This window comes from Aliiglaciecola sp. M165, from assembly GCF_007197995.1.
GTDB lineage: Bacteria > Pseudomonadota > Gammaproteobacteria > Enterobacterales > Alteromonadaceae > Aliiglaciecola.
Genome location: NZ_VKKH01000003.1, coordinates 230686 through 346028, shown reverse-complemented (window position 1 = coordinate 346028; position 115343 = coordinate 230686). Strand labels below are relative to the sequence as shown.

At 43.0% G+C, this 115343-nt stretch carries 96 protein-coding genes and 1 tRNA gene; 57 read left to right on the top strand and 40 right to left on the bottom strand.

Features of this window, described 5'->3' with window-relative positions; all coding sequences use genetic code 11:
- Window positions 1–18: 18 nt before the first annotated feature.
- Genes FM019_RS07085 through FM019_RS07070 form a run of 4 tightly spaced genes read right to left on the bottom strand, consistent with a single transcriptional unit; the run spans window position 19 to window position 6133 of the window.
- The gene (locus FM019_RS07085; protein ID WP_143835224.1) at window positions 19–546 is read right to left on the bottom strand and encodes a cob(I)yrinic acid a,c-diamide adenosyltransferase; all 528 of its coding nucleotides are present in this window, start codon (window positions 544–546) and stop codon (window positions 19–21) included.
- Window positions 547–552: 6 nt separating this feature from the next.
- Window positions 553–2043 carry a CsiV family protein gene (locus FM019_RS07080; protein ID WP_143835223.1) on the bottom strand — a complete coding sequence of 497 codons (1491 nt, stop codon included), beginning with the start codon at window positions 2041–2043 and terminating at the stop codon, window positions 553–555.
- Window positions 2040–5534, bottom strand: coding sequence for a transcription-repair coupling factor (mfd, locus tag FM019_RS07075; RefSeq protein WP_143835222.1), 3495 nt, complete (start codon window positions 5532–5534; stop codon window positions 2040–2042). Before mfd ends, FM019_RS07080 begins: the two co-directional genes overlap by 4 nt.
- Window positions 5534–6133: a PilZ domain-containing protein gene (locus tag FM019_RS07070; protein ID WP_143835221.1), complete on the bottom strand. Its 600-nt coding sequence runs from the start codon at window positions 6131–6133 to the stop codon at window positions 5534–5536. The genes mfd and FM019_RS07070 overlap by 1 nt, the downstream gene beginning before the upstream one ends.
- A gap of 216 nt (window positions 6134–6349) precedes the next feature.
- On the opposite strand from FM019_RS07070, the gene FM019_RS07065 reads away from it, so the two are divergent.
- Window positions 6350–7549 (top strand): lipoprotein-releasing ABC transporter permease subunit, encoded by a 1200-nt coding sequence (locus FM019_RS07065; protein ID WP_143835220.1) that lies wholly within the window; start codon window positions 6350–6352, stop codon window positions 7547–7549.
- A gap of 111 nt (window positions 7550–7660) precedes the next feature.
- Window positions 7661–8224, top strand: coding sequence for a phosphoribosyltransferase (locus FM019_RS07060; RefSeq protein ID WP_143835219.1), 564 nt, complete (start codon window positions 7661–7663; stop codon window positions 8222–8224).
- 110 nt (window positions 8225–8334) lie between these two features.
- Here the strand turns inward: FM019_RS07060 and FM019_RS07055 are convergent, their stop codons facing one another.
- Window positions 8335–8988: an energy-coupling factor ABC transporter permease gene (locus tag FM019_RS07055; RefSeq protein ID WP_143835218.1), complete on the bottom strand. Its 654-nt coding sequence runs from the start codon at window positions 8986–8988 to the stop codon at window positions 8335–8337.
- Window positions 8989–9798: an exodeoxyribonuclease III gene (gene xthA / locus FM019_RS07050; RefSeq protein ID WP_143835217.1), complete on the bottom strand. Its 810-nt coding sequence runs from the start codon at window positions 9796–9798 to the stop codon at window positions 8989–8991.
- Window positions 9799–10003: 205 nt separating this feature from the next.
- Here xthA and recC point away from each other — a divergent pair, with 205 nt between their 5' ends.
- From recC to recD, 3 genes are read left to right on the top strand one after another with little or no spacing between them, the layout of a single operon-like run.
- Window positions 10004–13405: an exodeoxyribonuclease V subunit gamma gene (recC, locus tag FM019_RS07045; protein WP_143835216.1), complete on the top strand. Its 3402-nt coding sequence runs from the start codon at window positions 10004–10006 to the stop codon at window positions 13403–13405.
- Entirely contained in the window at window positions 13402–17034 is a 3633-nt protein-coding gene (gene recB, locus FM019_RS07040) for an exodeoxyribonuclease V subunit beta (protein WP_185969218.1), read from the top strand. The genes recC and recB overlap by 4 nt, the downstream gene beginning before the upstream one ends.
- Window positions 17031–18923, top strand: coding sequence for an exodeoxyribonuclease V subunit alpha (gene recD, locus FM019_RS07035; RefSeq protein WP_143835214.1), 1893 nt, complete (start codon window positions 17031–17033; stop codon window positions 18921–18923). The genes recB and recD overlap by 4 nt, the downstream gene beginning before the upstream one ends.
- 32 nt (window positions 18924–18955) lie before the next feature.
- Here recD and FM019_RS07030 read toward each other — a convergent pair whose 3' ends face one another.
- Entirely contained in the window at window positions 18956–23227 is a 4272-nt protein-coding gene (locus FM019_RS07030; RefSeq protein ID WP_143835213.1) for a hypothetical protein, read from the bottom strand.
- 124 nt (window positions 23228–23351) lie between these two features.
- On the opposite strand from FM019_RS07030, the gene FM019_RS07025 reads away from it, so the two are divergent.
- Window positions 23352–23738, top strand: a complete 387-nt coding sequence (locus tag FM019_RS07025; protein WP_143835212.1) for a DUF2750 domain-containing protein — start codon at window positions 23352–23354, stop codon at window positions 23736–23738.
- Between the two features lies 1 nt (window position 23739).
- Here the strand turns inward: FM019_RS07025 and FM019_RS07020 are convergent, their stop codons facing one another.
- Entirely contained in the window at window positions 23740–24984 is a 1245-nt protein-coding gene (locus tag FM019_RS07020) for an MFS transporter (RefSeq protein ID WP_143835211.1), read from the bottom strand.
- A 121-nt stretch (window positions 24985–25105) separates the two neighbouring features.
- Between FM019_RS07020 and FM019_RS07015 the strand changes: the two genes are divergently transcribed.
- The gene (locus FM019_RS07015) at window positions 25106–26752 is read left to right on the top strand and encodes a SufS family cysteine desulfurase (protein ID WP_143835210.1); all 1647 of its coding nucleotides are present in this window, start codon (window positions 25106–25108) and stop codon (window positions 26750–26752) included.
- Between the two features lie 73 nt (window positions 26753–26825).
- A complete protein-coding gene (locus tag FM019_RS07010) occupies window positions 26826–28373 on the top strand; it encodes a bifunctional GNAT family N-acetyltransferase/carbon-nitrogen hydrolase family protein (protein ID WP_143835209.1) in 1548 nt (515 codons plus the stop codon).
- A gap of 53 nt (window positions 28374–28426) precedes the next feature.
- Here FM019_RS07010 and FM019_RS07005 read toward each other — a convergent pair whose 3' ends face one another.
- Complete coding sequence (locus tag FM019_RS07005) at window positions 28427–29713, bottom strand: glycosyltransferase (RefSeq protein WP_143835208.1); 1287 nt, start codon at window positions 29711–29713, stop codon at window positions 28427–28429.
- A 130-nt stretch (window positions 29714–29843) separates the two neighbouring features.
- On the opposite strand from FM019_RS07005, the gene FM019_RS07000 reads away from it, so the two are divergent.
- Window positions 29844–30872 carry a 2-dehydropantoate 2-reductase gene (locus FM019_RS07000; RefSeq protein WP_143835207.1) on the top strand — a complete coding sequence of 343 codons (1029 nt, stop codon included), beginning with the start codon at window positions 29844–29846 and terminating at the stop codon, window positions 30870–30872.
- A 114-nt stretch (window positions 30873–30986) separates the two neighbouring features.
- Entirely contained in the window at window positions 30987–31832 is an 846-nt protein-coding gene (locus FM019_RS06995) for an HDOD domain-containing protein (RefSeq protein ID WP_143835206.1), read from the top strand.
- Here the strand turns inward: FM019_RS06995 and FM019_RS06990 are convergent.
- Entirely contained in the window at window positions 31829–32638 is an 810-nt protein-coding gene (locus FM019_RS06990) for an acyl-CoA thioesterase II (protein ID WP_143835303.1), read from the bottom strand. The genes FM019_RS06995 and FM019_RS06990 overlap by 4 nt on opposite strands.
- Before the next feature lie 232 nt (window positions 32639–32870).
- Here FM019_RS06990 and FM019_RS06985 point away from each other — a divergent pair, with 232 nt between their 5' ends.
- On the top strand, window positions 32871–34211 hold the full coding sequence (locus FM019_RS06985) for a spinster family MFS transporter (protein WP_143835205.1): 1341 nt from the start codon (window positions 32871–32873) through the stop codon (window positions 34209–34211).
- Window positions 34212–34368: 157 nt separating this feature from the next.
- Here FM019_RS06985 and FM019_RS06980 read toward each other — a convergent pair whose 3' ends face one another.
- From FM019_RS06980 to FM019_RS06970, 3 genes are all read right to left on the bottom strand, one after another.
- On the bottom strand, window positions 34369–34668 hold the full coding sequence (locus FM019_RS06980) for a hypothetical protein (RefSeq protein ID WP_143835204.1): 300 nt from the start codon (window positions 34666–34668) through the stop codon (window positions 34369–34371).
- A 220-nt stretch (window positions 34669–34888) separates the two neighbouring features.
- Window positions 34889–36025, bottom strand: a complete 1137-nt coding sequence (locus FM019_RS06975) for an alkane 1-monooxygenase (RefSeq protein WP_185969217.1) — start codon at window positions 36023–36025, stop codon at window positions 34889–34891.
- A gap of 18 nt (window positions 36026–36043) precedes the next feature.
- On the bottom strand, window positions 36044–36319 hold the full coding sequence (locus FM019_RS06970) for a 2Fe-2S iron-sulfur cluster binding domain-containing protein (RefSeq protein WP_143835202.1): 276 nt from the start codon (window positions 36317–36319) through the stop codon (window positions 36044–36046).
- Between the two features lie 139 nt (window positions 36320–36458).
- On the opposite strand from FM019_RS06970, the gene FM019_RS06965 reads away from it, so the two are divergent.
- Together FM019_RS06965 and FM019_RS06960 are read left to right on the top strand one after the other, a co-directional pair.
- Window positions 36459–37457, top strand: a complete 999-nt coding sequence (locus FM019_RS06965; RefSeq protein ID WP_143835201.1) for an AraC family transcriptional regulator — start codon at window positions 36459–36461, stop codon at window positions 37455–37457.
- Between the two features lie 31 nt (window positions 37458–37488).
- A complete protein-coding gene (locus tag FM019_RS06960; RefSeq protein ID WP_143835200.1) occupies window positions 37489–38298 on the top strand; it encodes an alpha/beta fold hydrolase in 810 nt (269 codons plus the stop codon).
- A gap of 60 nt (window positions 38299–38358) precedes the next feature.
- On the opposite strand, the gene glgC is transcribed toward FM019_RS06960, so the two are convergent.
- Complete coding sequence (glgC, locus tag FM019_RS06955) at window positions 38359–39621, bottom strand: glucose-1-phosphate adenylyltransferase (protein WP_143835199.1); 1263 nt, start codon at window positions 39619–39621, stop codon at window positions 38359–38361.
- 221 nt (window positions 39622–39842) lie between these two features.
- On the opposite strand from glgC, the gene FM019_RS06950 reads away from it, so the two are divergent.
- Both FM019_RS06950 and FM019_RS06945 read left to right on the top strand, forming a co-directional pair.
- Entirely contained in the window at window positions 39843–40781 is a 939-nt protein-coding gene (locus tag FM019_RS06950) for a helix-turn-helix domain-containing protein (RefSeq protein ID WP_143835198.1), read from the top strand.
- A gap of 207 nt (window positions 40782–40988) precedes the next feature.
- Complete coding sequence (locus FM019_RS06945; protein WP_143835197.1) at window positions 40989–41522, top strand: SRPBCC family protein; 534 nt, start codon at window positions 40989–40991, stop codon at window positions 41520–41522.
- A gap of 51 nt (window positions 41523–41573) precedes the next feature.
- Here the strand turns inward: FM019_RS06945 and FM019_RS06940 are convergent, their stop codons facing one another.
- On the bottom strand, window positions 41574–42167 hold the full coding sequence (locus tag FM019_RS06940) for a DUF922 domain-containing Zn-dependent protease (protein WP_143835196.1): 594 nt from the start codon (window positions 42165–42167) through the stop codon (window positions 41574–41576).
- Between the two features lie 235 nt (window positions 42168–42402).
- On the opposite strand from FM019_RS06940, the gene FM019_RS06935 reads away from it, so the two are divergent.
- Window positions 42403–43818, top strand: coding sequence for a substrate-binding periplasmic protein (locus FM019_RS06935; RefSeq protein ID WP_143835195.1), 1416 nt, complete (start codon window positions 42403–42405; stop codon window positions 43816–43818).
- Between the two features lie 30 nt (window positions 43819–43848).
- Window positions 43849–45078: a glycine betaine ABC transporter substrate-binding protein gene (locus FM019_RS06930; RefSeq protein ID WP_143835194.1), complete on the top strand. Its 1230-nt coding sequence runs from the start codon at window positions 43849–43851 to the stop codon at window positions 45076–45078.
- A gap of 211 nt (window positions 45079–45289) precedes the next feature.
- Here the strand turns inward: FM019_RS06930 and FM019_RS06925 are convergent, their stop codons facing one another.
- The 6 genes from FM019_RS06925 to FM019_RS06900 all read right to left on the bottom strand — a co-directional run bounded on the left by FM019_RS06925 (window position 45290) and on the right by FM019_RS06900 (window position 52296).
- Complete coding sequence (locus FM019_RS06925; RefSeq protein WP_143835193.1) at window positions 45290–46198, bottom strand: hydroxymethylglutaryl-CoA lyase; 909 nt, start codon at window positions 46196–46198, stop codon at window positions 45290–45292.
- An 8-nt stretch (window positions 46199–46206) separates the two neighbouring features.
- Window positions 46207–48225, bottom strand: coding sequence for an acetyl/propionyl/methylcrotonyl-CoA carboxylase subunit alpha (locus FM019_RS06920; RefSeq protein WP_143835192.1), 2019 nt, complete (start codon window positions 48223–48225; stop codon window positions 46207–46209).
- On the bottom strand, window positions 48225–49043 hold the full coding sequence (locus FM019_RS06915) for an enoyl-CoA hydratase/isomerase family protein (RefSeq protein WP_143835191.1): 819 nt from the start codon (window positions 49041–49043) through the stop codon (window positions 48225–48227). Before FM019_RS06915 ends, FM019_RS06920 begins: the two co-directional genes overlap by 1 nt.
- A gap of 14 nt (window positions 49044–49057) precedes the next feature.
- Window positions 49058–50665: a carboxyl transferase domain-containing protein gene (locus FM019_RS06910; protein WP_143835190.1), complete on the bottom strand. Its 1608-nt coding sequence runs from the start codon at window positions 50663–50665 to the stop codon at window positions 49058–49060.
- Between the two features lie 75 nt (window positions 50666–50740).
- Window positions 50741–51910, bottom strand: a complete 1170-nt coding sequence (locus FM019_RS06905) for an isovaleryl-CoA dehydrogenase (protein WP_143835189.1) — start codon at window positions 51908–51910, stop codon at window positions 50741–50743.
- A gap of 5 nt (window positions 51911–51915) precedes the next feature.
- Window positions 51916–52296, bottom strand: a complete 381-nt coding sequence (locus FM019_RS06900; RefSeq protein WP_409553366.1) for a MerR family transcriptional regulator — start codon at window positions 52294–52296, stop codon at window positions 51916–51918.
- Between the two features lie 338 nt (window positions 52297–52634).
- On the opposite strand from FM019_RS06900, the gene FM019_RS06895 reads away from it, so the two are divergent.
- The 3 genes from FM019_RS06895 (at window position 52635) to FM019_RS06885 (ending at window position 56349) form a co-directional block, all read left to right on the top strand.
- A complete protein-coding gene (locus FM019_RS06895; protein ID WP_143835187.1) occupies window positions 52635–53465 on the top strand; it encodes a S9 family peptidase in 831 nt (276 codons plus the stop codon).
- A complete protein-coding gene (gene kynU, locus FM019_RS06890; protein WP_143835186.1) occupies window positions 53462–54715 on the top strand; it encodes a kynureninase in 1254 nt (417 codons plus the stop codon). The genes FM019_RS06895 and kynU overlap by 4 nt, the downstream gene beginning before the upstream one ends.
- Window positions 54716–54936: 221 nt before the next feature.
- Entirely contained in the window at window positions 54937–56349 is a 1413-nt protein-coding gene (locus tag FM019_RS06885; protein WP_185969215.1) for a diguanylate cyclase, read from the top strand.
- A 37-nt stretch (window positions 56350–56386) separates the two neighbouring features.
- Here the strand turns inward: FM019_RS06885 and FM019_RS06880 are convergent, their stop codons facing one another.
- From FM019_RS06880 to FM019_RS06870, 3 genes are all read right to left on the bottom strand, one after another.
- Window positions 56387–57031, bottom strand: a complete 645-nt coding sequence (locus FM019_RS06880; RefSeq protein WP_143835184.1) for a rhomboid family intramembrane serine protease — start codon at window positions 57029–57031, stop codon at window positions 56387–56389.
- Between the two features lie 188 nt (window positions 57032–57219).
- Entirely contained in the window at window positions 57220–57864 is a 645-nt protein-coding gene (locus FM019_RS06875) for a glutathione S-transferase family protein (RefSeq protein ID WP_143835183.1), read from the bottom strand.
- A gap of 29 nt (window positions 57865–57893) precedes the next feature.
- Window positions 57894–59558 (bottom strand): response regulator, encoded by a 1665-nt coding sequence (locus FM019_RS06870; protein WP_143835182.1) that lies wholly within the window; start codon window positions 59556–59558, stop codon window positions 57894–57896.
- A 292-nt stretch (window positions 59559–59850) separates the two neighbouring features.
- On the opposite strand from FM019_RS06870, the gene FM019_RS06865 reads away from it, so the two are divergent.
- Genes FM019_RS06865 through gmhB form a run of 7 tightly spaced genes read left to right on the top strand, consistent with a single transcriptional unit; the run spans window position 59851 to window position 66866 of the window.
- A complete protein-coding gene (locus tag FM019_RS06865) occupies window positions 59851–61341 on the top strand; it encodes a CoA-acylating methylmalonate-semialdehyde dehydrogenase (protein WP_143835181.1) in 1491 nt (496 codons plus the stop codon).
- A gap of 59 nt (window positions 61342–61400) precedes the next feature.
- The gene (locus FM019_RS06860; RefSeq protein WP_143835180.1) at window positions 61401–62558 is read left to right on the top strand and encodes an acyl-CoA dehydrogenase family protein; all 1158 of its coding nucleotides are present in this window, start codon (window positions 61401–61403) and stop codon (window positions 62556–62558) included.
- Window positions 62559–62575: 17 nt separating this feature from the next.
- Window positions 62576–63733: an enoyl-CoA hydratase/isomerase family protein gene (locus FM019_RS06855; RefSeq protein ID WP_143835179.1), complete on the top strand. Its 1158-nt coding sequence runs from the start codon at window positions 62576–62578 to the stop codon at window positions 63731–63733.
- 26 nt (window positions 63734–63759) lie between these two features.
- Window positions 63760–64662 (top strand): 3-hydroxyisobutyrate dehydrogenase, encoded by a 903-nt coding sequence (mmsB, locus tag FM019_RS06850; protein ID WP_143835178.1) that lies wholly within the window; start codon window positions 63760–63762, stop codon window positions 64660–64662.
- Window positions 64663–64669: 7 nt separating this feature from the next.
- Window positions 64670–65431 (top strand): SDR family oxidoreductase, encoded by a 762-nt coding sequence (locus tag FM019_RS06845; protein ID WP_143835177.1) that lies wholly within the window; start codon window positions 64670–64672, stop codon window positions 65429–65431.
- 35 nt (window positions 65432–65466) lie between these two features.
- Window positions 65467–66321, top strand: coding sequence for a putative RNA methyltransferase (locus FM019_RS06840; protein ID WP_185969214.1), 855 nt, complete (start codon window positions 65467–65469; stop codon window positions 66319–66321).
- Window positions 66318–66866 (top strand): D-glycero-beta-D-manno-heptose 1,7-bisphosphate 7-phosphatase, encoded by a 549-nt coding sequence (gmhB, locus tag FM019_RS06835; RefSeq protein ID WP_143835175.1) that lies wholly within the window; start codon window positions 66318–66320, stop codon window positions 66864–66866. The genes FM019_RS06840 and gmhB overlap by 4 nt, the downstream gene beginning before the upstream one ends.
- On the opposite strand, the gene FM019_RS06830 is transcribed toward gmhB, so the two are convergent.
- Both FM019_RS06830 and FM019_RS06825 read right to left on the bottom strand, forming a co-directional pair.
- Window positions 66846–68378: a DUF3413 domain-containing protein gene (locus FM019_RS06830; protein WP_143835174.1), complete on the bottom strand. Its 1533-nt coding sequence runs from the start codon at window positions 68376–68378 to the stop codon at window positions 66846–66848. The genes gmhB and FM019_RS06830 overlap by 21 nt on opposite strands.
- Window positions 68379–68384: 6 nt before the next feature.
- Entirely contained in the window at window positions 68385–68603 is a 219-nt protein-coding gene (locus FM019_RS06825) for a DUF1414 domain-containing protein (RefSeq protein ID WP_143835173.1), read from the bottom strand.
- A 129-nt stretch (window positions 68604–68732) separates the two neighbouring features.
- On the opposite strand from FM019_RS06825, the gene yejK reads away from it, so the two are divergent.
- The 4 genes from yejK (at window position 68733) to FM019_RS06805 (ending at window position 72017) form a co-directional block, all read left to right on the top strand.
- Entirely contained in the window at window positions 68733–69782 is a 1050-nt protein-coding gene (gene yejK, locus FM019_RS06820; protein WP_143835172.1) for a nucleoid-associated protein YejK, read from the top strand.
- Window positions 69783–69879: 97 nt separating this feature from the next.
- Window positions 69880–70755, top strand: a complete 876-nt coding sequence (locus FM019_RS06815; protein WP_143835171.1) for a 6-carboxytetrahydropterin synthase — start codon at window positions 69880–69882, stop codon at window positions 70753–70755.
- Entirely contained in the window at window positions 70748–71551 is an 804-nt protein-coding gene (locus tag FM019_RS06810; protein WP_143835170.1) for a M23 family metallopeptidase, read from the top strand. Before FM019_RS06815 ends, FM019_RS06810 begins: the two co-directional genes overlap by 8 nt.
- A gap of 82 nt (window positions 71552–71633) precedes the next feature.
- Entirely contained in the window at window positions 71634–72017 is a 384-nt protein-coding gene (locus tag FM019_RS06805; protein WP_143835169.1) for a hypothetical protein, read from the top strand.
- A gap of 28 nt (window positions 72018–72045) precedes the next feature.
- Here FM019_RS06805 and FM019_RS06800 read toward each other — a convergent pair whose 3' ends face one another.
- On the bottom strand, window positions 72046–73839 hold the full coding sequence (locus FM019_RS06800) for a M61 family metallopeptidase (RefSeq protein ID WP_143835168.1): 1794 nt from the start codon (window positions 73837–73839) through the stop codon (window positions 72046–72048).
- Window positions 73840–74023: 184 nt separating this feature from the next.
- Here FM019_RS06800 and FM019_RS06795 point away from each other — a divergent pair, with 184 nt between their 5' ends.
- The 6 genes from FM019_RS06795 to FM019_RS06770 all read left to right on the top strand — a co-directional run bounded on the left by FM019_RS06795 (window position 74024) and on the right by FM019_RS06770 (window position 81676).
- Window positions 74024–74707 carry a PilZ domain-containing protein gene (locus tag FM019_RS06795; RefSeq protein WP_143835167.1) on the top strand — a complete coding sequence of 228 codons (684 nt, stop codon included), beginning with the start codon at window positions 74024–74026 and terminating at the stop codon, window positions 74705–74707.
- 45 nt (window positions 74708–74752) lie between these two features.
- A complete protein-coding gene (locus FM019_RS06790; RefSeq protein WP_143835166.1) occupies window positions 74753–75214 on the top strand; it encodes a DUF962 domain-containing protein in 462 nt (153 codons plus the stop codon).
- A gap of 140 nt (window positions 75215–75354) precedes the next feature.
- Window positions 75355–76431, top strand: a complete 1077-nt coding sequence (locus FM019_RS06785) for a sensor histidine kinase (protein WP_409553365.1) — start codon at window positions 75355–75357, stop codon at window positions 76429–76431.
- The gene (locus tag FM019_RS06780; RefSeq protein WP_143835164.1) at window positions 76421–77245 is read left to right on the top strand and encodes a LytR/AlgR family response regulator transcription factor; all 825 of its coding nucleotides are present in this window, start codon (window positions 76421–76423) and stop codon (window positions 77243–77245) included. The genes FM019_RS06785 and FM019_RS06780 overlap by 11 nt, the downstream gene beginning before the upstream one ends.
- A 226-nt stretch (window positions 77246–77471) precedes the next feature.
- On the top strand, window positions 77472–80567 hold the full coding sequence (locus tag FM019_RS06775) for an efflux RND transporter permease subunit (protein ID WP_143835163.1): 3096 nt from the start codon (window positions 77472–77474) through the stop codon (window positions 80565–80567).
- A gap of 29 nt (window positions 80568–80596) precedes the next feature.
- The gene (locus FM019_RS06770; RefSeq protein WP_143835162.1) at window positions 80597–81676 is read left to right on the top strand and encodes an efflux RND transporter periplasmic adaptor subunit; all 1080 of its coding nucleotides are present in this window, start codon (window positions 80597–80599) and stop codon (window positions 81674–81676) included.
- Between the two features lie 41 nt (window positions 81677–81717).
- Here FM019_RS06770 and FM019_RS06765 read toward each other — a convergent pair whose 3' ends face one another.
- The gene (locus FM019_RS06765) at window positions 81718–82716 is read right to left on the bottom strand and encodes a 6-phosphofructokinase (protein WP_143835161.1); all 999 of its coding nucleotides are present in this window, start codon (window positions 82714–82716) and stop codon (window positions 81718–81720) included.
- Window positions 82717–82985: 269 nt separating this feature from the next.
- Here FM019_RS06765 and FM019_RS06760 point away from each other — a divergent pair, with 269 nt between their 5' ends.
- Window positions 82986–83834, top strand: coding sequence for a DUF6279 family lipoprotein (locus tag FM019_RS06760; RefSeq protein WP_260681557.1), 849 nt, complete (start codon window positions 82986–82988; stop codon window positions 83832–83834).
- Window positions 83835–83866: 32 nt separating this feature from the next.
- Window positions 83867–84772 carry a DMT family transporter gene (locus FM019_RS06755; RefSeq protein WP_143835160.1) on the top strand — a complete coding sequence of 302 codons (906 nt, stop codon included), beginning with the start codon at window positions 83867–83869 and terminating at the stop codon, window positions 84770–84772.
- A gap of 27 nt (window positions 84773–84799) precedes the next feature.
- Here the strand turns inward: FM019_RS06755 and FM019_RS06750 are convergent, their stop codons facing one another.
- Both FM019_RS06750 and FM019_RS06745 read right to left on the bottom strand, forming a co-directional pair.
- Entirely contained in the window at window positions 84800–85123 is a 324-nt protein-coding gene (locus tag FM019_RS06750) for a hypothetical protein (protein ID WP_143835159.1), read from the bottom strand.
- A gap of 194 nt (window positions 85124–85317) precedes the next feature.
- A complete protein-coding gene (locus tag FM019_RS06745; RefSeq protein ID WP_143835301.1) occupies window positions 85318–85989 on the bottom strand; it encodes a nitroreductase in 672 nt (223 codons plus the stop codon).
- A 284-nt stretch (window positions 85990–86273) separates the two neighbouring features.
- Here FM019_RS06745 and FM019_RS06740 point away from each other — a divergent pair, with 284 nt between their 5' ends.
- The 5 genes from FM019_RS06740 to FM019_RS06720 all read left to right on the top strand — a co-directional run bounded on the left by FM019_RS06740 (window position 86274) and on the right by FM019_RS06720 (window position 92582).
- Window positions 86274–87062: a hypothetical protein gene (locus FM019_RS06740; protein WP_143835158.1), complete on the top strand. Its 789-nt coding sequence runs from the start codon at window positions 86274–86276 to the stop codon at window positions 87060–87062.
- Between the two features lie 93 nt (window positions 87063–87155).
- The gene (locus FM019_RS06735) at window positions 87156–87512 is read left to right on the top strand and encodes a DUF1801 domain-containing protein (RefSeq protein WP_143835157.1); all 357 of its coding nucleotides are present in this window, start codon (window positions 87156–87158) and stop codon (window positions 87510–87512) included.
- Window positions 87513–87696: 184 nt separating this feature from the next.
- Entirely contained in the window at window positions 87697–89778 is a 2082-nt protein-coding gene (locus tag FM019_RS06730; RefSeq protein WP_143835156.1) for an ATP-dependent nuclease, read from the top strand.
- Window positions 89775–91616 (top strand): UvrD-helicase domain-containing protein, encoded by a 1842-nt coding sequence (locus FM019_RS06725; protein ID WP_143835155.1) that lies wholly within the window; start codon window positions 89775–89777, stop codon window positions 91614–91616. The genes FM019_RS06730 and FM019_RS06725 overlap by 4 nt, the downstream gene beginning before the upstream one ends.
- A gap of 717 nt (window positions 91617–92333) precedes the next feature.
- Window positions 92334–92582 (top strand): hypothetical protein, encoded by a 249-nt coding sequence (locus tag FM019_RS06720; RefSeq protein WP_143835154.1) that lies wholly within the window; start codon window positions 92334–92336, stop codon window positions 92580–92582.
- Window positions 92583–92692: 110 nt separating this feature from the next.
- Here FM019_RS06720 and FM019_RS06715 read toward each other — a convergent pair whose 3' ends face one another.
- Window positions 92693–93097, bottom strand: coding sequence for a hypothetical protein (locus tag FM019_RS06715; protein ID WP_143835153.1), 405 nt, complete (start codon window positions 93095–93097; stop codon window positions 92693–92695).
- A 645-nt stretch (window positions 93098–93742) separates the two neighbouring features.
- The gene (locus tag FM019_RS20805) at window positions 93743–93889 is read right to left on the bottom strand and encodes a hypothetical protein (protein ID WP_185969213.1); all 147 of its coding nucleotides are present in this window, start codon (window positions 93887–93889) and stop codon (window positions 93743–93745) included.
- A gap of 309 nt (window positions 93890–94198) precedes the next feature.
- On the opposite strand from FM019_RS20805, the gene FM019_RS06710 reads away from it, so the two are divergent.
- From FM019_RS06710 to FM019_RS06695, 4 genes are all read left to right on the top strand, one after another.
- Entirely contained in the window at window positions 94199–95578 is a 1380-nt protein-coding gene (locus FM019_RS06710; protein ID WP_143835152.1) for a PIN-like domain-containing protein, read from the top strand.
- A gap of 225 nt (window positions 95579–95803) precedes the next feature.
- Window positions 95804–96457: a protocatechuate 3,4-dioxygenase gene (locus FM019_RS06705; protein WP_143835151.1), complete on the top strand. Its 654-nt coding sequence runs from the start codon at window positions 95804–95806 to the stop codon at window positions 96455–96457.
- A 259-nt stretch (window positions 96458–96716) separates the two neighbouring features.
- Window positions 96717–96950 carry a type II toxin-antitoxin system ParD family antitoxin gene (locus FM019_RS06700; RefSeq protein ID WP_143835150.1) on the top strand — a complete coding sequence of 78 codons (234 nt, stop codon included), beginning with the start codon at window positions 96717–96719 and terminating at the stop codon, window positions 96948–96950.
- Window positions 96947–97234, top strand: coding sequence for a type II toxin-antitoxin system RelE/ParE family toxin (locus FM019_RS06695; protein ID WP_143835149.1), 288 nt, complete (start codon window positions 96947–96949; stop codon window positions 97232–97234). Before FM019_RS06700 ends, FM019_RS06695 begins: the two co-directional genes overlap by 4 nt.
- Window positions 97235–97546: 312 nt before the next feature.
- Here FM019_RS06695 and FM019_RS06690 read toward each other — a convergent pair whose 3' ends face one another.
- Window positions 97547–98500: a PEP-CTERM sorting domain-containing protein gene (locus tag FM019_RS06690; RefSeq protein WP_143835148.1), complete on the bottom strand. Its 954-nt coding sequence runs from the start codon at window positions 98498–98500 to the stop codon at window positions 97547–97549.
- Between the two features lie 402 nt (window positions 98501–98902).
- On the opposite strand from FM019_RS06690, the gene FM019_RS06685 reads away from it, so the two are divergent.
- Entirely contained in the window at window positions 98903–100027 is a 1125-nt protein-coding gene (locus tag FM019_RS06685) for an alpha/beta hydrolase-fold protein (RefSeq protein ID WP_143835147.1), read from the top strand.
- A 94-nt stretch (window positions 100028–100121) separates the two neighbouring features.
- Here the strand turns inward: FM019_RS06685 and FM019_RS06680 are convergent, their stop codons facing one another.
- Complete coding sequence (locus FM019_RS06680) at window positions 100122–100874, bottom strand: substrate-binding domain-containing protein (RefSeq protein ID WP_185969212.1); 753 nt, start codon at window positions 100872–100874, stop codon at window positions 100122–100124.
- 256 nt (window positions 100875–101130) lie between these two features.
- The gene (locus tag FM019_RS06675; protein WP_143835145.1) at window positions 101131–102141 is read right to left on the bottom strand and encodes a hypothetical protein; all 1011 of its coding nucleotides are present in this window, start codon (window positions 102139–102141) and stop codon (window positions 101131–101133) included.
- 277 nt (window positions 102142–102418) lie between these two features.
- Between FM019_RS06675 and FM019_RS06670 the strand changes: the two genes are divergently transcribed.
- Window positions 102419–102979 carry an ECF-type sigma factor gene (locus FM019_RS06670; RefSeq protein ID WP_143835144.1) on the top strand — a complete coding sequence of 187 codons (561 nt, stop codon included), beginning with the start codon at window positions 102419–102421 and terminating at the stop codon, window positions 102977–102979.
- Here the strand turns inward: FM019_RS06670 and FM019_RS06665 are convergent.
- A complete protein-coding gene (locus tag FM019_RS06665; protein ID WP_143835143.1) occupies window positions 102976–105342 on the bottom strand; it encodes a serine/threonine-protein kinase in 2367 nt (788 codons plus the stop codon). The two genes, FM019_RS06670 and FM019_RS06665, sit on opposite strands and share 4 nt — an antisense overlap.
- A gap of 292 nt (window positions 105343–105634) precedes the next feature.
- Here FM019_RS06665 and FM019_RS06660 point away from each other — a divergent pair, with 292 nt between their 5' ends.
- From FM019_RS06660 to FM019_RS06650, 3 genes are all read left to right on the top strand, one after another.
- Window positions 105635–106102, top strand: a complete 468-nt coding sequence (locus FM019_RS06660; protein WP_143835142.1) for a hypothetical protein — start codon at window positions 105635–105637, stop codon at window positions 106100–106102.
- Between the two features lie 27 nt (window positions 106103–106129).
- Window positions 106130–106561 (top strand): amidohydrolase family protein, encoded by a 432-nt coding sequence (locus FM019_RS06655; RefSeq protein ID WP_143835141.1) that lies wholly within the window; start codon window positions 106130–106132, stop codon window positions 106559–106561.
- Window positions 106562–106702: 141 nt separating this feature from the next.
- Window positions 106703–108199 (top strand): alpha/beta fold hydrolase, encoded by a 1497-nt coding sequence (locus tag FM019_RS06650; protein WP_143835140.1) that lies wholly within the window; start codon window positions 106703–106705, stop codon window positions 108197–108199.
- A gap of 45 nt (window positions 108200–108244) precedes the next feature.
- Here the strand turns inward: FM019_RS06650 and FM019_RS06645 are convergent, their stop codons facing one another.
- Window positions 108245–109765, bottom strand: a complete 1521-nt coding sequence (locus FM019_RS06645) for an AMP-binding protein (protein WP_143835139.1) — start codon at window positions 109763–109765, stop codon at window positions 108245–108247.
- A 37-nt stretch (window positions 109766–109802) separates the two neighbouring features.
- A complete protein-coding gene (locus tag FM019_RS06640) occupies window positions 109803–110810 on the bottom strand; it encodes a YhdH/YhfP family quinone oxidoreductase (protein WP_143835138.1) in 1008 nt (335 codons plus the stop codon).
- Window positions 110811–111044: 234 nt separating this feature from the next.
- Between FM019_RS06640 and FM019_RS06635 the strand changes: the two genes are divergently transcribed.
- Window positions 111045–112286, top strand: a complete 1242-nt coding sequence (locus FM019_RS06635) for a DUF3754 domain-containing protein (RefSeq protein WP_143835137.1) — start codon at window positions 111045–111047, stop codon at window positions 112284–112286.
- 28 nt (window positions 112287–112314) lie between these two features.
- Here FM019_RS06635 and cadR read toward each other — a convergent pair whose 3' ends face one another.
- A complete protein-coding gene (gene cadR, locus FM019_RS06630; protein ID WP_143835136.1) occupies window positions 112315–112722 on the bottom strand; it encodes a Cd(II)/Pb(II)-responsive transcriptional regulator in 408 nt (135 codons plus the stop codon).
- Window positions 112723–112891: 169 nt separating this feature from the next.
- On the opposite strand from cadR, the gene FM019_RS06625 reads away from it, so the two are divergent.
- Complete coding sequence (locus FM019_RS06625) at window positions 112892–113257, top strand: DUF3703 domain-containing protein (RefSeq protein ID WP_143835135.1); 366 nt, start codon at window positions 112892–112894, stop codon at window positions 113255–113257.
- Between the two features lie 287 nt (window positions 113258–113544).
- Here FM019_RS06625 and FM019_RS06620 read toward each other — a convergent pair.
- A tRNA-Tyr gene (locus tag FM019_RS06620) sits at window positions 113545–113629 on the bottom strand.
- Between the two features lie 103 nt (window positions 113630–113732).
- Between FM019_RS06620 and FM019_RS06615 the strand changes: the two genes are divergently transcribed.
- Entirely contained in the window at window positions 113733–114197 is a 465-nt protein-coding gene (locus FM019_RS06615) for a VC2046/SO_2500 family protein (protein WP_143835134.1), read from the top strand.
- 112 nt (window positions 114198–114309) lie between these two features.
- Window positions 114310–115302, top strand: a complete 993-nt coding sequence (locus FM019_RS06610) for a rhodanese-related sulfurtransferase (protein WP_143835133.1) — start codon at window positions 114310–114312, stop codon at window positions 115300–115302.
- The last annotated feature ends 41 nt before the right edge of the window (window positions 115303–115343 follow it).

The window sequence follows — 115343 nt, the reverse complement described above, 5'->3', positions numbered from 1 at the left end:
CAAGCTTGTTGAGACATTTCAAACGGTTGTTTCTTTGACTTGATGATGAATATTAATTTTTCGAGCCAAGATAAAGAAGTAATCAGACAAGCGATTGACATAACTCAAACAAGATTCAGGGACGGGGTAGTCAGAGATTAACGCAACAAGCCTTCGCTCGGCCCGACGTGCCACCGTCCGGCAAACATGGGTTTGCGCTGCGGTTTTATGGCCACCAGGTAAAAGAAAATGCGTTTGAGCGGGGAGTGATGCCTGTAGTTCATCGATCCTTAACTCTAACTCGGAGACTGCGTTTTGATCCATGGAACTGGTAGCAGAAATGGCAAAACCAATTTGGAACAGATTCTTTTGAATATCTAGCAAAAGGGATTGTTGCGACAATATAATCGGATCGCTATTCTCGCTCAGCAACAAGCCGATATGTGCATTCAACTCATCCAGTGTGCCGTAACACTCCAGTACGTCAGCGCTTTTTTCCATGCGGACCATCTTGTCTGCATAGATCTGCGTCTGACCTTTATCACCTGTTTTTGTATATATCTTCACTGCTTTCTACTGTTGTTGTTCAGATTTGGCGGGTTCGGGAAAATCATACCGTCGGATCTGTACAATTAAACCAAACATCGGGTGATCAAAATAATGAATTTGTTTGCTGATCACTCTTCTGAGCTGTTGGAAAGGGAAACTCTGCAATCTATCTGGTTCCTTTAGCCCAGGCATTTCAACGGCAGAATCATCAGGTTGATTCTGTAGATAAAGAGGCTGATCAAATACCGGTGACCTGAAATCGAGATCGCCATCAATATGCAAGTAAGGGGTGCGTTGAATATAGCGTAGAAACACGGTTAAATTGCCATCCAATTCCCATAGGTCGTGCTCTTGTACCTTTTGACTATCACTGTGCTTGTCGTTAAGGCTTTCCAATTCTGCCACGTTATCCAGCTCAGATACTTGATAGTCATCTGGATCATATTGAAATTGCTCGTTAGCTAGGGCTTCACGAATTTTATCTACAAGACTAAATGCGTTGGATGGTGTTAACGGTGGCGCTTCGTTTTCAAGTTCTTTTGAGATATCTTCCGCTGAATTCTGCTGCACTGTGTCGAGCGCCACGTAATCATCGCTTTTTTCAGATTTTTTGGGTTTGAGAGTTCCATCGGCAACAAATCTGTCAGCAAAATTTTCACCGGCGATTAAGTGAAGCGGTGTCGCATTCTCTTGACCAAAAAACACTTGCTGTCGCCAAGCAAAATGCGACATAAGAGACAAACCCCGTTGACGGTTAATATCACGAGCAAAGTCACTTAACTGCAGACTTTCACTTGAAAGTAGCTGAGGATGCTTTTGCAGGGGCCACTCTCGCTCGGTGACTAACGTTGGCACTTTTTCAACAAATAACGTTGGAGCGGTTTCATTTTCAAAACGACATAAAATCGGATCTGGTGTTGTAAATTCGGTTAAATAAATAGAATCTATCCAAACGCTTAACGCCGCCGTTTTGCTCTCAGCTATTCCGTCTGCAGCCTCGCCAGATAAAACAGTAGTGGGTGCAAGCGCCTCCCTTACCATTTGCTCGGCTTGAACATTCTCAGAAATATCTTGCTGCTCAACGAATCGGTCGTTTTCATTACTATCTAATTGCATTAAATCATCAAGAACTGATAAATCAGGAGCAGGTGCTAACGCTAGGTCAAATTCGGGTATCGCTTGTATTGGCCTAATTTCTTTTGCAGGTGCAAAACAAAGGGGCAAACTTTGATAAAGATAGTTCAAGTCCGGTTGAACATATTCACGCAACAATGGAATGCTCATTTGTGTATCAACTAGACGAAGTTTCGGAGCAAAGTTTTCCATTACCTCACTGGGAGATATATTTCTTTTGTAAACAATGACTTCGATGTCGAACCACCATTCACGTTCCTGAGCGTTGCTTTGCATGCTGGTCAGTGCAACAAATGTCAGCAATCCAACCCAGCACAGGCGACTAACATTGCAAAAGCTAATATGTTTCAATCTAAACAGGTTTTTATTGAAGATTTTCACGCGGCTTTAACCTGGCCTTGTAAATCGTTTAATAGATTATCGACGGCATTGATGCGTTGCTTCACTGACTCATTTTCTATAACAACTTTCAATTTTTGAGGACCTTCTAGTTTGAATTTTTGCGGTTTAGTCTGAATTAGACGAATTAAGTAACCCGGCTCAACTTTAGTATCTGTTGTAAATTCAATGACTGCGCCTTTTAGTGTCGCGTCTATTTTACTTATTCCCAAGCCCTTGGCCTGTAATTTCATTTCTGCAATTTTCACCAGATTCTTAGCAGGATCAGGTAAAAGTCCGAATCGATCAATCAGTTCAATCTGAAATTCTTTAATTGCAGTAAGATCTTTACATCCTGCCAGCTTTTTATACAAGGATAATCTGGTATTCACTTCACCAATGTAATCTTCTGGTAACAATGCAGGTACTCTCAGGTCAATCTCTGTTTGTGCTGAAAGGGCATCCTCTAGCGAGGGCTCTTTGCCTTCTTTTAATGCTTCAACGGCTTGCTCAAGCATATCCATATATAGCGAGAATCCAACAGTGGCTATTTGGCCTGATTGATCGTCGCCGAGCAATTCCCCAGCTCCTCGAATTTCCAGGTCGTGGGTCGCCAATGCGAAACCTGCACCTAAATCTTCCAAGGTTGAAATAGCATCCAACCGTTTTTTCGCGTCACGGGTCATTCTTTTTGGATGAGGCGTAAGTAAGTAGGCGTATGCCTGATGATGCGAGCGACCCACACGTCCTCTAAGCTGGTGAAGCTGCGCCAAACCAAGGTGGTCAGCGCGATCCATAATAATCGTGTTGGCAGATGGCACATCGATACCTGTTTCGATAATTGTCGTGCACACCAACACATTAAACCGCTGGTGATAAAAATCGCTCATAACAGATTCGAGTTCCCGCTCTCGCATTTGGCCGTGGCCGATGGCAATGCGTGCTTCAGGCACTACTTCTGCAATTTCAGCAGCGGTTTTTTCAATCGACTCAACTTCATTGTGTAAAAAGTACACTTGGCCGCCGCGTAATATCTCACGCATAATGGCTTCGCGCAGTAGCTCCTTGCTGCGTTGATGAACAAAAGTTTTAATGGCGAGCCTTTTTGCAGGAGGCGTTGCAATTATGGATAAATCACGCATACCACTAAGTGCCATATTCAGTGTTCGTGGAATGGGTGTTGCTGTCAGGGTAAGAATATCTACGTCGGCTCGCAAAGCTTTAAATTTCTCTTTTTGACGCACGCCAAAGCGATGCTCCTCGTCAATAATAACCAGACCTAAGTCTTTAAATTTAATATCATCTTGCAGTAGCTTATGCGTGCCTATCACAATATCGACTTTACCTTGTTCAATGCCTGACATCACCGATTTCTGGTTTTTACCGGTAACGAATCTAGACATTACTTCGATTTGAAATGGCCACTGGGCAAATCGGTCTTTGAAGTTTTCGTAGTGTTGCTGTGCAAGCAGTGTCGTAGGCACCAATATGGCGACCTGTTTACCTTGATTAGCCGCCAAAAAAGCGGCGCGCATGGCAACTTCGGTTTTACCAAAGCCAACATCACCACAGACAAGCCTGTCCATTGCGTTGGGACTGCCCATGTCTTGAATAACCGCGCTGATAGCTTGTTGCTGGTCAACAGTCTCTTCAAACGGAAAACTGTCTGCAAAGGCTTGATACTCTGGCCAGTCAATTTTATAGGCGAATCCTGGCTTGGCTGCACGCCGGGCATACACATCTAACAATTGTGCAGCGACATCGCGCACTTTTTCCGCTGCTTTTTTCTTTGCTTTGCTCCACGTATCGGAACCTAAAAAGTGCAGGGGAGCATGTTCTAAATCACCGCCACTGTAGCGACTGATTAAATGCAAGGAAGCCACAGGAACATAAAGTTTGGCTTCCTTTGCATACTCTATGGTGAGGTATTCTGTTGTGACGCCACCAGCGTCTAGGGTTTGCAGGCCAATAAAGCGTCCAACCCCATGATCTAGATGTACCACAGGTTGACCTTCGGCCAATTCTGCAAGGTTGCGGATCACTGCACTTTCGTCGGTCGCTTGACGTTTTTCACGCAATCGTCTTTGACTTATTTTGTGACCTAATAATTGCGTTTCAGTTACAAATGCTAGTGCAGCGTCGTTTTCTAACAATTGAAAACTGTGCTCGGCAAGACCAATAGTGATACCAATTTTTTCATGGCTGGCTAGAAAACTGGGTAAGTCATCAAAAACCTTTGCTTTAATGTCTGCCTTGGCCAGCAATTCCACTAAACTTTCTCGACGGCCCTGGGACTCAGCGCAAAATAAGACTTTCTGACCATTTTTCAACCAAGCCTGATGAGAGCTTTTAAGGCTTGTCCAAGGAACCTTATTTTGATGTTTTATGGATATGTCACCGATTGCTTCGATCTGAAAATTGACGCTCCCAGCTTTGGACGTATCAGAGGGCATTGAGTTTAAGTTAACTCTAGGCCAGCGCTTCAATCCACCAAACAGCTCATCGTAACGTTGACAGATATCATTGGGTTCGAGCAACGGCCGAGCAGGGTTATATCGATGTTGTTCATATCGTTCTGTTAAATCTGCCCAGTAAAATTCGCACGCTGAACTCAGGTCACCATGGGTCATAATCAAGGTGTCTTGATGCAAATAATCAAATAGTGTCGAGGTGTGTTCAAAAAATAGTGGGAGATAATACTCAATCCCTCCAGGCATCAAGCCTTTACCCACTTGGTAGTAGACTGACTCTTTACTGTTGTTTGCATCAAATTTTTCAAGATACTGTTGTCTGAATCGTTTGATCGCAGGTTCATCAGTTGGAAATTCTCTGGCGGGTAATAATTTGATCCCCTCGACGGTATCTCCGGAGCGCTGATTATCGGGGTCGAATACTCTGATTGTATCGATTTCATCATCAAACAAATCGATACGAAACGGTTGATTGCTGCCCATTGGAAACAAATCAATGATACTGCCGCGGATACTGTATTCCCCATGACTCATGACCTGGCTAACATTTTGGTAGCCAGATTTCTCCAGACCAAGGGTGAACTCTTTAACGTTCAATGTTTGACCAGTGTTGAGGATCAACAAGTATTGCCCCATAAAGTCAATGGGTGCTAATCGTTGCAGCAAGGTATTAACGGGAACTATGAAAATACAGCGTTTGTTCTGGGTCAATTCGTAAAGTGTTTCCAGACGCTGCGAAACGATGTCTTGATGGGGCGAAAAATTATCGTAGGGGAGGGTTTCCCAATCGGGTAACAATTTGACATCAATCTGGTCTTGGTTATCGCCTTGCAAAAAGAAGTGACACTCTTTTTCAAGTTTCAGTGCAGTTGGCGTATCAGCCGTGACAAGTAGTGTTGACCCCTTGTTGGCCCGTGCGCCTTGAGTGATCGCCAGAGATAAACTACTGCCTTGAAGATTGCCCCATTGAGCAATAAAACCGGGTTTCTTGGGTAAATCCGGTGAAAAAATACTTGTTACCATTAATTTGTTTCGTTTTGTTGTTTCGCACGAGCGCGAAGTTGCAACGTTTGTTGATGCAGACTGGCGCGCACCAGTAGTTCCTGATCTTCTTCTCTAATGCGGCTATACAAAAGCGATATTTGAAAACCATTTTCACATTGTTTCGATTCAACTACTTCGCCAATACAATAGACACCCGCGGCTTCGGCACTGAGAAATATCTTTAACTCAGCATATTCTCCTTCAGCGAAAGGCTTATCGCTCAATAACACTAAACCGCCTCCGCCAAATTCAATCGACTGATAACGGTGTTCTGGCTGATCTTGCTGCTGTAAAATAAACGACATCATTAAATCGATTTTTTTGTTTTGTTGATTGAGAAAGTCTGCGAGGTCTTTTGCATGTTCGCCAAGATTACGCAGGGGTCTTAAAGCTTGAGTATCAACAGCAGACATCTGTGCAGCAATTTGAAATGCGTAGGGCATTTGATCCACTAAGCGGCTCACATGAGGTAAGTCATAATCTTGCCCTAACGGGATCATATTGACACTCAGAGTGTGCTTGATGGTAAAAAACTCATGAAATTGTGCCATTTTTTGTTCAAGACTGGCTGGATCCATAACGTCCTCAATTCAGTTTAATTAGAGCATATCAGCATTGTGCCAAATTGATCCGTACTTTAACTCGGTTATTCCAACCTTTGCATGGTGTTCGCATGTTGTATGCGTCGAATCAAACACGTATTATGCCAGTTTATTCAACGCAGTGAACAGTCAAAAAGACCATTCTTTTTGAATGTTTGTCTCATCGTATTTTGTTTAGGCCTACTTTTAACTATGTCATACCCTGTTTCTGCATTCATTGGTCTGCGATATGCCAAGGCAAGCAAATCAACGCACTTTATTGCATTCATCAACCTGTTTTCGGTGGTGGGGATTGCATTGGGTATGTTGGCGTTGATTACCGTCTCATCTGTCATGAACGGCTTCGAATTGCAGTTAAAAACCAGAATGTTGGGAATAACTCCGCATATTGTCGTTGATACGCTGAAGCAAGATGACACGCTAAGAGTAGATTATTCTTCCCATGAGCTTGTGGCTTTTAGCTCAGCATTCTCTGAAAGTGAAGGCATTGTGCAATCTCGTCGAGGAATACAAGGTGTACTGATCCACGGTATTGATCCCGAGTTTATGCAGAACAGTTCGGTTTTGGCTGATAATATGGTTTACGGTACGTTATCAGATCTGCAAGCAGGTCAATACAATGTTGTTATAGGCCGAGCGTTAGCCACTCAACTCAGCATACGTCCAGGCGATCAACTACGGCTCATTTCTGCCGGTGCTAGCAGTTACAGTCCGTTTGGCAGAATGCCAAGTCAGCGCTTATTTAATGTCGTAGGGATTTTTGATCTGGCCTCACAAATGGATGATAAAGTCGCATACGTGCATATCCATGACAGTGCTAAATTATTGCGAAAAAAAGCTGAAGATGTGAGTCAAACTCGATTGTTTTTGCATGATGCATTTCAATACCAACAGGTTGAAGCCGATATTGATTTACCCACAACTAATTGGCGAGCTCGCCAAGGACCACTGTTTGACGCAGTGAAAATGGAAAAAAACATGATGTCCTTGATGCTACTGCTGATTATTGCGGTGGCCGCGTTTAATATCATTTCTGCTTTGGTAATGATCGTGACCGAAAAGCAAGGTGATATCGCAATTTTACGCACACAGGGTATGAACGGGCGCCAGATACTGTCGATTTTTCTTATCAATGGGTTGTATAACGGCGTTAAAGGCACTGTTATTGGACTCATTGGGGGCTTGTTGGTGGTATGGCAGCTTAACAATTTGCTGCAACTTCTTAATGTGCCTGTGGCCATCGGAGACGGTCAGGGGTTGCCCGTAGATGTTCAATGGCCACAAATTGCCTCTTTGGTCATGTTATCCATAGGACTATGCTTCGCCGCGACACTTTATCCTGCTTATCGGGCTTTGAGAGTTCGGCCAGCAGAAGCGTTGAAGTATGAATAACGTAAACGAGCAAAAGGTAATGAAGCGAATTGTTTCACGATACTTTATACTATCGCACATTGAAATTAGTGATACGTCACTGAACATTGAATTACACACTAAGGTTAGTTAATGCAAAAAACATATATAACTGCACAGCAGCTCCTTGAAGATTCATTCCGCCTCGCGGCAAAAGTCTATCAAGACGGCTTTCGTCCGCACTTTATCGTAGGTATTTGGCGAGGTGGCGCGCCTATCGGGATTGCAGTGCAAGAATATTTTGACTACAAAAAAGTGGATACAGACCACATTGCCGTGCGGACATCGTCATATTATGGCATCGACAAACAATCTAAAGAGATCAAAGTGCATGGTTTACATTACTTGATTGAAAACGCCAATGCGGATGATGCGTTGCTGATTGTCGATGATGTGTTTGATTCGGGTCGCAGTGTCGAAGCCTTGATCAAGCAAATTAAAAAATTGTCACGACGTAATATGCCAGGTGATATACGCGTAGCTTGTCCATATTACAAACCCGCGAATAACAAGACACAACTTGTTCCTAACTACTCGATTCATGAAAGCGATGAGTGGTTAGTTTTCCCTCATGAAATCTCTGGGCTGACGCCGGACGAGATTATGGAAGGAAAAACCGATCTAAAAAATGTTCACGATATTCTTTTTGATAAGTAACGCTTAGTAGTTTCCCCAGAGCGGAAGCCTTTGCTGCCTCCGCTCTGGTCACACTAATCACCTTTGTAACGAAAAATGCTTATGCGCAACAAGGATTGCCTTTTTAAGTGTTATTTGTCTTTCAAATAATATTTATCGTAGAACGTATACACCCAAGTGGGTTTATAAATAATCAACAAAGTCATTGTCATACCGTTTAACATACCTTCCGAGAAAAGTAATAAAGGGATCAACATTAAATAGGTATCAACAATGATATCCGCCGGGTAAAAACTCTCAAGGTAATAGTAACCGCCCAGTAATAACATCTTAAGTGCAATCATCGCAGCCCCGGCAAAAAATGCGCAGAAGAACACATAGACGAAAAAATGTCTGGGCAGTTTATGAAATGAAAAGTTATATATGAGATAGCTGATTAGTATTGGGGCCGTAATTCCCAACAATCCGTTCACGCCAAACATACCCCATCCATCATAACCGGCAAGGGTAGCGACAAATAGCGTAATAAACCCACTTAACAGCGCCCACCGCAATCCCAATAACAGTGTCATTGCGGTAAGCCATAAAAAGTGAACGTCCAAGCCCGGTGTAACACCCACTCTGAACAGCCATAACCCGAAAACAGAAATCGACGCGCCTAGAACAAGATGTTGCTTTTTCTTATCTTCAACAAATTCGGCAAAAGATACTTTTCTAAGGATAAATACAATGCTGCCTAAATATACCAGCCACGCTATCGATTGAATGAAGGTAATATCAAACATCTAGGACTCGTAAGTTGCCCATATCGGCGCATGATCAGAAGGCTTTTCAATTCCCCTTAATTCATAATCGATACCGGCATCTTTTAGATGCTGGTGCAAAGTCTTGGTGGCGAGGATCAAATCGATGCGTAATCCGCGATTATCATCGAAGCCTTTAGAACGATAATCAAACCAGCTGTAATGCTCTGAACCATCAGGATTTAGGCTCCGGAACCCATCCTCAAATCCCCATTTAAACAAATCGTTTAGCCATTGACGCTCTTCCGGCAGGAAGCTGCATTTTCCTGTCCGCAACCAACGTTTGCGGTTGTCTTCACCTATTCCGATATCCATATCCGTGTGCGAAATATTAACATCACCCATGACAACAACATTTTCATCATTCTGATGATGTTGGGTTAGGTAACCCATCAAATCTTGATAAAACTTTCGTTTGGCAGGATATTTAGTTTCGTGAGATTGATTTTCACCCTGCGGAAAATAGCCATTTAATACACGCACTGGCTCTCCATTGGGCATAGGATAGGTCACCATGATCATTCTGCGTTGGGCATCTTCACTGTCTGAGGGGAAGCCGTATTGCACGTCCAAAGGCTTTTGTTTACACAACATTGCCACGCCATAGTGGCCTTTTTGTCCATGAAAATAAACGTGATAACCCAAAGCCGCGACATCATCAATGGGAAACTGATCATTGTGCACCTTAATTTCTTGTAGCCCAATCACATCCGGCTGGTGCTTTTCTATCAATGCACTAAGTTGATGCAAGCGTGCCCGAATGCCATTGATATTGAACGAGACAAATTTCATAATGATTCCATGCAAAGATAACAATGCTAGCAAACATTCCATCGCGGCTAAACTCGTTTCGGCTTAAATTCCAGTAATTACATCGGTCTATCGCCTGTCTGAATGCCGCTATTTTTGCTTGGTTTTAGGGACCCAAACCGGTTACCATGAAACGCAGAAAATAATGCGGCGAAGGGAAAATGAAAAATAATATGAGGGTATTTTTGTGCTGCATTTGATTCAATCAAACAAAATGGAAGTTCTGCAGCAACAACTCATCGCATTAATTAAAACCTCTGGCTATGCCAAGGATAACCTGCAAAGAATTCTGCAGCCCGACACAATTATTGTACAAAGCCCAGGTATGGCTCAGTGGCTTAAAATTGACATTGCCAATTCACTAAACATTGCCGCAAATATCGATTTTCCGCTTCCTTCAAGTTATATCTGGAACCAATATCAAGCGTATTTTGATGACTTGCCTACAACCTCGTCTTTTACCAAAGATAATATGACTTGGAAATTGATGCAGGTGTTACCCGGTTACCTTTCACATCCAGCATTTTCGCAGGTAAATGATTATGTTAAACAGGGTAGTCAGTTTACCTTGTTTCAACTTTGCCAAAAAATCGCCGACGTTTATGATCAATACCAAGTCTACCGACCTGATTGGATCATGAGTTGGGAGTCTGGAGGCGAGCTTGCTGATCCATCTTTTGAACCATCGATTATCGACAATCACCAATGGCAAGTGATTTTATGGCGTGCGCTGGTGGAAGAAACCGAATCTCTGGGTGAATCAACGTATCACCGTGCAAACCTTCATTCACAGCTAATCGAAAAAATTAGCCGCGATAACTTGGAAAAAGAACCGCTGCCTTTGTATATCTTTGGTATTTCAGCACTTCCGCAGCAGCAATTGCAGGTGTTTGAAGCCATTGGTCAAAATCGAGACGTTTTTCTTTTTTGGTGCAACCCCTGTGCGCAATACTGGGGCGACATCGTCGATGAAAAGACCCGAGTAAAACGTCGATTAAGCGCACAGTCTCAACCCGCAGAAAAAAATCCCAACGATGGATATTTAGACGTTGGTAATCCGCTGTTGGCTAGTTGGGGGAAACCGGGCAGGGACTACCACGAAATGTTGTTGATGAGCAGTGCCGAACAACATGATTATTTTATTGAATACGAACCCCAAAATATGCTCGAAACGCTGCAATCTGAAGTGCTGAATTTAACCATGCGAGGGAGCCATCTGCCCCTAAGCGCAGAGGAATTATTAGGAGACGGAGAGCAGTTTCCCAAAATAATTGTCGCGACTGACGACAATTCAATACAAATTCACAGTTGTCATTCTAAAATCAGAGAACTAGAAGTTCTGCATGATTTTTTGCTCCATCAATTTGAAGCCAATCCTCAGCTTAATCCAACCGATATCGTTGTAATGATGCCTGACGTTGCAAGCTACGCGCCCTATATTGACGGTGTCTTTGGCAGCATGACAACAGACATGTTCATCCCTTACAGCATTTCCGATCGGAACGTTACACAAGAGTCAGATGTTGTTGACAGTTTTCTACAAATGTTGAGCTTGCATCAAAGTCGTTTAGGCCTGACAGATGTTTTGACATTGTTGGAAGTGCCCGCTATCGCGGCAAAGTTCGAAATAACGCTTGATGACTATGAAAACATTCGATTTTGGTTGACAGACTCAGGCTTCAGATGGGGATGGGATGACGAAGACAAACAACGTTGGTTGTTACCGGAGACTTTTCAAAATACGTTTTTATTCGCATTGGAACGCCTGATTGCAGGCTATGCCATGTCAGGTCACAACCTGTTCGAGCGAATCGCCGACGAAGACACCAAAAATCGATATTCCTTTATATCACCTTATCTTGATATCGAAGGGCAAAATGCCTTAGCGTTAGGCAAGTTATATGAATTTGCCAAGTGCCTGCATGACATGATGCAGTTTTGCTCTCTACAGGCGCCGCTGCAGAGTAAAAGCGAAGCGGCCCTTGAGTTTATTGATCGATTTTATTTAGTACCAGAAGAGCAACAGGTTTTTCTGAATAAGCTGCGTCAAGGGATAGAATCCATAGCTGAGCATCATCAGCAATACGACGCTCCAATTGAACAAGACATATTTTATTCGGCCGTTAAAGAAAGCATACAAAGTAAAGGGGTAGGGCAACGTTTTCTGGCCGGCACGGTAAATTTTTGTACATTGATGCCGATGCGCAGCATTCCATTTTCGCAAGTGTGTCTTTTGGGAATGAATGATCAAGATTATCCTCGTCAAACCGTACCTATTGGATTTGATTTAGTCAGACATAGTAGCGCAAGACGCGGGGATCGCTCTCGAAGACAAGATGACCGATATTTGTTTTTAGAAGCGTTATTGTCCGCCAGACAACAGCTTTATATTAGTTTTATTGGTGCAAGTGCCAGAGACAACTCTGATCGCAACCCATCCATTTTGGTTTCTGAGTTAACAGACTATTGCCTGAGTGTTTTTTGTTTATCTGCACCTGTTGAAGATCTTGCCGATTCGACAAACGACCGGATGTTGCAACACATCCAATTTAGTCATCATTTGCAACCATTCAGTGAACCTTATTTTCGCCAGGGTGGAAAACTGTCATTGAGTTTTCAACAACATTGGTTGTCGGTAATCAATCAGCGCCAATTGACAGAGATCGCATCGCCATTTATCACTGAAGCTTTGCCAAAGCCAGAGGAATTGGGTTCATCGAATATTGAACTAAATGAATTGGTGGCGTTTTATGTCAATCCTGCGCGCTACTTTTTTCACTTTCGCTGGCGCACTGGTTTGCAAATCTACCATGACTCCCTCGTTGACGAGGAGCCATTTAACATCGATGGCTTGCTGCGTTATCACATGAACCAAACCCTCGTTGAAAAAGCGACATCAGCAAGCTTTGATGCCGCTGGACTGGAATCTCAAGCGCTGGCTCAGTGGCAATCGCAGGGCATTTTGCCAATCGGAGAAATCGGTAAACTAGATGCCAAGGATATCTTTTTAGACAATGAAGAATTCTTGCAACGGGTGATGGACGCGACGGGAGAACAAAAAAAACAACGTGCCGAAGTTGACATCGTATTAGGCGAATTCAATTTACAGGGCTGGGTGCAAGACATTTTTAACCATAACTTGATTTTGTTCAGGCCTGGTAAATTACGCGGACAGGACAAACTCAAACTTTGGCTACTTTGGTTGAGCTATTGCGCGATGCAAAATTCAAACAAAAGTGCAAACTCAGGCGACCTTCAAGGAATTTTTGTTGCCAAAGACAAAAGCTTTACGTTATCGGCCGTAGAACCCAAGGAGGCGCGTAGCGAGCTCGCCAAACTAATACAGGTCTATCAAAATGGGCTCAATGAGCCTTTGCCGTTTTTTCCAAATAGTGCGGCAACTTGGATAGAAACTGGCGACTTGAATAAAGCTATTGCTGTTTTTGATGGAAATTATATGGTTAGTGGCGAAGGCCAAGAGGCGAATATCCAGCGAATGTTTCCGCAATTGCAAGAGGTGCTTGACCGTTTCGATGAGATATCCCAACAGGTTGTCGCGCCTATGTACCAATGGGAAGTGAAATCGTGAATATTTTAGATACCTATCGATTCCCATTAAAAGGGGCGGCATTGATAGAAGCCAGTGCGGGAACGGGCAAAACCTACACCATTGTTAACTTGTATTTACGGTTAATTTTGGGACACAACTGTGCGCATTTGGGACATTTATCCGTTGAAAATATTCTGGTTGTCACCTTTACTAATGCTGCCACGGCGGAGTTGAAAGAGCGTATAAGAGCTCGTATTCATCAATGCTATTTGGATTTTTACCAAGGGTACAGCGACGATGGCTTTATCCAAAAATTGATAGACGATACCGAGGATTTATCTAAGGCATGTGAAACCTTGTCTTTAGCTGAAAAGCAAATGGACGAGGCAGCGATCTATACTATCCACAGTTTCTGCCAAAAAATGCTAGCAGAGTATGCGTTTGAGAGTGGCAGCGCCTTTGGTGAACAATTTGAATTGGATGAATCAAGCTGGTTAAAACTGGCGGTAGAAGATTACTGGCGTCGTTTCATCGTGCCATTGGATGCACATGAAGCCTTATGGTTAAGGAATATTTGGTCTACACCACAACATTTACTTGCGAATTTAAAACCGCTAATCCATAAATCGGTCTCCTTGACTAAAATCGTACAATTGGATTCGGCCAAACAACACGTCAATGCTGCAGATGAAGCCAGCGTTGCCTTGAAAAAATGGTGGCTAGCCAATCAAGTCTCGGCGCATCTTCAACAAGCTCACTTGAAAGGCAATACCCGGTTGGGTAAACCACAAATTTATTCGCAAATGGATGCGTTTTGTCATAGCACATTATTAATGTGCCCGTTTAAGCAAGGTTGGGTAGACTTTTTTCCAGATCGAGTGGCAAAAGCTAAGTCCACCAAAAGCCCAGACCTCTCCATGTTAGATTTTTCACGGTTTGAACACGCCGAAAGCCTGCGAATAAAAGCGTTGCAAGATTATCATCAGGCTCGTCTTCAACACGCGTTTGAACAGGTGAGGATTAACCTGAAATCGTTGAAACAACAAAATCACCTGCTAACCCCTGATGACTTATTGACGCGCCTAAGAGATGCCTTGACACAAAAGCAGGGCAAGGCGCTTGCAGAAGCGGTTGGTGCTCGTTTCAAAGCTGCATTAATTGATGAATTTCAAGATACAGATAACGTTCAGTTTGAATTGTTTAGCCACCTCTATCCGCTGAACCAATCCCAACATAGCTTCACCATGATTGGAGATCCCAAGCAAGCAATCTACGCTTTTCGTGGTGCTGATATCTTTACTTATATTCAGGCCAAACGAGATATAAATGATCAACATCATTATACCCTGGACACCAACTGGCGCTCTCAGAGAGATCTTGTCGAAGCGGTCAACTGTTTTTTTGCAACCAGCGAAAACGGCTTTTTATTTGAACAGGACATTCCATTTTTACCGGTAAAACCGGCCAGAGAAAAAACACAGGTGCAAACTGAACAAGGGGAAATGGCAAGCCTGCGTTTTGTGAATCTAACTGATAAGAGTGAGTTTCTCAGTGCTGCGAAAGCTAAACCCGCGCTGGCACGATACACCGCCAACGCCATTGTTGAATTAATAGAAAGTGGCAGCATTAGTTCATTAAATGAAACTGGTGACGTTACAAATCAATCGGTGACAGCTGGGGATTGTTGCGTACTGGTGCGTGATCGCAGCGAAGCAGCGATGATTAAACAGGCACTCAATGACGCTAATGTGGAATGCGTTTTTCAAGTTCGTCATAGTGTTTTTGCAAGTGAAACCGCGAATGATCTGTATAGATTATTAACGGCCCTGGCTGATCCAACCGATGATCGCAAACTCAAAGCAGCCTTAATGGGCAGTATGTTTTGCATGAATGCAACAGAATTGGATGAATTGTTTAAAGACGAACTTGCCTGGCAAGGGTTAGTTGAAAAATGTCTCAAATGGCGTGCACGTTGGCAAACTCAGAGCGTCATGTTAGTGCTCAATCAGTTTTTACAGCATTTTGATGTGTTTTCCCGACTAATTGTCAATGACAAAGACGGACTTAGACAAATCACTGATTTACGCCACTTAACGGAATTATTACAGCAACAGAGTGTCACATCGCCTGGTGAGAGCCAGCTGGTATATTGGTTGGGACAACAGATTTTACAGCCTGACCATGCCAGTGAGTCTCAACAATTACGACTGGAAACGGATGAAAATTTGGTGCAGATAATCACCATGCATACATCAAAAGGCTTGGAGTTTCCATTGGTGTTTGTACCCTTTGCCTGTGCATATAGGTCGGCTTCTGAAGCGATTTTTCACGATGAGAACAGACAATTACAGTACGATGCATTGAATCAGCCATTTGGTTTGCAAATTGCTGATGAAGAGCGTTTAGCTGAAGACATTCGTTTGTTGTACGTTGCGCTCACCAGGGCAATTCACCATTGTTTTGTTGGTATTTGGAATCCGACATTAGGACGTTCCAGTAAACAATCGGGATTAGCTCTGACCGCAATGGGGAAATTGTTACTGAAATCTGATGATTTACCCTCAAACGAGACGATAACTAAGCGCTTGGAACAATTGCAAAAACATTCTTCTGTAGAGGTTGTTAGCGTTGGGCTTGAGCCTGAACTCTATGTTTATCAGCCGCCACAAGTTTCAGCCGAAACGACTTATCAGATCGCTAAGTTGAGTCGTTCCATTAACCGAAATTGGCGTATTACCAGCTATTCCGCCATTGCCAAAAATCAACATCATATTGAAGCAGAACTACCCGGCACAGATGAGAAGCCACTTTCTCCGGCTATGGTAGAAAGTGAAACTGTGCTGGTTGATGACGAGTCTCGGCTGGATCGATTTAGCTTTACGCGAGGCGCTCAGGCAGGCTCATTTTTGCACGGTGTGTTCGAAAATTTTGATTTTCAACAACTCGATCAACTTTCTGATGTCATCGAACAACAAGGAACTTGGTTCGGCATTGAAGATAAGTGGTTTTCAATAGTAGAAAAATGGGTGCAGGAAATTCTTCAAACACCGATTACTCTACACCAACACTCAGACGTTTCACCAATACAGACACAATTTAGCTTACAGGAGCTTTCCAGCGCGCAAATCTGTGCAGAAATGGAATTCCATCTTCCACTTCATCAAGTCAATGAAAAAGATTTTAACTCGCTTATCAATCGCATATTTCCTGCAACACGAAGGCATTATCAGTTCCAGGAACTTAATGGCATGTTGAAAGGTTTTATTGATTTAACCTTTATTGTTAACGGACGCTTTTATGTGGCGGATTACAAGTCCAATCATATCGGTGATGCCTATGAGGAATACATTCCCGAAAAGTTAGAACAAGCCATGATTGATCATGATTATCATCTGCAAAGTGTTTTATATATCTTGGCTTTGCATCGATGGCTTAAGGTTAAAGTTGCTGACTACGATTACGAACACCATATAGGTGGCGCTTTTTATTGGTTCTTGCGAGGCATGTCACCTAACTTTCCTGGTCATGGTATCTATTATTTCAAACCAGCATTATGTGACATTGAGGCACTCGACCAACTTTTTGATGGCACGCACAATCAGCCGCCAGTGAATGAAATTGAAAGCTCAGAGCCACAGTCTCCACAACAGTTGGGGCTGTGGCAATGAATTCAGTTAACACCTTCGAAATTTCTGCAAAAACGCAAATTAGTGAACTGGGTTTGAACAGCCTCGATATTGCATTTGGACAATTTGTTTTTCAACAAAACAAACCGCAAAACATCTGTGTTGCTTTATTTGCAAGTTTGTTAAGTCAGCGGTCTAGGCATCAAGACAGTTGCCTGGATTTGAACGATTTACCCGAGGCAACGTTGGCGTTATTAGGCACAACTTCAGTTTCAGCGTTACAGCAAATATTAACGCAGGCCAGTTGTGTGGCGACAAGACCGAAAGAACAGATGAGCCAGCCGATAGTACTTGAACATAATCAAGGTTATCTGCGTCGTTACTACGACTATGAAGTGGCATTGTCCGCAGTGATCCAAAGACGTCTATCAAAAAAAATAGATTTGGACATTGGGTATCTTAAACAACTCCTTGACCAACTGTTTCCTGCGGCTAGCTCTGTAAATAAACATGTCGAAGAGTCGATTGATTGGCAAAAAGTTGCGGTGTGCGTTGCTGCAAGCCAGTCGTTCAGTGTTATTACGGGTGGGCCTGGAACAGGTAAAACCACGACCGTAGCGAAGCTACTCGCAGTATTGCAAGGTTTACAACCTAAAGACGCTCGCCCATTAACGATCAAGCTGGTAGCACCCACCGGTAAAGCCGCAGCACGATTAAGTGAATCACTAATAGGTGCTAAAAAAATCCTACCAGAGAGTTTTCAATCTACTTTAGATGCTCAATCCAGCACCATCCATAGATTGCTGGGTGTTAAAATTCGCAGTGTCGAGTTTAAACACAACCGGTCAAATCCTCTGCATTTGGATGTGTTGATTGTAGATGAAGCGTCGATGGTTGATTTACCCTTGATGTGTAAGCTGCTTGACGCGCTGCCACCTCAGGCAAGAGTCGTGTTACTCGGTGATCACAATCAATTGACGTCTGTAGAAACTGGCAGCGTACTCTACGATATTTGCCAGTCGGCTAAGGCTGCGGAGCATACAGCACAGTTTAGTCAGCATATGTCTGATTTGATCAGCGCTGCTGCAGGCATTGATATCAAATACATAGGACGAAACAACAATAGCAAAGAGGAGAGCTACTCTCCCATGCAAGACGCTTTGGTGACTCTTCGAAAAAGTCACCGGTTTTCGGATGCAAGTGAAATAGGTCAATTATCTAAAGCGGTGATCAATGGTCAGATAGATGCTTCGTTAACGCTCTTAGCAAAAGGCGAGCAAACGCGATGGCATCAGCACGCCACCGTCAATGATTTGGTACAGCGCTTTGCCGCCAATTTGCATGACTATTTTGATGCCATCCAGAGCGGTGACGTTACAAAAGCCTTTGCGCAACTTGAAAAACAGCAAATACTTTGTGCATTTAAAACGGGAGAATGGGGCGTTGAAAACATTAACCACAAAATTGAACATGAGCTGGTCAAACAAGGCGTCATTGAATTAGGGGAGGCAGATTATGCTGGTCATGGGATCATGTTATCGAGTAATGATCACAATCTAGGCTTATTCAATGGTGATATTGGCATTGTCATGCCAGATCCAGAAAATCCTCAGCTTAATAAAGCCTGGTTTAAAGAGGGACCGGATAATATCCGAGGTGTGTTGTTGAGTCGTTTACCACCTTATGACACGGTTTATGCCATGACGATCCATAAAAGCCAAGGCTCCGAATTTCAAACCATTCATCTTTGCCTACCCGATTACGTTGCTGCGCACCACAATGCAAGCTTAAGCAGAGAGCTGTTTTACACTGGGCTAACTCGCGCGCGAGAATCCTTCCATCTGTATAGTAAAAAAGATGTATTGCTGAACTGTTTAACATCCCATTGCCGACGCAGTAGCGGATTGAGTCAGAGGTTGAATCAGGTTTGAATTAAATTAGCGTTGGCAATGTATCAGAAACATTAATCCTTCAACTGACCTCGCAATAGATTTGCACTGTTGGTGACGCTGGCTATGGTGCCCAATACACCGGCCACCGACGCAGCAATTATGTAAACAGACTCTCCGGACGTTAGGGCGATACCTCCAATTATCAGCACTATCATAACGCCAAGTGGGATCTTATAATTTTTCCAAATTCCGGCTTCACCATGCTGCACCAGTCGATTCAAGGTTGCATTGGTTTCAGCATGTAACACAAAATGCGCGAAACTTTGATTAATAATATCTAGGTGGCCTTTGCGAACTGTAATCAATCCGTTTAACGCTAAATGCTCGATCATTTGCGTATTAGCTGGATTCAGACGTTGCTGTTTTGCTAGATTCAATAATGCCAGTTTTTCAGCACTCGAGCAGGATTCCCATTTAAATCGATACAATGCTTCTGCATTTAACAGAATGTAATTGATTGTTGTCCAACGGCTTTCGAGATTGGCTTCTTCGTCTCGCTTCCAAACATATTGCCAGCCGTCCTCGTCAGATTGTTCAGGGAGGGGACGGTCAAGAAACTGTAATTCCGGAAACGCCGCAACTTCCTCGTGCAATAACTGCCAATCGATACCTTGCTGAAAACTTTCTGGCACAACCACTATAAAGTCCATTAAACATTCGGCCCATGATAAATATTCTGAGTGATCTAAGATAGAACTGTGATCTAGCATTAATGGGTCTTTCATTTTGACCCGTTGTAAACTGTGGAACCCCGCAAAAATAGTGAAACTGGCAAGTTGATTGGAAAGCGTTAAAGATTTAAATTCCATTATTAAGTCGAGAAGTAGTTGTCTAAAGCCACTTTTTTCCAAGCAGGTTTCAATATCCCATAGCTCCAAATGTAACAGCTGGGTGTCGGGATCTTTTTTCAAGTTAAGTTTCAGATTGGGAAGAAAACTGCCTTCTTTGCTAAATTTTTGTAAACACGGACTTTTTTCGAATAGCTCTTCAAATCCAGCTAATAAGCGATCAGAATGCTTATCCTGATTGTAGGTCATGGTTCTCAACAATAACGCCAAGCCAATACCATTGAGTTTTACCGTGTCACATTCGATTTTTAGGTTTTGGTTACGTTCTTCAAATTCCAACGTATTAACAGACTGCGTAAGTCTTTGTACGTGTTGTAAGAAACGTTCTGGACAATACAGCTTGTTCCACAGCACTCTGACATTGTATCTAAACCAAAACCACATGATTAAACTCAACAATCCCGCAAACAATAAGGTGGAAGTGATTAATTTGGTGGTGACGCCATTTTTAAAATGCTGTTCATCAGTGAAGGTTTGATAAGGTTGATAACCCGTTGCTAAGTCTTTATCCAGCAGATATATATTGATCCATTGCCACATATAGGTCGCGCCAAAGACAGAGCCAAGGCTAGGGTAGTCGTCAGGAGTCACTTGGGTTGAGTGATTAGTACACAATTGCTGAGATGACGAAGGGGCGCTCTGGTTACTATCAAGACCGGTTGCAGATTTATGCGTACTTTCGCCGATTAACCTGGCTCGCCAAGACGGATTGAGGGGTAACAAGTCCATAGGTGCTATGCGAGTGGAGGTAATTGAATTGGGATAGCGACTCAAACCGATAGTAACAAGCTCTTGGCGTTCGTAATTTAACCAGTTGCAGGCAAGTTGCTGATAATGAAAATCTAAACTTTTTTGTGGCGCGTCCGCAGTTTTCTGCAAATAAACAAAGTGAATTCCAACCGCGATTAATACGGCAATGATAAGGCGTCTTGATCCCAAGGTAGCGGTGTGAACTGTATTTTGATTCACGTCATTTAATGGATAGCAAAAATGATTGTAACACCCCTTGTAAACTACAAACGTAGCGATAAGAAGACCTACAACAGGTATCCACACCGACCAATTCCATTGATTTTGATAAAAAATCAGATCCTCTAAATTAAAACCAATAATGTACAAACTATACCCAGCGCTAAACAGTACGGAGCTGACGAGCATAACCAATCTGACATTAAGTTTAGCGGGAAGCTTTAGCTTTCGTTTCAAAGTGCTTGTCCAAACAAAATGTCTGACGCCATAAATAATCGCGATCATTGACGCGATCAACACGGCAAAAGTGGAGGCGACATATAAAAACTGATTGGTCATGAAGGTATCCAGACTATCGTCTGGATAAAAGACCACGACAGCCCATTTGTCTACCGCGGTATTGGTGACTGCAAATCGACCAGCCTGCCCATGATAGCTGCCGGTAATGAGATCATTTCCCAACTCTGGATAGTGGTCTAAACCGGCTCTTAACCACTTACTTAGAGGAGAGCGTGTGTCGCCTGAAAAATAAAGATTTTCCACCAGTGAACGGTTGCTGTCATTGTGGAACAACACTTCTCCACTGCTCCTATCAACCACCATATAAATAAAATCATAGGGTGGCGCCTGGCCGAGGGTAACAGAAGGCAGAATGACATCTGCGCCAATAATGTAATCAAAATTCGCTTTTTGCGTTTTGCTGTGATCATATATAGGCATAGAAATAGTTGTGCCTCGCGTGCCATTATTGACGTTAAGCAACCGCTGGATATACACATTGTTAAATTGAACGTATTCTTCGGTGGGATCAGTTTTCGAGACCGGAAGGGTGAGATCCCACCCTTGGTGATCGCGTACTTTTTTATAATAGTTTCTGTGCGACAAATTAACGGTTCTAGGTAGGGAATTACTCTCCTGGAAGTTCATTGAAGGTAACACTGAGCTGCCTTCACGGTTGAGTGCAAAAACCGATAAAATACTTTTTGGATCTCGTTTGGCTAGTGGATCGATTGAGGTTTCTAAAGATTTTTCAGGCTCCAATTCAACCAATTGATTATTGGAGTAAAAATCCAAGGTTGTCGTGCGCGATTTGGTCGATGTGTAGGCCTGCTGCATTACCGAAATAGCATGATCGTTGAGAGAAATATCAACATCCAAAGACTTCCCATCTTTTGCGTTGCAATCAATCTTTATTGGGTATTTCTTGTATGCAGTACTTGCCATGCTTGGCATTGAGCTGGCGTTTTCCCCGCCAGCACAAGATTTGCTATCTAAGGTGACAATTGCAGCTCCTATTGTCTCATTAAAATTCTGTATTTCGGTTTGTGGATAGCTGGTGTACTGCTCAGGTTTATCAGGTAAATCTTTTAGGGCTTTAAGAATGCCCAAATAAAAATCCCGATAACTTGCTAGTTGAGAAAATACATCGCCTAGGTCTTTAGCAAAGTTCTGGCTTAAGTACTGGCTATATTGTCTGGCCAAATCATCTTTTTCAATTTGCAACAAAGATTTTTGAAAGTATGCCAAGGTCATGGCGATGATCACTATGTAGAATAAATAACTCGCAGCATTTGTCATTACCCGATATGACCGAGTAATCGATTGGTTTTTTGGCAATAAATAAAGCCTTAACATGCACCAAATGAAGAATAAGCTGATTACTGTGACGACTAATACTGAAATGTTCCAATCATCGCTACCGCGGCTGGCCAGTTTATCTTGGGGCAATAAACCAACTAAATACAAACGGTCTAAAACACTAGTTTTGGATTCATTTTTTTGATCTAAAGGCGTGGCAAGAGAAAAGGGGAAAACGTAAACCCGAAAATCACCATACGAAATCTTCATATCAACATGATTGCTATAACTGGGCAGTGGCACGCGGGTTCCAGTCGATTGTTGTTCCTCTGGGTCTGTAAAATTGAGCTGAAATTGTTTGTTCTTGCGCTGGATTTGTTGATTGATACTGCTCAGTTCAACGATTGAAATGGTTCTTTCTCCCCCAACTCTTGCCAAGACATCACCGTTTTCGTTGGCAAATAAATATTGGCTAAAGCCCTTTTTGGGATCGGGCAATATATCTTCGAACGCCAGTTTTGCACTGAATTCAGGGGATTCCTTCGACGAAACAACTAAAGATTGCCCAACAATTTCGTATTTAAACGACTTTGCTGCGAGCTGTTTGGCATTGGAAATAGCCTCTCTGGAATAACTTGGAAGCAGAGAACGGATAGACGACACCCCTTCTTTGTAGCGGTGCATGCTATCAAGCTTAATTAAATTTTCATTAAACGAATTGGATGCCTCATATAGCACTCGATAATAATCATGATTGGATGAGCGATCTTTTCTACTTTGCAGGCCATAGTATGCCAGAACTCCTAATACGAGAACCAGCAATATGGCATATACCCACCATTTTCTGTTGGGTGTAGAAGCGGGCTGTTTAACGGATTCCGATGGCATAATATTTTTCCCTTACTTCAATTAAGGTTGCAAATGACTGATAAATCAAGAAAGAGGTGATAGTTTTTGCCATAATTAACGTAGTAGTAGATAAATAAGTCAAAAATTCCATTAAGGAAACTGAATGAGTCAGCTTAGCTCCGACGAATTTGTAGAGATCAGTAAACTGCAACCAGAAGAAAGGTTCGACTATGCATTGACGGCAATGGTTGAAAACAGAGAGTTGTGGGGGCTGTTCGGTGAAAATGGTTGGTTGTTATTGCAAGCAGAGGAAGATGCCTGTGTACCAATTTGGCCTCACGAGTCATTTGCCAAAGCATGGGAAAAAGATGATTTTCCTGATTGTACGCCGAAAAAAATTGACTTGGATGCCTGGTTAAATCAATGGCTGCCTGGCATGCAAAAAAACGGGACCCTCGTTTTGGTCTTTCCAATTGGCGATGACGAAGAGGGGATAATGCTTGAAGCTTCTGAGGTATTAGCCTGTTTTGCAGAGCAGATGGAGCAGTAGTCTATCGGCCCGGTACTTCTAAACGGGCCTCTTCATAAGAAGTTGAGCGATCAAAAAGTCGCAATAGACTTGCACTAACCAATAAAATCAAACCACCAAGCACGACGCTCCAGGTAGCGCCAACTAAGCTGACAATCCCACCGATAATCGCAATCAATGCATTGGCCAAATAAAAGGTAATGGTTAATAGGCCCATCAACTTCCCTTGGCCAAACTGCTCGTATCTGTCACTGAAATAGACCGGCAATAGTCCATTAAATACAGCAATTAACATTCCCATAAAGACAAAGTAGGGCAAAATCCAACTCATATTGACAAAAGGCGTGGCCAATAACAGGCAACCTGCCAGAACCAGTGCATATACAATGCTGCCTATTTTACCTAATGTATTGCGTATTCTTTCGAGCAACAACGAACTGGCAAGGACCATGCAAAGAGTCAAAACTGCTGTATGGTGGCCAATTTGAATGCTGCTAAAACTAAACACTTCGACTAACCAAACGGGATAAAATTCGTAAAAAGCGTTTAGGCCTAGGTTCATAACCAGCGCAAGAACAAACACTTTTTGTAAGGCTTTGTGGTGTAACAACCGCAACGAGTTGTGCTGGTATAATAAATGAAAAAATCGATGTTGAGGGTCGGTTGTGGACTGAGAGGTTTCACTTATTAATGTTACTGTTAAGATCGCGGATACCATTAACGCGATTGTTGCTGCAAAAAACGCAGTATGCGCTCCCAGAAGCATTAAATATCCTCCCGCCAATGGTCCTACAAGCCAGCCGACATAGCCCGCTGCGTATGTCCATGAAAACGCTCTTGTCTTATCGATTACCGGGTGCAGATCTGCTGCGATGGCTCGGGCAATGGAAACGTTACCACTAAATAAGCCTGTGACAAATCGAGCAAATACAAACATCAAATAATCTTGTTGGAGCAAAGCGTAACCGCACAACACATAACCCAGAGCACTCAGAGATATTGAACCCGCCAACGTCCACTTTCTGCCGTAGCTATCTGATAATGCGCCTAAAAACGTAGAGCCGATCAATGCACCCACGGGGAAAGCGGCAAGCACAATCGCCAGCAATATCTTCGGTGGAAATTGTAGGAAATGATTGAAGTCGTTAAGCGGCGCGTCGACAAAAAGTGGTGCAAGAATCGGATAAGGAAGTGCGATCCCTGCCATACTGAGCATACTGATGAACATCATCGATATAAGAATTATGTATGCTTTAGAATTTGACATGAAACCTCTATTTTTAACGTCGGAAAAGAAAAACCAATGTGATTATTTTGAACTCTCAGCGTACAATACTCACTAAACTACCTGCTTCATAACTGATTTTCTCAAAATATTTAAAGGTAATATGAAAGACACTTCCTTACGCACGTTTTTTCCTTTTTTTGAGCAATCTCAAAATTCTTCGATCATCTATTTTGACAATGCGGCCACCACCCATAAGCCTCAATGTGTGATTGACGCTATTCAGGATTTTTATTTGCATAAAAATGCCAACGTGCATCGCTCGTCATTTTCCCTAGCTAGTAATACAACCAACGAGTTTGAACAAGCAAGGCGCAATATAAGCACTTTTTTAAACGCAAGCTGTGCAGAACAGATAGTTTTTACAAAAGGTGCGACGGAGAGCATTAATCTTGTTGCTAAAGCACTTGCTGATGCAGATATTGAAGAAGGTGGTCGTATATTACTCTCTGCGACAGAACATCACGCTAACCTTGTGCCATGGCAGCAACTAGCACAGAAGAAAAAACTCTTTTTAGACATTATTCCCGTAGACAAAAAGGGTATATGGGATGTTGCAAAGGGATTGACGCTGCTAAATGAAAAGACCTGTGTCGTTGCGCTGGGAATGGTATCTAACGCATTAGGTAGTATCCAACCCATCGAGGCTTTCCTCAAAAAGGCCAAATTGATGGGGGCGTTAACGCTGGTCGATGCCGCACAGGCTGTGGCGCATATGACCATTGACGTTAACGCACTGGATTGCGACTTTTTGGCGTTTAGTTCACACAAAATGTATGGACCCACAGGGGTGGGGGTGCTTTATGGAAAAAAAGCAGCACTGGAAAAGTTGCCGATATTTCTAAGTGGCGGTGAAATGATTGAAAAAGTAAGCTTCAAGGATGCCAGCTTTCAAATCGCGCCATTCAAGTTCGAGGCAGGAACACCAAATATAGAGGGCGTTTTTGGCCTTAATGCGGCTATCAATTTTATCTGCGAGCATCGACAGCTGATCACCGATCACGAAGCACGGCTAATTGCGCACCTTCGACAAAAAGTTACTCAGTTTGAAGATTTAGTCGTTTATGGTGATACCAATAAAAGCATTTCAACTTTATCATTCCGAGTTGATGGGTATCATTCTCAAGACATCGCCATTCTTCTTAATGAACAGAATATCGCGTTGAGAGTAGGGCACCACTGTGTGATGCCTTTAATGGATTCACTTGGTATTTCCGGTACATTACGGATTTCGTTGGCGTGTTATAACACTATTGAAGAAATAGACTTTTTTGTAAATGCGCTAGAAAATGTTTTAGCGCAAATACAGTCGAGTGAATTATCAAATCAAGCCGTTGTTAAACAAAACACAAAACATGCTCCAAATTCAATTGCTGAAACATTGCTAGCCGCCAGAGGATGGGATGCGGTTTATCGTCAAATAATGCTCGCTGGCAAGCAATTACAACGATTAGATGCTTCGTTGAAAACGCCACAAAATGAGGTGTTTGGGTGTGAATCTCAAGTTTGGTTAAAGGCGACACTACATTCAAATCAAACCATGAGTTTTGAGGCAGATGCAACAGGTAAAATTGTTCGTGGATTACTTGCGATATTGATAGAACCCATACAAAATCAACCTAAAATATTTATTGCTCAGTTTGATTTTAAAAAATATATTGAGCATCTGAGTCTGTCTCAACACCTCAGCGACTCCAGAGGAAATGGAATAATGGCCGTAGTTAAAACCATTCATTCACTCGCACAGTAATATCGCTTTATCTTAGTAAGGCTTTATATCCAATTTAGCCAATCTTTTAATGATTATTTAGTCGGAAACGCAAATGTCACAAGAAAATGATGTCAAATTACTTGCTCGCAACCTTAAGCTTGTCGATTTCGACGATATCCGCAACATTATGGAGAGGGTCTATCCAAACTTAGGTGGCTCAATAACCAAGAAACGTTTTGTTGCGATGCTCAAGACATTCAAAGATGGACAAATCTGTATTGAAGATGACGGTAAAGTGGTTGCTGCAGCATTTTCTGTCATTGTCGACTATGACAAATTTGGTGACGAACATACCTATGATGAAATTACCGGAGATGCCTATCTAACCACTCACGATCCCAATGGCGACGTGCTGTATGGCATAGAAGTTTTTGTTGATCCAGATTATCGAAACTTGAGGCTTGGTAGGCGCTTGTATGAAGCGAGAAAAGAACTGTGCCAAAGCTTAAATCTACGCGCGATTATATTGGGCGGGCGAATTCCCAATTACACAAAACACAGTCATGAGATGTCGCCACAAAAATATATTGAATCAGTTAAGCGTCGAGATTTGTACGATCCCATATTAACCTTTCAGTTGTCGAATGATTTCGAAGTAAAGCGAGTATTAAAAGGATATTTGCCCGAAGACAAAGAATCTGAAGGCTATGCAACCTTACTCGAGTGGTTCAATATTTACTATGAACCCACCAAACGAAAACTATTTGGGCGAAAAAAGGATGTGGTGAGAATAGGTTGCGTGCAGTGGCAAATGCGTGAAATGGCAAGTCTGGCAGAGTTGCTTCAGCAATTTGAGTATTTTGTTGATGCATTGTCAGATTATCGCAGCGATGTGGCACTATTTCCGGAGTTTTTTAATGCGCCATTAATGGGCTTAGGCGATCAAAGCTCTTCAATTGAAGCAATAAAGCATTTGGCTACTTACACCCAAGATATCATCACCGAAGTGTCAAAGATGGCAGTCAGCTACAACATCAATATCATTGCTGGATCTATGCCGTTGATCGAGGATAATTTGCTGTATAACGTTGCATATATTTGCAAACGTGATGGTACGATCGAATCTCAGTACAAACTACATCCAACGCCTTCTGAGAAGAAAGATTGGGCGATGGAAGGTGGCGACCGCCTTACGTTGTTCGATACTGACTTCGGTCGAATAGGGATTTTAATTTGCTATGACGTGGAGTTTCCGGAACTAGCACGCTTACTTAGCGAAGAAGAAATGCAAATACTTTTTGTGCCGTTTTGGACAGATACTAAAAACGGTTATTTACGTGTAAAACGTTGCGCGCAAGCCAGGGCCATTGAAAACGAGTGTTATGTGGCGATTGCAGGCAGTATTGGAAACTTACCCAAAGTTGACAATGTTGATATCCAATATGGGCAAACCGCAGTATTTTCGCCTTCTGATTTTGCATTTCCTCATGACGCAGTTATGGCAGAAACAACACCTAACACTGAGATGACGCTAATCGTTGATGTCGACCTGGATAAACTTCAAATATTGCAAAACACCGGTTCAGTACGAAACTTTTTAGACAGACGCCGTGATCTGTATCACATTGAGTGGTTAGGAGAACAGAGCATTAAAAAATGATGCAAAGCTGAGCTAACTTCATCTCAACTCGGATTGAGCAACCTTGGGATTGATTAGGTTGCTTTATTTCGATTTTTGGCTTCAATCCATTGAGCCATATATTGCGTACTTTTCATTGAGTGATGTTGCAACATTCTTCCGGTAAAGTTGTTCAGCCGGTGAGTTGTTAAGTGTTGTTTTGTTTGTGAAATGCGCTGCCATAGCGCTTTAGAATGAATGGCGAAATCAAAGTTTGCAGACAATAGCTTTGTTGTTTTTGCTGAGGCAATACGCCATTGTTTTGCATCGCTATACAAGGTCGTCGCAGCGTTAGAAAAGGCTTCTGGTGAGTCTGCTATTAATCCAGGCCAGTTAACTTTTTCTGCCATGCCTTGTGCACCCATTGAGGTAGTGACACTGGGCGTATAGGTCATCATTGCATCCGTCAGCTTGCCTTTGAGACCTGCGCCAAAACGCAAAGGCGCTAATAACACTCTAGCGTTTTCTAACATTTTTTGCGCATCATTTACCCAACCATCGACATAAAAACCTTTTTTTGGATTGTGTAATTGTGTGGCTTTTGGCGGCGGGTAAGCGCCAAATACGTGCAATTCAGCGTCAGGAAGCTGTTTTCGAATAAGCGGCCAAATTGTATTGTTTAGGTACAATACTGCGTCCCAATTTGGAGCATGGCGAAAATTACCTATACTGACAAAATGTTGCCTTTGTTCGTAGAGAAGTGCCTGCTTCGAGCGAGTCGCCAATTCCAACATAAAAGGGCAATAATGGAGCAAACACTGGGGTACGCTAAAATCGTCTGTCAGAATATTCATTTCGTATTGAGAAATGATAAGTGTCAAGTCACTGCGATAAATAGCGGCGATTTCTCTTAATGCTAAATCAGATTGTTGGATATCATTTTGACAGTCTAGAAGTGATGTATTTTTTTGCGTTTGATGACGGGAATGACGCAAAAAATGTAAGTCTTCTGTGTCGAGTATACGCAATGCATTTGGGCATTGGGCTGCGACTCGCCAGCCGAACTGCTCTTCCATCATAAATCGGTCAAATAACACATAGTCGGGGTTCAGCTGTTCAATGAACTTATCAAATGATGAACAGTTCAAGGCGATGGATACCTCGTCAATGCCTAGAGTTGTCAGGTCATATTTGTGCTCTCCCAGGCTTGCTGGACTGGCGAAAGTAATATCGATCCCTTGCTGTAGAAACATCTTGAGTAAACTTAACATATGTTTACCCGCTGCCGAGGAGTTAGGCTCGGGCCAAACATAGCCTATAACCAACAAACGCTCGGTTGCGCTTTGCTTCGCTATGTTGTTTTGTTGTTTGTAATCAGGCATCTACAAAGTCTGTCAAATAATTCACATTGATCATATCGCTATGCACCGGCGGGGGAAAGCCTTATCATTGTGTAATGGTCTTATTACAGTGCGATTCGTACATGCTATTCATAAGTGCTAGGGAACATGTATGCCAAGTCATCTGATTTTTGGAGCAGGGTTAATTGGTTGTTATCTGGGAGCGGCTATAGCTCAGAAAAACATCCCAGTGACCTTATTATGCCGCGCCAAAGTCCGTCAAAAATTGCGTGAAGGCTTACTGCTCAGCGATTATCTCGATCATACAGCAAGTATTAAAAATTTAATCTTTCACCACGCATCTGACACGGCAAGCACAAATAATTTTGATTTTGTATGGTTAACCGTCAAGTGCACAGGGGTAGAAAGCGCCAGCGCAGAGCTTGGGCCTTTTGTTGGCGACAATACAGTTATCATTTGTTGCCAAAACGGGCTCGGCTCAGAACTGATAGTCAAACAACGTTTTCCAAACAATATTGTCTTGCGGGCGATGGTTCCATTTAATGTTGTAGAAATGAAAGATGGGCATTTTCACCGAGGCTCCGAGGGGGCACTGACAATAGAATCACTAAATTCATCGAAACCTTGGTTAAGCGAATTGATCTCAAGTATTCAAAGTGATTTATTACCGGTCAATTCCAATGCACAGATGGATGCTTTATTGTGGGCGAAATTACAGTTAAATTTAGGTAACAGTATCAATGCGTTAGCAGATATACCGGTGAAGGCTATGCTTGAGCAAAAACATTATCGTTTAGTGATTGCTGCCATGATGGATGAACTTTTAGCAGTCACTGACGCGCTTAATATCACGTTGCCAAAAGTGACGGCTTTGTCAGGTCACTTGATACCAAAAGTGTTGCGATTACCTAATTTCTTATTTAAGTTGATAGCCAACAAAATGTTGGCCATCGATCCCAACGTGCGAACTTCGATGTGGTGGGACGTTTCTCAAGGTAAACCAACCGAAATCGATCATCTCAATGGTGCAATTATCGAACAGGCAAATGCGCTGGACATCGAATGCCCGTGTAATCAGGTTATTGTCAATTTAGTGAAAAGCTTAAGAAAAATTGAGCCTGAACAGGAAAAAAAATCCTACACAGCTAAACAGCTTTATGGTTTAGTTTGCAAAAAATAAGCTTTTTCGTTATCCGTATTAATACATTCGTTGCGCTTTGATAATCGTAAGTTTGCGCTTTTTTAATTAAGTTAACTACACTAGTAATTATGTTTGCGAAATGGAGAACAAAACGTGCATGCGCTTGACTATGCTTCTGAAGCAAAAGACATTTTTGTACTGCCTGATGCTGTTTTACAGATAAAGCGCCTCATTGATGATCATGCAACTGACATGGAAGACATTGCCGCGTTGATCAATTTCGACCCGGCTTTGACAGTGCAATTGCTCAAAATCGCCAACAGTGCTCTGTATAAATTCCCAAGACAAATCGATTCGATTACCAAGGCCATTCAAGTTATCGGCACAAATTCAGTCTATGATCTTGTGGTTGCATGTAGTATCTGCAAGACCTTTGAGGAAGTAAATCGCGACGTTGTAGATTTGGAACGTTATTGGGAAAACGCCGTTTACTGCGGTTTGCTAAACAAATATTTTGCTGAAAAATTGGGGATCAAAGAGTCTGAACGTTTGTTTGTTTCCGGACTGTTGCATAATGTAGGTGAGCTAGTGATGATCCGTTTCAATCCAGAAATGGCACAAAAATGCTCGCTAATCAATGAAACAGAAACCCCATTGATGTTGCAAAAAAGACATCTGGGCGCGACTTATGCTGATATTGGTGCGACATTAGTGAAAATGTGGGGCATTCCTAAAGCAATCTACCAGCCGATTAGTAACCAGCATTTTTCGATTACCAAACCAACGAGTTTGGACGACAAAATCATGCAATTGAGCTATGTCATGGCGTTAGACAATTGTAACCCTGAAATCTACTCTGGGCATGCTAACCTAGAAATTGAGATGTATGAAGAGCTAGGGTTTGACGATGAAGACCTCACTAGCGCCCTTAACCATGTGGGTATGCAAAGCCTGAGTGTTTTAGCGATGTTTAGTCCCAGTTCGACGGCCGTGCTTTAGTCAAAAATACCCACAGTTTGTCTGCTTAGCGCGATGAGTTGACCGTGTTGATCCCAGATGTTGGCCTCAGTGTGCGCATAACCATCGGCCGCTTGTCTTGTTCTAGCTTGGTAAGCCATCCAATTCGTTGCCTTAAATACCTTATGAGGGTGAATAAACTCGATATTCCAGGTCATGGTGCTGGCAGGGGCTGGCCATCGTAACAGTTGTAAAACTGTCGGCGGCCAAGCATCGATTAAACATATCAAATGGGCGTCACTGATGGAGCCCGGCGCTTTTTTAAAACGCATCCAGCCGTCAATGAGGCTTACTTTACTGCCAGTGAAGGGGAGGCCTCCTTGTTCGATTGCCAAGTCAAAATGACGTAAAAATTTAGGCGTTACTTTTGGTATTTGAGGTAAAAACTTCGCTTTGGCAGGCACCTGCATTTGATGGGTGTCTTGATTGATGACATTGACTTTGGATTCTCTGGCAACGCCAAAACATATCTGGCAGAGCAGGCAGACTTTTTCGTTTTGAATAGCCTTAGCCAAAACTTGCGTGGCATTCTTACCTTGTCTGAGTATTTCAACATCTATCGTGAATGGCGTTTCGGCCTCTAAAGGACCAACAAAACTGCAATTGAACGAGCGCATAACACGATCATCACTAAGTTGCTGTTTAACGGCTGCATAAACCATAGCGGCTGACAATCCGCCAAATGCGGTTCGACCCTGAGTCCACTCTTTTGGGATGCTCAAATGAGGTTGTTGGTCTTTGTCTTCGCTATGGAGCGTGGCTTGTTGTAGAAGTTGATCGATAGTCATTTTAGTCATCTTTTACTATTTCAGTATGTTATAACGCCTAACTGGTCCGATGTCCAATGGGTTTAGAGGTTTTAACGCATGGATTTCAAAAAAGATCAGGCTTAAATATTGATTCACTATCATTCTTGTTGATGATATTTATTTTATTTACAAATGGTTAACAACTTTGCTTGTTTATTTATACGGCACACCATTAGTATAAAATTAATCTCAACAGGAACAGAGAATCTCTATGTCTCAAACTGAACAAGTGTCTGAACAAAGCTCGCAATCAGATCTACCAGCAGAAAAAACTGAAGTCAGCAATAAATACAGGATGTATGTGCTTTTTATTCTCACTTTAGTTTACGCATTTAATTTCATTGACCGGCAAATTATTGGCATATTGTCACCATTGATTAAAGAGGATTTGGGCTTAGATGATGCTCAGCTTGGCTGGCTAAAAGGGATCTATTTCGCGTTACTTTACACGATTGTCGGTATTCCAATCGCCTGGCTTGCTGACCGCTACAGCCGAGTAAACATTGTGGCAATTTCGTTAACAATGTGGAGTGGCTTTACCGCACTTTCTGGTCTCGCTACCAATTATCTTCAACTTGCACTGGCCCGAATAGGGGTTGGAATCGGCGAAGCTGGCGGCAGTCCTCCTTCTCATTCGATGATTTCCGATCTTTTTCCAAAGGAAAAACGTGCTAAGGCGTTGGCTATTTATTCTTTGGGGATCCCATTTGGGGTGATGCTAGCGTTTTTTGCTACGGCTTTTCTTATCAAAGGAGGAAACGCTGATTGGCGTGTTGTCATGCTAAGCGTTGGAATTCCAGGGATCATCCTCGCCATTATTCTAAAATTGACGGTTAAAGAACCTAAGCGCGGCGGTGACAATTCCGCAGCAAACCTAGAACAGGTGCCGTTCAAACAGGCATTAAAGACCTTGTTGACTATCCCATCTTGGTGGGGAATGTGCCTGGGAATTTCATTTGGCTCATTTGGTAATTATGCGATATCGACGTGGATAATTGATTTTTATGTTCGAGCCCATGTTGGAATCGATTTTGCCAACTTATTAATAATAATGGGTATTATCAATGGCACTGCCTATGCGTTGGGCGTCTGGATAGGCGGCTTTTTGGTTGATAAATGGAGCGTAAAAACTAAAAAAGCTTATGGGTATGTTCCTGCATTAATGCTGATCATTGGTACGCCTGCACTTTTCTTTGGTTTGTATGTTGAGAGCTTAAGTTTATCTTTGATTATGATGACCATTTTGTTGTTTACAACAGGCTCAAATTTGGGGCCCTCATTCGCACTCGCGCAAACGCTAGCACCAGTAAAAGTCCGTGCTATGTCGACAGCATTGTTTTTCTTTGTGTTAAACATCATTGCCTTGGGCGGCGGGCCTACTTTTGTCGGAATACTAAGTCAAAGTTTAACTGAAACCCATGGAACAGTTGAGGCGCTGAGAATAGCCATGACCTGGCTGATTGTGCCTTATATTTTGTCAATACTGGCGTTTTTCTGGACTTCAACGCGCGTCACAAAAGACTGGGAGAATGCAGAGCAGCGAAACGGTTGATAACGAACCGCATATAGAATTAGCCAGTCAGCTACAAAGTAAAACAGGCAAAAAAAAGCCGCTCCGGGGAGGAGCGGCTATAACCATCTAAGGACGGGAAAGTACCACTAAGTATCAAAGGAAATTTTTACTGCTTTGGCTACACAAGCCAAAACGCTTAATCTGTAAGGTGCGCCACCTCTGCCGCTTCACTCTCTGAAGATTTCGACTCCAGGTTACTTGGCGTGTTGTTCAGCAACTGCAAACCGTTACAACTACTCAAATTAAAGTGTTGTGATAGCATATCTGAATACGCTTGTTGCCCTTCGGTATTTGCGCCAACAACATTGTTTGACGAGGCTCGCTCTGCTTTCTCGCAAACGGTTTGAACCGATGCTGTGATACTCGCATTTGCTGCGCCACTTAGGGTCAAAGCTAAAACGCTTGCTGTTGCAAGGATCTTTGCTGAATGCTTCATGTTGACCTCTCTTGACCGAATTGCTTAATTAACTTGAGGCAAGTTTGTCCTAAGCAGAAAAAGAAATAAATCACCAAGATGATACTCAGGTATGCAATGACATACCTTAATTGCGATTTAACTATCTGCGATATTACTAAACGGATAGCAGATATCGTTAGTGAGGGGAACGTTACGGACCATTCCCCCCTACGAGACTTAATTTCAACTTGTAGATAAATTAGCTATTTGAGTTTGAGAGTTGATGATTTAACAAGGCTTTTTCTTCGTCGTTAGCATATTTTTCATCCCACTCCTTGAGTTTGGGTTTCATTAGCTTAAACCACAAAGGTGGGATCATAGTGATGAATATAGTTGCTAGGTAACCGCTGATCATCGTAGGTGCTTGTGGATAAGGTTTAAGTTGATGATAGGGCAGTTGACCATGAGCGTGGTGGTGAGAATGCCGAGATAAATTAAACATAGCCCATGAGCTGATTTTTTTATTAGTATTCCAGCTGTGTCTTGGCTCAACACGTTTTTTCGGGTTTCTGACCATTCCATAATGTTCCATGTAGTTAACAATCTCTAACATGGCCTTGGCCCATAATGCGCTTAACGTGAAAAACAATACACCTGCCCATTTTGCAATAGTGTAAGAGAGCAAAAGCAGGACAATGCTCATTAAATATCCTCTAAGGCACACATTGTGATGGCTGAAAACGTTTTGTCCTTTGCGTATTAATCGTTGTTTTTCAATATTCCAGGCACTGATATTTCCTTTGATTGTTGAAAGCACAATGTGCTGGTAGACATTTCTGCCCCGTGGTGCCGTCGCGGGGTCTTCGGCCGTTGCGACATATCTGTGGTGGCCGTAAACATGTTCAACGGAGAAGTTTGCATCGAAACTAAACGCGAGTAACCATCTTCCTACCGTTACTGAGCCTGGGCTATAGGTACGATGTACAAGCTCATGACCGGTCACTGTGCCTATAGTTGAAACCATAAGTCCAACAAAAAATATTGCCACTACATGATGCCAGGTGTGTGTATTTTCCCTTGCTAAAAACAAATCATAACCGAATGTGCTTTGCAAAAACTGACCGAAGCCTAGAGGATCCTGGCTGCTGATATGCCACAGACTAATAAACAAAAGGATAAATAGTAAAGGTAAGGCAATAAATAATTGCAAGTCTAAAAGCCACTTATTCCTATAGCCTGGGATCGTAGTGTCATCACCCAACAAAGCATCACCAGCAATGATAAAGAAGGTTATCGCAACATACCCGTATACAATCCAGTGTTGAGCAAAGAACAGTGCTGCAATGGTAATCAGAGTTAGCACATGAAACAGGCTAAATTTAATATAGTGCATCATTTTTATTACCTTGTTGTTCTATTCGTTAGCATCATCCAGCGAAATGACGACGTCTGTTTTTACTGTGCTTTGACAAGCAAGAATTACGTTGTTGTCTATTTCTTCAGGTAATAACGCATACTCGAAGGTATCAAGTTGGCGAATTTGCCCGTCGGTCAACGTGCATTTGCAATGACCACAACTGCCAACGCGGCAATCAAACGGAAAATCTAAACCGGCGAATAAAGCCGCGTCCAATATTGGTTGACCTTTTTCAACCTCAAACGTTTTGTCATTAAGCGTCACAGTTTTCATAGCACCTCACTTTTGAAACAGTGTAATCAATTATGGATTCAGACAAGAGAGCTTATCTTGTCATATCGGAGTCATTTATTGACAAAGTGTTCACAATTGGTTTACATGTGGGTATGAATTTATTGAAGGATACTTTTTAGTGAACAATGCCAATCTGCCACTCCATTACATCGGGCAGATTCAACAGTATTTAGAATCAAATGAAATCGACACTAAATCCTGGCTTAAACAAGTTAACTTGAGTGCAGAGGATGTCATTCAAGATCAAAAGCTGCTGACCTATGAACAGTACGAAAAGTTGATACTTAGTGCAATTGCCTTGTCTGGTCAGCCACATATGGGTCTTATGTTAGGCAAACGTTTGTCAATCAATACCCACGGTGCACTGGGGCTTGCGCTGCTTAGTTGTCAAAACATTCGGCAAGTTTTAAGTGTGTTTGAACGCTTTGTGACCACTCGTACACCTTTGGTAGCGATTGAGTTAGACGATCAGATGGAACACCTTCGCATTATCATGCATGAACGTGTGGATTTGAGTCATATCCGAGCCTGTTTTTTTGAAGTGATGGCTGTCACCATCGATAATATTCTTAATACTGTGTTGCCTGAAAAATCCGTGCTATTGAGGATCGAATTTCCATTTGAGAGACCTGAGTACGCCGCACAGTATACTCAAACGTTTTGTTGCCAAACAGAGTTTGATGCACCACAAGCCATATTGGTTTTGGATAAAAACTCATTGGATGCGCCATTGATCCATGCTGATGAACATGCGTTCTATCAGGCGAAAAAAATGTGTGAAGCGGAATTGCAGCGGGTAATTAACAGTGGCTCCCTTGCTTGGAAAATTAAGAGCCTGTTGATGAATAGCCGAGAACATTTCTTGAGTCTTGAACAAGTCAGCAGTGCGTTAAACCTGACACCAAGAACCTTACATCGAAGATTGATTGCTGAGGGGACTAGTTTTAAACAGATATTAGAGGAAGTGAGAGCCGTGCTGGCCAAACAATATATCATTTCACATAGACAAAGCACTAAACAGGTTGCCTATAATTTAGGCTATTCTGACGTTGCAAATTTTAGACGTGCATTCAAACGTTGGTACGGTATCTCACCTAGTGAACTACGCAACCAATGATTTTAGAAGTATTTTCAAAAAAGGGTCGCAAATGACCAAACCAGTGACACTTCATTTTGCTCATGCAAACGGTTTTCCTGCCAGTAGCTACAGGAAACTCTTTTCATATTTGGAAGGGCAGTTTTCGATTATTGCATTGGAGAAATTTGCCCATAATCCTGCATTTCCTGTCGATCAGGACTGGTCAAACCCAGTGAAAGAACTGAGCCAATATTTGCAGGAAAATAGCGAAGAACCTGTGTATCTAGTTGGCCACTCATTTGGTGCGGTGGTGTCTTACATGACAGCCTGTAAGTTTCCGCAAATGGTTAAAGGGTTGATTATGCTGGATCCGCCGCTGATCACGGGATTAACCAGCATGGTGGTGAGAAGCATAAGAAAAACGCCATTGTTTGATCGCCTGACACCTGCCCATCAAACCCTCAATCGTTGCACGTCATGGCCAAAAGGCACGAATTTAATAGAGTATTTTCAAAACAAAACATTATTTAAAGATATGCACCCAGAATCCATAGCAAATTATGTGGACGCGGCAATTGAGAGTCACGAGTCTGGGCATTCACTGAGTTTCGACCATAACGTCGAGGCAAATATATTTCGAACCATACCGCTTAATATTCATCGTTTTTATGGCAAGTTGCAGGTTCCTGCAAAGCTTATAACAGGGCAACACACTACTGTCTGTCGGCCCAAAAGGATCGCACCATTTATCAAATACAATCAGCTTGAGCATCAGGAGATTGCAAACGGAGGGCATATGTTTCCTCTTGAGCAGCCCGAAGAAGTTGCTCAACTCATTGCACAAACAATTGATCGTTGGGAAGATATTGCAGTGAATTAGAATATTGAATAGAACGCCCGCAAGTATTGACGGGCGCTTCATAATATCGTTGAAAAATGCCTAGTAACCTACAGGTAAACCTAACATTTCCCGTGTGACGAGCACGACTCCTTGATCAGTAACTCTGAAGCCTCGCGCCTCATCATCATGACGACTATGACCAATAGTCATGCCCTCAGGAATAATACAACCTCGGTCTATTATCGCTCTTCGCACTCGACAATTACGTTTTATTTCCACATCGGGAAGTAATACAGAATCTTCGACCTCAGAATAGGAGTGCACTCGAACATTCGAGAAACACACAGTTTTGCGTACCGTCGCACCTGAAATAATACAACCACCAGACACCACTGAGTTTATGGCAGAACCACGTCGGTTGTCTTCTTCCCAGACAAACTTTGCAGGCGGCAATTGCTCTTGATAGGTCCAAATCGGCCAACGTTTGTCATACAAATTCAACGCAGGGACAGGTTGAACTAATTCCATATTGGCCATCCAGAATGAGTCCAAGGTGCCGACATCACGCCAATATACTTCTCTTTGATCGGTTTCATCAAAAGCATAGGCATATACCGGATGATCTTTGATGATGTCGGGAATGATGTCCTTACCAAAGTCGCGATCAGAATCTGATTTTTCTGCATCTTTTTTCAATTGCTCAAACAAAAACTCAGTATCAAAAACATAATTACCCATGGAAGCGAGACATTTTTCATTGTTACCAGGTAGGGGAGAAGGATGCTCGGGTTTTTCTTCAAACCCTTTTATGCGCATATCCTCATCGACCGACATGACACCAAACTGACCAGCAGCTTCGTGAATTGGTACAGGCATGCAGCACACAGTCATTTTAGCGCCAGATTCAGCGTGCTTAGCGATAAGGGTTCCATAGTCCATACGATATATATGATCACCCGACAAAATCATCACGTATTTGGGTAATTCATCACGGATAATATCAATATTTTGAAATACCGCGTCAGCAGTTCCCTGATACCAGTTATCTGAAGATCGCTGTGACGCCGGTAGAATTTCTACTGATTCACCCAGTTCCTTTTTAAAATGGCCCCAGCCACGGACGAGGTGTCGAATGAGCGAGTGGGATTTGTATTGGGTGACCACACCGACACGACGGATCCCGGAATTAATGCAATTTGATAGAGGAAAATCAATAATTCGGAATTTTCCTCCAAAATATAATGCAGGCTTTGCACGCCAATTAGTTAATTCATGCAGCCTTGATCCTCTCCCGCCGGCCAAGATGAGAGCATAAGTCTCTTTTGTTAGGTTACTAATATAGCGGGGGTTTTGACTTTCCATACAGGCAATTCCTCATACACAGAAAAGATGTTTAAGTTGCCAAGGAGAGAGACTACACAAACAGTCGCCTTGTAATTTGAGTTTGGCATGATGGACGAGTAAAAACAAATAACAAAAACAACAAATACGCTGAATGGGTCAACTTAGCGAGATTAGTTGGCAAAAAACAATAATTTCACCAATAATAAGCCAATCAAAGATGACTTTCAGGAATCGTAGAAATGCTACATATGGCTATTTTGGTGACGGACAACTTGCCTATGTTTGAGTTAGGATGTGCCTTAGAGGTATTTGGTTATCCCAAAAAGGACAAGCCCAGTTGGTACAAATGCGACGTCATCAGTTTTGATGCCGATGTGTTAAATGCCCCTAATGGATTGCAACTCAAAGTGCAGGAAGTTAACGAAATTCTACACTATGACATTTTGTTGATCCCTGGTTGGAACACTGAATCCAAAAAAATTAAAGTTGCCTTGGCTGAGCAAATTGTCGCCTTTCATGGATTAAATAAACGAATTATAACTTTTTGTTCAGGTGCGTTTTTACCTGCGCAACTGGGTTTACTGAACAATTGCCAAGCCACCACACACTGGCGCTACGCTAAGCAGTTTCAACAACGTTTTCCACTGGTCGAGTATGTCGATAACGTGTTGTATACCCAGCATGATAATTTGGCTTGTTCAGCCGGCAGTGCTGCAGCATTGGATTTGGCTATCGAAATCGTGCGCCAGGATTTTGGTCACGAAGTCGCCAATGAAGTTGCCAGACGACTGGTGATTTCACCGCATCGTACGGGCGGGCAGGCTCAGTTTGTCGAAACTCCCGTTCCGCAAAAGCACCAACGCTTTTCAAGCACTTTGGATTGGGCAATTGAACAGCTTAATACCTTATTGAAAGTGGATGACCTGGCGCGACATGCGAATATGTCCAGGCGTAGTTTTGATCGTCACTTTAAAGCTTCGATTGGCATGCCACCCAAGGAGTGGTTGAATCAACAGCGCATTCGATTGGCAAAAGAATTACTAGAAAAAGATCGGTTAACAATGGATGAATTAGCCTCTAGAGTCGGATTCGATAACACGGTGACTTTGCGTTTTAACTTTCACAAATTTGTCGGCATTTCTCCGAGCGAATACCAACACCAATTTTATCAAGGATAATTTTCGACGTCTGAACGCCAAAATAACAATGGGATTCACTCTCAATAACGCAGTTGTCATGGGCTGAATTAAAATCTTCCAAAACGATCGAATGATCACGATTGGCGGCTTATGGTTAGAACATAATTAGAGACCGTTTTAACATTTTGAAAATGTTAACAAAATGTTATATTGGCTAAACGCAAACAACACATTGAGAAAATAAACATGACACTTTTAAAAAATATGTTCATAGGGATTGTACTTTTATTTGTTGTATTGATCGTTGTGGGCTTCTTTTTGCCATCCGAGTTTAGCGTACAACGCACTGTGGTCATTGAGGCTCCGGCAGAAGAAGTTTATCCACATATTGTCGATTTAAAGCAGTGGAAAAATTGGGGTGTTTGGTTTGCCCGAGATCCACAAATGAAAGTGACATATTCTGGAACAACTGCTGCCCTTGGCATGAAATCAAGTTGGCAAAGTGAGCAGGAAGGCAGTGGTGAGATGACCATCACGGCTTTGGTGCCCAATAAGAACGTGACGTATAGCCTGTATTTTCCAGACTTTGATATGGGCTCGACTGGAGAGTTACAGCTTGTTGAGAGTCAAGGCGTCACGACAGTAACATGGAGAGATTATGGTGATGTCGGAAGCAATCCAATCAATCACTATTTTGCACTAATGATGGATTCGATGATTGGCCCTGACTTTGAACAGGGGTTAAGCAATCTCAAGACGATTGTGGAAAATCAATCTTAAATTACGTTTTGTGTTCCAAGGATTTCATAAAAAGAACAATCTAAATGGGCGTTACTTTGGTGGGTTTCCGATGTAAACGCCTTGGGTTTTTCCATGCCCCGTGGACGTATCATACAGTTTATTTTGCTGCTGGTAATGTTCAACTATTTCACTCACCCGATTCGTTGCTTGGCGTTTTAACTGTTCACATTGAAAGTGTGGGGGCATGGTTTTGAGTGCGCGTTCAATTTCCTGACCTGCTTGCAACCAAAGATCTTGATGTCCTCTTTCATGTTCTAACAGTGACGTGTAATAGGAGTCAAAGGTACGTTGAATCGTTTCCGATGCCGTAGTGCGATTGGTCATTTTGGGTAACGTAAAAATACCATCCAAAGAGACTTGGATATCGGAGATTTGGCACAAATTTCCAACGCGCTGCAAGCCAAATTTGGGGATCAGTTTCCACTGAGTGCCACCATGAAACAACTGATTCTCTTTGCTCACTGGAGATTTTCGGCGAAGCTCTAATTTTATCTGCTCAACGCTGTCTGGCTCGATTGAATAGTGAGTAAACCTTTCACGCACCAAAACCTGAGCTGAAACAGCTAAACTGAGCAGGCTCAGCACGCATAGTGTTATGACAGATTTGATCCCAGTTTTCATCATATAGCTCAAAAACCACAAAAAGGTTTAACCTCTGATTAAAGGTACTGTTTTCTGGTGTGTTTCGAAAGTGTTTTTAGCGCAATGTGGGATTTTTCTGGAGCAACGGTCCCTATTAGGGTTGGTATTAGATGGCAATCCTCATTCACTTGGCTAAAATTTAATCAGTAGCAGTAAGTGTTTTTATCTGAAACTTTCACGATTCAATAGAAATTTATGGACAAGCACAAAGGAGATAATGTCAGTGCAGCGCACCAATCCAATGATTATGGTTGGACTTATTGTGGCAATGATACTGCTTTTAGCCACAATTTTTGTATCTTCAACAAGGCCAGAAACTGCAGTTAAAAAAGTCGTAGTCGCGACGGGGAATTGGCCTCCTTACAGCGGTGAGACTTTGCCGCACAATGGGATTTCTGGAGCCATTGTCGATTTTGTTTTTACCCAAATGGGCTATCAAGTAGAGTATCGCTTTATGCCATGGAGCCTCGCCCAAGCCAGCGCTGAAACCGCGCAGAAAAACAATCAAATCAGAGCAATTTATCCTTATATACAGACTGAAAGACGCGAATCCCTTTTTTATTTTAGCGAAGGCTTGATTGATATTTCCTTTGGTGTCTTTTACGACCGCTTTCATAATCCTCTAGGGATTGAAATATCAAACTATGAAGATCTTAAAAATCATGCGGTGATGATGTTGGATGGCTATGATTTCGATCCGTTAATTAGTCAATATATCCCTCAAAATACCTGTACGGTAAAAGATACTGCACATGCAATTGAAACACTGGTTAATAATTATCCCTATGCCTTGTTAAGCACTGAGCCAATAACGAGTGCGGCGATAACGAAATTGGAAACGAATAAAAAATTAAGTGATTTCAATATAGCGTCGCTTATTCCCGCGTTGCAAAGTGTTCAACATGAGGTTGTGGGATTTTCAAATGCAGAGGTTTCGCAAGAGGTTTATCTTACTTTAGTTTATCCAAATGGAGAGTTAACAGCTAATAACATCAGTTCAGAAAAATTAAATATTATCGCCTACGAAACAGCCGTTACCTCGAATAAAAATTCTTCACAACCTGTGTGTGGATTTGAGTCCCTCAATGATGCACTGATAGCGTTGTTATATTTGTCGAAACCCAGAGTGTTATTGGAAGCAAGAGAAGTTGCAGAAAGTGTTTTATCCAGGCAGTTGCCGGCGCTGTCTGCAAGGATCAGTCAAGGGCAATTTTCCAATGCAGTCCCACACAAGATGATGTTTTCAAAAAGTAATCCTGACAACCTGGCACTCAGAGATGAATTTGATCGTATTCTTCGAGAATTAAAGTCAAATCAACAGGCCTATCAAGAGTTAATAATTAAGAGTATCAACGCCATCGATATGTCTGATGCGGTCGCGTTAAAGCCATTAAATCAAGACAGTACGATTGTGGGCTGGCTATTCGATGTCGAATCTCAAGAGTGTGAACTCGATAGTCCGCAAGCATTTCCTCTTGGTTCCAAAGCTTCTATCAAACGTTGGCCTCAGCAATTTTTGTCTTGGCAACCTGAAGTAGAATTAAATTATGCAGTAGGTAAGGTACTGAATGGCCCTCTTTCTGGAAAAAGCGAACTGTATTGCTTTCAAGCTAGCAGTATAACCTTGCGATAACAAAGCAATAGACCTGTCTACGGAGAAAATATGAGAGTTTCAAAAGATAAAAGGTGGTTTAAAAATCCGACAAATTATCTTCTCGGCGCATACTGCATTGCAGTGTTGTTGTTTTTTCTTGCCGAACTAAAATTATTTGGTCTTGATCAGCATTTGCGTGCGACAAATCAAGTGCTGATATTGTTTGCACTACTGATCATGCCTTTTGTCATTATCAATATGCCTAGTTTCATTCAGTCACTAACATTGAGGGTTTCAGATAAAGAATTCCATGTCCAACTACATGAACTAAAATCCGATTTTAAACACACCATCAATCGCGTGCAGCAGCAAGTCAGCACATCTGAACAATCCTTATGGCCTATGTTAGCAGGTGAGGATATTTTGGCAGACCAAAGGCTTTCACAGCCCAATCCTGAACTGATTATTGGTACAAAAAGTGATCCCTCCCAACTATTTTTATCCGAGTTACTCGCCTTGGCGATAAATCATGTCGAGCCAGACATTCGATGTGTTATCCGCTATCCAAATGGAGACAGCATGCATAACTTTGCGGAATTGAAGTACCGCTGGATCGATCTTTATATGGATTTTACTGGCACCTGTATTCAATATTTTAATATTTCGCACACAGCTGACGACGATCATACTCAGTGTAAGTCCGATGAAGAGATAATCGAAACATTAAATGTATATGGACAAAACCTCGGTATCGAGTGGTTTCCAACACTAGGTTGCAGCGAAGACTACTGCCTGGTAATGACGGAAGCGCAAAGAGATGAGCATCAGATAGAAACGCTCAGCGATCTAAAAACTAAAGCGAAGAATCTAGTCATTAGTGCCGATCCGGAATTTATTAATCGCCAAGATTGTTTACTTGGTCTAGTTGAATATGGGATTAATTTTAAATCCGTTTTGCCTTGCGGTTCCGACCGTTATGCAGCATTGAAAACAGAAGAAGCTCAGGTGTTTACCGGCTATGAATCTGATCCTCAGCTTACAAAAGGGCAGGTCGTTGCACTTCAAGATACAGAGAATTTTTTTCCTCGGTACATGGCTCTGCCAATGGTGTCCAGTAAGCTAGTTGCCGCTTTTCCTAAGCTCCGCGATGGTTTCGCATTGTTGCAAGGATGTATGAATACTGAAGATTTGAATGCAGCAGTGAGTCGTATCACTGCTGCAAATTACGATGTGCAACGAGCTAAAGCAGAAGCTTTGGCGATATTTAATCGTACACTACAGAAGAAACGTGTGAGTTGAGTTATGCGGTAGGTGTTAACGAAAAATCAGTGCTAGTGGTTAAAAGAACCCGTCCCAAGAGCGCTGACGGGATGACGCGGGATTGGAATGCTCATCGACTCCGGTGATTCCCATAATTACAACGTCAACGCCACTGTCTATCTCAACGTCAACTCCGCGGTGCTCTTGGGCGGAGTCCTCCGCGACCAATCACCCATAGTCGCATCACTAGTTATTGTTGACTTAGCGCGGCGGCGACCTTCGACAGTGATTCTCGCCCCAATGCCTGCATGATATTTCTACCTGCCAACGCTAGAGCGTTGAGATCCACGCCGGACTCAATTCCCATGCCATTTAACATGTATACCACGTCTTCGGTTGCCACATTACCGGACGCGCCTCTGGCATAAGGACATCCACCTAAACCCGCTACAGCACTGTCAATTGTTGAAATGCCTAGTTGAAGCGCAACCAAAATATTTGCCAAAGCCTGGCCATAGGTATCATGAAAATGCACAGCGACTTGATCTAAAGGAACTACTTGTAATACATGTTCTAACATCATGCGGGTTTTAACCGGGGTTCCAACACCTATGGTGTCTCCCAATGATATTTCATAGCAGCCCATTTTTAATAGCTTTTGTGCTACATCAGCGACTTTTTGTGGGGCGATTTCCCCTTCATAAGGGCACCCTAAGACACAAGAGAGGTAACCTCGGACTTTGATATCTTTTTGATTCGCCAGCTCAACTAATGGTTGGAATCGCTGCAGGCTTTCATCGATTGAACAGTTGATGTTCTTTTGTGAAAAGGCTTCAGACGCGGCGCCAAACACCGCGACTTCATCGACATCTGCTTCAAGCGCAGCTTCAAAGCCCTTTAAATTCGGAGTTAATGCGGTATATGTGACGCCAGAATGACGCTTCATTTGTCTAAATATTTCACCACTGTCAGCCATTTGTGGCACCCATTTGGGCGACACAAAACTGCCTGCTTCGATCACGTTTAATCCTGCTGACGCGAGCTCATCAATCAAGGTTAATTTGCTCTGTAAACTCACAGGTTGTTTTTCGTTTTGTAGACCGTCTCTGGGGCCAACTTCTACGATTTTCACTTTTTCAGGGTAGTTGAGCGTTTGCATAGTAATGTTTACTCTTGTAGCTCAAAGGCTAAAAGTTGTGCGCCACCACCAACTAAGTCACCTGCGCTAAAATAAAACTCAGTCACTTTACCTTTGTTCGGCGCTTTGATAGCGTGTTCCATCTTCATAGCTTCCATGACCATCAACGTGTCACCTTTTTCTACTAGTTGGTCAACGTCGACTAATAGACCCACGATAGTGCCGTTCATTGGCGCATTGAAACCACCGTGATGATCGTCGACATCTTCAAGGCCTAGATCAGGCGCTTGAATCGCACAGGTTACCGCCATCTGCTCAGTGAAAAGTGTGGCATGCTCAGTACGTTCAACCCACTTGATCTGCTGATTGTGACCATTTAGGTTGATGTTCATCACATCTTTGCTCAGCTCACAAACGCAAACGTATTCTTTATTGTCGACAAAAATTTTTAAGGAGTGCCTTGTGTGATCCAAACGCCCCAAATGTTCTACTTTGACAGATATTGAAATACCTTGAATAAGCAACTCTAACTTTTCTAAATGGGATTCATTCATGCGCCAATGATTACTTGCTTGCCAAGGTGAATTAACCAAGTCTTTTGATTGGTTTTCACTTTGGCGACGCATTATCAGAAACGCAGTGGCGATTGGAACCATTGTTTCAGTTGAAGATAAGTCACTCAAAAACAACGAAGATTCATGGCGCTCAATAAAGTGTGTGGTTAATTTTTCTTGTTGAAAGGCTTCGTGTGATGCCAGGTTATATAAAAAGTCTATATTTGTGGTTACACCATCCACGTGATAATCGCTTAGAGCACTAGCCAATCTGGCTAAAGCTGTTGCGCGGTCTGCATCCCAAACGATCAGTTTGGCAATCATAGGATCGTAATAGGGTGATACGTCATCGCCTTGAAGCACCCCAGTGTCAACGCGCACGTGTTGTGATTCTGTTGGCGGAACAAGCTTAATCAATTTACCGGTTGAAGGTAAAAAGTCGTTGTTTGGATCTTCTGCATAGACACGAGCTTCGAATGCATGGCCGTGGATTTGCAAATCACTTTGTTCGCAGGGAAGTATCTCGTTTTGAGCGACTTTGAGCTGCCATTCAACCAAGTCTTGTTGGGTAATCATCTCTGTTACTGGGTGTTCAACCTGCAAACGAGTGTTCATTTCCATGAAGAAAAATTGACCATCGGGTTCCAGTAAAAACTCGACAGTTCCAGCACCGACATAATTGATAGCATGAGCGGCTTTGAGCGCGGCTTCGCCCATTTGTGCGCGTAATGCTTCAGTCATTCCCGGAGCTGGCGCCTCTTCGATAACTTTTTGATGTCGTCGTTGTACCGAACAATCTCGTTCAAATAGATAAACGCCGTTGCCGTGGTTGTCACAAAACACCTGTATTTCAACGTGACGCGGATCAGCCAAATACTTTTCTACTAACATTATGTCATCGCTGAAACTTGACATGGCTTCACGTTTTGCCGCATCTAACGCAGCAAAAAACTCATTGCTAGCGGCAACTTGTCGCATTCCTTTACCACCACCACCAGCGGCTGCTTTAAGCAGTACCGGGTAGCCCATATCATCAGCATGTTGCTTGAGTAGGTCCGCTGATTGATCCTCGCCGTGGTATCCAGGCACCAGGGGCACACCAGCCTTTTGCATGATTTGTTTAGCGGCTGATTTGGATCCCATCGCCTCGATCGCTGGCACAGGCGGACCGACAAAAATAATATCGTGTTGTTCACAAAGTTTGCAGAACTGGGCATTCTCTGACAAAAAGCCGTAACCAGGGTGAATCGCATCCACACCCAATTTTATAGCAGCGGCAATAATCAGCTCACCCTTAAGATAGCTTTCACGGGAAGGTGCGGGTCCAAGTCTAACGGCTTCGTCTGCCATTTTAACGTGTAATGCATTAGCGTCGGCATCAGAATAAACAGCGACAGTAGCGATACCCATCTTGCGGGCAGTTTTAATGATTCGGCAGCTAATTTCGCCGCGATTAGCGATCAATAGTTTTTTAATTGGACGTGTTTGTTTCATTATTGTACTCGCCATGCCGGTGTGCGTTTTTCCAAGAATGCAGATAAACCTTCTTGACCCTCTGCAGATACTCGAGTCGTGGCAATACGCAGACTAGTTTTTTCTATCAATTCTTCTTCAAGCGGTTCGTCTTTTACATCGAAAACTAATTGTTTTGCAGCCGCCACAGCAACTGGCCCATTTGACAATATTTGTGATACCAAAAGCTCAACATTACTGTCTAACTCTTCTTCGGTCACCGATTCACTGATTAAGCCGAGTCTACGGGCTCGACGAGCAGAGAATACCTCGGCAGTCATAAAGTAGCGTCTGGCAACGCGATCGCCCATGGCATCGATGACGTAAGGACTGATCGTCGCGGGAATAAGCCCTAGTTTAACTTCGCTTAGGCAAAACTTACTAAGTCGGCTTGAGATGGCAATGTCACAGCAGGCAACCAGTCCTACTGCTCCACCAAAGGCTGCGCCCTGAATTTTTGCAATGGTTGGCTTAGGCAGGGTGTATAGCGTATGCAACATGGTCGCCAAGGCATTAGCATCGGCTACATTTTCATCATACGAGTAGCTTGCCATGCGCTTCATCCAATTGAGATCCGCACCGGCGCAGAAGCTTTTCCCTGCCGCTTGTAAAACAACAACTCTCGCCTTGTTATCACGTGCGGCGCGATTAAACATTTGGGTCAGCGTGGCAATAATTTGATCATCAAACGCGTTGTGCTTTTCCGGTCTGTTCAAAGTAATAGTGACAACCCCTCGGTCGTCTAAATGATACAAAACACCTTGCTCATTGGCCTGGGGAGAAATGTTTAAATCTGTCATGTTCGGAAACTACCTTACATTCTGAACACGCCAAAGCGTGTTTCTTCAATGGGTTTGTTTAATGATGCGGAAATCGAAAGTGCCAGTACAAATCGCGTGTCAGCCGGATCAATCACGCCATCATCCCATAGTCTTGCAGATGCATAGTAAGGATGTCCTTGTTCTTCGTATGTATCGATTATGGGTTGCTTGAACGCCGCTTCTTGATCTTCGCTCCAATCTTCACCTTGACGCGTTTTTTGATCCCGTTTGACCTGAGCAAGTACACCTGCTGCTTGTTCGCCGCCCATCACTGAAATCCGCGCATTGGGCCACATGAACATAAATCTTGGATCGTAAGCACGACCGCACATGCCATAGTTGCCTGCACCAAAACTACCTCCTATGAGCACGGTAAATTTGGGGACTTTAGCACAAGCAACGGCAGTCACCATTTTTGCTCCGTGCTTTGCAATGCCGCCAGATTCATATTGTTTCCCGACCATGAACCCGGTGATATTTTGTAAGAAAATTAATGGGATTTTGCGTTGCGAGCACAACTCAATAAAGTGTGCACCTTTTTGTGCCGACTCGGAAAACAAAATCCCGTTGTTCGCGACAATCCCAACAGGATAACCAAAGATACGCGCGAACCCACACACCAAAGTTGTGCCAAACAGCGCTTTGAATTCATCAAACTCAGAACCATCAACTATGCGTGCAATGACCTCTCTAACATCAAAAGGTTGTCTTGCATCTTTTGGGATCACGCCATAAACATCTTCAACTGGGTAGGCAGGTTCTACCGGATCGATTTTGTCAATGTAGGTGACTTTGGGTCGGTTAAGACGCGCTACGGCGTCACGGGCAATAGTCAGTGCATGATGATCATTATTAGCCAAATGATCTACTACTCCAGACGTTCGACAGTGCACATCGCCACCGCCGAGCTCTTCTGCCGTGACAACTTCCCCGGTAGCCGCTTTAACCAAGGGGGGACCACCAAGAAAAATGGTTCCCTGTTGTTTGACGATGATGGATTCATCTGCCATCGCCGGCACATAAGCTCCACCTGCGGTACAAGACCCCATTACTACCGCGATTTGTGGAATATTTTGCGCAGACAAATTCGCCTGATTGAAAAAGATGCGACCAAAATGCTCACGATCCGGGAATACTTCGTCCTGTCTAGGCAGGTTGGCACCACCGGAATCGACTAAATAAATGCATGGCAGGTTGTTTTGCTGAGCAATGGTTTGCGCGCGAAGATGTTTTTTTACCGTCAGAGGGTAATAGGTACCGCCTTTCACAGTTGCATCGTTAGCAACGATCATGCATTCAATGCCCGAGACTCGGCCAATACCCGCAATGACGCCTGCCGCAGGGACATAGTCTTCGTAAACGTTCCAAGCCGCCAATTGAGACAACTCCAAAAATGGCGAACCACTGTCTAATAGCACGTTTATGCGCTCTCGGGGTAAAAGTTTGCCGCGAGAGGTATGACGTTCGTTTGACTTTTCACCGCCACCCAGTTTTATTTTAGCGACGATTTCTTTCAGGTCCGCTACTTGTTCACGCATATGAGCTACGTTGTCAGCGAAGTCCTGAGATTGCGTATTTATTTTTGAGGCAATTCGGGGCACAGATTTGCTCCTGATCCAATTAAGCTATTTTTAACGGACTGACATGACATTATGATGTCAGTCCAGAACTGGTGATTAAAGCGTTTCGTTGAACAGCTCTCGACCGATCAACATGCGGCGAATTTCTGAGGTGCCAGCGCCGATTTCGTATAATTTGGCATCGCGCAACAATCTGCCCGTTGAGTACTCATTTATGTAGCCATTACCGCCAAGCAATTGAATGGCATCAAGTGCCATTTTGGTCGCCAACTCTGCAGAGTATAGGATAGCACCGGCTGCATCTTTACGTGTGGTTTCACCGCGATCGCATGAGCGAGCAACAGCATAAACATAAGCTCTGGCAGCATTCATTTGAGTGTACATATCGGCAATTTTGCCTTGTACTAATTGGAATTGGCCGATGGATTGACCAAACTGCTGGCGATCATGAATATAAGGCACAACAACATCCATGCAGGCTTGCATAATCCCAAGTGGACCACCCGATAACACAAGACGTTCATAATCAAGGCCACTCATTAGAACTTTAACGCCACCGCCTTCGTGGCCGAGAATATTTTCTTCAGGCACTTCACAGTCTTGGAAAACCAATTCACAAGTATTTGAGGAACGCATACCCAATTTGTCGAGCTTTTGTGCTTGGGTGAACCCTGGTGTGTCTTTTTCAACGATAAAGGCCGTAATCCCACGTGATCCGCCATTAACGTCTGTTTTTGCATAGATAACAAAAGTATGTGCATCAGGACCATTGGTGATCCACATTTTATTACCATTGAGAATGTACTTGTCACCTTTTTTGTCTGCACGCAGCTTCATGCTGACAACGTCTGAACCCGCGTTGGGCTCGCTCATCGCAAGGGCGCCAATGTGTTCGCCACTTACCAGTTTAGGCAAGTATTTTTCTTTTTGAGCATCGTTGCCGTTTTTGTGTATCTGGTTGACACATAAATTGGAATGCGCGCCATAACTTAAACCAATACCCGCAGAAGCGCGGCTCACTTCTTCCATAGCAACGGTATGAGCCAGATAGCCCATATCAGAACCACCGTATTGTTCTGCTACCGTTACTCCTAACAGTCCCATCTCACCAAGTTTTGGCCATAGCTGATTGGGAAAGGCATTGTCTTCATCTGCTTTTTCAGCCAACGGAGCAATTTCGGCTTGGGCGAAGTTGTATACGTGGTCACGCAACATATCGATGTCTTCGCCAAGTCCAAAATTAAGTGTAGGGTAGGGAGCATTCATCAATGTTATCCTCTGTTTAATTGTTTAAGTTCGTCTCTGCATCGAGACTCAACATCATCCAGTTCGCTCATCAACATTCTTATGTCTTCTAGTTGCTGATTGAGCACTGCACGTTTTTGTTCGGTCATCTGCAACATGGTTTCAAGTTGTGCTGCAGAATTTTGGTGGCTGTCATACAGATTAAACAGCGTTTTTGTCTCAGCCAGCGAAAACCCTAAACGTTTTCCTCGGAGCACTAACTTTAGTCGAACTCTGTCTTTGTTGCTGTAGATCCGAGACTGACCTTCTCGTTTAGGAGTCAATAATTGTTGTTCTTCGTAAAAACGAATTGAGCGAGGCGTTACAGCAAACTCTTTAGCCAGTTCACCGATACTGAATGTGCGCATTGTTTCATTGACCTTGTCATCAGTAATAGAGTGTTGGGTCGAATCGCTCATGTGGGCCGCCTTGAATCCGTTTCTCTTTTATGCTTTTTAAGGGGTTTACCTTTACGTTCACGTAAACCTTGGTTTAAGTTAATTCACTTCCTTGATATCGTCAACTTTGCGCGACATGAGATCGACGATATCTAAAGGGTTTTTGTTCAGTTTCATGTACAAAAACGTAAAAACCGCCTAAAAACTAGCAGTCGCAAAACCCAGATATCGTCAGATTTACGCTGGTTATGATCCCTTAACCGCATTACCATGGTACTGATTTGTGATTAGTTTATTGGGTTAATTTTATGGATCTAAACGGATTGAGAATTGCGGCAGTAGTGTTAGGTTTGTTATCAGCGGGATTTGCAATTAGCGCAGAAAAAATCAACGTACCGTATAAAGATATTCTTCAGGCTCCATTTCAACAAGCAGACAAAACATTGAGCTATGGTGCATCTCCTTTGCAATTTGGAAAGCTCTGGCTGCCCAAACCAAAAGAGCAGAAGCCCCCATTGCTTATTTTTCTTCATGGTGGTTGTTGGTTGAACGCGTTTAACATCGAACACAGTTTTGCGCTAACCTCAGCATTGGCTAATTCAGGAGCAATGGTTTGGAGTATCGAATATCGACGAACCGGTGATGAAGGTGGTGGCTGGCCAGGAACCTTTGAAGACACGGTGAAAGGCGTCAAGTTTGCGCTGGATCAGTCCCAATGGGGTTTTGATCCGACAAAAGTCTTTATAGTTGGTCACTCAGCAGGTGGTCACTTAGCACTTTTGGCAAACGACGCTTTGGCGAAAAGCAGATATCAGAATATAGAAGCTATTGGCCTGGCTGCGATCACCGATGTGATTTCGTATAGCCAGGGCACGAACAGTTGCCAGTCGGCCACAGACAAATTCATGGGAGGAAGCTATGTGCAGGAAAAACACGCGTATGTCGCGGCAACGCCGAAGTGGTTTGACAATGTCACTCTTATCCACGGTAGCCAAGACAATATAGTCCCAATTGAACAATCCGAGAAGGCATCTGCATCTGTCCTCGTAGTGGAGGGAGCTGGGCATTTTGACTTCTTACACCCACAAAGTACTGCTTATGCCGCGTTGCTGTCTGTAATTTATAAGAGAAATGAATGAAGGTATTACATCAATCACTACAACAAATCGCCTGTATTGCAGACAATGTCGATCCGCTAGCTAGTAAACGAGAATTGTTTGATTTGCCCGAAGGAGTAATTTATCTGGATGGTAATTCCCTTGGTGCTCTACCAAAGATCTGTAAACAAAGAGCCATTGAAGTCATCAACCAACAGTGGGGAACTGACTTGATTTCGAGTTGGAATACCCATAATTGGATTGATTTACCGCACGTTGTGGGAGAAAAAATCGCACCGATTATTGGTGCCCAAGCTGGGCAAACTTTGTGCTGCGACTCCATTTCAGTCAATTTGTTTAAAGTGTTAAGTGGTGCATTAAAAATGCAAGTGAATAGGAGCCTTGTGCTCTCTCAAAGCGATAATTTCCCAACCGACCTTTATATGGTTCAAGGACTTACTTCGCTTGTCGGTGAGCAACATTGCAAACTGAAACTGGTTGCAGAAGACGACATAGCACCGTCTTTAAATAGTGAGGTGGCTGTCTTAATGCTCACCCATGTGAATTTTAGAAGTGGGTGTATTCACGACATGAAAAGGCTCACTCAAATGGCCCACGAACAGGGCATTTTAGTAATTTGGGATCTAGCGCACAGTGCCGGCGCGGTGGAACTTGCTCTAGATGAGTGCGAAGTGGATTTTGCAGTAGGATGCACTTACAAGTATCTCAATGGTGGACCCGGTGCGCCGGGTTTTATTTACGTCGCAAAACGCCACCAACGTCACTTTCAACAGCCTCTTTATGGTTGGATGGGTCATGCGTCACCTTTTGCGTTTGATAAGCACTATCAAGCAAGCCCGACGATTTCACAGAATTTGACTGGAACACCTGCTATATTGTCGATGAGCGTTTTAGACGCCGCATTGTCAGTTTTCGATAACATCGAAATGCGACTTATCCGTGAAAAATCCATCAAATTAACGGAATTTTTTATTCAATGCTTAAGTGAGTTGGAGCTGAATGAAACTTTAGCGCTTTCATCTCCTCAAGATCCAACAAAAAGAGGCAGTCAAATCTCAGTGGCTCACAAAGACGCCTACGCAATCTGCCAGGCACTGATAGATGAGGGGGTTATCGCTGATTTTCGCGCACCTGATATTTTACGTTTTGGATTTACACCACTTTACACTCGCCATATCGACGTACTTAACGCCGCAATTCGGTTGGGCGAAATAGTTAACAGTAGGCGATACGATCAGGCACGATTTCGCGAAAAAGCAAAAGTCACCTGATGGATTTGTTGGGTCATTAACAGTGATGCTAGTTGCAAATCAGTAATTAGAAAAAGGGGCCATTTATAATTGGCACTGTAACGTTTAAACCCGCAACTTTATAAGGCGTAGATAAACCGTTGTAATTCGTTTTTGAAGCAAGCATACTAACTTCTGACCGTCTAAAAAATAAACATCGATAACTAATAATAATAATGACAGCAGTGCGTGCTAGTTTCCTCATGACTATCTTCATTGGCCATGCCTTTTGGTCTGGAAATAGCTATTCAAATGTTCCTCAACAAGTCAAAAAAGAATCGATAAAGCAGGTATTAACCTATTGTGTTGACCCTGACTGGATGCCTTATGAAGCCATCCGCGCAAACAAGCACGTAGGATTGTCCGCCGATTACGTTCGCTTGATTGAAAAGTACAGCAATGTAGATTTTAAACTGGTTGTTACCGAATCTTGGAACGAAACCTTACAACGATTGCAAGACGGAAGCTGCGAAGCCGCCGCCATGTTAAATCGCACCCCAGAAAGAGATGCGTACTTAGCCTTTTCCAAGCCTTTTTTTAATGCCGAAAACGTATTTGTTACCAACTCAAGTATCGCCTATGTTTCAGGCTATTCGTCGATAGGCGATCGAAAACTAGGTTTAGTGCGTGGATACCGGCACGAAGAGTATGTACAACGTTACTACCCTGAATTAAATATTCTTTTGGTCGACACTGAGGCAAAAGGCTTGCTCGCTCTCAGTGCTGGAAAGGTTGATGTGCTTGTCGGCTCAATGTTGTCGGTGACATCGCACATTCAGAAGTTTGGGTTGGGCGATCTTAAAATCTCGGGCCTGGCTAAACCCCACGACTTGTTAAGCATGGGCGTGATTAAAAGACGAGCCGATATGCTCAATGAAATAAATCAGGCCATTGATGCTATTTCAGAAGCCGAACATGTTGAGTTGTTTCGACAATGGAATCAGGTCAAGGTGATCGACGAAGTGGATTATCGACTATTTGTTGGGCTGGCTGCCACGTTTATCGTTTTAGTTTGCCTTGTTGCTTGGCGAAATCATTATGTGGTGAAGTTTAATCGTACATTAATGGTGAAAAATGAACTATTAGAGTCTTTGCAAGAAGAGCTATTGGAAAAGAATAGTCAATTGGAATTTCTCTCCAATCGTGATCCATTGACATCATTATATAATCGAAATTACATGGTCCAGCGATGTGAACAAGAAATTGCCATGGCCAATCGTTTTGAACAGCCTAACTGCCTGATCTTGTTTGATATTGATCACTTTAAAGTGATCAACGACAACCATGGTCACAGTATTGGTGATGAGGTGATATGTACACTTTGTGAGTTGGTAACTGAGCAAATTCGAGAAATTGATGTATTGGCTCGATGGGGAGGGGAAGAGTTTTTAATATTATGCCCACGTTCAACATTAAACGAAGCTGAAATATTAGCTAAACGGATCCAGACAGTAGTTGCTGGGCACCACTTTGATATTGTCGAGCACATAACCTGTAGTTTTGGCCTGGCACAATACCAACCCAAAGAGTCATTTGTTAAATGGTTTGATCGCACCGATAACGCCATGTACCAAGCCAAGAAACAGGGGCGAAACCGGGTTGTCAGAGAAAGCTAAATCTCCCAATTTCACCAAAATCCAGGGATGAACGGATTTAGCGAAACCCCAAAACCTGTAACAAATTGGGTTCATCACTTTGTCGTTTAACCCAATTGTTCTCATACATCAGCCAACCAGCGAGAATGCCTGAGAAAAGACCACCTAAATGCGCGACATATGCAATCGGCGCGTTGCTTTCAAAGGCACCATACAAATCTTTTAGGAACCAAAAGCCAATCAACCAATAAGCACTGACCCTAAATTTTTTGCCCCACGCCCAAATTAATGTCCATGCACAGTTTATTTTCGTTTTTGGATATAGAAACAAATAGATGCCGATAATCCCGTTCACCGCGCCACTTGCTCCGATGGCAGGGGCCCCATCAAAAACTACATGAACTATCCCTGATATGAAAATTAAGCAAAAATAGATAAATGGATAAGTAGCATTGCCAATTCGAGAACAAATGACATTGCCAAACAGAAACAAGTAATACATATTTCCGAGGATATGAGATAAATTTCCGTGCATAAACCCATGGAAAAATAAACTCGCGTTATATCCATCAAGGACGTAGGGATCAATCGCTCTGGATCCTGAATAAACAAAAAGAAAAAATAAGAATGTAAGGCTGATAACAATAAAATTAGAAATTGGTTCAACTTGGACTTCAACTTCTGCTCGATAGGGTATAAACATACATCTTCCTTGAATAAAAAAGGCCTTTTCTGCCGATTCCCTGACTAAAACTTTATATTGTAACTAGCCAAAATTTCACATCAAAAATGAGCTCGTTATAAGCTGTGACCGTAATGGATTTTGGATTGCCCATTTCAGTTGTTTCACTAAGAGAAAAAATTGTAAAAAAGACAGACAACATTGCTGCACTACAGGTCTTCAAATTGCTCGATTCTTTGTGATTCAAGTTCGCTCATTTCGCACCAGCGCTGTATATCCGGCAATGCCAGTAATCGCTCAAAATACTTTTCCACCAAACTCGTAGTTCGCACACCATACGTTTGAAACCGCGTTGCAACGGGGGCAAACATGATGTCAACAAAGCCATATTGACCAAAAAGCCAACTTGTCTTGCTAAGCATTAGTCGAGTCTCGACAATTTGTTCGATTCTGTTGATATCTTCCTTGACCGAATCGGTAATTTCATCAAGGGTTTTACGAGCACGTATGTTCACTGGCAATGCAGTGCGCAATGCCATTATCCCAGAATGAATTTCGCAGCATATACTGCGGGCTATTGCTCGTTCATTCTTGTCAGAAGGCCATATTATAGAGTGAGATTCATATAGATATTCGGCGATAGCTAACGTATCCCAAATTACCAAATCATCCACTTTTAATGCAGGCACTAAACCTGTCTGACCGCCTAAAGCTCGAACTTTTTCTCTTGAGCCTGGAGTAAATAAATCAATAGTGTTTTCACGAAATCTTAGCCCAGACAATTTCATCAGAAGCCACGCACGCATCGACCATGATGAATAATTTTTGTTACCGATAATCAGTTCATATTGCATAACCTACGATCCCCTAAGCAAAGATTGATTTATTTTTTAATGCTATTCCAAATGTCATCATCTTCGTCGCCCTCTAGTAGGAAGGCTTCTTTATTTGCGCTGATCCGCCGACCTATTTCGTTGAGGCGTTTTCGGTTGGCGTTGTTCAAATCACGTTTATCTAGTTCATTAAAAATACGTAGTGTTTTAGCTTCTTTGTGTTCGGATACTTCTGATTCAATTAACCCTTGAAGCAGGTTTAATCCAAAGGCTGCTTCTTTGGGAAATAGCAGATAGGCCTGATAGAAGTAATCCACAGATTCTTCATATCGTTGTTGGCTATGCAGCTGCAAGCCTTCCTTATTGAATTTAAGTGCTCTGGGTCGCCGAGCTCCCATTTCTTCTTCACGCTGTTTGATTACCATGGACGAAATGGTTTTTTCTGTTAAATCCTCGGTATCACGCATCTTCTCTTCGCTTTGGAACAATAGCTCAGCTGCGCGTTTCTCATCTCCAACGCTTGCCCAAGCTTTGATCGCGTCGGTCATTGTAGGAACATCTGCAACGGTAAATTCTTTTAAATCCGCTTGTTCAAGCAAGTTCATCGCCTTGTCTTGGTCATTTTCCAGTATCGCCGCGAGAATATTAGCGTAATCACGCTTCAGAACTAGATTTTCTTCCAAGTAACCTCGACCAGCACTACCAATTAAAAATCGAGCCACTTGGATCGGCTTGGCCCGCTCGTTAGGTTGTTTTGACTCAGCTATTGTTAAATAACATCTTGCTAATTCGAGCGATAATTCAGCATGTTTTTCACGGATGTGTTTATTGTTTATACGTTTTTTTTCAAGTAAATCGATGGCTTTTTCGGTTTTGTTTTGTAATTGGTAAACATAGGCTTTTAGCTTTGCCGCAGCCATAGACAAGCTACTTTCTTTGATCAAATCAATATATTCTTCGGCTTCTTCATATTCCTGTCGACCTACACATATGCGTGCCAGCCATTCACAGGCTTTGTCATTGGTCAGATGCGCACCCAACATATCCTTAAGTAAATCTTCGCTAATGTCGATTTTGCCCATCAGATATTGAGCATGAATAAGTCCCCATTTAGCCCAGATAACATTTGCTGCGGAATCTAATACGGATTGATATAACTGTATAGCTTCTTCAAATCGTTCCAATTTTAGAAGCAGTCTTGCTTTGAGCTTTAATAATGCTGTTCGCGATTTGGGCAAGGTATTACTATCTGATAATTCCTGCAACTGAACCATGGCCTTTTCATATTTTTTCTCATCCATATTTTTTAGAATCGGTAAACAATGCTTTCTAATCGTTAACGTATTTATGATGGTTTTTTCTAGAATTTTAATGGTGTAAGGCTTTATGACTAGATCATCAGGATGGATATCGACAATTTGACCGATGATTAATGGAAGACGATCAGAGGTGACAAAGATTAAACTGGTGGTGTGACTGAGTAGTTTTTCACGCCCCAATTCTTGCATAACTTCGACGCCATTTTTGTGGTCCCCTAAGTGAAAATCCATCAAAATCAAATCGATTTGACGGACTTTCATATCGCGTTTTAAATCGCGACCATGGGAATAACAGGCAACATCCATGAACCCCATGTCAACAAGGTGATTACGCATATGGATTCGGGCCATGCCATTATCCTCAACCACTGCAATGTTGATTTTGCGTCTTTCCACAACACTCTCTACGGGTTATCACTGTTGTAAACAATATAGCAAGCAAGCGTAGTGAAAAACACTATGTATTTGACCTTCATCATAATTTTAATACGTAATGTGCAGTGCAAACCATGATGGTTGAGTGATTGATAGTTGACATATTGCGATCTGTATACAGAAGTTGGCAGTTTCCACGTGAGGATTTTTAGCTTTACGTTAACGTTAAGGTAAAAACTTTGATAATCTGTTTTACATCACGTTAACACCCGTTAATAACAACGATTAACTCAATTTTGTGAAGGTTCCTAACATGAAAAATGTGCCCCTACTCATCAACGGTGAATTCTGCGCTTCACACTCTCAAGAAAGTATAGATGTGACTAACCCGGCCACTAACGAAGTGATTGCCAAGGCACCTTGTGCTACTGCAACGGAAATAGATATGGCTGTTGCCAGTGCTAAACAAGCATTCGAAATCTGGCGAGAAGTCCCGGTGCCGGAACGTGCAAGGGTAATGATGAATTATCAGGCATTGCTCAAAAAACATCACGATGAAATTGCAGAAATTCTTAGTAGTGAAACAGGTAAAACCTTCGCCGATGCGAAGGGCGATGTTTGGCGTGGGATTGAGGTCGTTGAACAAGCCGCAAATGTGTCGTCGATGATGATGGGAGAAACAGCCGAGAATGTTGCCAGAGGAATTGATACATACAGCTATATTCAGCCTTTAGGAGTGTGTTTAGGCATTACGCCGTTTAACTTTCCAGCGATGATCCCGCTTTGGATGTTCCCTATGGCAATCGCTTGCGGTAATACATTTGTGTTAAAACCGTCAGAGCAAGATCCTTTAACGCCGATTCGTCTGGCAGAATTGTTTATCGAAGCAGGTGCACCAAAAGGTGTACTGAATGTTGTGCATGGTGGCAAAGATCAAGTTAATCAATTGTTGAACCATGAAGACATTAAAGCTGTGTCTTTTGTTGGTTCTGTACCGGTCGGACAACATATTTATAAAACGGCTACTGATAACATGAAACGCGCACAGTGTTTTGCTGGGGCAAAAAACCATTCTGTAATCATGCCCGATGCAAATAAGGCGCAAGTGTTAAACAATTTGGTTGGCGCCTCTGTAGGAGCAGCTGGTCAGCGTTGTATGGCCATATCCGTTGCAGTATTTGTAGGGGAAAGCGAATCGTGGATCAACGAACTAGGCGACATGCTAAAAGAAGTTAAACCTGGTCTGTGGAACGATGAAGCCGCAGGTTTTGGTCCCCTTATCAGCCCACAAGCCAAAGCGAGAGTGTTGTCACTGATCCAACAAGGCAAAGATGAAGGTGCAACCTGTCTGGTTGATGGTTCAGACTTCAACCTTGCTGGTTATGAGTCTGGAAACTGGGTGGGTCCAACGGTGTTTACCGATGTCACTGAGAAGATGGCTATTTATCAACAAGAAATCTTTGGTCCTGTGCTTTGCTGCATGGCAGTGGATACGCTTGAAGAAGCCATCGCACTGGTTAACCGCAACCCTTATGGCAACGGTACATCTATCTTTACCGCTAGTGGTGCTGCTGCGCGTAAATATCAACACGAAATTGAAGTGGGTCAGGTTGGGATCAATGTTCCCATTCCAGTGCCGTTACCGTTTTTCTCATTCACAGGTTGGAAAAATTCGTTTTACGGAGATTTGCATGCCTACGGCAAACAGGCTGTGCGTTTTTATACTGAAACCAAAACGATCACTGCGCGTTGGTTTGAAGATGACATTCCATCTGGTCCTAACATGACGATCAACCTGCGTTAATGTCCGAGAAGCTAATATTATTGGGTTGCAAAGCAGCGTTTTTTTAGACAGGTATTAAAATGAATTTTGATTTAACAGAAGATCAAGTGGCGTTCTCAGAGACGGCCAAACAATTTGCTGAGCAAGAGCTCGCCCCTCATGCGGCAAAATGGGACAAAGAACATATTTTTCCTAAGGAAGTCATACAAAAAGCAGGTGAACTGGGCTTTTGTGCGCTGTACACGCCCGAAGAAGCTGGTGGACTTGGACTTAGCCGCTTAGATTCTGCAATTATCTTTGAACAGCTAGCCAGTGGATGCACGGCAACCACTGCGATGATGACCATTCACAACATGGCTACTTGGATGATCGCTAGTTGGGGTACTGAAGCGATAAAAGATACCTGGTGTCCAACACTTGTCACTGGCGAACATCTGGCGTCTTATTGCCTCACTGAACCTGGTTCAGGTTCTGACGCTGCGTCACTACGAACAACCGCCAAAAAAGACGGCGATCACTATGTCATTAATGGCTCCAAAATGTTTATTTCCGGTGCAGGGGAAACTGATGTTTTGGTGGTAATGGTCAGAACTGGCGGACCAGGTGCAGAAGGAATTTCTGCAGTGGTGATCCCGGCAGACGCCCCAGGGATCATTTATGGTAAAGCGGAAGAAAAAATGGGTTGGAATGCGCAACCAACTCGTCTTATCACATTTGAAGATGTCAGAATTCCCGTGGAAAACTTGCTAGGTAATGAAGGGGAAGGTTTCAAGTTTGCAATGATGGGACTTGACGGTGGCCGCGTAAATATTGCTGTATGTTCGATTGGTACGGCCCAACGCGCGCTGGAAACTGCTACGGAATACATGAAAACCCGAACACAGTTTGGAAAACCTCTTGCTGCGTTTCAAGCCTTACAATTCAAGTTGGCCGACATGGCAACAGAATTAGTTGCGGCGCGACAAATGGTGCGCCTAGCGGCATTTAAAATAGACAGCATGGATGCAGACAAAACGACCTATTGTGCAATGGCAAAACGTTTTGCAACCGATGTTGGCTTCAACGTGTGTAATGACGCGCTGCAATTACACGGTGGTTATGGTTACATCCAAGAATATCCCCTTGAGCGTCACGTTAGAGATGTTCGTGTCCATCAAATACTTGAGGGCACCAATGAGATAATGCGAGTCATCATTGGTAGACGGTTATTGGCTGACAATGACAATTTAATTCTTTAAACAGTGAGCGAACAACTATGAATTTACCGGTAGTGTTTGACCTATTGGTCTGCGAAGGGGGTAAAAAAGTTGGTGTAGCAACGCTAAACAAACCTGAAGCCCTAAACGCCATTGACTTGGAGATGGTGCAGTTGTTATTTAATCAATTGCAATCCTGGCAGGGTGATGAAGACGTCGCGATGGTATTTATTGATAGTCAGGGGGACAAAGCATTTTGTGCCGGTGGCGACGTAGTTTCAATGCACCAAGCTATGTTTGAACAGGCTGGATCTCGTGATAAAGGGCACCAGACTTCTTTACAGAGCATCCCAGTACCTATAGAAACCTTTTTCACCGAAGAATATCGTCTTGATTTTCTTATCCACACTTATTCCAAGCCCATTCTGGTTTGGGGTAACGGCATCATCATGGGTGGCGGTTTAGGCTTAATGGCAGGGGCCAGTCACAGAATTGTCACTGAATCATCGCGGATCGCTATGCCTGAAGTTAGCATTGGCCTCTATCCAGATGTCGGTGGAACTTGGTTTTTGAATAGAATGCCTGCTGGCTGTGGATTATTTTTAGGTATGACTGGGGCAAGTGTCAGTGGTAACGATGCTCTTTTTGTGGGGTTGGCCGATCATTTAATCCATCATGATAAAAAAAGTGAAGTACTCAATCAGATCCGTTCCATCGAATGGGATCATTGTGGCGCGCAAAACGCATCCCGATTGACCAACATGTGTGAGCAATTGAGTGCTAAAGATATAACAAGTGGCTCAGTTCAGGCTCATCAGCAGCTCATTGCAGAGTTGGCAGATTATAAAACGGTTTCGGACTATATTGAGGCATTACAAGCCGTCGATGTCACAGATGATAAGTGGTTAGGGAAAGCCATTGCTTCCATTGCATATGGTTCGCCAATTACGATGCATCTTGTGTTCGAGCAACTTCAAAAAGGGCAGGGTTTATCACTCGCAGAATGTTTCCAAATGGAGTTAACCATGTCGTGTCGATGTGCAACGTTTGGCGAATTCCAAGAAGGCGTGCGAGCTTTGCTGATCGACAAAGATCGCTCACCAAAGTGGGCGTTTGCCCAGGTTCAAGATGTTGATCAGCAGACGATCGATACGTTTTTCCAATCACCTTGGAAAGAGGGGCAACATCCTCTTTCGGATCTTGGTCAGAGCAAATAGAAACGCTTAGAAGAAGGAATAAAGTCATGGCAAATATTGGATTTATTGGTTTGGGGAATATGGGTGGCCCTATGGCGGCTAATTTGGTTGAAGCCGGTCACCTAGTCCGTGTATTTGATTTGTCATCAGATGCTGTTAATAGCTTGGTAGAAAAGGGAGCGGTTGCCGCTAAAAACGCTGCGGAAGTGGTAAACGATGCAGACGTCGTGATCTCCATGTTGCCCGCGGGTAAACATGTTGAAGCGCTTTACCTGGATGAGCAAAACGGTTTAATCCACACATTGAATGATAAAACGTTGGTTGTCGACTCGAGCACCATTGACGCAGCGACTGCCCAAAAAGTCGGTGATGCACTGGTACAAAAAGGTATAGGTTTTGTCGATGCGCCGGTTTCGGGGGGTGTAGGCGGAGCCTTGGCAGGCACCTTGACGTTTATTGTCGGTGGCAGCGCAGAGCAATTTAAACGTGTTGAACCGATTTTGCAGAATATGGGTAAAAACATTTTTCATGCAGGTGATGTAGGGGCAGGTCAAATTGCTAAAATTTGCAATAATATGCTGCTATCAGTATTGATGGCAGGCACGAGCGAAGCTTTGCAAATGGCGATTGATAACGGTCTGGATCCAAAGGTCATGTCAGACATTATGTTACAAAGTTCAGGACGAAACTGGACGTTGGAGTTGTACAACCCATGCCCAAATGTGATGCCGAATGTACCCTCTTCAAACGGTTATCAAGGAGGATTTATGGTTGATCTGATGCGCAAAGATTTGGGGCTGGCGTTAGATACTGCGCTTAAAAGTCAATCAGCAACTCCTATGGGGGCACTCGCTCAAAGCTTGTTTTCGATGCACAGTATGCAGGGAAATGGCTCTCGTGATTTTTCCAGTATTTTCGAAATGTTTAGTCAACGTAAGACAGAAAAGTAGGTGACTTGTGGAACTTAAAAATAAACTAATTGCGATTACCGGGGCTGCACAAGGTCTAGGATTTGCCATGGCCAAAAGCTTCGCAGAAGTGGGTGCTAATCTAGCGCTTATCGATATGCAAGAAGAGGCCATAGAACAAGCTGCTGAAGCTATCAAAAAGTTAGGCGTAACCGCCAGAGGCTACGCGGTTAATGTAACTGACGAATCTGCGGTTGAGTCAACGTTCAACCAAATAACCGCTGACTTTGGACAGTTAAATGGTTTAATTAACAGCGCCGGGATCATGCGTGATGGCATGTTACTTAAGGTTAAAGAAGGTAAGATTGTGGACAAAATGTCCAAGCAACAGTTTCAATCAGTGCTCGATGTCAACGTTACCGGTACCTTCTTGTGTGCCCGTGAAGCAGCTGCAAAAATGATTGAAACAGGTAGTGAGGGGGTGATTATCAATCTATCTTCCGTTTCACGTGGTGGTAACATGGGGCAAACCAATTATTCTGCATCCAAGTCTGCTGTAGCCACCATGACTGTGACTTGGGCAAAAGAATTAGCTCGCTTTAAAATTCGTACCGGCTGCATCGCACCAGGTTTGGTTAATACTGCAATGGCCGCGCAAATGCGTCCTGAAATGCGAGAAAAGTTCTTGCAATCTGTACCTGCAGGTAGACTTGCCGAAGTAGACGAACTTGGTCACGCCGCAAGGTTTATTTTCGAAAACGACTACTTTACCGGTCGAACACTTGAACTTGATGGCGGAACAAGGGTTTAATACAGCACACTGTCAATTATGCAGGGGCAAAATCTTTGACCCTGCCATTGCTTCAAGGCTCACTCATTATCATGTGGACGTGTCCCGCCTGCACTAAAAATCTTCAATTAGACAACAAAACCTGGCGCTGTCTTAATGGTCATGCCTTTGATCAGGCCAAAGAAGGGTACGTTAATCTGCAATTGGCTCAGGAACGCAAGAGTAAAGCCCCTGGTGATAGCGCTGAAATGATTAGTGCCCGACGCACTTTTCTTAATGCCAATCATTACTCTCCTTTGGTAGTCGCCATTACGAAGATAGCTAAAAAACATTGTCAACTCGATCACATTCGTTTGTTTGATGCTGGCTGTGGGGAAGGGTACTACCTCAATCATGTCTGTACGGCATTAGAAAAAGACAGCTTGACGATAGAAGGACTGGGTTGTGATATATCCAAGCCAGCCGTTCAAAAAGCCGCAAAGGCATACAAATCCAGACAATTTAGCGTCGCCAGCACTTTTAAAATTCCACTCGAGAACAACAGTGTAGATGTGATCTTGCAGGTATTTGCCCCGTTGAGTGAGTCAGAAGTTTTCCGCATCCTAACACCGTCGGGTGTCTGGATATCGGTTAATCCTGCCAGTCGGCATTTAAGTCATTTGAAAACATTGATATACAAGCAAAGCCTTGAACACAAGGCGAACGTTAAAAATGACGAACGATTTGAACTGTTTGAACAACAAACGATCCAATTCGATATGGAGCTTGATAGCGCAGAGTCGAGACTGGCACTGTTGAAGATGACACCTTATTATTGGCAAACAAGCGAGCAAGCGAAGCAGAATGTTGCATCTGAACTAAAGGTGTGCGAAGCACATTTTGATATAAAAATCTGGAAAAAAGCACAATGACAAAAGCGTTATTCTTGGATCGTGATGGGATCATCAATGTCGACAATGGATACGTATACCAAGCGCAAAACTTTCAATTTTTTGATGCAATATTTCCACTTTGCCAACGATTCCAAGATGCGGGTTTTCTTATTATCGTTGTCACCAATCAATCTGGAATTGGTCGAGGATATTATTCATCTGAGCAATTTTTACAGCTAAATGAATGGATGGTTGAGCAATTTAATGACAAGGGAATAAAAATCAGCGATACCTATTTTTGCCCCCATCATCCAAACCATGGGGAAGGCGAGTACCGAACGGCTTGTTCATGCCGAAAGCCAAATCCAGGCATGTTCCAACAGGCGCAGAAAAAGTATCAAATAGACATGCATAGCAGTGTCATGATCGGTGATCGAATGTCAGATATGAAAGCCAGTGAAGCCGCTGGGGTTGCCCACCGGTTTCTACTTCTGAATTCTAAACACCAACCTGATGATTCTGCGACATATCAAACGATTACCCAATTAGAAGACGCCGCAGATTTATTCTTTGAAGCGGGTTAGGTGCTTCATCGCCTGGCTAACTAAACTCGTGTTGAGGCTGTCTGTGCTTTCCTCACCATTACGGCGGTCAAAAATCTTGTACGTTCCATTACTCATTAACTCAATGCGAACTTCACTTTGCATCACGATGACTTTACTTCCTTTTGTACCCACCAACCAATTGCGTAATGGTGTTTGAAGTGGTTGGCCAAGGGAGTAGGTGTCGGCACTGGTTTGACAACCCAGTTCAGCTAATACCGTAGGCGCAAAATCCAAGTGACTGGATACCTCCTCTGTCAAATTAAAATTCGACAATAATTGCACGGCTTTAATGTCGCCGCGTTCTCCAGCCAATTGAGAAACGATGACCTTATTCGATTGCAAAAGCCCTGATTGCAACAGTGTGTTTATTTTATCAGAGGACATGAATCCGATAGCGAGTTTTGGCTGGGCAGAGAGCACAAATCGTTTGAATGCAGCAAAATCCTCCGTCCGAATCCCATTAATTCGCTCATGAGGGATTTCTTGCTCCGAGAACAATTGAACCTGCAAACCAAGTTGCGCGGGAAGCTCTAACAATAGCGGAGTATGTTGTTGTAGCGCTTGGTGATAGATTTCTGGCAAACCAAATAATGCTGCTATTTTTGCTGAGTCGGCGCTTGCGCTCAAATCATAGTGCTCGGAATACGAGAACAGAGCAGCACGGGCAACAGGGTTCTCATCAGTGTTAATTAATAGAACCATTTGCTCGTCGTTATTGATAGAGCAATAGATTGGGCTCGTTGGGTAACTTATGCCGCTCAATCCACTATCAAATTGCAACGCCTTGCGTTGTTGGTAGCTTTCTAGATCCAGCAGCCCATATCGAGACATTAGCGTCTTCGCGGTCGCAGGATAAGACAAAGGAAAGAGGTTATCTTGTTTGATAATGGGTTGATACAGATTGGCATCTGCCCATACATGCAGCGCATGACTGCTTACAAAACAGGCGACAAAAACCGAGCCAATTGGCATACCCAGGCGGAACTTTTGGAATCTTTCAATGCGTTTCCACAATGCATTCGCCAAAATCAACTGGAACGACAACCACACAACAAACAGTAAGAAAAAGAATCCCCATTGCTGCCAGCCCAAGGTTTCCATCACGTTTTGCGCTTCGTTTTTGAGCAGGTCAGCGCTGCCAAAGCTCAAGTGTAATCCGTACTTTGTGTATAACAATGCATCAAACGCTAACAATGCAAGCCCTAATGCGGCGATGGTTGAACCCGCTCCTCGAATGAATCGCGATTTAGGAACAATATAGATTAGCGGTAGAACAAAAATCACAAATCCAAAAAAGGTCAAAAAACCAATATGGCTTAGCCAATTCACCATTAAAAAAATATGACCCAAAACGGTTTCTGGGAGCGGTGTGGCGAACACGTAGATTGCAGCGATAATAATGGCGATGATTATATTGGTGAGCGCAAACCAATGACCCCAAGCAACGAGTTTGGTGACCATGATTCGACGAGGCGTTTCATTGAGTATCATTAATTTTTATTTTCCGTTGATACTTTTAAGCAAGACTTGTGTAAACTGTTGAGCCATTTTTTCGCGCTGGCTCTGATTAACCTGATGCGAAAAAATGTTGGTTATTACGTTACCCAAAGCCATCAATGACAGATCTCTATCGGCTTGGTTTTTTTCCAAAGCAAATATAATGTCATTCATCAGCGCCTCAAACTGCGCATCTGAATATTTTGATTGTTGGGGCATGTCGTAACCTTTACTGTGTTTTGCGCAAATAATACCAGCATTCACACAGATAGTAACTAGCAATTCTATTTTGTCGGACGATGTTTCGTTTCGGCAAAATGCATATATTTTAAAAGGTTATATTTTTTAATGAGCGCAGTCATTCATCATTTTGTGGTACATCAGCTAAGTGTCAACGAACAACAAGAGTTGGTAATACTACCGAAAAATTCTTGTTTCGATGTCACACCAGATATCGAAAATCTTGCCCAGCAAATCAATCATGCCTATAACCAAAAACCGGGAAAAGGCGTAGGCAGTTTTGTTGATCAAAACACACAGGGAGAAACTGAAGACGGACACGAAGCGGTCGAAACGGGATTCAATTTTAAACAGGCATTGCAAGACATGCTTAATGCACCTCAATCTTTTGTTGAATTTAGTCTTAAGAGTTGCGACAAGCTCAAACGTAGTATGGTTGAAATGGGCGCCGTGGAGACTGGGTTTGTCATTTTTTCTCATTACGAATTTTTAGCCACAGAATATCTAATGGTTACCCTCTTAAACACCAAACAGCATGTAGAAATCAGTCAAAACCTTGAGTTGTCGTATCGAGATCACCTAGATCTGGCGAAGATGCAATTGGCTGTGCGCTTCGATTTAACGCAATTTAAAACAGAGCCAGAGCAAAACCGCTATATCAGCTTTATCAAAGGTCGGATGGGAAGAAAAGTGTCTGACTTCTTTATGCATTTTATTGGTTGTGAGGAGCTGGTTGATGTTAAACAACAAAACAAGCAACTGCTCAAGACGGTTGATGAGTATCTCGCTAGCGAACAACTTGATAAACAAGAGCAACATCAATCCCGCCAAATTGTTTCTGATTACTATAAATCCAAATTGGAGCAGGGGGAGGACATTGATGTATCGGAACTTGCTGAAAATCTTCCAAAAAGTGACGGCAGTGACTTTAGCCAATTCAACCAGCAAACCGAGTCCCCATTGGAATCCACTTTCCAAGCCGATCGCAGTGCATTAAAAACCTTGGCAAAATTTAGCGGTCAAGGGGGTGGTGTGAGCTTGAGTTTTGACCGTGTACTGTTTGGTGATCGTATACACTATGATACTGCGACCGATACCTTGATGATTAAAGGCATTCCACCAAACTTAAAAGATCAGTTGACCCGAACAAATAGCTAATTCAGCTATCAGTGTTGTTGAGATATACTTTACACACTATCGACGATTTTCGTTTCCCATTAATAAATTTTAGTACCAGACAGGACAGACTCAATCAATGCAGCTATTTGTAAACGACCTTACCGTAATGGATTTTTCTTATCTTTGCCCCGAAAGGGGAATGGTGGGTGAAAGCTGGATTGTTGATGTGATCCTTGATGGCTCGCTCAATGAAGAAAGCATGGTGCTGGATTTTGGTAAAGTGAAAAAGGAATTGAAGTTCCTCATTGATGAATATGTTGATCACAAACTACTCGTGCCTGCCGAACATGCGTTTAGCGTGATCACGCGAGACGAGCTCACCGATCAAGTCAGTGTAGATTTCATGCGAGAAAACAATCGGACCATTCATTTGGTGTGTCCTGCTGAGGCCTATGCCTTTGTTTACTCTGACAAGGTCACGATTTCTTCTGTGGGGCAGTACTTAAAAGAGGTTATCGCAACACATCTGCCGAGTAACGTGCAAGGCATAGAATTGGTTCTGCGTGCGGAAGTGATTGATACACCTTTTTACCACTATACCCATGGACTGAAGAAACATGATGGGAATTGTCAGCGAATCGCTCACGGCCACCGTTCAAAAGTGACCGTTTTTGAAAACGACACCTACAGCTTATCTTGGCAGCAATATTGGGCAACACGTTGGAAAGATATTTATATTGGTAGCGAAGACGACCTGGTGAATGCTAAAGATTCTGCGTTTGTATCGATTCCAGTCGACGAGCAAAGTCATTACTTTTTCAGTTATGAATCATCACAAGGATCATTTTCATTAGCGATCCCAATTGCGGAGAGCGAAATCATCAAAACTGATTCCACTGTCGAATGTTTGGCACAATACATGGCTGACGAACTAAAAAAACACGAAACCTCCTCTAGTTTTAAAGTCTTTGCTTTTGAAGGTGTCGGTAAGGGAGCCATAGCCTATGCGTAAATTCTTCGTTTTGGCGATGTGGTTGTTTTTGGCATCTGCTGCAAATGCACTTGAGCTAGATGGTGAGTTTACCCAAGGAAGTTTGATCAGAGGTAAAGCACCATCGCAAACGCAAATTTGGTTGAATGATAAGGCCTTGAAAGTGTCGCAGCAGGGATATTTTGCATTTGGTTTTGGACGAGATGCCAAACTCCAGCATGAATTAAAATGGGTTGATGTTGACGGTAAAACTCAGGTCAAGGATATAGTTCTGCATAAACGCGACTACCAAGTACAACGCATTGAAGGTTTGCCACCAAAAATGGTCACACCGCCTGAAGAGGTTTTGGCGCGTATTAAACAAGACAATCGCCAAGTCGCACAAGCACGTAAAATGGATGATGATCGTATTGATTTTATGCAGTCATTTATTTGGCCTTCTGATGGACCCATCAGTGGTGTGTATGGCAGCCAACGAGTGTTAAATGGCCAACCTAAACGTCCTCATTTTGGTGTCGATGTTGCTGCACCAGTTGGGACACCTGTTTATGCACCTGCCGATGGCGTGGTCACTTTATGGGTACCCGACATGTACTACTCGGGCGGCACCATGATTATCGATCACGGGCATAGCATTTCTTCGACCTTTTTGCATTTGCATGCCGGTCATGTAAAAGTCGGTGATAGAGTGAAACAAGGTCAACTGGTTGCCGAAATTGGGGCAACGGGAAGGGTTACCGGCGCACATCTTGATTGGCGCATGAATTGGGGTTCTGAGCGTATTGACCCGGAACTGTTGGTTCCTCCCAGAAACTAAAAAACTGGACCATGGAAGAATTTATTTAATGCTATATTCGCAGTTTTGAAGAAGGTGTTAGGTAAAAACGATGGATTTAGACATGCAATCAATAATCGGTTTAAAGCCGATGAAATCATCTGAAGTAGTAAAAATTCATTTGGCATTAGACGGTTATGAACCCATTGGTCGCCATTTTGAAGAAGTGTTAGAAGTCACTCAATTGGATCGACAGCGATTGCGGGACTTATTAGACAAATACCATTTTTATTTTACCCGAGTGGGTGACACAGGCCGCTATATTCTCAATCGCCATCATTATGAGCGCAGTGACATGGTAGAGGTCATAGACAGCATTGAACGAAGAAATGTGAGATTCGCCGTCGCGAAATTCACACCTGTGTTTATCGTCGGATTAATCATCTGTAGCAGCACAATCGGCTTTATGTTGTCCGCCATTGTGAATAAAAATGGCGGCTATTTTTAATCTAGTGACCTGCTGTTAACACATGCAATTATTCACTTTGGCCTAACCAGGCATGTGCCTTTTGCTCGTCGATAATCTGCAAATAAACGGTGTCTCGTTTAGCTGGCTGAATTGACAACTTGAGCTCGGTTAATTTCCCTTCTCTAAGTAGATGTACGGGAACAATTTTGTTAAACGCTTGTTTATCTAATATTGCGTGAAGATTTTGTTGCTGAATTTGCCAATTATCAATGGCGATAACAATGTCACCAACTTGCAAACCAGCAATATAAGAAGTGGAATTTTCTATCACTTGAGTAATTTTAACGCCAGTGGGTTGTGCACTGGTCATCGCACCAAAATCCACTTTGAGGTGATCATCAGCAGGTTTCCCACCTTTATCTGATCCGTTGTTGCGAGGTCGGTAGATCAGTTTTACACCGAACTCCCTTAGCAAAATATCGGTAGGCAATGCTTTTGTCGAATACAGTGCGTCTTGTAAAAAAGCATCCAAATCAAGATCAAAGTGTTTATCTAAAAGGTATTGAATGCTGTTATTTTGCGTACCGATAGATTGACTACCAAACTCTTGCCATAGTTTATCGATGAGGTCGAAAATCGTATACTTGTGTTGTGAACCCAAACGCATTTTCAAATCTAAACACAAGGCGATTTCGCATCCTTTCGCGTAATAGCTGACAATGTTGTTCGCGGCGCTGGCGTCTTGCTGATAAAAACGAGTCCAGGCATCAAAGCTTGATTCTGTTACTGTTTGTTTGGTGTTGCCCGGGTTTCGAGCGAGCCGTGTCAGCGTTTGTCCTAATAATTCTAAATAACTGTTTTCATCGATTAATTTAGTTCGCAGCAAACTAATGTCATCAACATAGCTGGTAAAGCCTTCGTAAATCCACAGCTGTTCACTGTATACTTCTGCACTTAATTGCATATCAATGAAGGCTTGTGGTTTGGTTCGTTTGACGTGCCAAGTATGGAACAATTCATGACTGCATAAGCTCAAAAACGTACGATACTCATCTGATACCTTGCCTTTTTCATGTTCACTTGGCAGTGCATGACGTGCGTACTGCAATACTGTCGAATCCATATGTTCTAGACCACCAAATCCGTTTTCACATAGCAGTGTAATGAATACATAGCGATCAACAGGGCAAGGCGGGGAGAATAAGTGCAGGTGATGGAGGCAAATCTTCTTCAAGTCTTGGCAAATTCTCGGCACATCGGCCAAATTGTCACCAGCCAAAACAAATTCGAAAGTAACGCCTTCCAGCTCAAATTGATGCGCGGTTAAGTTGCCTATGACCACGGGTTGATCTATCAGCTGGGTGTAATCTTTGGCGCTAAATTGTTTAGTGATATCGTTCGATGACGTCTGTTTTAGCGCAGTGGCAATTTGCCAGGTTAATGCCTTTTCTGTTGGAATTGTAATATCGACTGAGATGGAGCCATCCACTCCGACGGCCTGCAGAAATACACTAGTACCATTAAAAAATGCGTATTCATCACTAATGAAAGCGCTTCTGACCGACAAATCAAACGCATAGATTAGGGTTTCTACGCGCAGTAGGCCTGCGGTAGCGGCAACTTGCCAACTTTGTTTGTCTAACTTCTCAATATCAAGTCGGTTGTTATCGCTGTCATATGCCTGAATCGATACGATATTTTTAGCAAAGTCCCGAATCATATAACTTCCGGGGATCCAAGCGGGAAGCGTGAGTTTCTGCCCCTGAGGGGTTGGTTGATAAATGGTTTGAGAAACATGAAAGTAGTGACCTGCTACGGACGAAACCGCAACGTGGTAGTGGACAGCATGAGTGTCGGGCAAAGTTATTCCTCTTAATCGATTTTTTATTTAGCATACCTGATACATTAACTTGGTGAAATACGCGTGTAGATACCGATGCTATTGTGGATGTATGCATATCGTGTTAAAAACTATATAAATCAGTGAATAACAAATTCACTAAGTTTATCGAGTGATAAAAAACGGATAAGAGGGTCGCTCATACGTGGCTATTTTGCAGGAAAAAGTTGGTTTAACCAGAGAAGATCTAAGAAAGTTACGCGCAATGCGACCCGGTCTATCTTTGGATCTGCAGGTCATGACTCCAAATGGTGTGAAAAGGGTTAAAACCGAGTTCATTGGCATGGACGGCACGCGGGCGATCATCATTAAATTTCCCGACGAATCCAGGTGGGGTAGCCTCCGAGAATCTATTTATGTTGACAGCAATTTGGTTATCCGATTTATCAATGAGGAAGAATCTGGAGAAGTTGTAGCTTTTAAAGCTAAAACTAATGTGATCCTCAGTAAACCCTCAAATTATATTTTCACCAGCTTTCCTTTGTCTATTCAATGCCATGCACTTCGCAGCGAACAGCGAGCTAATGCCCATGTGTTTGTGACCGTTGTTGAGACGCAAACAGATATCATGTTGTTTGATGGTTTGATCGTAGATCTGAGTTTGAGTGGCTGCAGAGTCTCAGTCGATCGAAATAGTGTGAAGCAAAAAGTTGAACTTAAAACGGACATTACTCTCGCAATCAAAAACCCTGATGGCCGAATTTCCGAATTAAAAGGCATGGTAATGAACCAAAAAGCCGATGAAACACGCTATTATTTAGGCGTGAAATTCGAAGAATCTGAAAAGGTTGTTGAAGGTCTTTTGCACCAATTAATGATTGCACAATAATAATAATTATCCCGAGTTGGGGTTAGATAATAGAGAGATTTTAAAATGCGACGCGTAGATGCACTGCTTAATGAATACGGTGAAAGTCACCAAAACAAAACAAATATCTACATTCACGCCATAGCTGTACCTGCTATTTACTTTGTGTCGTTGGCATTAATTTGGTCAATCCCGACGCCGGCTTTTCTCGATCATTTTGATGTGACCTGGGCACATGTCGCTGCGATACCCGTGTTATGGTATTACTTTAAGTTATCTGGTCCTATCGGAGCGGCAATGACCTTGTTGACTATTGCATCTTTCGGCGCAATTAAATTGTTGGTCTTTTACGGCATTAGCGTTTGGCAATTTAGTCTTGGATTGTTTGTCATCATGTGGATTTTACAGTTCATTGGACATCATATTGAAGGCAAAAAGCCCTCGTTTTTCAAAGATCTGCAGTTTTTACTGGTTGGCCCGGCATGGTGGTGGGGCCATTGGCTAAAACGCCTTAATATTCAATACTAATGCATTGCAACAGCGGAAAATCTTAAGTTAAGCCTACCTTTTGCGACAAATGGAGTTAAGGTTGGGATTAATAGCCGCTTTATTTTCTTACTCATGCGTATAATCCTGTTAAAGCAATAGAATTAACGAGACACACTTTGATCAATTGGCAGAAATTGTTTGAGAATCGCGAAAGGTTATTCTGGACTCTCCACACAGGTGGCTGGGTTGGATTCGCGATTGTCTATTACATAGGTTCTTTTTTGCATGATGTCAGAGGCATTTGGATTTTTGTCATTGCATTAAATGCCATGGCAGGTTGGCTCTTAACCATACCACTTCGTTACATATACCGTTGGGCACGACTTCAGTCTGTATGGAAAATGTTGTTTATAGTCGCTATGAGTGTCTATGTGATTGGCCTGATGTGGGCGGTGTTGAAAAACATTAACTACTGGGAGATATACAAACACGGCTATCGACCTGAAGTGTGGTACATGTACTTCACTAATACCATTAACTCCTTAATCATGGTGGTATGCTGGAGCGGATTGTATTTTGGGATTAAAAACTTCCAAATGCTGCAAAAGGAAAAGCAAAACGCACTAAAAGCCTCCACTATGGCGCATCAAGCCCATTTAAAGATGCTCCGATATCAACTCAATCCGCATTTTTTGTTTAACACCCTCAATGCAATAAGCACCCTTATTTTGGTCAAAGACAATAAAACTGCCGAGGGCATGGTCAGTCGTCTCAGTGATTTTTTACGCTATTCATTGGACAAAGATCCGATAAAGAAAATTTCGCTCAAACACGAAATACAAGCTCTGGAACTCTATTTGGAAATAGAGAAAGTGCGCTTCGATGACCGATTAGAAGTGAAATGGGACATCGCGCAAAACTGCAAAGAAGCCTTGGTTCCAAGTCTGATTTTGCAACCAATTATCGAGAATGCGATTAAATACGCCATTTCAAAAATGGAGAAAGGCGGAGAGATAACAGTCGTTGCTAAGTCTTTTGGCCACGATTTGATGTTGGAAGTCGCCGACAATGGGCCAGGTGCCACCATTGAGAATGGGCAACTGAAACGATGCAACGGAGTAGGATTGCCAAACATACAAGAACGCCTGAACTCTTTGTATTCCAGCAACTATTCTTTCGTTGTATCAAACAATCAGCCATCAGGTATTAAAGTGAGCATACGAATTCCTTTTGAGGTAGGTGAAAGTGACAACTAAGATCAAAGCGTTAATAGTGGATGACGAGCCGTTGGCACGTAAAGGATTAGCCGTTCGACTGAGCGAGTTTGACAATGTTGAATTGTTGGGGGAATGCCAAAACGGTTTGGAAGCGGTATCGACAATTCCACAATTACGCCCCGACCTTGTTTTCTTAGATATACAAATGCCTGGTTTAAATGGCTTTCAGGTGATTAACAAATTACGAGAACTTCAACAGCCCATACCTCTTATTGTTTTTGTCACGGCGTATGATACCTACGCCATCAAGGCCTTTGATATTCATGCCTTGGACTATGTGCTAAAGCCAATCGACAGCGTGCGATTGAAAACTGCTTTAGACAAAGTGAAGGAAGTATTTGATTTAAATCAAGAGGGCAGTCACAAAGTCAAACTAGCCAAATTGGTGGCTGAGTTTACCGGTGACGATTGTGAAGAAGTACTAAGAAGATTGGCTTCAGGTGAAGAGCTTGATAGCAAAAGGTATCCCAATATTCTAGCCATCAAAGACGGTTCTGAAGTGACCCGTGTGGCGGTTGAAGATATTCAATGGATTGATGCTGCGGGTGATTATATGTGTGTGCATGCCAGTGACGGGACGCACATTATGCGCAGGACGATGAAAGAACTTGAAGAAGAGTTAGACCCTAGAAAATTTGTGCGCGCACATAGATCAGCCATTGTGAATATCCAATACGTCAACAAAATGGTCAGTCATGTAAGTGGTGAATATCATTTGGTATTAACCAACGGCACAGAATTAAAAGTGAGCCGCAGCCATCGTGATAAAGTCAAAGAGATGATTAAACTTTGAATAAATCATTTACATAGATTTGCCAAAAAGAAGCTAATAGCTTCTTTTTTTGTATCTGAATCACAGCCTTACCCTTCAAAGCAGATGCCGTTTATCGCAGATAAATGTCACTCATAAATTCATCGAGTAACTGGTCGCAGAAATTCTGCGACTAACAGATTTAAACTTTTTCCTTCTTTAATGCGACTTATAGTTATTGCTAACAATCAATGCAATAAGAATCATTATGGACATAACAAAAACTGCATTAAAGAACGCGTCTGGTGTGGCGATTACTGTCGGTATCCTGGCGTTTTTGGGGATTTATAGTTTATTTAAATTACCCGTGCAGTTATTTCCAGATATTGAACGTCCGCGGATATCCATTCAAACCTTCTGGCGTGCCGCTTCCCCACAAGAAATCGAATCAGAAATTTTAGAACCTCAAGAAGAAGTGTTGCAAGGTATTCCGGGATTGCAGAACATGCGCGCCTGGGCGAATCAAGGCAACGCCTGGATAAATCTTGAATTTGGTATTGAAACCGACATGCAAAAAACCTTAATCGAAGTGATTAGCCGCATGAACCGGATCCCGCCACTTCCAAGAGACGCTTTGTCCCCAAATATTATGATGGGCGGTGGTGGCGGTGGCCAACCGGCTTTGACCTATTTCTTTTTACAAAAACTCCCCGGCAACAACAATGAAATTGGTGATTATGTCACCTTTTTTGAAGACGTTGTGAGGCCCCGTCTTGAATCTATCAGTGGGGTTTCCCGTGTTCGAATGGAAAGTGGAGTAGGTGGCAGCGAAGAATTCCAAATTGAATTTGACCCCTATCTCGCCGCAGAATTAGGCGTTGATCTTACCAATATCTCAAGACTACTTGGTTCGGCCAATGATGTGTCTGGCGGGTTTGTCGATGTAGGCCGGCGTAAATATACGTTGCGTTTTCAAGGAAAATACGCGCCTCAAGAGATGGGCGAGATGATCCTTGAATGGCGAAATGGCAGTCCAATAAAACTCAGTGATATTGCCCAGATCAAAATTCAGCGGGCTGAGGGTTCCAATTTTGCTGTGCAAAATGGTAACCCGGCGATTTCAATTCGGATAGATCGCGAGAGTAAAGCCAATGTTTTGGCCACACTTGAGGCCGTTAAAGACCGAGTGGATGAGATCAATCAAGATGTTCTGGCGGTCGAACAGCTAACTATGGTGCAGTCTTTTGACGCGTCGGTATTTATCTATCGTGCCGTCAATTTGGTCACCAGTAATTTGGTGATCGGTATTCTGCTTTCCGTTGCCATCCTTTGGTGGTTCATGCGCCAGCGTCGCGCCACGCTAATTGTGGCCTTGGCTATCCCAATTTCGTTATTAAGTACTTTTGTTGTATTGCAAATAACCGGTCGTTCGTTGAATGTTATTTCACTTGCTGGACTCGCCTTTGCCGTAGGGATGGTGCTAGATGCAGCCATCGTCGTGCTTGAAAATATTGTGCGGCATAAAAAACCAGAAGAAAGTACGGTTCAAACCGCAGAAAGAGCAGCCAAGGAAGTATTTGGTGCATTATTAGCCTCAACGGCGACCACCGTAGCGATATTCATTCCGGTAATTTTCCTGGAAGATGTAGAAGGTCAGCTATTTGCGGATCTGGCTCTGACAATCGCCATCGCGGTGATGATTTCGTTTATCGTTGCCGTAACCGTTTTACCCGTCGCAGCCAGCCTGTGGTTGCAGGGTGAGTTACCGGCTGACCGATTACAAAACCTGTGGAAAAATATAGCGGCTAAAATCATGCTGCTTAATCAGTCCTTTAAACGACGCGTTGTGACTATCGCCGTGTTGATGATCGTGCCATTGACAACAACCTACTTGTTGATGCCAAAGCTGGATTATCTGCCGCCGGTGAAGCGAGATGCAATCGATGCGTTTTTCAATTTTCCTGCGGGCGCCAGCGATGAATTTGTTGAACAGGAAGTTATGTCTCTGGTTGTTGAACGATTAAAACCTTATATGGCCGGTGAAAAGCAGCCCGCGCTGAAAAATTATTACATTATAACCTGGCCAAATGGCGGCACCATTGGGGTTCGCGCTAAAGATCAAGGTGACGTGCGAGATTTGGAGAATCTTGTTCGAGATGAGATTTTAAAGGATTTACCCGATACCCAAGCATTTGCCATGCAAGGGAACTTGTTTGGTGGCTTTGGAAACGGCCGTAGCATTGATATTCGGTTGCAAGCGACAAATCAAGAAGGCGTCGCTGCCGCAGCACAGCATGGATTGGAGTTGCTTCGCAAGACTTTTCCCGGCGCTAACGTTCGTGTAAACCCTGATCCTGACCAAGCCGAGCCGCAATTACAATTCTTTCCAAACGATGCGCGGATCATGGAAGTTGGCCTGGACCGCAGTCGCATGGCCAATTTAGTGCGCTCTATGGGTGATGGCATGTACGTGGGTGAATATTTTGATGGCATTAAACGGATGAATATCATCTTCAAATCCCAAGAATGGTCTGACCCGGAACAATTCTCTGTTATCCCCGTGATGACACCCAATGGTGAGATGGTGCAAATGGGTGAACTTGTAGACGTTGTAAGAACCGTTGGGCCAACGTTTATTCAACGTGTAGACAGAAGACGTACACTTAACTTATCTGTAAACCCGCCCGAGAACATGTCGTTAGAAGAGGCGATGAATAAAATTCAACAAGAAGTTGAACCAGAAATTCTTGCCATGATGCCCAGCGATGGGGCGATAAATTATGGCGGCAGTGCAGACAGTTTAAATAAAGCTATCGTCACTATGAGTCAGAACTTCCTGTTTGCTATGGCACTTCTATTTGTTTTGATGGCCGGACTTTTCCGTTCACTCACAGACAGTTTAATGGTGATTTTAAGCATACCGCTTGCGACGGTTGGTGGCGTGATCGCGGTGCGCTTATTGAACTTAATCAGCTTCCAACCTATGGATTTGCTAACCATGATCGGCTTTATCATCTTGCTGGGATTGGTGGTCAACAATGCCATATTGCTTGTACATCAAACACGTAACGGAGAGCGTAATGGACTGGAAAGACGTGAAGCCGTACATCAAGCCTTGTTGTTGCGATTAAGGCCGATATTTATGAGCACGCTAACCTCCATTTTTGGCATGTTACCACTACTTCTGATGCCTGGTGCAGGTAGCGTTATCTATCGTGGATTGGCCGCTGTCATTGTGGGCGGAATGTGCGTCAGTACAATATTCACGTTGTTATTGCTGCCTACCTTACTGACCATGAGACAGCCACAGAATACCACCGAAAACAGCGTTTTACCTAAGCCAAGCGCAGTGAGTCAGCCATGAAAACGATTAATTTAATTTGGGAAACCCACATGAGAAAAATAGCATACTCGGCAGTTCTTTTTACCAGTCTATTGAGCGTATCGTGGCAAAGTGTAGGGCAGGAGCCTCCAGCAGAACCGCCTCCTGCGTTAGTAGAAGTCGAAAATGTAAAAAGTGAGATGATCGCTCAGCAAATATGGGTGCCAGGAACGGTAATGAGTCGTACAGATTCCAATATTGCTACAGAGGTGCCAGGCCGGATCACCTGGATGGCAGACGTTGGTGATTTGGTGGAAGTCGGTCAGGTGTTGGCTAAAGTGGATGATCATATGTTGCAATTAAACTATGAGCAAAACCAAGCCAACATTGCAAAATGGGAAGCAAGAGTGACCTTATTGGAGCGCAAACAAAAGCGCTTTAGTAGCATGGCGGCACAGGCCAATACGTCAAAAGATCAGCTTGACGAGGTCGTATCTGAATTAGAAATTGCGCGCCAGGAGTTGAATCAAGCGAAAGTAGATAAAAAACTGACTGAACATCGCATCGAGATAAGCCAAATTAAGGCTCCTTTTACTGCAATGGTGGTGGAGCGTTTGCAAAGCCCAGGTGAATACATTGCAACCGGACAAACGCTTTTGCGTGTTGTGGATACCGAAAATATTGAAGCGAGCATTAAGGCGCCTCTCTCGGCAGTACCCTACATCCAACAGGGTTTGTCAGTGCTCGTTAAATCCGGGGACATCGAAGGACTTTATCCTATTCGCGCTATTGTTCCGGTGGGCAATGAACGTTCAAGAATGATGGAAATTCGCGTTAGATTGCAGCCCGGCGACTATGCGATCGGTGGTGCCGTGCGTGTTGCGCTGCCGCACAGCAAATACCATCAAGGATTAACCGTGCCCAGAGATGCATTGGTGTTGCGCCGATCAGGAGCCTTTGTTTATCAAGTGGATGGAGAAAACCAGGCCAAGCAAATATCGGTCAAAACCGGCATTGGCATTGGCGAGCGTATTGAAGTCTTTGGCGAAATTGATGAACAATCTCCCGTTGTCATTAGAGGCGCTGAGCGTCTAAGAGAAGGTCAAAAAGTCCGTTTTACCGACGACAGTGAACAGGTAGCCACGCTTTAGCGTGGCGACTGCAACAGCATTGAGTAGGAGTGAGTGATCGATTAGGGACGTTTTAGCAGGTCAAAAAGATCTTGCTGAATCTTTACCAAATAGGGATCTAATTCTTTTTGTTTGCTCCAGCTCACCTCTAGCGGTGCGCACTGCACTTGTTGATTCACTTCTGTGATCATGACGCCGGTTTCACCTGCCATAGCAGATTCCACAGCAAAGGCACCCATTTTAGTCGCTAACACCCTGTCTTGAGAAACTGGCGAGCCACCTCTTTGTACGTGACCAAGGATCACAGGACGACATTCGATTTGTGTTTTTTCGGTGAGCGTTTCAGCCAGCTTCGTAACCCCTTCAGGCCATAAATTTTCCGTGATGACTACGATATAGCTTGAGGTTCCCCTGCGCCGTTTTACGGCATCAATATGATTGATAATGTTTTGCAGCTCATCTTCACAGCTACGTTGCAATTCAGGAACCATAATTTGATCTGCTGCAGAGGCAATGGCTGCATTTAATCCGATGAATCCTGCGTGGCGACCCATGACTTCGATAAGGAATATACGTTCGAACGCGTCAGCTGTGTCTCGTACTTTGTCAATTGATGAAAGTGCTGTTTCAATTGCTGTGTAATAACCAATGGTGGCGTCGGTGCCGTATATGTCATTGTCGATGGTACCGGGCAATCCGATAACTTGGCCACCCCAATGATTCGAGAGGTGCTTGGCGCCACGAAATGAACCATCTCCCCCAATCACCATTAACGCATCAATACCCAAAATATCCAGATTCTTGGCTGCGATTTTGGCGGCATCGTCGGATTTGAACGTTAGGCATCGTGCACTGCGCAATATAGTGCCGCCTCGTTGAATAATGTTGAGTACATTCTTAGCGCGTAAGTTGAGGTATTCTTGATCCAAGAGACCGTTGTAACCGTGTCGATAGCCGTAGACTTCTATCCCGTAACGAAGACATGTCAGTACAATGGCACGGATACATGCATTCATGCCAGGCGCATCTCCTCCAGAGGTTAGAAGTGCAATTTTTCGCATCGATAATCTCCAAGACTGATCAACTTTGTTATAGCGTATCAGTGTAATTGCTTGTTGAACATAGCAAAATAGTGATTTTGCCAGCGTATTTTTTATATGCAATTCTGTCGACTCAAGGCCGTTAAAATCTTTTGTCGAAGGTGCAGCCAAATTTGTGTTTTATGCGTACTAATTGTAAGCAAACGTGAGTGGATATTGTTTCTACAACATGAAATGGGCAATACTGGCCATTCACTTCCTTAGTTTAATGATTGATTAAGAAACTCAAAATGATGAAACGGCTTTCTATTCTTTTTATTGTGTTATTTACCCTAGTGTTATCTGGGTGCTCATCAAAATTTGCTTATAACAACATCGACTGGATGTTGTACTGGTATGTTGACGACTACATTGACCTTAATAAGCAACAAAAGAACCTGCTCGATGTCCGAATAGAAAAATGGCATAAGTGGCACAGAACAACAGAATTAGCGCAGTACAAACAGCAGTTGCTGGATTTAAAATCCCAATTAGAAGCTGGTCCGCTAAGTGCTGAACAATGGATTGAACAGTTAGAGCAGGGTAGTAAACATTGGGAGCGTTTTCGTGATCATATTAGCCCGGAGCTTACTGCTTTGGCGGTAAATCTGACTGATGAACAAATTATTGAATTGTTTGAGACACTTGAAAAAGACAATCTAAAGGAAATTGAAGAAAGGAATGAAGATACCGAAGCTGAGCGCTGGGAAGACAGTCGAAAGCGCAGTCAGAAACAATTTAAGAATATGATTGGCAGACTGACAGATGAGCAAAAAGAGATCATTAATACTGAGATCGATAATATTCAATCGACCTTTGACTATTGGATTGAATATCGCCGCGCTAGTCAGGCCCAAGCCAAATCGATACTATTGCAACGCAATGAACTCGAAGATTTTGCTCAGCAATTGCAAGCGGTCATGGCAAATCCAGATCAATTTCGCAGCGACGCTCATATTGCAGCTAATCAGCACAACCGCCAGGTGTTTGCCGGATTGCTGGCGAAGATAAATACCACGTTAACCAAAAAACAAAAACGACGTATGTTCAATGAAATTGATGATCTAGTTGACGATATCACCGACTTAATTGAAGATTAGCGCCAATTTTTAGTGAGGTGGATGATTAGTCGTTGAATTGGAATGGGTTTTTACTGTCACTGACCACTGCAGTTCTTTGGGGAGTACTCCCGGTATTCCTGCACATTTGTTTACAAGCGTTAGATAGCCAAAGCATTACCTGGTTAAGGTTCCTTGTCGCAGCAGGTATCGTATTGATATTTCTCGCAAACAAACGTGCCTTGCCTAATCTTGCGCGCCAATCTCCGAAGATCTTATTGATTGCATTGATCGCTGCATTACTTCTGGTAGTTAACTATGTCACTACTGTGCAAAGCCTGGCTTATGTCAGCCCTGAGACTGTGCAAGTTGTTATGCAGGTTGCACCTATTATGTTGATGCTCGGTGGGATCTTTTTTTATAAAGAACGTTTAAATCCCCTAGCAATCTTTGGTGCTGTGACCCTCTTTAGTGGCTTAGGCTTATTTTTCAGCCCCAATATTGGGGAGCTGCTCTTAGCGGGTTCCCAGTATAACAAAGGTATAGTACTAGTTTTAATTGCTGCCACAGCATGGGCAGGCTATGCATTGTCACAAAAATTATTACTTCGTTCGTTTACAGCTAAACAGTTAACCCTGATTATTTATGTCGTGGGTATTATCGCATTGCTACCTTTTATCGATTTGTCAGGACTGGCAAATATGACTGGATTGCAATGGGGCGCACTCGTATTTTGTTGCATCAATACCGTTGTGGCTTACGGTTGTTTTACCGAAGCGCTTGCTGTGTGGAACTCGTCTAAAGTAGGTGCCGTGGTGGCAACGGGGCCAGTATTTACATTTATTTGCGTTGCAGGTGCCGAACACTTTTTGCCAGGGCAATACGCCATGATAGAGCTCAACGTTTTTGTCTTAATCGGTGCGTTGTGTGTGGTAAGCGGATCGATGATGACCGCTTTATCGAAGGACAAAACATTGTGAAAAAGAGATTTTCACGGGACTATTTCGTTAGGGCTTGTCTTCGTTTTCTTTTTTCTTAGGCTGCTCGCCAATAGGTGTTCCGCCTTTTTTGCATATCGTGTCGTAATCATCTCGATAATATCTAAGGTTCAAGCAGGCTTCTTCGTATCTGAGTTTGGCAGTCAATGCTTGTTGAGGATAATTGGTGCGAGACATGGTTTTTCTCAACCTTTCGCATTCCTGATGTTGCTGCTTTACTTCCAAAATATCTTCACATGGGTTTGTTTGATTAGCACACCCTGTAAGAAAAATGAGCATTGATGTCGCGCTTAACGCGTATACGAAGGAACGATGACCGGGCAGGTGAAACATGAACTTCTCTTATTTACTGTTAAAACAAAGGCATAGGCCGCCTTACAACAAACATAGCTGAGTAATGGGCAAAAAGCTACTCGTCTTGAACTGATAGGTCATTCTTTATCCGTTTTACTTGTTATAAACGACTTTTGCATCTCCTTGTAATAGGAATGTTTAAAAATGCGCATTCTAATTTTATAAAGTTGCTCTTAGAATCCGTGATAGCGCACAAAATCTTTGTTGTCTGCGCGGGTGGAGCGCACGTCATTTGCAGCAAAATCTTCATCTGGATAGCCCATGGCAATGCAGATCATAATGGCTTCATCATCAGGTATTTGTGCATATTTGTGAACCACGTCTGATTGCATAATTCCTTGACCATTGATCACACACCCCAATCCCAAGTCCCAAGCGGCGAGCACAATTCCGTATGCCAAAGAGCCCAATCCAAATTGCGTGATCCCAGCAGGCTCAAGGGACTTGTCGTAGGTCAACACCAGCGATACCGGCGCATCAAATTGACGAAAACCGCGCATCATCCAGTCCATTCGTTTTTCTTTGTCTTCACGGGTAATCCCCATGACTTCAAAAAGCTGGATGGCCACGTCAATCTGTCTTTGTCTGTGGATCCCCTGATAATCTTCCTTATACGGGAAGTCTCTAACGTGGGGCTTACCGGCAAGGGTATTTTGAGTATTACCTTCTCGGATTTTATCCAACACCTCTCCGGCAACTGCGTGGATCTTCCAGGTCTGGGTGTTATATGAAGAGGGTGCCCATTTTGCGGCATTAATGACTTGGTCTACCAACTCTCTGGAGACTGGCGTTTTTTTAAAGCCTCGAACACTTTTTCTGGATGCGGCAAACTCTGCGAAATTCATATAAACCTTGGTGTTATTCAAAGACATCGTTAATTGCTGTCAAGAAGGTTAAACATAATGCTTACATCTTGCCATGCATATTTATGATGATTATCAAAAAGTTAGATGAATACTTTGGGTCGCAATTGAAGTGCAACATGAGTATTTGGATGTCACATTATTCTTTTCGCCGTCTGATTTAGTTTCAGCTTATTTGCTTCAAAATAACCGCTATTTTGCCCATATGCAGTAGCAAAACATGTGCTAGAGTATTGATATTACAGTTATTGAAAAGGTACTGATAAATGAAAAAAGGACTAGTTGTTGTAGGATTGATTGTACTGCTCATCGCAGGTGGCGTGATGTTTCTATTGGGCGGCGCAGGAGATTTTATCCGTGCTCAAATCGAGCAACAAGGCAGTAAATTTCTTGGCACCAGCGTAAGTGTGCTAAATGTAGATTTGGCATTAACTGATGGTAGGCTCACCATCAACGATTTGGATGTAGAAAACCCCAGTGGCTTTAGCCAATCTGATGCTTTTAGCTTTGAATCTGTCACCTTAGATTTAGGCAATGTCACCAGCGAACCTTATGTGGTGCAAAATGTCAGCATTAACGCACCAGAAATTCTGTATGAATTTGACGCAAGCGGGCAGGGTAACTTGCTAGCATTGAAAGACAATTTAATGGCTCAGATCCCAACATCAACCGAACAGGCACCAGCCGAGTCTGGTGACGGCGCCAACCCCTTGGTGATTGTTGAAAATGTCACAGTTAAAGACGTGCGCTTGAAACTTAATTTTGAAAATCTGCCGACTGGCGATTTGAAAATTGATACCAAAGCTTATGAAATCACGTTACCCACCTTCAATGCCGGCCCAATAGGTAAGCCAAACGGTTTGCCAGCAGATCAAGTCGGCGCGGCCATTGCCAATGAAATGCTCGACAATGTCATCGCTCAGGCAAAAGCCGAAGCTAAGAAAAGGTTGGAAGACGAAGCTAAACGTTTGGCCAAAGAAAAGTTGGATGAAGAAAAAGACAAGTTGCTCGACAAAGCTAGTGACAAGCTCAAAGGGCTGTTTGATAAAAACTAGTTGGTTCCACCCAACAGGACGTTAAAAATAAGACTCAAACGAGAACGTATCAATCTCGTTTGAGTCTTCAATAACAGTGTTAAGGACAAACTCATGCCAGACTCCCTTCAAGAAAAAATTCACAATTTCCTCGAAGATTCACGACTCCTCTCGCCCAAACGACACGAGTTGCTATTAGCGTTAAGAGCGGAGTTTCAAAACGCCAAATTTGGCTTCAGCGAAGGATTCAAATACGGCGGTATCACCTACAACCTCAATGGCGAATTAGTCGCGGGTATCTTCTCCTACAAAGGCCACGTCTCCATCGAGTTTAGCAATGGCGCTGAATTTACCGATCCCCATAATGTACTCGAAGGCGGTGGAAAACATCGTCGACATATTAAAATTACCACACCAGAAGATATTGGAAACAAAGCTTTAGCTGAATATATCCAGCAATTAGGTAAGTGAGCTTCGTAAAAATTAACGGTAAAATTTTTACTTTAAATTCGATGGGGGATGTGTATGCTGATAGGTACAGGTGGGTCTGGTTTCGACCCAAAGCGGACATCGGGCATCAAATAATACATAAATGAAAAAAACCGTATGTGTGATTGAAAAATGCTGTTTTTTATATTCAATAGGGAAGTGAAAAATGAGGTTAGCTAAAGCCTTTATTAGGAATTTTCGTCGCCTTGAAGAGGTCGAAGTTGATTTCGAAGATTCTGAAACTGTTTTCGTTGGGCCAAATAATAGTGGGAAGACTTCGGCAACCAGCATATTTCGGTGCTTTCTCTCTTCTAGGGATTTTAAGATTCATGATTTCTCTATTCAACGCATCTCAGAGATTGACCATTATTCACCTGAAGGAGACATCGTTTTTCCCTCAATAGAGCTAGATCTTTGGTTCGATTTTGATCCCGAAAATATCTCTTTTGGTCGTGCTTTTGCCTTGCTTTCAAGTGTCTCCATAGAAACATATGAAGTCGGCATCCGCTGCAAGTATGCAGTAGATGACATTTCTAAGTTATGGGCTGAATATGACACCATTTTCCCAAGTGATGATGACGGTAACCGAAAAAGAAGCCTAAGCCACTTTTTAGGCCTTGATGGTAACTTCAAGCACCACTTTTCCATTCAGTACTCTTCACTTTCAAGGCTGGAAAGCGATGAAATTGAGGAAACAATACTCAGGCTTGCTGATGGTAAACGCATATTGAATTCTTTGGTGCGAGCGGACTTCGTTGATGCCCAACGAAATATGAATGATGATGAGGAAGCTAGTCGTAGCAGTAAGCTCTCCACTGCGTTTGCCTCGTTCTATCGCAACAACTTAGACCAAGCTGATATTAGCGATGCGGCCATCCAAATTATCGACGAGAACAACGAAAAACTCACGGAACATTATGATGAGCATTTCGGGAACCTTATGGGTGTATTGGATGACTTGGGTGTACCTGCAGCACATGAACGCCGTTTGAAGATAATTTCATCTATCAGTGCCGATGTCGCACTGCGAGGCAGCACAGATTTAATCTACATAGATGCGGAAACTGCTCATGAACTTCCTGAGGCATATAATGGATTGGGGTTCAAAAACTTGGTGCTTATGGCGATCCAGATCCGAGATTTTCAGCTGCAGTGGTTGCAAACCTTAGAAAGCCGACCATTATGCCACCTAATCTTTGTCGAAGAGCCCGAAGTCCATTTACACGCTCAGGTTCAACAAACATTCATCGGTAATATATGGAATATTCTTAACAATCTCGATGAAGATGGGATTGGTAGCCCACAACTTGTTATTACAACGCACTCATCACATGTTCTCAATTCAGTTGATTTTGAAAAAGTTAGGTATTTCAGGCGGTGTCATCGCTCAGAAGAAGATCCTGCTGTGTCTCCAATTCTACGCGTGTCAGAGATACATAACCTAAGAGACTTTCAAGCTTCAGCAGTTGCTACGGATGACGGTGAGGTAGATGCGGATGCTGCTCTTGATTTTTTAAAACGCTATCTAGCTCTGATCCATTGTGATCTCTTTTTCGCTGATGCCGCGATATTGATTGAAGGCACTGTGGAGCGGCTTCTCCTGCCACAGATGATCATGAAGACATCACCAAACTTGAACACGAAATACCTTACTACGCTAGAAGTTGGCGGGGCGTATGCTCATCGGTTCGCAGAACTAATGACCTTCCTACACATTCCCTACTTGGTTATCACCGACATAGACTCTGTGAAGCCTCCAGAGGGTGGTGGCCGAGCAAAAGCCTGCTGTGCCGTTGATGCCGGTGCAGTAACTTCTAATGCTAGCCTCAAAAACATGTTTGCGGGAAAACTTTTGATCAGTGATTTCAATGAAATTCCCGCTCAGGATCAGTCGCAGACTGACCTTGACCGTTTTGTTGCTTTCCAGCGCCCAGTTGCAGTAGATTTTCTAGGCGAGAATATAATGGTTCATGGTCGAACTTTAGAAGAGACATTCATCTATGAAAACATCCAAATCTTTGGTGAAGGAGAAGCGTTCAAAAGCGTTGTGTTCCCAACGGTAGCCGAAGAGTTGAATCAGTCAATGTACGAACTAATTCGAGAATCGAGCTTCAAGAAAACCGATTTTGCGCTCACAGTTCTGTCTTCTGATGATTGGCAAGTACCATTATACATCCGTGAAGGATTGGAATGGCTTGAACAGAGGCTACAAAGCCAAGTTCAGGCAATTGAGGAGGCAGTCATATGACCAAACTGCTCAAGCCGACTACAGCAGATAAGGAAATCGAAGAATGCCTTTTGGCCGCTCAGTCTTTTTCTGTAGTAGCAGGAGCTGGTTCTGGGAAGACAACTTCACTCGTGACGGCACTAAATTTTCTTCGTGAAGAAGTTGGAAGTGATTTAAGGAAAAATGGTCAGAAAATCGTTTGTATTACATATACTAAGCGAGCAACTGCTGTAATTGAGGAGCGGCTTGGGTTCGACGAACTTTACTTAGTTTCAACAATTCATAGTTTCCTTTGGAGTTCCATCAACCGATTTACGAAAGATATTCGTGCAGCTCTTCGTGATAACCTCATTCCAACCCATATCGCAAAAGCACGCGAAAAAGACAATGGTGGTAACTCTCAATCAGCCCAGAGAGCACGCGCTAGAGTTGTTGAATTGACGGCAGAATTAGAAATTTTAGATCAGGTGACCGCGTTTAAGTACGATGAGAGCCAATTTAGCAGCTTTTCAAAAGGGCAAATCGGTCATGATGACGTCATCGACTTAGCTGCATACTTGATATCTGAAAATCCTATTTTGCAACGTGGGCTTGGTTTCCAGTTTCCTTACATTTTTGTCGATGAAGCGCAGGATACCTTTGATAGTGTTATTGCCGCATTCAATACAATTTGTTCTGGTGAAGGTCTTCCGATGGTAGCCTATTTTGGCGATCCTATGCAGCAGATTTATGATAATGGAGCTGGTGTATTTGATGGGCCAGCAGGGTTCCGATCAATCGAGAAAGAAGAAAATTTTCGATCCGCTACCTCAATCGTTGCACTGACGAATAAACTTCGGAATGACATTCAGCAGACGCCTGCCGGCGATAGCGCCTTGAATGTAGGCAGTGTGTTACTGACCTTGATTGAAACAGAAGCTCCTGCTGGGCCTCGTGGAAGATATACACCCGAACAATTAGATCAGTCTCTATCGAAGTTTGATGAAGCCCTACAATACATCGGTTGGCAGAATAATGAGGAAGCTAAAAGGCTGTTCTTGGTGCGCCAGATGATTGCAAGACGTCTTGGGTTCTCATCACTACAAAATCTATTCTCGGGAGTCTATGCCTCGAACAAAGCACAAGATGAGTATATCGATGGGGACCATTTCTTAGTCAAGCCATTTATCAAATCGCTATGCCCTTTGATAGTTTCAATGCAGAGCGGCAACAAAAAACAGATTGTTGATATATTACGGGAAGAGACACCTGCTTTCGATATATTAGGCATAAATAAAGACCGCCCTCTTAAGGAGATGCTAGATAGTGCTCATAAACTTGTAAACGAGCTTTCCGAAATGTGGGCTGAACGTCCAATTGTGGACATCTTGAGGTATGCAAAAGAAAATCGACTTTGCAATATTTCTGATCGTTTGGCTGCAGCATTAGATAGAGAACCAAGAGTTGAGGCTTACGATAAGGCAATTCACACTGAAGAAAAGTCTGATTGGTTAGCCGACGAATTTTTATCGATGTCAACGAACGAGCTCCTCCCATACTACAGTTTCGTTTCTAATCACACACCACTCAGTACTCAGCATGGATCAAAAGGAGAGGAGTACGAAGACGTCTTAGTGATTTTTGATGATATCGAAGCCAGCTGGAACATGTATAGTTTCAATAAGCTTCTGACCCCCGCAGCTGCTGGAGATGGCACGGAAGGTCAATTGACTCGTAGTAGGAAATTGGCATACGTTTGCTTTTCACGAGCACGCATGAACCTCAGAATATTTCTTTATTGTCAGAATGCATATGCCGCTCGCGCCGAACTCATCGGCAGTGAGTTATTACTTAGCGAACAGGTGCAAATTCTTCCATAAATTTGATGTATAACCCAGCCATATTTACATATTGTAAATGTACAAGTCGCTTTTCGATTAAACTGCTAGAAGTGGTCTTTTGATTTAATTTTGGAAATATTTATAGTGTCCGCTTTTGGCCGTTTGCAGACGTATTTTATAAAAAACTACGACTCAAAAAGTATCGGTGTTAATTAGCAAAGTTAAAATAAGTGAGTGGCTTTTAGAATATGATTAAGAATCAAGGTGTCAAAACACTTGATTGCAGCTAACTACTGGTTAAAGGGGCGGAGTTAACTAATTTTTTATTATGGAAGAATCAAGGTGTCAGAACACTTGATTTGTCCAAAACACTTGATTGGAACCAACCACTGGATTAAGGGGGCGGAGTTAACTAATTTTTTATTGTGGAGAAGCCAATAAAAAGTTTTCGATCCTTTTTCGCTGTTGATTCGTCTTTCATCAGCTTGCTGTGGATTTTTTGGTGGCGTATAAAGGTGCTAATCAAGGTGTCAGGACACTTGATTTGTCCTAGGTGGGTTATGTCACATTCAAGGTGTCAAAACACTTGATTGCAGCTAACTACTGGTTAAAGGGGCAGAGTTAGCTAATTTTTTATTGTGGAAAAGCCAATAAAAAGTTTTCGCCCCTTTTTCGTTGTTGATTCGTCTTTCATCAGCTTGCTGTGGATTTTTTGGTGGCGTATAAAGGTGCTACAACTCCTACACATGGATAACCATGAGCAACGATAAATCAATCAGTAGACGTGCGCTTTTGAAAGGCAGTCTGGCCTTGACGGCAGGCCTAACGGCAAGTCGCGCATTAGCAGAGAAAACCATTACTCCCTCGCAGGTTGAAGGACCCTTTTACCCAATCAATCCACAAACTGATAGGAATCTGGACCTTACGCAAATTCAGGGACATGAAATCAAGGTGTCAAAACACTTGATTGGAGCCAACTACAGAGCGCCCACTTTTGGTCAATGAGAAAAGGAAGAACTATTTTCCTCAAACCAAGTGACAGCTAAATACGCAGACAGTATCTGTTTGATAGAGCTAAGTGGTAATTTTTTCAAAAAAGGAAAGCAAATATCCATTTAAAGTTTTATAAGATCATACAAAACTGCTAACCACGTAGCGAAATTTGCATAATAGAAAACGACACTTGCGTTACCTATTCTATGATGTCCAGGCGGGGCAGGACGATCATTCCACCCCCTTAAACCATTGGCTTTCTCAATATTTTCTGCAACTTCTATAAAGTGCTTTTGAACACCACGAATTCGACGCTCATTTACAAAAAATACTATAGATAAGATTAACCCAATAAATGGTATTAAAAAAATCAGTGTGGATATTGGTTTATTGTACAGATTTACATATACAGTAAAGAGGCCGCCACTTGCCGCAATTAAGACGGTCATTATTGCGAACCTTAAACTGCTGTAATGCCTAATTATTGCATTTGCATCAATTAATAACTTCGAGTCTAATTCGGTCATTTTTTATCCTGTGATTAAAATTGACAACTCTTCTAAAGGCAAAGCCTTATTGACTAATATTAACCCCGAAAGAATAAAAGCCAACTGTTTCTTTGCAGAAGGGGCAGAGTCAATTGATTTGCACGAATCTTTAATAAAAGGAATGATGCTTTTCACCATCTTTATTTAGTAGGTACCGAAATCAAGGTGTCAAAACACTTGATTAGAGCCAACTTTTGAGACGTCCGCCTTTGGTCGAAAATCGAACATTTAGTTTCTGGCACTCAATTTTATATCCAAATGAGCTTTTAAAATACAAACGGATCCACGGTGTATAAAATTGTTGTAATTCATTGCTCATCTCAATTTCTTTTAAACGAACTATCCAAATTAAATCTGGCAATAAACTATGAAACCTTGGCGGTATGAATGCATGTCCAACGCTCGCAGATAACGAAAAATAATGGCGATTTTTGGAAATTGGTTGAGAGAAATTACTCTTAACCTACACTTTCTGTTCAAAGGAGGCATGAATGCGTATTCAGACTTGTCGTATTTTGAGCCTTTTAAAAAACATCGACGGCTATAAAATGCTTTAATATTAAAAAGTGCATGTATGCCAGCATTGCGAGTGGGCAAGACATGCATCAAAGAGGTATATATGTATCACTTTATGAGAATTCTCTTAACTGCATTGTTACTGACAGGATGCGCAACAATCGACACATCAGGAATATGTTCGACGAACGCCTGCACATCTTCGGTTGTGTCTGTACCTCTTTCTAAACATGGCGGTATAACCAATGGCATCATTTACTCATTGCCACGGCAAGAATCAAGGTGTCAGAACACTTGATTGGAACCAACTACTGAGATGTCAGCTTGCAGTCCGATTTAAGGCTAAAAGGGGCGGGGTTAGTTAACACCTTGTTATGAGCCAATAAATGGTGTTTGACCCCTTTATCGCATCAGTCATAATCATTTAATGCTGGTGAAAGCACTTAAGCGATTGCTAATATTAACAAAATAATTAATAGCATGTGGGCTCACTGTGCTTCGATTTTGGACATACTGCGAATTCGCAGTAATACACTATTACATGTTAAGGATAAGTAGTTAAGTATGAGAGACAAATTTAAAGGGTATTATAAACTCGATGGAGCAGAGTTTTCAGAGTTATGGAAAAACTCTGTTTTTGTTTTCGACACAAACGTCTTGCTTAACCTTTATCGTTATCAATCCTCAACAAGAGATGAGCTTCTCAAAGTTCTAGAGCGCTTAAAAGGTCGTGCATGGATTCCAAACCATGTTGGCCTTGAATATCAGAGAAATAGGTTATCCGTTATAGCAGAACAACATAAACGCTACTCAGAAGTAAGGAATATTGTCTCGAAATCTATTTCTTCGATGCAAGGTGAATTAGAAGGTTTGCAGCTAAAGAAAAGGCATAGCCACATTGACCCAGACCTATTAGTTAATTCAATTTCAGAGATAAAAGATAAGTTTATTGGCCAGCTAGATGACCTCGAGCAAAAAAGTATAAATGTTAATTCTAATGATCATATTCGCGAAAGGTTAGAACAACTTTTTGAAGGGAATGTTGGTGATGCATTTAGCTCTCAAGATTTACTAGATGCTCTTTTTAAGGAAGGGGACAAAAGGTACGGTAACGGTATTCCTCCAGGTTTTAAAGACTCCACGAAAGAAAAAGATGAGGAAGACTCCTTTTCGTATGGTGGCCTGATATATAAGAGAAAATATGGAGATTTAATTGTTTGGAAGCAATTAATTGAACATGCAAAATCATCAAACTTAAAGGACATCATCTTTGTTACTGATGACGCCAAATCGGATTGGTGGTGGAAAATTGATAGTGGTGGCCCTAAAACAATAGGTGCAAGACCGGAGCTAGTTGAAGAAATATCTAGAGAAGCAGATGTTGAAAGATTTTATATCTATAACACCGAGGGATTCCTAAATTATGCAAATGAACAGCTAAACGCTCAAATTGCCGAACAAGCAATTGAAGAAGTAAGGGCTGTTACCTTTGAGCGTAAAAGTAGAGTCATAGATTCTAGAAGCCTTCGGAATTTCGTAGAGTCAGCAGAAAAGTCAGTTTACGAATGGTTAAGTCATCACTTTGACAACATCGAGCATCAAATGAGAGGCTTTCCTGACTTTATTGCATATAGGGGCGAGAAAAAGTTCGGATTCGAAGTTAGAGCCTTTAAAGACCATAGAATGATGATGCATCGTTTAGATGAAATTATTTACCGCGCATACTATTTACTAAATGAAGAAAACTTTTATGAGTTTGCAATCTTTGTTGTAGTCCTTGATGAGGAGCAGATTGAAAGAGTTTTTCGCATGATTACTCGTAGGTTCCCAGAATTCGAAGGAAACTTAAAGGTAGTAGTCGGCATTGCAGAATATGATGAAGATTCTGGGCAAGTATATGGCTTTAGACCCTATGATGAAATATCCTCGTTTAGGCACAAGTAACAAGTTGCTCAAAAGGACATAATATGTGTGATTCAGAATCAAGGTTTCAAAACACTTGATTGGAACTAACTACTGAATTAAGGAGGCGGAGTTAACTAATATTTTATATGGAAAAGCCAATAAAAAGTTTTCGATCCTTTTTCGCTGTTGATTCGTCTTTCATCAGCTTGCTGTGGATTTTTTGGAGGCGTATAAAGGGGTTACAACTCCTTCACATGGATTACCATGAGCAACGATAAATCAATCAGTAGACGTGCGCTGTTAAAAGGCAGCCTAGCCTTGACGGCAGGCTTAACGGCAAGTCGTGCATTGGCAGAGAAAACTATTACGCCATCGCAGGTTGAAGGACCCTTTTATCCAATCAAACCACAAACTGATAGGGATCTGGATCTTACACAAATTCAGGGACATGAGTCTGCAGCCAAAGGTGAAGCGATTTGGGTAACGGGCAAAGTGCTTGATGAAAATGGCGAACCGTTGGCAAACGCTGTTGTGGATGTCTGGCAAGCCAACGCAGCAGGCCGATATGCACATCCTGGCGATACTAATTCAGCACCATTGGATCCTGACTTTCAGGGGTGGGGAATAGTCAACACTGACGAGTCAGGTCAGTATAGATTTAAAACAATTAAACCTGGCGCTTATGGTGTCAGTGGAAGTTGGTCTCGCCCGCCACATATTCATTTTAAAGTGTCAAAACGCGGCTTTTTTGAACTCACCACGCAGATGTATTTTGCCAACGAAGCACTCAATAACACAGACGGTATTTTGAATAATGTACCTGAACCAGGTCGCAGTAGCCTGATTGTAGATTTTGTCCAACACAACGAATTTGATGCACCTGTCGGGCAATTCGATATCATTCTGCGAAAAGTTTAAGCCGCTTGATTTAATTGCATTAAAAAAGCGAAGTTGGGGTGGTAGTCACTTTTCTATTGTCCGCTATTTGGCCGAAACTTGATCGACAAACTAGAGCGAATAGCGGTTCATCAATGAACCCTACTGGAATATGTCTTAAGGGAAGATAGCGGTCATAGGTATTTCCATGGTCAGTCCTATCCATTGATAAGCCAATTTTTTGTATATTTAGAGTGCCTGGTGTAAAATCGCACCACTTCTAATAAGTTGGACATTAGTCATGCCTAGACAAAGTATTTCACTAACTGAAAAAAATGATGCTTGGTTAAAACATCATGTAGAAGACGCCAAAGAATATGCGAGTAAAAGTGAGCTGGTTAATGAACTGATCCGCCAAGCACGACGGAATGAAGCCATTAATCAAAAGTTAATAGACGCTGAATCTTCTGGATTCGTCGACCAATCGAAAGAAGAAATACGAAGCGAATTCAAAAGTGATCTGAAATCTCAGTGAGTAATTTTAAGCTCTCTGCAGACGCCAAAGAAGACTTGAGGCGAATTTACATATTTGGATTTAAGAACTTCGGTGAGCAGCAAGCTGACTTATATTACGATCCGTTTTTTGATGCATTTGAGCGCATAGTGAATAACCCAAATGCCTACCCATCAGTAGACAATATCCGCGCAGGCTATCGCCGTTGTCCGTGTGGTTCAGATTCGATTTATTTCCGAATCCACAACAATAGAGTTGAGATCATGGCCATTATCGGAGGACAGGATACGGACCTTTGGCTCTAGTCTTCGAATCAAGGTGTCAAAACACTTGATCGGAGCCAACTTCTGAGACGTCAGCCATTGGCCGTTTGCGTCCGATTTGAGAATTAAAGTGCATTAAAAGGTGTACGACCCCTTTTTAGGAATTTATGTGGAAAACAAGGCGCGATTTCGTTCGTTGGTCTTTTCAATTGAAAGGGTGTTATTGCGGGAAAGCGCAACGCCGATAGACGCAAAAATAGCATTGCTGAGAGGCTTCGCTTATGCCGAGTTGGGGGTATAAATAGGTTGCCTAACTGAATCTAACCAGCTAGGCAAACTTTCATATTTACATGATTATTCGGCTTGGGTTTTTCGTGATCTCAAACCTAACAAACCGGCCAGAATTAGCGCTATCGAGGCAGGCTCTGGCACCTCAACTCTGTTAATGTCTTCAACAATCGCCAATGAACAATGGTCTCCAGGAGCACAAGTCGGAGCATTTGCCAGACTTGTAAAAGTATTTGTGGCAATATCATAAACCTCAAATACAGTTTGAGTACCACTGTAACCATTTAAATATATTAAGCCATCGTTGCTGACTTCCATTGACGCGTGAGTGGCGGTCAACGCTGCACCAGTATCAACCTGTTGGCATGTTGTGGTATTGGTCGCCAACATGTTGCCACCAGAGAATACGCTTGAATAAAAATTTCCATCATAATAACCGCCGACGCGGCCATTTTCACCAACAGTGGTAGCGGAATTACAAACAGTACCAAAAGACTGAGTGTCTATATCATAGGTAAAAAAACCAGCCTGGAAATAGGTGCGAATAAGAAGCTGATTATTCACCATGTCGATATCAGAACCCGACGAAATTCTCGCTGGTGTACCAATAGTGTTCCAGTTGCCACCTACTGTGTAATGCAATTGTGAAGAGCCATCGTCTCCCCAGTAGAATTCGCCATTGGCATCAATGTCAAACATGGATATTGCGTGACGACCGATTGATGCAGCGGGACCCGCTAAGTGAAACATCCATTGATCCAAGGTTGCGTCGTATTGGTAAATGTTCGCATCTTCGGTAAGGGCAAATACAGAATTGGAATTTGACGCTAATTGCGTGGTATTTGAACCTGGAAGCATTGCTCTGGAGGACCAAGTGTTGGTATTGGTATCATATACATCAAACGCTGGGGCTTGTTGAGAGGAATTAGTACCTGTTCTGTATATGAGTGAAGCTTGTGCTGATGTTGAGGCTATTACCGGCAAGGCGCCCAACAGTGCAATTGTGATTAGTTTACGCATATTTTATTCCTTGGACATCTATTTGGTTACGGATAAAGCAAAAACTTAAGCGTTTTAACAAATTGTTTTGTTGATAAAGCTTTAAGCACAATACGGGCCAACCTCTAACCTATTGTATTAATTGTATAAATTGTCAATAGTTATTCAATTAATAACTAACATGTAAATTAAACTGACAGCTAACCAACTGATTTGTATATCTTTAATATCTCTAGCTGAGATAAAGGGGGCAGAGTTAATTAAAGTTTTTGAATTTACCAATCTAAGTAAGCCCGCAACAACCAAAAATCAGCAAGAAATCAGAAAGAATTCACTGGGGCGTCAAGTGTTTTGACATTGACTTCCTTACATTCCCCTCAGTCCTTTACTTTAAAAGGGTTTTGAATAATTGAGGGGGTGTTTATGGTTATCTCATATAAAACGATTTTAATTTTTCTGCTTGGTTGCTTTGGCTGTTTCAAGGCGTTTGCTGACAAGGAAAATCCGGCAGTGAGTTTAGGCCAGATATCTTCACTTTCGTCGAAGGTGTTAAATAAAACTGTACCGCTATCTATCCATCTACCGGAAAACTACGACAGTTCCAACAAGACCTATCCGGTGCTCTATATGCTGGGTTCCCACTACCGAGCGCGTTTTGGCATGTTGGCGTCTACACTGGATTACATGGGGGAGGGACAAATTCCTCAGATGATTCTTATTGGTATAGATTTACCTGAAGGTAATCGGATTTTGTTGCCAACGCGAGAAGAACTAGACACCACCATCCCCGACAACTACATCAAATTCTTTGAGACAGAACTGATGCCGCACGTTGATGCTAAGTACCGGACTGCAAGTTTTTCAGCGCTCTATGGTGCGTCTAACAGTGGGTTTTTTACTGTTTATACCATGCTAAATGCCCCCAATCTGTTTAATAGCTACTTTGCGAGCAGCCCATCACTTTCTGTCATACCCGAAGTGATTCAAAAAAAAATAAAATTGGGTCCGTTTAAAACCCATGGGGAAAACAGATCTCTGCACATCATTTATAGCGATGATGAGGGTAGGCTACCTGAACTTGTTTCTGAATTCTCAAGTGTTGTAGAAGAGCATAAACCTAAGAATTTTATCTATAAAGTGGATGAATTAGTGAATCAGGGGCATGTACCAGCGATAGATTTCACCAAGTTTCTTCTCGCGCTTTACCCTGATTTTAACCCCATTGAGAACTTGGACACCTTGGATAAAGTGACAGGGCATTTTGATAGCTTGTCCAAACGCTATGGACACAAAATCCTGCCGCCAATATCGACAATATTTAGCTTGGGCGCTGACGCAATAAGAGCTAAAGATTTAGTTGCAGCAGAAAAGATCTTTGAATATTCCTTGCAGGTGTATCCTGATGGGAAGCAGTCTTATGTTGGAATGGGAGTTGTACGCAGAGACCAGAAACAGCTTGAACCTGCCAGAGCATTGTTTAAAAAAGCATTGGTAATTGACCCCGACTATTCACTGGCAACCAGACTATTGCAAAGGCTCGATGAATGAAGCTAAAAGGGTGAAATCGATGAAGAGAACAGAGTTAATTTCACTCTAGTTGCCGAGCGAATCTTGATAAACCGAATCTCTGATTTCATCATCTTTATTTTGCAGGTACCGCATTATTTGCACGAATAATATTTGCCCCTGATTCACTGCGCACAAACGCCAGAAACTCCTCCACTGGAGGCGAAGGTTGAGACGCGGTGATCAAAAATACATCACGGCTGAGTGGATAAACATCGCTCATAAGATTACTTGGGGTAGGTGGAATACCGTTAAGCGCTAAAGGGATGATGTGTTGATTACTTTGCGCCACTCTCACTAACGTTGTCATGCCAATTGCGCCTGGGGTTTGCGCAAGAGCAGTAGCCATTTGTCCGGATTTGTTTTTGACCTGAATATCGGCAGCAAGGTGCAATTCAGCAAAGCAGGGGACATGCTCAATGATCACCTCCGTGTCTACTTCATTATTAGGTCTAATAAATGGAATGATTGGCCCAGACTCCCCGCCGAGACTTTTCCAATTATTTATTTTTCCACTGTAAATATCGCACAATTGTTGGTGAGAGATTGAAGGAACATCAACACCATGGTGCACACCCATGACCACGGCGATTTTGGCGATTCGATGCACCTGCAAGCCAAGTTTGGATATTTGTTGACTGTCGATGCCATGGCTAGCCATGGCAATATCTATTTTCTTATGAGTTAAGGCTTGAATTCTTGCCCGAGGATCTAAGCCTGCTCCAATCTCAATCTGGATTGCTGGCTGCAATTCTCGATAGGTGTTTGCAAGGGAAATTACCAGTGGTTTGACGCCCGTAGAGCCATCAATAACGATTTCATACGCCATAACGGTTTTTACATGCGCTAATGTAAAAACCATCAAAAGAGATAGTAAACGCCAATTGTGCGGTCTTACTCGAGAGGAACGTAACATTGATGCCTATTTTAATTTTTTGGGGTTACTAGGTTTAATACTGCTGACTAGGGAGCATCATACATTCTAGCGATGAGAGGGCAAAGCGTACTTGTGTGTGAGAAAAGGGGCCGGTGTTGATTCAATTCTTTCAACAAAGGTTTACGACCCCTTTTTCCCTTTTTCCATTTTACGCCGCTAAGAAAGCGCGTCTCGCAAACATGCCAAGCAGCGGCAAGACGAATAAGCTCATAGTGCCGGGGGAGTTGACAGGTCGAGGGGTTGGATTTGGTGCCACCAAATTAGAAATATTGTCGTAGTCAAACCCTCCGCTTGATTCCACCACATAATTCGGTAGCCAATTTCCATTTTCATCAAACACACTTGCACGGGTAATTAATGTGCTACCCAGATCATTTTGCATATGGATGTCGATGGAACCAGCATCAATACTTTCGATGTCAATATCAAACAATTCGCTGTATGACCAATCGACAAATATTGCCTGATGGCTCCACAATAGGTCCTCGAAAATAACACTTGAATTCAATACTGAGAACTCGTTCACGTTATTGTTGAAGACGCCATTTGAATGCGTGCTGCTAGTTTGGCTCATGGTGACATCTTGGTTGGCTTGACCCGCTGAATTACCAATCGTCGAACCAAAACTCGCACTGCTAAAGTAATTTGCCAACGAAGCACCATCAACACTGGGGTCATTATAGTTGACTATATTAAATAAATTACCACTTAGTGCGACTTCAAATCGAACAAATAGATTGTTTGGTACGGGGGATTGATTTGGCAATAAATCTCTTATGGTTACAGTATCACCGTAAGAAATTCTGCTGCTGACATCGATATGTAGGTCACTAAAATCAGAGCCATTTCCAAAATTATGGGTGAGCCGTAGGTCGGAAAAACTTTTCACGGTACCTGGCTCAATGCCAATATCCCAACCAACACTCCCGTTTTGAATACCTTTATCAGCCAGGTCAAAATCAAATAAAGAAATACCTCCCTGATTGTTGCCATTATATGAATTAGACATGTCTACTAAATCGAATGACATTGGGGGGATATATTTTCCAGAGACATTGGCGCTTTGACTTGAAGAGATAACCAAAGACGCATATGACGTCGATACTGTGCCTAATAGCAGCAAAGCACAAACAGCCGTTTTTTTAATGTTGTTAATCATAAATAATTCCTTTTTATGTCTAGTCGTATGGCAGGTAGGCCCATCAACACGACAGTTATTTTGATGTTGTTATTGTGCGATGAAAGCTACTATTAAAAAACCTGCGTGAGTGAACACAATTGGATTAAACGGAACGAAAGAGAGCAAATATTGCCCTATCTTGCACCGTGTAAATTGCACCGCTATGATTAAAAACGAGAAAGAGACAAAAATGCGGACATCTTTTTTCATTATTCTAAAAATGAGTTTATAAACCTGCATTGAATACGATGAGACTATGACTGATAGCGCCTGTGAAACATTGAACTACCAAGTGGATACTGAACAAGACAAATTGCTTGCCAATGAGCTTGTAAAAGACGCGTATCATAGCTTGCTTAATGTGGCGCGAGTGCACCGTCGGCGTGCCAGATTTAATGACACCATGATGACCGATGATGTGCTTAACACTGCATTTCTTAAAATTACAGGGCAAACCGTGTGGCAATCACAGCAGCATTTTAGTCGTCTGATGTGCTTGGCTATCCGCCAAGTAGTGGTAGACCACGCGCGCCAGCGATTAGCGAAAAAACGTGGCGGTAGCCAAGACAACCAAGAGTACAAAGAGGGCGAAACCCTGTTGCCTGAATACAAAGAATCACCTGAAGAAATTGTCATGCTGAATGAATTGTTGGAGCAGTTGGAGCAAAAGCAGCCAAGACTCTCATTGATAGTGAACGCCCGGTATTTTGCATCGTTGACTGAGGCTGAAACAGCGACCGCTCTTGGCATGTCGGAGCGCACAGTACGCCGTGATTGGGTGACTGCTCGGGCTTGGTTAGCTAAAAAGATGGCTTAGCTGGGTTGATTCGAATCTTCCCAAAATGCAGGTGCTAGTTGCTTATCTGCTAAACGTTTGTAGATATATAGCATCAACATATTTGAACTTGCATCATTGTGGACATCGGGTGTTTCTAACCATTCCAGGTCGGCTTGCGATACCTCAGAGCGCTCAGATAGCACATAGACATGCATCAACTTTAAAAAATTCATTGTTCGCCCATTGGAATCGGCGGCAAGCGCTTTTGCTTGCAAATCTTCTGTGTATGCAAGTGCGGTCTCGCTTTTTCCAGTGAGCAGAAGCACATAGGCTTGCATACCTTTTGCCAAAAAGTGCAGTGCACTGTTTTCTCCGGCAAAACGCTCAAACAACGGCAGAGCATCATCAATGAGTGCGATGGCCTGCTCACTATTACCTTTGTTAGCTTCAACACAGGCTTTTAACATCAGGGCTCTGGCTTGTTGAATGCTTTCACCTTTGAGTGGAACATCTTCCTCAAGGATGTCGTTGACAAGACGGTAGGCGGCATCGTAATCATTTTGCCATGCTAACAAAATACTGGCATAGTTGAATCGCGATATATCTCTGCCGTAGGCAGCAAACCCAGGGTTATCTAAAAAAATTTGTAAGGTTTGTCCGTAGGCGAATGTTGCTTCCTCAAAATTTGCCTGCAAGGTTCGCATACCCGCCAATTGACTATAGGCAAATAGTCGCTCAAATGGAGCTTCTGTTGTGGCTAAGCGATTCTCAAGTAAGTCCACAGAGCGCGCTATATCTTCAGGTGCTCGTGTTGATCTTGCTAGTCGATTGGCATAGTTTGATGCGTCTGCCTCGCTGGTTTGACTACCATCACCAAAAAAGGCAACTAACCCACGCAAAATCTCTATGGATTCTTCGAAGCGACCCGTGTCATAAAGCATCAACGCGTAGGCTTCTTCACCCAATGCTCGCAATGCCTCTGAGCCACTTTCTGATGCCATCCAAGCGTCAAATATTTCAATACCTGAGGCAGTATCACCCCGAAAATAAAAGTTTCTGCCGATGGCATAACTGAGTGCGGCAGCGGTATTAGGATCGTTTTCTCTGTTGTCAAATGCAGTTTGCCATCGCTGCTTCAATAATTGACTGAGGCGCTCCACATCTTCTTCGCCGCCAAATGCGCGTTGCAACACATCAGAGTATGCTTGCTGCGCGGCTAATGTTGCTTCAGTGCGTTGAAATTGCCAGTTGGCTTTTTCCAACGCAAGTGTTGCCAGGTTACCCTGATGATTAGCATCGTTGGCATACTTTAGACTAACGAGTATGCCAATAATCAATGCAGAAACGGTGGTGACAGCAAGGGCAGTAGAAAATGGATTCCGCTTTAAAAATCGACTCGCCTTGTAGGTGAATTTCCCCGGTCTCACACTGACCGGACGCTTGTCTAGTATGGCTTTTACGTCCTCAGCAAAAAGTGCGGCAGACGCATAGCGATTGGATGGCTCATACGACAAAGCATGACTGATAATGGCGTTTAGATCCTGGTCTTTAATTGCGGAAGTGTCGGTTTCCATACCGCCGTTACTGAGTCTGGTAGGGCGCTCTTTACTCACCAATTCGTGTAACAAAATCCCCAAAGCGAATATGTCTGTCTGAACGCTTAGCGGTTGACCTTTCAGTTGTTCTGGAGCGGCGCTGGCCAGGGTGAGCGCCGCTGTTGAGCCTGTCTCTTCATGAAGATCCGAGGCTATGCCAAAATCAATTAAGCGAGGCGTGCCATTAGCACCGATGATGATATTGCTAGATTTTATATCTTGATGCAGTACAAGTTTGTTATGGGCGTAGTCAACGGCATTACAGACAGCAATAAAAAGTTTCAGTCGTTGTTTTAAGTCAAGTTGAAGGTTTGCTGCATAGCGACAAATAGGTTCACCGTCGACATATTCCATCACCATATAGGGTCGACCATCATCTGTATTACCGCCATCTATAATTCTGGCAATATTTGGATGGTCCATTTGCGCTAAACGGCGACGTTCAATTTCAAAGAGCATGTCTCGATTGACCGAAAGGCCGCTGATCAGTTTTAGAGCGACTCGTTGCTCGTACAAGCCGTCTGCGCGAAAGGCGAGGTACACTTCGCCCATGCCGCCTCGGCCTATCATTTTGTCAATCTTCCATGGGCCAATAAGTGTGCCGCTAGCTAAACTTGCCTCATCAGTTGTCGCATCGCTGACTGACGTCGCTAAAAAATCAGATGTAGGACGTAAACGGTGTAGTAGTTTGGAGATTTCTTTAGAATTTTCTGAGTCGGGAAGGGCATTAAGGAATTCGGTTAGTTCTTTGGTATTGAATGTTAGTGCATGCTCTGCGAGCCCTGTGATTTTTGCCCAATCTAGCACAACTTTACTCCCCACTTAATGTAAGCCAGAACGCCTTTTTCTTTTTACTTTAGCCAATAACAGGATAAAAACTAACCAGAATTAAGACTAGCGGCATAATAATCATGATGCAATAAACCTCGGAAATGTGGGAAGGGAATTATTAATTCGTGATCAGGGAGGGAGTTAATCAGAATCACTCCACAAGGATTACGCTCCCGTTTTGAGAGTTCTTTTTAAGCAACGAGGTAAAAAACTGCTTAGGGGAGAGTTTTTTCCTATACTTTTTCTAAGTCATCTGAAGGTGAGAGTCGTGCGAACTATTTTCTATTTAGGCATTTGGCTATTGCTAACTGGTCACGCAACAGCGGCCTCCCAACCGATCATCGATATACATCGTCATGCGCCACTTTCAGGCTCAACAGATAGTGAGTCGATTGATGCCATGATAGATGTCCTTAAACAACATAATGTTGTGGTTTCTGTTGTGGCAATTACTTCTCCAGAACAAGCGCTAGCATGGCAGGACAAGTCTGACCGCTTTGTTCTGGGGGCAATGATGCCGTGCCCTCGAAACCTTGGCTCACCTTGGTACTATTGTTTTCCTCAGACACAAGGGGTGCCGAATCTGCAATGGCTTCGAGGCAGGGTACAATCTGGTGCAGTGGGTGCGTTTCACGAGATGATGTTTAACTATGATGGTTCATTGCCCGGAGACGCGAAATTGGCGCCTTTTTGGGCGCTTGCCGCGGAATTTAATTTACCTGTTGGTGTGCATTAGTGGAGCGGACCACCGCCTGGCAAATCGATTCGCAAAGATCCCAACTGTTGTCCTAATTATAATGGCGATATCGGAAACCCAAAACACTTACGTGTTGTACTGGACAGGCATCCGGGTCTTAAAATTTGGCTGCAACATGTTGGTTCCGATGGTGATTCAATACCTGAACTCTGGACTGAGACTTTGAGTTTGCTTGAAGACTATCCCAACGTTTATGTCGATTTATCCATCACTAATAGTATTTTGCCCATTGAAGACTATGAGAAAGCCTTAGTGCGGTTAGTAGCGTCTGGATTTGGCAACCGAATCATGTTGGGTTCAGATAATGTGCCTCTCGACATTATCCTGAAGCGGCTTAACAGTATAAAAAGTATTAGCAAAAAACAGCGAGCGGCAATCCTTTATGACAATGCGGCTAATTTTCTCAATCTAAGCGAAGCAGAGCGACATGGGCACTAGCCTGCTAACTGACAAAAATTGGGTTTAAGTGAAAAATAGGAGCTAATTAAATTACTTTCAGCATAGGTTTTGAACCTATTTGTCCCATTTGATCTTTTTTCCCATTACGTCTTTAAACGGATATTACCTATACTGGTAGGTATGAAAAACTCTAGTAGCTTAGCCCTTGCGCGTACCCTCTGTGTCGTTTTTATTACTGCGGCCGTTTCTGCCTGCAGTGTTACTGCGCCCACTACATCAAATGAATTACCTGCTTATCGTGCGCTCAATCGACTTCCATTGGATATTTGCAAATTAGACGGTATCGAAGAACCACTTCTTTGTGGCACGCTGGATGTCTACGAAAATCGCTTAAAAATGAGTGGCACAAAAATTCCCATAAAATTTGTGGTAATACCGGCGATAGACGAGCCACACACAAATTCGGCCTGGATCGAGCATGTAGGGGGGCCTCGGTATTCAATGATTGCCAATGCCAGGTATTTTGCTAAAGGTGGGTATCTTGAGGTTTTCAGACAGCGGCGAGATGTTGTGTTAATCGACCCTCGGGGCCTACATGAATCCAGTCCACTCTATTGCGAGGCACTCAGCAAACCCCGCATCCTGCAACGCTATTATCCACCCAAAGCAGTAAAAGCATGTCGTGGAGAGCTGGAAGACAAAGCAGATTTAAGCGCTTATTCAACCTTAAATGCAATCGATGATTATGAAGAGATCCGCAAATGGCTTGGATACGCTCAATGGGACGTTGGCGGTTGGTCATACGGTGCGCGATTTATGTTGACCTACCTACATACCTATCCGCAGAGTATCCGCAGCGTAATCCTAGCAATGCCATCCATTTTGAATTTTCAGCGTCCACTAGATTACGCCCGTTTTGGTCAACAGGCATTTGATAGGCTTGAACTCGATTGCCAGCAGGATGCGCAATGTCACGCCAATTTTCCAAACGTTCGTCAAAGCTTAAATGCGGTATTGACGAAACTTGATAAACACCCAGTCAAAATCGATTTTTTCAATCCTGACAGCGGCAAAGTAGAATCGAGGATCCTAACCCGAGATATATTTGCCGAATCGATATGGGTAATGCTCTTGGATACCCGAGAAGCCCGTCAACTGCCGTTTATTTTGAGCCAAGCCGTAGCAGGTGATTTTTCGCCTTTTATCGACTTGGCAGTGCCAAAATCACCTCAGCAAAGTGAACCTGAAGGTCATTACTTTTCCGTTGTTTGCCCAGAAGAAACAGGGCAGCTTGATCAGGCAATAACCAGCGTCGCATCAAAGGACACATTTGTCGGCAATTATATCGCAAAAGACTACATTGAAGCCTGTGAAGCGTGGGGCTTGCCTCTGAGTCCGAATCATCCAATGACGAAAAAACGCTTTCCAACACCGGCTTTAATCATCACGGGAGAACAAGACCCGGTGACTCCGCCAGTCTATGGCGAAATAAATGCAGAGCATTTTGATAACGTATTGCATATCTCCTTGCCACACACGGCGCATGGCATATCGGCATTGAAAAATACCCATTGCCTACCGCAATTTCTAAATGGATTTGTCGAATCAGCAAGTTTGGACAACCTCGATATGTCTTGTGTTCGTGGCTTTAAGCCACCTGCGTTTCGTCTGGATTAATCGCATTGAGGTGCAACATCAAGATGTGACCGCCTAAATGCCTTGTTATTTTGACCAATAAGGTGCCCTTAGCCGCTGCTTGAAGATCTTACCACTGTCTTCTCTTGGCAGCGCATCGTGCAAGTCGAGCTTTCTTGGAAACTTAAAACGCGCAAGTTTTCCTTCAAGAAATTCATGGATTTGTTCGAGGGTAAGGCTATTTCCTGCCGCGCATTGCACCGCCACAACTATGGTTTCGCCAAATTCCGCGTGGGGCGCTCCAAAAACTGCGCAATCTGCAATGTCGGGCATATCAATTAATACGGCTTCAATTTCCGCCGGAAATATATTCGCTCCGCCTGAGATGATCATGTCTTTCTTTCGATCATTAATAAACAAGTAGCCGTCTTCATCCACATAGCCAACGTCTCCGACGGTGGTGTGGCCATCAACGTGTAAATCAGCTAAATCGCCTTCTGCATTGGTATATTTAAAAGGGCCAAACATGGGCAGGTATACATAGATTGAACCGGATTCTCCAGCATGTAAAGGCTGTTTCTCATCATCAAGGATCTTGATTGAACCACCAGGCAGCACCTTGCCAACAGATCCCGGTTTATCTGCTGCTTCAGAAGAAGATATCAAAGTCATGAAGCCAATTTCGCTAGCCCCGTAGGACTCGTAAAATATAGGCCCGAACCAGTCAATCATCGCTTGTTTAACGTCAGCAGGGCAGGCGGAGCCTGTGGACAAGGCAAAGCGCAATGACGATACGTCGTAAGCTTTTTTGACCGGCTCGGGCAATTTAAGCAAGCGCACCATCATAGTGGGTACAATGTAAGTATGGGTGATCTTGTACCGATCGATATCGGCGAGAAATTGTTCTGCGTCAAATTTTGGTTCAATGTAAATATCCGCATACCCTGAGGCTATACAACTCATCGAAAGTGCATTGGGCGCACTATGGTACATTGGCGCAGAAACATAAAAGCGATCGCCAGGCTCAAGCTTCATCAACGACTTCGATAAACCGCGATACACCTCGTATTTATCGGGGGCTGACTCATCCACTTCACGTTTTATTCCTTTCGGGCGACCCGTACTACCTGAGGTATAAGAAAACATGCCTCGAAAGCGTTTTGGCATGCTGTCGATAGCTTGAGTACTTTGCAATAACTCAATGAGATCTTCTGCCAATGGTGGGTTTGATGCCATTGGGGGCAGGGCGTAGCGCTGTACAACCTCGTCAGGCGTTGGGAATTGTAACACTCGTATTTGGCTCAAATCCTCACTGCTCAACCCATTGATCAAGTCACTGTGACCAATTAACACAGCCGTTTTGGAATCTTCAATAATGTGCACAATTTCTTGCGACGATGCATGCCAATTAAGAGGAACGTAATAGGTTTCAACATAACGACAGGCTTCGATCACCGCCAAATATTCTGGCGCGTTGCGCATTAAAATGGCAAGAGTATCTCCAGTTTGCACGCCTTGATTTTTCAGTACGGTAGCTATCTTTCTAACTTGCAGTTCAAAATCTTCTCTGTGAAGTGCTTTGTCGCAAAAATGTAGATTGCCTTTGATAAGTTTCTCCTTGTTCAGGAATGTCAGAATTCTCTGATTAAGAATCAGCTAGGTTAACCAGATAACGCCCTACAACCTTACCTTGCATAAATCGTTTGAGATATTCAGGCACGTGGGCTAGGGTGATCTCCTCGCACATCGAAGCTAAATTAGGTAACTTCATGTCAGTTGCCACTCGTTGCCAGATATGTTGTTTTTCATGCAAAGGAATGTAGACGGAATCAACGCCCAACAACGAAACGCCGCGGATAATAAATGGAAATACTGTTGATGAAAATTCGCCCGATGCTGCAAGGCCACAGGCAGCAACGCCGCCGCCTGATTTGATTTGTTTTAAAAGATTAGACAGGTATTCACCGCCTAAGGTATCAATACCATGGGCCCAGATCTCTTTGCCCATAGGCAAGTCACCTACCTCATTGATCGTATCTCTGTGCAGTACTTGTTCTGCGCCCAGGGCTAACAGGTTTTCAGATTGTTCCGGTTTGCCTGAAAAAGCCACGACGGAGTAACCCAGTTGCTTGAGAATTGCGATACTAACACTGCCGACTCCACCAGTGGCACCGGTCACCGCGACCGGACCATCGTCGGGCGTCGCCCCCATTTTCTCAAGTTTTTGTACACATAATGCTGCGGTAACACCGCCTGTTCCATACATCATGGCTTCCTTCAATGACAGGGCTTCAGGACGCTTTACCGCCCAATCTGCGGGAATGGAAATATACTGCCCAAGTCCTCCTGGGGTGTTCATACCCAGATCATAACCAAAGACCAATACCTCATCGCCGGCTGCAAAGGTGCCTGATTTGTCCTCAACGACGACTCCCGCTGCATCGATGCCTGGGGTATGAGGAAAATTACGGGTCACTCGTTTATTGCCGCTAGCTGATAGCGCATCTTTATAATTCAATGAAGAGTAATGAACGTTGATAAGCAGGTCATTGTCTGGCAAATCTGACATGGCCTTTTGCACCAGACTTGAAACGTATCGTTTATCGTCAGTTTCTTCTACCTGAATGGCACTAAACGGTTTTGAGTGAGACATGATGTTAAAGCTTAAGTCGATTAGGCGTAGCAAAAACTTTAGCAGAGAAGCTCTAGCAACGCGAAATTTGCATTTATGTGCTTCAGCATTTGGCAATTTTCTGGGGTGAATCCAACTGTTTGAAGTATTCCATGCCAGTTTTTAACAAGGGGTTGGGTCAAGTGCGCTTTATTGTAATGACAATTAGCGTTAGTATTTTTCGTTGAATAAACTTAACGGAAGTAACCACTTTTTATGGCAGCTGATAGATTTATCCCTTTTAGAAAACAAGACATTATAGAAATGTGTCTTAAAGAAGTGGACCAACTGGGATCTGAAGTCTCATTTAAGCAGTTCTGCGAATTGCTTGCCAGTTTTATTCATTTTGAGTATCACCATTTGTTGGAATCACTAAAAAATGATTATGCGCCTTTTGATCCCAATGCCGATACACGTCAGCTACGCGAGTTAACCTCGCAGCAAAAAATTCATGCTCGTAATGCCTTTGCTGACAACTTTTCAAAAGTGCTTAATGCGGCAAATTTTGAAAAAATAACAGAACAGGATTTGCAAGATGCCTTAACTGAAGAGTCCCTGTTTAAAGTCAGGCTAGAAGTAGAATTTGATGATTTTGAACAAGTGGTTTTTTTTCGTCGTGGAGAATCTCAAAAAACGGAGACAATCTCCTCATTGTGGGGATTGCGAAAACAAAATATCCATTTTACCAACTACGATCGCGTTGCGGTGTTTATCACCCTAAAAGACAAAACCCATTTTGAACGCAAGAAAAAGCTACCAATTGGTTTTGAGCCAGGCTCTACCATCATTAAACTTTTTCAGAATGTGCCAAAAGCCGATCTAGAGATGTTGTTTCCCAACAGCGAAGTCAGAATGCGGCGAATCGACAAAGTGATCATCAGCGCGTCTGCAATTGTTGGCGGTGCTGTGGTGTTAGTCACTAAGTTAGGGGCATCCATTATACTGCTGGCTGCTTTAGTCGCATTTTGGCTTGGCTGGCGCAACGAATCTGTAGAAATGACCCAACAACATTTTTTGTCCTTTGCTATTGGAGTAGGGGTGTTAGGCGGCTTTGTGTTTAAAGAGTGGAGCAAGTTTAAAAATCGAAAAATTAAATTTATGAAAGCCCTTTCGGATAATTTGTATTTTAAAAACTTGGACAATAACGCAGGTGTTTTTCACACGCTGATTGATGCGGCCGAAGAAGAGGATTTTAAAGAAGCACTTTTAGCTTATACCTTTTTACTAAAATCGCCTGAGGGGTTAAGTGCACAAGCATTAGATCAGGAGATTGAACGTTGGTTCGCGCAAACCTATCAGTGCACGTTGGATTTTGAAATATCTGATGCCTTAGGAAAACTTGAGCGAATGCAATTGATCGCATCGAAAGGCGATTTATATCTGCCATTGTGTTTAACCGTTGCCAAACAAAAATTAGATACACAGTGGGATAATTTTTTTAGTTATAACAACGTCTGAAACTTGTAAAAAGGCGGCTAGCTAATTCTCAATCTTCAGAATTGGCAACGTTTTCCAATTCATTTAATACACCACAATCTTTGACTTTTACGTTGTCAGCACATGCTGATTTAATTGAAAGCAGTGAATGTTGTAGGGCGGTGAGTTCATCAATGCGGTTGTTCACATCCTCAATATGCCGTTCAATGGTTTCATTAACACTAGAACAGCTGTTTTCTGGTTTCGCTTTTGTCACCAATAGTTGATCGATTTCGGCTATTGACATGTCCAATGAGCGGCACTGTTTTATGAATAATAATTGCTTTAGTGCGCTGGCACAGTAAATGCGGTAGTTGCTTTGTGTGCGTTCGGGTCTGGGCAAAAGGCCGCGACGTTCGTAAAATCGAATTGTTTGAATGCTCAACCCAGTCTTTTGAGCCAAGGCGCCAATTTTCATAAATCTAGAATTTCCGTGTTGACCCTATACTTGGTATAGACATTACACTTGCTTGGTAAGTTCGTAAAGCCAATCTCGTGAATAGCAAACTACACAGTGATTGGTCTTAAACCAGTACTAAATTTTAAGTATTGTTTATGCTACCTATAGCGCTTTAAAGGAGAAAAAAATGAATATCAGGCAAGCAGTAAAACCTTACGTTGTGGAAAGATTGCACATGGCAAAAAGTGCATTTTTAAACGACCAAAGTAAAGAGGGATTTCGACACCTTGAAAATGCTCATGTACTCGGCCAGCACTCTACGTATTTCCATACTCGTGTGCATTTTGAAATGCTGAAATACGGATTTAGACAGGGTGATACCAATGAAGTATTCGGTCAGATCTTGAGGATTATAGGTGCGATAACAAAAACCTCTTTGGGTTTACTTCCTAGAGGGAATACGGGAGGTGCGAATGTTAGCGCTTTTAAGTCTATGCCTATATCCCCTGAAAACCTCGCCATATTGGATAAAATTAAACATGAATCAAAATAGCATACGAAGTTAGAAAAGATGGTGGAGGGGGTGAAAGCAGAGTTTAGGCGCACTGCGCCTTCTGCTTGAACGACCAGCAGGGATGCTGGGCTGGAATTAAGCCACATGGATGTGTTATTGCCTCTACTCCCAAGTATTCAATTGGCGCCCTTCGGGCCATGCTTCGCATGTTTTAACTTGTTCCCGACAAGTTAGTCGAACTGCGTGTCGCAGCTTCTCGTCCAGCCCCTTCAAGGACTAATTTATTTGATTTTGTGTGAATTGGATTTCTAGGTATTTAGAAAAGATGGTGGAGGGGGCAGGATTCGAACCTGCGAAGGCTGAGCCGGCAGATTTACAGTCTGCTCCCGTTGACCGCTTGGGTACCCCTCCGAAAGAGGCGCGTATACTATCAGAAAAACACACACTGTAAATAGCGTTAAAGAAATATCCGATCTATTCGATAAAAAAGTAATCAATCTTTTGAGTTTCTGCCTTGTCTAATACCCAAGCACTTGATGCAATTGTGCAATCTGATCTTGAATGGTCCGGATCGATAAATCGGTCGACGGCTCAAGGCGAAAAGTTCGCGTTACTAATAGCCATGCTATCTGATAACGTTTTATTGCGTCCTGCCATAGAAAAAACTGAACCAGACGAATCTTATAATTTAGACGTCCAAAATCATTATCGGCGCAACCCGTTAAGCGCAGAGCAAGTCGATTGGGAAAAAATGAATCAGGCGAATTTTGCATTTCATAACAATGTGTCTGATGGTCGTCTATGGTGTGTTTTGAATCCTCAGCCGCTGGCCATGTTTGATGACGACAAACGACTTGACGCTGAGATTATCGCCAATTGCAGCCACGTTACCCAACAACGTTATAAGGCCGCAAGTGACAACACCATCGAAGTAGACGAAACAATACTTTATGACGTGTTAGAGTCCATTCACGCTTAAATAATACCCCTGTTTATGCTGAGGGTATTTTGATTGTTCAAACAATCTTGTTATACTCCGCGCCGCAAAAATTTGCTTTGGTTTTACGTTCCAATTCGCAATAGGAAAAGATATGTCTAAATTCATTGTTTGCGCGATGTACAAATTCGTCACGCTTGAAAATTATAAAGAAATGCGTCAACCACTCCTTGACGTCATGGAATCCAATCAGATCAAGGGTACTCTTTTACTTGCCCATGAAGGTGTCAATGGCACGATTTCAGGGAGTAGGGAAGGCATAGACGCCTTGATTTCATATTTAAATCAAGACGAAAGAATTAACCCCATTTCTTTTAAAGAATCTCTTGATGACACCCAGCCTTTTTACCGCACAAAAGTTAAACTCAAAAAAGAAATTGTGACAATGGGTGTTGAGGGTATCGATCCAAAACAAACCGTCGGGACTTATGTCAAACCCGCAGATTGGAATGCGTTGATTTCTGATCCGGAGGTGTTGTTAATCGATACACGCAACGACTATGAGATTGAAATAGGCACCTTCGAAAATGCGGTGAACCCTAAAACTGATACATTTAGAGAATTCCCCCAGTATGTGAAAGATAACCTGGATCCTAAGGTCCACAAAAAAGTTGCCATGTTTTGTACCGGTGGAATTCGCTGCGAAAAATCCACCGCCTATATGAAAGAACAGGGTTTTGACGAAGTCTTTCATTTAGAGGGGGGCATTTTAAAGTATTTGGAAGAAGTGCCTAAAGAAGACACGATGTGGAAAGGGGACTGTTTTGTATTCGACAATCGCGTTGCGGTCGATCATGATTTACAAAAGAGCCATTACGAAGCTTGTTATGCTTGTCGCTTACCTATAACTGCAAATGACAAAGAAAGTGAGTTATATGAGCCAGGCGTTAGCTGCCCCAAATGCCATGGAACGCACTCTGAGGAACAAATAGCGAGATTTAGAGAAAGAGAAAAACAGGTTAATCTTGCCAAGCAACGAAACGAAGAGCACGTTGGCAGTGAAGCACGCAAAGCCACAAAGCTTCGTCGTCAACTCAAAGCGGCTGAGAGACGAGAAAGAAGGGTCGCTGCAGGTAAATCGGCATAGACATAGGCGGGTAATAAAAGATACTATTCCTGTACAGTGAC

Coding starts and splice junctions, on each gene's coding strand:
- mfd (WP_143835222.1), bottom strand. CDS start 5,534: ATGGTAACAAGTATTTTTTCACCGGATTTACCCAAGAAACCCGGTTTT.
- FM019_RS07070 (WP_143835221.1), bottom strand. CDS start 6,133: ATGGATCCAGCCAGTCTTGAACAAAAAATGGCACAATTTCATGAGTTT.
- FM019_RS07065 (WP_143835220.1), top strand. CDS start 6,350: ATGTCATACCCTGTTTCTGCATTCATTGGTCTGCGATATGCCAAGGCA.
- FM019_RS07060 (WP_143835219.1), top strand. CDS start 7,661: ATGCAAAAAACATATATAACTGCACAGCAGCTCCTTGAAGATTCATTC.
- FM019_RS07055 (WP_143835218.1), bottom strand. CDS start 8,988: ATGTTTGATATTACCTTCATTCAATCGATAGCGTGGCTGGTATATTTA.
- xthA (WP_143835217.1), bottom strand. CDS start 9,798: ATGAAATTTGTCTCGTTCAATATCAATGGCATTCGGGCACGCTTGCAT.
- recD (WP_143835214.1), top strand. CDS start 17,031: ATGAATTCAGTTAACACCTTCGAAATTTCTGCAAAAACGCAAATTAGT.
- FM019_RS07030 (WP_143835213.1), bottom strand. CDS start 23,227: ATGCCATCGGAATCCGTTAAACAGCCCGCTTCTACACCCAACAGAAAA.
- FM019_RS07025 (WP_143835212.1), top strand. CDS start 23,352: ATGAGTCAGCTTAGCTCCGACGAATTTGTAGAGATCAGTAAACTGCAA.
- FM019_RS07020 (WP_143835211.1), bottom strand. CDS start 24,984: ATGTCAAATTCTAAAGCATACATAATTCTTATATCGATGATGTTCATC.
- FM019_RS07015 (WP_143835210.1), top strand. CDS start 25,106: ATGAAAGACACTTCCTTACGCACGTTTTTTCCTTTTTTTGAGCAATCT.
- FM019_RS07010 (WP_143835209.1), top strand. CDS start 26,826: ATGTCACAAGAAAATGATGTCAAATTACTTGCTCGCAACCTTAAGCTT.
- FM019_RS07005 (WP_143835208.1), bottom strand. CDS start 29,713: ATGCCTGATTACAAACAACAAAACAACATAGCGAAGCAAAGCGCAACC.
- FM019_RS07000 (WP_143835207.1), top strand. CDS start 29,844: ATGCCAAGTCATCTGATTTTTGGAGCAGGGTTAATTGGTTGTTATCTG.
- FM019_RS06990 (WP_143835303.1), bottom strand. CDS start 32,638: ATGACTATCGATCAACTTCTACAACAAGCCACGCTCCATAGCGAAGAC.
- FM019_RS06985 (WP_143835205.1), top strand. CDS start 32,871: ATGTCTCAAACTGAACAAGTGTCTGAACAAAGCTCGCAATCAGATCTA.
- FM019_RS06980 (WP_143835204.1), bottom strand. CDS start 34,668: ATGAAGCATTCAGCAAAGATCCTTGCAACAGCAAGCGTTTTAGCTTTG.
- FM019_RS06975 (WP_185969217.1), bottom strand. CDS start 36,025: ATGATGCACTATATTAAATTTAGCCTGTTTCATGTGCTAACTCTGATT.
- FM019_RS06970 (WP_143835202.1), bottom strand. CDS start 36,319: ATGAAAACTGTGACGCTTAATGACAAAACGTTTGAGGTTGAAAAAGGT.
- FM019_RS06960 (WP_143835200.1), top strand. CDS start 37,489: ATGACCAAACCAGTGACACTTCATTTTGCTCATGCAAACGGTTTTCCT.
- glgC (WP_143835199.1), bottom strand. CDS start 39,621: ATGGAAAGTCAAAACCCCCGCTATATTAGTAACCTAACAAAAGAGACT.
- FM019_RS06950 (WP_143835198.1), top strand. CDS start 39,843: ATGCTACATATGGCTATTTTGGTGACGGACAACTTGCCTATGTTTGAG.
- FM019_RS06945 (WP_143835197.1), top strand. CDS start 40,989: ATGACACTTTTAAAAAATATGTTCATAGGGATTGTACTTTTATTTGTT.
- FM019_RS06940 (WP_143835196.1), bottom strand. CDS start 42,167: ATGATGAAAACTGGGATCAAATCTGTCATAACACTATGCGTGCTGAGC.
- FM019_RS06935 (WP_143835195.1), top strand. CDS start 42,403: ATGTCAGTGCAGCGCACCAATCCAATGATTATGGTTGGACTTATTGTG.
- FM019_RS06930 (WP_143835194.1), top strand. CDS start 43,849: ATGAGAGTTTCAAAAGATAAAAGGTGGTTTAAAAATCCGACAAATTAT.
- FM019_RS06925 (WP_143835193.1), bottom strand. CDS start 46,198: ATGCAAACGCTCAACTACCCTGAAAAAGTGAAAATCGTAGAAGTTGGC.
- FM019_RS06920 (WP_143835192.1), bottom strand. CDS start 48,225: ATGAAACAAACACGTCCAATTAAAAAACTATTGATCGCTAATCGCGGC.
- FM019_RS06915 (WP_143835191.1), bottom strand. CDS start 49,043: ATGACAGATTTAAACATTTCTCCCCAGGCCAATGAGCAAGGTGTTTTG.
- FM019_RS06905 (WP_143835189.1), bottom strand. CDS start 51,910: ATGAATGCTCCCTACCCTACACTTAATTTTGGACTTGGCGAAGACATC.
- FM019_RS06900 (WP_409553366.1), bottom strand. CDS start 52,296: ATGCGCACATTCAGTATCGGTGAACTGGCTAAAGAGTTTGCTGTAACG.
- FM019_RS06895 (WP_143835187.1), top strand. CDS start 52,635: ATGGATCTAAACGGATTGAGAATTGCGGCAGTAGTGTTAGGTTTGTTA.
- kynU (WP_143835186.1), top strand. CDS start 53,462: ATGAAGGTATTACATCAATCACTACAACAAATCGCCTGTATTGCAGAC.
- FM019_RS06885 (WP_185969215.1), top strand. CDS start 54,937: ATGACTATCTTCATTGGCCATGCCTTTTGGTCTGGAAATAGCTATTCA.
- FM019_RS06880 (WP_143835184.1), bottom strand. CDS start 57,031: ATGTTTATACCCTATCGAGCAGAAGTTGAAGTCCAAGTTGAACCAATT.
- FM019_RS06875 (WP_143835183.1), bottom strand. CDS start 57,864: ATGCAATATGAACTGATTATCGGTAACAAAAATTATTCATCATGGTCG.
- FM019_RS06865 (WP_143835181.1), top strand. CDS start 59,851: ATGAAAAATGTGCCCCTACTCATCAACGGTGAATTCTGCGCTTCACAC.
- FM019_RS06860 (WP_143835180.1), top strand. CDS start 61,401: ATGAATTTTGATTTAACAGAAGATCAAGTGGCGTTCTCAGAGACGGCC.
- FM019_RS06855 (WP_143835179.1), top strand. CDS start 62,576: ATGAATTTACCGGTAGTGTTTGACCTATTGGTCTGCGAAGGGGGTAAA.
- mmsB (WP_143835178.1), top strand. CDS start 63,760: ATGGCAAATATTGGATTTATTGGTTTGGGGAATATGGGTGGCCCTATG.
- gmhB (WP_143835175.1), top strand. CDS start 66,318: ATGACAAAAGCGTTATTCTTGGATCGTGATGGGATCATCAATGTCGAC.
- FM019_RS06830 (WP_143835174.1), bottom strand. CDS start 68,378: ATGATACTCAATGAAACGCCTCGTCGAATCATGGTCACCAAACTCGTT.
- FM019_RS06825 (WP_143835173.1), bottom strand. CDS start 68,603: ATGCCCCAACAATCAAAATATTCAGATGCGCAGTTTGAGGCGCTGATG.
- yejK (WP_143835172.1), top strand. CDS start 68,733: ATGAGCGCAGTCATTCATCATTTTGTGGTACATCAGCTAAGTGTCAAC.
- FM019_RS06815 (WP_143835171.1), top strand. CDS start 69,880: ATGCAGCTATTTGTAAACGACCTTACCGTAATGGATTTTTCTTATCTT.
- FM019_RS06810 (WP_143835170.1), top strand. CDS start 70,748: ATGCGTAAATTCTTCGTTTTGGCGATGTGGTTGTTTTTGGCATCTGCT.
- FM019_RS06805 (WP_143835169.1), top strand. CDS start 71,634: ATGCAATCAATAATCGGTTTAAAGCCGATGAAATCATCTGAAGTAGTA.
- FM019_RS06790 (WP_143835166.1), top strand. CDS start 74,753: ATGCGACGCGTAGATGCACTGCTTAATGAATACGGTGAAAGTCACCAA.
- FM019_RS06775 (WP_143835163.1), top strand. CDS start 77,472: ATGGACATAACAAAAACTGCATTAAAGAACGCGTCTGGTGTGGCGATT.
- FM019_RS06770 (WP_143835162.1), top strand. CDS start 80,597: ATGAGAAAAATAGCATACTCGGCAGTTCTTTTTACCAGTCTATTGAGC.
- FM019_RS06765 (WP_143835161.1), bottom strand. CDS start 82,716: ATGCGAAAAATTGCACTTCTAACCTCTGGAGGAGATGCGCCTGGCATG.
- FM019_RS06760 (WP_260681557.1), top strand. CDS start 82,986: ATGATGAAACGGCTTTCTATTCTTTTTATTGTGTTATTTACCCTAGTG.
- FM019_RS06750 (WP_143835159.1), bottom strand. CDS start 85,123: ATGTTTCACCTGCCCGGTCATCGTTCCTTCGTATACGCGTTAAGCGCG.
- FM019_RS06745 (WP_143835301.1), bottom strand. CDS start 85,989: ATGAATTTCGCAGAGTTTGCCGCATCCAGAAAAAGTGTTCGAGGCTTT.
- FM019_RS06740 (WP_143835158.1), top strand. CDS start 86,274: ATGAAAAAAGGACTAGTTGTTGTAGGATTGATTGTACTGCTCATCGCA.
- FM019_RS06735 (WP_143835157.1), top strand. CDS start 87,156: ATGCCAGACTCCCTTCAAGAAAAAATTCACAATTTCCTCGAAGATTCA.
- FM019_RS06730 (WP_143835156.1), top strand. CDS start 87,697: ATGAGGTTAGCTAAAGCCTTTATTAGGAATTTTCGTCGCCTTGAAGAG.
- FM019_RS06725 (WP_143835155.1), top strand. CDS start 89,775: ATGACCAAACTGCTCAAGCCGACTACAGCAGATAAGGAAATCGAAGAA.
- FM019_RS06720 (WP_143835154.1), top strand. CDS start 92,334: ATGAGCAACGATAAATCAATCAGTAGACGTGCGCTTTTGAAAGGCAGT.
- FM019_RS06715 (WP_143835153.1), bottom strand. CDS start 93,097: ATGACCGAATTAGACTCGAAGTTATTAATTGATGCAAATGCAATAATT.
- FM019_RS20805 (WP_185969213.1), bottom strand. CDS start 93,889: ATGATGCCATTGGTTATACCGCCATGTTTAGAAAGAGGTACAGACACA.
- FM019_RS06710 (WP_143835152.1), top strand. CDS start 94,199: ATGAGAGACAAATTTAAAGGGTATTATAAACTCGATGGAGCAGAGTTT.
- FM019_RS06705 (WP_143835151.1), top strand. CDS start 95,804: ATGAGCAACGATAAATCAATCAGTAGACGTGCGCTGTTAAAAGGCAGC.
- FM019_RS06700 (WP_143835150.1), top strand. CDS start 96,717: ATGCCTAGACAAAGTATTTCACTAACTGAAAAAAATGATGCTTGGTTA.
- FM019_RS06690 (WP_143835148.1), bottom strand. CDS start 98,500: ATGCGTAAACTAATCACAATTGCACTGTTGGGCGCCTTGCCGGTAATA.
- FM019_RS06685 (WP_143835147.1), top strand. CDS start 98,903: ATGGTTATCTCATATAAAACGATTTTAATTTTTCTGCTTGGTTGCTTT.
- FM019_RS06680 (WP_185969212.1), bottom strand. CDS start 100,874: ATGGCGTATGAAATCGTTATTGATGGCTCTACGGGCGTCAAACCACTG.
- FM019_RS06675 (WP_143835145.1), bottom strand. CDS start 102,141: ATGATTAACAACATTAAAAAAACGGCTGTTTGTGCTTTGCTGCTATTA.
- FM019_RS06670 (WP_143835144.1), top strand. CDS start 102,419: ATGACTGATAGCGCCTGTGAAACATTGAACTACCAAGTGGATACTGAA.
- FM019_RS06650 (WP_143835140.1), top strand. CDS start 106,703: ATGAAAAACTCTAGTAGCTTAGCCCTTGCGCGTACCCTCTGTGTCGTT.
- FM019_RS06640 (WP_143835138.1), bottom strand. CDS start 110,810: ATGTCTCACTCAAAACCGTTTAGTGCCATTCAGGTAGAAGAAACTGAC.
- FM019_RS06635 (WP_143835137.1), top strand. CDS start 111,045: ATGGCAGCTGATAGATTTATCCCTTTTAGAAAACAAGACATTATAGAA.
- cadR (WP_143835136.1), bottom strand. CDS start 112,722: ATGAAAATTGGCGCCTTGGCTCAAAAGACTGGGTTGAGCATTCAAACA.
- FM019_RS06625 (WP_143835135.1), top strand. CDS start 112,892: ATGAATATCAGGCAAGCAGTAAAACCTTACGTTGTGGAAAGATTGCAC.
- FM019_RS06610 (WP_143835133.1), top strand. CDS start 114,310: ATGTCTAAATTCATTGTTTGCGCGATGTACAAATTCGTCACGCTTGAA.